The sequence below is a fragment of the Nocardia macrotermitis genome, from assembly GCF_009604405.1.
GTDB classification, from domain to species: domain Bacteria; phylum Actinomycetota; class Actinomycetes; order Mycobacteriales; family Mycobacteriaceae; genus Nocardia; species Nocardia macrotermitis.
Genome location: NZ_WEGK01000022.1, coordinates 1 through 113,808, shown reverse-complemented (window position 1 = coordinate 113,808; position 113,808 = coordinate 1). Strand labels below are relative to the sequence as shown.

Genomic DNA, 113,808 nt, shown 5'->3' with positions numbered 1-113,808 from the left:
CATAGAGTTACGGCGGCTATAGCGGTGGGGAAACGCCCGGTCCCATTCCGAACCCGGAAGCTAAGGCCACCTGCGCCGATGGTACTGCACTCGACAGGGTGTGGGAGAGTAGGACACCGCCGGAACAATTTTCGTGGAGGCCCCCAGCATTGCTGGGGGCCTTCGCTGTTTCCCGGACTTGTGTATGATTCGGCCGGTCACAATCTCTCGACTAGGAGACACCAAGATGGACCTGCTCAGCGGCCTCGCCACCTACATCAGCACCATGATCTCCGCTCTCGCGAGCGGTTCCGGCGACTAGCAGCGGCAATCAGGCATTCCGGCCGCAACGGCCGGAGCATATCGCGGCGACACAGTACTTTCACAGGTGACAGCTAGCCGACTTGCAGCCTGGTTCCGGATGATGGATGGTACGCCGGTGGAGCTGCCTCCGGAGCAGTGACGAAAGGGATCCCCATGGTGGTGCTCGCGGCACCCAACCAGGAGACGACGACGCCGACCGTTTCGGTCACGACGTCCCGCTTTCGCTGGCGTCGGCTGTTCCTACCGGCGACCTACGGCTACGCGGCGTTGCTCATCCTGGTGACCGTGCTGGTCTCGGTGCTGAGCAATTCCGCGCAGACCCGCGTGATGCTGCATGCCAGCACCAATCTGTACAACCTGTTGAACGGCCATCTCGGCACGCTGTTCTCGAGTGCGCTGCTGATCGGTGACACCGACACCTCGCTGCTGGTGTTGCCGCTGCTGATCTGTCTGCTGGCCCTGGCCGAGCTCAAATTCGGTGCGAGCCGCCTGATTCGCATCTTCCTCGCCGGACATCTCGGATCGACGTTGCTCGTCGCCCTGGGGCTGTGGGTGGCGGTGGAGGCGCACTGGCTGCCGTTGGCGATCACCCACGCCGAGGACGTCGGGATCAGTTACGGCTCGATGGCGTTGATCGGGGCCTTCCTGGTGCTGATGCCGTCGCGGTGGCGGCCGACCTGGGCGATCACCTGGCTGGCGGTCGCCGTCGCCGGTGTGGCGATGGGGCGGAGCTTCACGAATGTCGGACATCTGATTTCGGTGTCGATCGGTCTGCTGGTCGGGTTGTGGTTGATCCGCCGCGGGCGGACCGTGCCGCACGGTTTCAAGAAGGTCGAGATCGTCCTGCTGGTCATCGCGACGCTGCTGGGGTACACGATCCTCGTAGGCTGAACCGCGGAACCATCGCGCGACCATGACATCGGGACTTCCGGCCTCGATCCGGACCGGGCTGGCCGTCGCTGTCGGCGAGTTGCGACGTCGGCACTGGCTGCCCGTCACTATCGGTTATGTGGTGGCGCTGGTCGTGGTGGCGGTGATCTACGCGCGGGTCGGGGGCGATGTGCAGGCGCGGATTCTCGCCGATACCAGTACGAATCTGGACAATCTGCGGCACGGCCGGATCGCGACGCTGGTGTCCAGTGCGTTCGTCATCGGGGATACCGATTCGACGATCACGAACGTGCCGCTGGCGGCCTGTCTGGTGGCGCTGGTGGAACTGCGGTTCGGTGCGTTGCGCGCGGTCTGGACGTTCCTGGCCGGTCATATCGGTGCGACGCTGCTGGTGGCGGTGGGGCTGTGGGTGGGGATCGGGATGGGGTGGCTGCCCGGCAGTTTGGGGGACTCCGAGGACGTGGGGATCAGTTACGGAGTGATGGCGCTGTTCGGTTCGCTGATCGTGGTCGTGCCGCGGGGGCGGCGGATCGCGTGGGGGCTGGTGTGGCTGGTGATCGCGGTGCAGGGAGTGGTCGACGATCGGGATTTCACCAGTGTCGGCCATCTGCTGGCGTATCTGATCGGGACCGGGATCGGGGCGCTGATGATCGTGCGCGGGCGGGCTGCGGCATATCGGCTGGGGTGGTTCGATCTGGTTCCGGTGGTGGCCGGCGCGGCGCTGGCGGTGTCGTTCCTGCTGAATTGAGACGTTCGGCGCGGATCCGTAGGTGGCCCTTGCGGATCGGGCCGGGACGCGGTCGCCTAGAGTGCCTGGGGTGCGCCTCGTGATTGCTCGCTGTCAGGTCGACTACGTGGGTCGGCTCACCGCTCATCTCCCGATGGCTCGTCGTCTGCTACTGATGAAGGCGGACGGATCGGTACTCGTGCATTCGGACGGCGGTTCCTACAAGCCGCTGAACTGGATGAGCCCGCCGTGCTGGCTGGAGGAGCGCGACGGGGACGCGGCCAAGCTGTGGGTGGTGACCAACAAGGCCGGTGAGGAACTGCGCATCACCGTCGAGGAGATCGAGCACGATTCCTCGCACGAACTCGGCGTGGATCCGGGTCTGGTGAAGGACGGTGTCGAGGCGCATCTGCAGGAGTTGCTCGCCGAGCACATCGAAACCCTCGGCGCCGGTTACACATTGATCCGTCGCGAGTACATGACCGCGATCGGTCCGGTGGACATCCTGTGCCGGGACGCCGACGGGGCGACGGTCGCGGTGGAGATCAAGCGGCGCGGTGAGATCGACGGTGTCGAACAGCTCACCCGGTATCTCGAACTGCTGAACCGGGATTCGCTGATCGCGCCGGTGAGTGGGGTCTTCGCGGCGCAGCAGATCAAGCCGCAGGCGCGCACGCTCGCGACGGATCGTGGGATTCGTTGTGTGACACTCGATTACGATGCGCTGCGTGGTACCGAGAGCGACGAGTTCCGGCTGTTCTAGTGGGGCGCGGCGACTTTCGTTGCGGTCGCCGCGGCTTCGGTTGCGGGGGAAGCTCTTTCAGCTCCAGCGGCGGGTGATGGTTCTGGTGTGACGGCCGCGCCAGCAGCCGGTGTGCCAGTGGCGGCGGTCGTCTTCGCCGCCGTCGACCGCCCAGGCGACGATATGTGCTGTGCCCGGGGCGATTTCGTGATCACAGCCGGGGCAGCGGTAGGTCTTCACCGCGCGGGAACCCGGAATCGTGCGCACCACAAAGGTTTCCGCGCCGCCCGGACCGTCCTCGGTGCGTCCGAAGACGTCGCCGATCGGGCGCGGGTCCCGTTGGGACCGCGCCGAGGAGTTGCGGGGGTTCGGTTTGCGGCGGGGCATGACGTTATCGAGGGTAGCTCCCGGGGCCTCGTGCACATAAGGAAGGCCGCCCCCTGGATGAGGGGGCGGCCTTGGAACGGATATCTGTCGTCCGGGCAGGGACAAGCGCAGGTCCGCGGGGGACCTACGGTCTAACGTGCGACTTCGGCGCTCTCGCGCTGGTCTTCGTCGACGATCTCATCCTCGGCATCACGCAGCTCGGGGATGGCCTTCTGCTGCTGGCGTCCGGACCCGGACTGCTTGCTGCCCAGCGACCGCGGTTCGGCGGCGCCGTCGAGCAGTTCGCTCTCGCGGTTGACCGCGGCGAGCATGGCCGGTACGGAATCGAGCTGGCCGCGAATTCCCAAGAGCTGAGCCAGGACTCGGCCGCGCAGCACGCGCATCTCCTCGGCGAGTTCCTTGGCGTGGGCGATCTTGCGATCGGCCTGCTGGGTGGCGTTGCCGACCAGACGGTTGGACTCGTCGGTGGCTTCCTTGATGCGCTGCGCGGCGTCGGAGCGGCTGGTGGCCTCGAGCTCCTCCATGGCGCGGGTGAGCTTGGTGCGCCGGTCGGCCATGCTGACTTCGAAGTCCTGCTGCTGGGCCTTGATCTTGGCCTCGGCCTCCTTGGTGAGGCGGTCGGCCTCGGCGGTGGCGGCCTCGACGATCTTGGCGGACTCGTTGCGCGCGTTGGCGAGGGTCTGCTCGAACTCGATCTCGAGCGCTTCGCGCTTCTCCTTGGTCTCGGCGAGCAGCGACTCGTACTTACCGCGCATTTCGGTGGCCTGCTGCTCGGCGATGGAGACCATCTCGGCAGCCTCGGCCTGGGCCTGGGCGCGGACCTCGGACGCCTCGTCCGACGCCAGGCGCAGCATGCGCGAGATACGGTCGCTCATCCCCTCCGCGGTGGTCGGGGGGACCGACAGACGATCGACTTCCTTACGCAGCTCATCGATTTCGTCACGCGCATCCTCCAGCTGGGCGGCCAGGTTCCGGGCCTGGGCAGCGGCGGCATCGCGGTCGGTAGCGGTGACCCTCAGTTCGGCATCGAATCGGTCGAAGTAATTGCGAACTTCATCGCGGTCATACCCCTTCCGGACCACGGTAAAGGGCAACGCAACGAAGCGATTGCGATCGGGCTCAGTGGACGACATGCCCCACAAACTACCGCTTGCGTGCGCACCATGGTGACCCGACCGCGAATGTCGTTACGACAAGTTTTCGCGGTCGGATTGCGGTACTAGTGAGTAGGATTCGCGTTCGGCTCGACCAGCTCGATGAGCACACCACCAGCATCCTTGGGGTGCAGGAAATTGATGCGCGAGCCCGCGGTTCCCGGACGCGGTGCGTCGTACAGCAGGCGTACGCCTTGGTCTCGGAGATTGCTTGCGACAGCGTCGATATCGGTCACCCGGTAGGCCAGCTGTTGGAGTCCGGGGCCGTTGCGATCGATGAATTTCGCAATGGTCGATTGCTCGTTGAGAGGGGCCAGCAACTGCAGAGCAGTCGACCTGTCTCCGGCAGCGGGCAACGACAGCATTGCCTCGTGCACCCCCTGGCCCTCGTTGACCTCACGGTGCGTCTCGATCATACCGAGCTTTTCGGAGTACCAGGTCACGGCTGCGTCGAGGTCCGGGACGGCGATGCCGACATGGTCCACGGCGATCACATAGTCGGCGGGAATGAATTCGGTCTTTTCGGGTGTGCTCACCTTGCGGAGTCTAATGGCGGCATGGGTGGGGGCCTACGTGGTTATGCTCCGCTGCCGCCTTCGGCCCTGATCCACCCATGCCGGGGGTAGCGCGCACCACCATGGTGCCGTCCGGACCGCCCGGGTTACCGTTGAGTACAGAGCGGTCCGATCCGCCCGTACGCAGCATCGACCCGAGAAGTGAGGATCATCGTGACCACCACCTCCGTCATCGTTTCCGGAGCCCGCACTCCCGTCGGTCGGCTGCTCGGTGGGCTGGCCGGATTCTCCGGGTCCGACCTGGGCGGTTTCGCGATCAAGGCGGCGCTGGGGAAGGGCGGGGTCGCGCCGGAGTCGGTGGATTACGTGATCATGGGGCAGGTGCTGACCGCGGGTGCGGGGCAGATCCCGGCGCGGCAGGCCGCGGTGGCCGCGGGCATCCCGATGGACGTTCCGGCGTTGACCGTGAACAAGGTGTGCCTGTCGGGGATCAACGCAATTGCGTTGGCGGATCAGCTGATTCGCGCGGGCGAGTACGAGATCGTGGTGGCCGGCGGGCAGGAGTCGATGACGCGGGCGCCGCATCTGCTGGAGAAGAGCCGCGAGGGCTTCAAGTACGGCGACACGACGTTGCGCGACAGCATGGCGTACGACGGGCTGCACGACATCTTCACCGATCAGGCGATGGGGCTGCTGACCGAGCAGCGCAACGACGTCGACCACATCAGCCGCGAGGAGCAGGACGCGTTCGCGGCGGCCTCGCACCAGAAGGCGGCCGCGGCGTGGAAGAACGGCGTGTTCGACGACGAGGTGACGCCGGTGCCGGTGCCGCAGCGCAAGGGTGATCCGGTGCTGTTCGGGCAGGACGAGGGCATTCGGGCGGACACCACGGCCGAGTCGCTGGGCAAGCTGCGCCCGGCGTTCCGCAAGGACGGCACGGTGACTGCGGGGTCGGCTTCGCAGATCTCCGACGGTGCGGCCGCAGTGGTCGTGATGAGCAAGGCCAAGGCACAGGAGCTGGGGCTGAGCTGGATCGCGGAGATCGGCGCGGCGGGCGTGGTGGCCGGGCCGGATTCCACGTTGCAGCAGCAGCCCGCCAATGCGATCGCCAAAGCGTGTGCGCGGGAAGGGATTTCGCCCGCGGATCTGGATGTGGTGGAGATCAACGAGGCGTTCGCGGCGGTCGGGGTGGCCTCGACGCGCAAGCTCGGGATCGATCCGGAGAAGGTGAACGTGAACGGTGGCGCGATCGCGATCGGGCATCCGCTGGGGATGTCGGGTGCGCGGATCGTGCTGCATCTGGCGTTGGAGTTGAAGCGCCGTGGTGGCGGTATCGGTGCGGCGGCGCTGTGTGGTGGTGGCGGTCAGGGTGACGCGTTGATCGTGAAGGTTCGGTAGCGATCCGTCGGGAGTGCCGCGTCGGGCGAGGATGAGCTTTTCCTGTGGATTGGGGCACACCCACTACGAGGTGTCGTAGGGGTTGGGCACAATGGAGCGCATGGGCGAGATCTTCGACGTGAGCACTCTGGCGAAGCGGGTGCGACTGTTCGGCATCCTCGAGGTGGGCGGCTGGGTGCTGCTGTTCATCGGGATGTACTTCAAGCACGGGGTGACACCGCCGGTCGAATGGCCGTTGATGGTGTTCGGGATGGTGCACGGCCTCATCTTCGTGGCGTACGCGTTCAGTCTGTTGATGGCGTGGCGGGAGTTCGAGTGGCCCGCCCGCACCATCCTGCTGGGGCTGGTCTCGTCGGTGATCCCGTTCACCTCGTTCTTCTTCGAGCGGTGGGCGATCCGGTCGGGGCAGCTGGGTGAATTGAGTCCGGCATGAGCGGTCAGGCGTGGAGGCGGCAGCGGAGCGTAACCACGCAACGCCCCGCTCATGCCGAAGTTGTCACAGCCCCGGCAGCTGCCGCTGCCGGGTCGTGACAAACTGGAAGCTGTGACTCGACCAGCTGCACGTCGTCCCTCGCCCGCCGCTGCCGCCGCCATGTCCGGCGCGGTGGATCTGTCCAGCTTGAAACAGCCTGCGGCCACTGATGTTCCGAGTGATCACGCGGTCACCGAGGCCAATTTCGAGACGCAGGTGCTGCGTCGTTCGATGCAGGCGCCGGTGGTCGTGGTGCTGTACTCGCAGCGCAGTCCGGGCAGCGTGGAGCTGGTCAAACTGTTCGAGCGGCTGGTCGGTGAGGCCGACGGCGGCTGGGATCTGGCGACGGTCGAGGCCGAACCGAATATGCGGATCGCGCAGGCGTTCGGGGTGCAGGGGATTCCGACGGTGATCGCGGTGGCCGGTGGGCAGCCGCTGGCCGATTTCCAGGGCGCCCAGCCCGAGCCGCGGGTGCGGGAGTGGCTCACCGCGGTCATGGAGGCCGTGCGCGGGCAGTTGCCGGACGGGCCCGAGGGGGCCGCGCAGCCCGAGCCCGAGGATCCGCGTTTCACCGCGGCCGAGGAGGCGCTCGAGCGCGGTGACGTCGACGGTGCGATCGGCGCCTACGAGGCGATTCTGGCGGCCGAGCCGGGGAATTCCGAGGCCAAGGCCGCGCTGCGGCAGGTGCGGTTCTACGCGCGCACCCAGGGGCTGCCGGAGGATGCGATCGCGCGGGCGGACGCGGATCCGGCCGATATCGATGCCGCGTTCGGGGCCGCGGATATGGAGCTGTTCAACGGTGAGCCGGATGGGGCGTTCGCGCGGCTGATCAATCTGATCAAGCGCACTGCCGGGGATGACCGGAATCGGGTGCGCACGCGGCTGGTGGAGCTGTTCGAGTTGTTCGATACCGCTGATCCGGTGGTTGTCGCGGCTCGTCGCAAGCTGGCTACCGCGCTGTACTGACAGACCCGGTGGCTGTGAGTGCCCGGAGGATTCACGCTTCGGGCCGACGGTTGAGGGGCTGGGTCGTCTTGTGACTAACCCAAGTTCTCCAGAGAACTTGGGTTATACGAGTGAGATCCGTCACGAAGATCGTGTGGGCGGCTCTGGGGCGAGCCAGACCGCGCTGTTGGGGGCCAAGGTGATTTCCGCCGAGACCGGGCGGTTGTGCCAAGGGGTTTCGGTGGTGTCGACGCCGCCGAGGTTGCCGATTCCGCTGCCGCCGTAGGGGATTGCGTCGGTGTTGAGGATTTCGCACCAGTGGCCGGGGAGGGGGAGGCCGACGCGGTAGTCGCGGTGTTCGGAGCCGGAGAAGTTGTAGAGGCAGGCGATCGGCGAGCCGTCGGTGGCGTAGCGCAGGAAGGCGACGACGTTGGCCGCGCGGTCGTCGGCCTCGATCCAGGCGTAGCCGCCGGGGGAGGTGTCCTGGGTCCACAGCGCGGGGTGGGCGCGGTAGGCGGCGTTGAGGTCGGCGACCAGGGTGTGGATGCCCGCGTGCAGGGGGTTGTCGAGTTCGTGCCAGTCCAGGCCGCGGTCGTGCGACCACTCGCGGAACTGGCCGAAGTCCTGGCCCATGAACAGCAACTGTTTGCCCGGATGTGACCACATGTACGCCAGCAGGGCGCGCACGCCGCACGCCTTGGCGAAGTCGTCGCCGGGCATGCGGGTCCACAGCGTGCCCTTGCCGTGCACGACCTCATCGTGACTGATCGGCAGCACGTAGTTCTCGCTCCACGCGTAGACCACCGCGAAGGTGATCTCGTTGTGGTGCCAGCTGCGGTGCACCTGGTCGTGGCCGAGGTAGCCGAGGGTGTCGTGCATCCAGCCCATGTTCCACTTCATGGTGAAGCCCAGGCCGCCGACGTCGGTGGGGCGGGTGACGCCCGGCCAGGCGGTGGACTCCTCGGCGATGGTGACCACGCCCGGATGTCGTTGCTGCACAGTGGCGTTCATCTCCTGGAGGAACCGCTCGGCCTCCAGGTTCTCGCGGCCGCCGTGGATATTGGGTTCCCAGCCGCCGTCGGGGCGCGAATAGTCCAGGTAGAGCATGGATGCCACGGCGTCGACGCGCAGGCCGTCGAGGTGGAATTCCTCGATCCAGTACAGCGCGTTGGCGACCAGGAAATTACGGACCTGGTTGCGGCCGAAGTCGAAAACGTAGGTGCCCCAGTCCAATTGCTCACCGCGGCGGGGGTCGGGGTGTTCGTAGAGGGGGGTGCCGTCGAAGCGGGCCAGGGCCCACTGGTCGCGCGGGAAGTGCGCCGGAACCCAGTCCAGTAGGACGCCGATGCCCGCGGTGTGCAGGATGTCGACGAAGGCGCGGAAGTCGTCGGGCGCGCCGAAGCGGGCGGTCGGGGCGTAGTACGAGGTGACCTGGTAGCCCCAGGAACCGCCGAAGGGATGTTCGGCGATGGGGAGCAACTCGACGTGGGTATAGCCCTGTGCGCGAACGTATTCGGCGAGTTGGGCGCCCGCCTCGCGGTAGTCCGGGCCGGGGCGCCAGGAGCCGAGGTGTACCTCGTAGATGCTCATGGGGGCGCGGGTGGGATCGGTGGCGGCGCGGGTGCGCAGCCAGTCGTGATCGGTCCAGCGGTAGGAACTTTCGGTGATGACCGAGGCGGTGGCGGGCGGAATTTCGGTGGCGAAGGCGAGGGGGTCGGCGTGGTCGACTGTGCCGCCGTCCGCGCCGTGGATCTTGTACTTGTACTTCTCGCCCGGTCCGAGGCCGGGGACGAACAGCTCCCAGACGCCCGAGCCGCCGAGGCGTCGCATGGGGGCGGTGTTGCCGCTCCAGCCGTCGAAATCGCCGATCACGCTGACGCCGCGGGCATTCGGGGCCCACACCGCGAAGGAGGCGCCGGTGACCTCGCCGTCGGGGGTGGTGTAGTGGCGCGGGTGTGCGCCCAGGACCTCCCAGAGGCGTTCGTGTCTGCCCTCGCCGATCAGGTGCAGGTCCAGTTCGCCGAGGGTGGGCAGGAAGCGGTAGCCGTCGGCGTCCAGGACCGTGCGGCCGCCGGGGTAGGAGACCAGCAGGCGGTAGTCCCAGAGGTCGGTGTGCGGTACGACGCCTTCGAAGAGGCCGTGTTCCACGTGTTTCAGTAGATGGTCCTCGCCGCCGATGCGTGCGTAGACCGAATCCGCGTGTGGCCGAAGGGCTCTGATGACGGTGCCGTCGGGGTGCGGGTGTGCGCCGAGTACGGAGTGCGGGTCGGGGTGGGTGCCCGCGGCCAGCAGCAGGAGGTCGCGGCGGTTCACGGGCGGAACCCTTTGTCGCGCTGGAGATTACGGGCGCGGTGCTCAGGGGCTGTGGGCGTCGGAATCCGGCCGGACGCACCGGTGGTTCGATGCCGGGCGGTCATCGGAATGTCCTGCGGTAGGCCAGTTCTGCGCGTGCGGCGGCGGAAACCGGGGGCAGGGCGATGATGTGCGCGACCGCGCGGATCGGGTCCAGGCGCACGTAATTGGTTTGGCCCCAGTGGTATTCCTCGCCGCTGACCTCGTCCAGGACGACCGGGTGATCGTGCCATTCGCGGCCGATCGCGGGCAGGTCGAGCGAGAGCATGCCGTCCTCGGCGCCGAACGGGTCCAGGTTGATCACGACCAGGACCGCGTCGCCGGTGGCGGGATCGACCTTCGAATAGGCCAGCAGGGCGTCGTTGTCGATGTGATGCACCCTCAGACAACGTAATTGCTGTAGTGCGGGGTGGGCGCGGCGGATCTCGTTGAGCCTGGTCAGCCAGGGTTCCAGGGATTCACCGCGTGCGGCGGCCTCGGCGAACGGGCGCGGGCGCAGTTCGTATTTCTCCGAATCCAGGTATTCCTCGCTGCCCGGCCGGACCGCCTGATGCTCGAACAGTTCGAAACCCGAGTACACGCCCCAGGTCGGCCCCATGGTCGCGGCCAGCACCGCGCGGATGGCGAACATGCCCGGACCGCCGTGTTGCAGGCTCTCGTGCAGGATGTCGGGGGTGTTGACGAACAGGTTGGGACGGGCCTCGTCGGCCTTGGCGGCGAGTTCCAGGGCGAACTCGGCGAGTTCGTGTTTGCCGGTGCGCCAGGTGAAATACGTGTAGGACTGCGAGAAGCCGCGCCGGGCCAGGCCGTACATGCGGGCGGGGCGGGTGAACGCCTCGGCCAGGAAGATCACGTCGGGGTCGGTGCGGCGCACCTGGGCGATCAGCCATTCCCAGAAGTCGGCGGGTTTGGTGTGCGGGTTGTCGACGCGGAAGATGGTGACGCCCAGGGTGATCCAGTGCCGGACCACGCGCAGCACCTCGGCGTAGAGGCCGTCGGGTTCGTTGTCGAAGTTGATCGGGTAGATGTCCTGATACTTCTTGGGCGGGTTCTCCGCGAAGGCGATGGTGCCATCGGGCAGGGTGGTGAACCATTCGGGATGTTCGGTGACCCACGGATGGTCCGGGGCGCATTGCAGGGCCAGGTCCAGGGCCACCTCGAGGCCGAGTTGGCGTGCGGCGCCGACGAATTCGGCGAAGTCCACCGCATCGCCGAGGGCCGGGTGGATCGCGTCGTGGCCGCCGTCGGCCGAGCCGATCGCCCAGGGGGAGCCGACGTCGTCGGGTTCGCAGGTCAGGGAGTTGTTGCGGCCCTTGCGATTCACCTCGCCGATCGGGTGGATCGGGGGCAGGTAGACCACGTCGAAACCCATCGCGGCGATGCGGTGCAGTTCCTTCGCCGCGGTGGCGAAGGTGCCGTGCACGGGTGCGCCGTCGGCGTCGCGGCCGCCGGTGGAGCGGGGGAAGAATTCGTACCAGGAGCCGTACAGGGCGCGGCGGCGTTCCACGTGCACGGTGAATTGTGGTCCGCGGGTGACGAATTCGCGTAACGGATGGGCGCGCAGGATCTCGGCGACCTCGGTGGAGAAGGCCGGGGCGACGCGGGCGGGGAGCTGGTCGTCGCCGCGCAGGGCGGTCGCGGCCGCGCGCAGGCGTTCCCACTGTTTCTTCGGAACCGCCTGTGCGGCACGGTCGAACAGGCGCGCGCCGAGTTCGAGATCGTTGGCCAGATCCGCGGCGCTCTGGCCGACGGCCAGCTTCGCCTCGACCGCCGCGCGCCAGCCCGCGATCGGATCGCTCCAGCCCTCGACCCGGAAGGTCCACGCGCCCGGTTCGGTGGGGGTGAACGTGGCGTTGAACACGTCGGGTTCGTAATCGGGGGACATGCGGATGCGCTGGGTGCGCGAGCTGCCGGGGGCGCGCACCGCGAGGGTCGCGGCGACGGCGTCGTGTCCCTCGCGCCAGACGACGGTGCGGACCGGGAAAACTTCGCCGACCACGGCCTTGGCCGGGTAGCGCCCCGGGCCGAGGGCGGGGGCGGTGTCATCGATGGCGATGCGACCGGTCACGGCGTCAACCGTACCGGTAATCCGGGCGTGTTCGCGGCGATGACGGCGGACGGGTGGGCGCCGGGTGGCGGGAAACGATATGGAACGGTAGGACCGAAGCGGAACGCTCGCCTCTTTTCCGAGCGGCCACGACGACGATGGTGCAAACACAGGAGGACACACAATGACCGCAGTGCACGGCACATCGGTGGACATCACGACTCCCGACGGCGTTGCCGATGCCTACCTGGTCCATCCCGACGACGGCGCGGCACATCCCGGCGTGATCGTCTATCAGGATGCTTTCGGTCTGCGTCCCGCGCTGCGCGCGGTGGCCGATCGCATCGCCTCGCACGGTTACACCGTGCTGGTGCCCAACGCGTTCTACCGGGCGGGGCGCGCGCCGCTGTTCGATCTGCCGGATCCGATCGATTTCAAGGCGCGCCCGGATATCTTCGCGGAGATCCGGCCGCTGATGGTGCAGCTGACCCCCGAGGTCGTGAAGTCCGATTCGGCCGCGTACCTGGACTGGCTGGCGGCATCGGAGCTGGTCAGCGATGGTCCGGTCGGGCTGACCGGATACTGCATGGGCGGGCGGCTGGTGCTGTTCACCGCGGCCGCGTATCCGGAGCGGGTCGCGGCCGGTGGCTGCTTCCACACCTCCGGGCTGGTCACCGACGGCCCCGAGAGCACGCATCTGCTGGTCGATCCGATCACCGCGGAGCTGTTCCTCGGGTACGCCGACAACGATCAGGGGGCCACGCCCGAGCATGTCGAGACCTTCGACAAGGCGCTGGAGGCGGCCGGGGTCACGCACACCACCGCGGTGTACGAGGGTGCGATTCACGGGTACACCCAGGCCGACACCGAGGCGTACAACGAGGAGGCCGCCGAGCGGCACTACCGCGATCTGCTCGCGTTGTTCGATCGGACGCTCGGTTCGAAGTAGTCCGTAGGCGGGGCCCTGGGCCCGCTGCGTCGGTGTGGATGCGGCGGGCCAGGGGGATGTGGCCGGGCGGGGTACGGCTCGGGTTCGGAGTTCAAGCGGTGGGTCGGTGTGTCGATGCGGCTGGGCCTGTGGACGGATGTGCTGAGCCGGGGGTGTGAACGTGATGGACCAGGTGCGGATGCGACCGGGGCGGGTGTGGATACGTCTGAGCCGGGTGTGGATGTTGTTGGGCTGGGGTTGGATGTGGCCGGTCGGGAGTTGATGCGGTCGGGGTGGTCGTGGAAATTGCCGGGCCGGGTGTGAATGCTGCTGGGCCGGGGTTGGATGTGGCCGGGTCGGGAGTTGATGCGGTCGGGGGAGCGATGAGTACAGGTCAGGGGGTTGCGGGAGGGCTGTTCGGTGGGGCGTGTGGGGGGTGTGGCGTGTAGGTTCTACCCAATGAAGGCATTGCGTCGCTTCACCGTCCGTGCCCATCTGCCCGAGCGGCTGGCCGCGCTCGGCGAACTCGCCACGAACCTGCGGTGGTCGTGGCATGCGCCGACGCAGGATGTGTTCGCCGAACTGGATCCGCGGTTGTGGGTGGAGTTGGGGCGTGATCCGGTGCGGATGCTGGGGGAGGTTCCGGCCGAGCGGCTGGACGAGTTGGCCGCGGATGAGGCGTATGTGCGTACCGTGGACGCCGCCGCCGCGGATCTGCGGGACTATCTGAGTCGGCCGCGGTGGTTCGGGAAGCAGGAGCAGGGGCCGCGCTGTATCGCGTACTTCTCGATGGAGTTCGGTGTTACCGAGGTGCTGCCGAATTACTCCGGGGGACTGGGGATTCTGGCGGGGGATCATCTGAAAGCGGCCTCGGACTTGGGGCTTCCGCTGATCGGCATCGGATTGCTGTATCGCTCAGGGTATTTCCGGCAGTCGCTGACCGCCGACGGGTGGCAGCGCGAGCATTATCCGGATCTGGATCCGCAGGGGCTGCCGCTGAAACTGCTGACAGCGGTGCGCCCGGCGGGCCCGGAGGAGGCAGCGGAGCGTAACCACGCAGGGCCCTCGGAAGCGCCGCCGATGGGCATAGCCGGGGACGGGTCGCCGGTGCTGGTGCATGTGCCGATGCCCGAGGGGCGGGTGCTGCGGGCGCGGGTGTGGATCGCGCAGGTGGGGCGAATTCCGTTGCTGCTGTTGGATTCCGATATCGCCGACAACGATCCCGAACTGCGCGCGGTCACCGACCGGCTGTACGGCGGTGATCAGGATCATCGGATCAAACAGGAGATCCTGGCCGGGATCGGCGGGGTGCGCGCGGTGCGGGCGTTCACTCATGCGCACGGACTGCCCGATCCGGACGTGTTCCACATGAACGAGGGGCACGCCGGATTCCTGGGGATCGAGCGGATTCGCGAATTCATGTCCGGCGGACTGGATTTCGACGCGGCGCTGACCGCGGTGCGGGCGGGCACGGTGTTCACCACGCACACGCCGGTGCCCGCAGGGATCGACCGGTTCGCCGGTGCGCTGGTGCGGCGGTACTTCGGCGGGGACCACGGGGAACGCGAATCTCCGCTGCTACCGGGTGTTTCGGTGGATCGCATCGTGGCGTTGGGGCGGGAGGCCGATCCGTCGGTGTTCAACATGGCCCACCTCGGATTGCGACTCGCGCAGCGCGCCAACGGTGTTTCGCGATTGCACGGCGAGGTCAGCCGGGACATGTTCGCGCCGCTGTGGGCCGGATTCGATGCCGCCGAGGTGCCGATCGGATCGGTGACCAACGGCGTGCACGCGCCGACCTGGGCCGCGCGCGAATGGATCGAGAAGGCAAGGGAATTCGTCGGTCCGGAACTGGTCGAGGAGGCGCGCGGCTGGGAGCGGTTGCAGGACGTCGACCTGGGTGAGCTGTGGTCGACGCGGAATGCGTTGCGCGGCATCCTGGTTGCCGAGGTGCGGCGTCGGGTGCGGGCCTCGTGGCTCGAACGCGGCGCGGCCCCGGCCGAATTGGGTTGGGTGGACGAGGTTTTCGACCCGGCAGTACTGACCGTCGGGTTCGCGCGGCGGGTGCCGACCTACAAGCGGCTGACGCTGATGCTGCGCGATCCGGAACGGTTGCGCGCCATGCTGACCGACCCCGAACGCCCCGTGCAGCTGGTGGTCGCGGGTAAGAGCCATCCGGCCGACGACGGCGGTAAGGGGCTGATCCAGCAGGTCGTGCGGTTCGCCGACGACATCGGGGTGCGGCACCGGATCGTGTTCCTGCCCGACTACGACATGTCGATGGCCCGGTACCTGTACTGGGGATGCGATGTGTGGCTGAACAATCCGCTGCGTCCGCTCGAGGCGTGCGGCACGTCCGGGATGAAGGCCGCGCTCAACGGCGGGCTCAACCTGTCCATCCGGGACGGCTGGTGGGACGAGATGTACGACGGGGAGAACGGCTGGGCCATCCCCACCGCCGACGGCGTGCGCGACGAGCACCGCCGCGACGATCTCGAGGCCGCGGCGCTGTACGAGACGATGGAACGCGCTGTGCTGCCACGCTTCTACGAACGCGACCACGACGACGTGCCGGTGCGCTGGATGGAGATGGTCCGGCACACCCTGCGCACGCTCGGCCCGAAGGTGCTGGCCTCGCGCATGGTCCGCGACTACGCGGTCGGCTACTACGCTCCGGCTGCGGCCTCGTATTCCGCTGTGGCACAGGACGATTTCGCCGGTGCGCGGGAGCTGGCCGACTATCGCCGCCGGGTCGAGGCGGCCTGGCCGCAGGTGAAGGTGTTGCAGGTGGACAGTTCCGGGCTGGCCGATATTCCGGTCATCGGCAACGAGCTGTCGCTGCGGGCCCGGATCGATCTCGCGGGGTTGAGCGCCGCGGAGGTCACGGTGCAGGCGGTGCTGGGGCGGGTCGGCTCGGACGACGATCTGTCCGAGGTGAGCGCCGTCGAGATGACCCATGCCGGAAGTGATTCCGGGACAGAGCTTTTCGCCGTGGACACCCCGGTTCCGCTGTCGGGGGCGGTCGGGTTCACCGTTCGTGTCCTACCCCGGCATCGGCTGCTGTCCGGACCGGCCGAACTCGGGTTGGTCGTCTCGCCGAGTCCGTAGCTCGCTCCGGAGTCACTCCGCGATTTTCGGGTGTCCCTGCGCGTTCGGGGTACGCGGCGGCCGAATGCCGGAGCGGAATCAGTTGCCGCCCCGACGATTTCGTTGGTATTCGTACGCGCCGTGGCGTACCCGGTCGGTCGCGGCGGGCTGGGTGAGGACCCGTTTGAGGACCTTGCCGGTGGCGTTGCGGGGCAGGGCGTCCACGAACACGATGTCGCGCGGAACCGAGAAACGCCCCAGGCGGCGGCGGATGTGGGTGCGGAGCATATCCGGATCCAGGGCGTGACCGTCGCGGGTGACGATGAAAGCGGCCAGGCGCTGGCCGAATTCGCGATCGGCGACACCCAGCACCGCGACCTCGCGGATCTGCGGCAGATGCGAGAGCACCTCCTCGACCGGCCGCGGGAAGATGTTCTCGCCGCCGGAGATGATCATCTCGTCGTCGCGTCCGGCCACGAACAGCCGCCCCGAGGCGTCCAGGTAGCCCAGATCGCCGGTGTCGAGCATGCCCTCGGCCTCCGGCGGCGGATCGGCATCGGTGTAGCCGTCGAACAGCATGTGGTTGCTGATGAAGATGCGGCCGGTCGCGCCGATCGGCACCGGACGCCGATCCTCGTCCAGCACAGCGATTTTCGTGCCCAGCGGGGCACGTCCGGCGGTGGTCGGGGAACTGCGCAGATCGGCCGGATCGGCGATGCTGGCCCAGGACACCTCGGTGGATCCGTAGAAGTTGTAGAGCACCTCACCGAACACGTCCATGAAGCGCAGCACCGTCGCGCCGGGCAGCGGCGCACCGCAACTGGCCACGATGCGCAGGCTGGAGGTGTCGTACCGGGCCAGGATCGAGGCGGGCAGATCCAGGATGCGATGCACCATGACCGGCACGACGATCAGTGTGCTGACCCGGAATTCGGCGATCATGCGCAGACATTCCTGCGCGTCGAAATGTTCGGGCAGGATCACCGTCGCGCGCAGCGGCGTGCTGATCTGCAACGCGGCCAGACCCCAGGTGTGGAACACCGGCGCGGGGATCAGCATGGTCTCGTTCATCCGCAAAGGTATGCGCGACAGCACCGCCGCGACGGTGCCGAACCCCTTGGGATGCGGGCGCACCGCGCCCTTGGCCCGGCCGCTGGTGCCCGAGGTCAGCACGATCAGTCGGCCGTGTTCGCGCGGTTTGGTGAAATTGCCTGTGCCCGAGGCGATCAGGTTCTCGACGGTGATCCGGCCGGGCAGCATGCCGTCGTCCACGGTGTGGTAACACGGCAGGTCAGGGGACAGGTATTCGAGCAGATGTTCCAGGTCCGGATCGGTGAACAGCATTGCGATGCCGGTGGTTTCGGCGATCTCGGCGATTCGCCCGGCCGGCTGCCCGAGGTTGAACAGGATTGCGTCGACGCCGAGTTTACTTGCCGCGGACATGATCTCGACCATCTCGGCGTGATTGCGGGACAGCACGCCGATGCTGTCGCCGGCGCCCAGGCCCAGCTCGCCCATCGCGCTGGCCAGCGCGTGTGAGCGGGTGTGCACCTGGCGGAACGTGCGTTCGCCCCGGTCGTCGATGATCGCGGTGCGGCGCGGAGAGTGCGCGGCCGCGGCCGCGTAACCGCCCGCGAGCGTGAAACCCCAGGCGCTCAGATTGCTGAGCTGCCGGAATATCCGGTCCGGGCGGTAGGTGCGCACCACGCCCGTGGTCAGCATCTGTTTGGCGACCCCGGCCTGCAGGCGGATCGAGGATTCCTCGCCGTTGACCAGGACCGAGGTCGGGGCGCGGTCGGCGAGGTCGATCATGCGTTTCAATCCGGCCTTGATCCATTCCACGACAGCCGAATTCGACAGCGAGGCGACCAGCGGATGCACCCGCGCGGGTGCGAAACAGGTGATGACGACGTGCGTGCCCTCGGGCCCGCCACGCAGCCGGGCCGCGGCGAAACTGCCCTGGGCCGGGCATTGCAGTTCGACGGTGTGCGCCTCGCGATTCAGGACCAGGCGCAGGTCCAGGACCCGGATCTCGGTGTCGGCGGTGCCCACGCGCATCCGCCAACTCGGCGGGCCGTCGATGGTTTCGACCGGATCGCAGGCGCCGATGCCCGGGAACAGTCGGGGGTAGGTGTCCGGATCCACGAGCAGCTTCCACAGCATCCGGGGAGAGATCGCGAGATCGGCACTCGCATCGATGATTTCGGTAACCACACGCTTGCACTTCTGGCTGGGCCGGGTCGGCAACTGGATTCGGCGACCGACGTATTCCCAACGGGCCGCACATGATTGGTCGAGAAGAATGGAAAAGCAGGTGAATTATGCGTTAAAGGTGAGTTTGTTTCATGTGTTCACCGGTTACAGATACGCCTTGTTGACGTACTTGTCAACTGTTCGCTGGCGAGGCGCGGGAAAGCCGATGCCCGCGCGCGTCGCCCGACCATCATCTTCGCACAGGCTGTTGCGTCAGAACACGTTTGAGGACATTACCGCTCGCATTGCGGGGCAGCGCGTCGATGAACACGATGTCGCGCGGCACCCAGGCGCGGCCCAGCCGCACCCGGATGTAGTCGCGGATCGCGTCGGCATCGGCCATGTGCCCCGGCCGCACCACGATGAACGCCGAGAGTCGTTGCCCGGCTTCGCGATCCGGGCCGCCCACCACCGCGCTCTCGATGACCTCCGGCAGGAAGGCCAGGGCCTCCTCGACCGGACGCGGGTAGACGCTCTCACCGGCGCAGACGATCATCTCCTCGGCGCGCGCGACGACGAACAACCGGCCGGTCGCGTCCACGTAGCCCAGATCGCCGCTGTCGATCATGTCGTCGACCTGCTCGGGTTGCGGCGCGCCGATGTAGCCCTCGGTCAGCAGGTGGTGACCGATGAAGATCCGGCCGATCGCGCCCACTGGCAGCAGGTTCGAATCCTGGTCCAGCACGGCGAATCTCGCGCCCAGCGGCGGACTGCCCGCGGTGGTCGGGGAGACCCGCAGGTCGGCCGGTTCGGCGATCGCGCCCAGGGAGATCTCGGTCGAACCGTAGATGGTGTAGAGGATGTCGCCGAAGACCTCGGTGAACCGCAGCACCGTGGCCGCGGACAGCGGGGCGCCGCCGCAGGTCACCACCTCGAGGCTGGACAGGTCGTAGCGGGCGCGCACCGATGCGGGCAGATCCAGGATCCGCTCCACCATGATCGGCACGACTATCAGTGTGCGCACCCGGTGTTCGGCGATCAGGCGCAGGCATTCGACGGCGTCGAAGCGGTCCAGCAGGACCACCTGGGCGCGCAGCGGCAGGCTGATGTGCATGGCCGCCAGGCCCCAGGAATGCGACAGCGACGCCGCGATCAGCATGACGTCGTTCATGACGAACGGCAGGCGCGAGAGCAGCGCCGCGATCGAGGCGAATCCGCGCGGCTGCGGGCGGATCGCGGCCTTGGCCGGGCCGCTGGTGCCCGCGGTCAGCAGGATCTGCCGACCCGGTTGGTCCGGCTTGCCGACATCGCTTCTGCCGACGGCGATCAGGTCCTCCACGCCGGTCAGGTCCGGGCGGGCCGGATCGCTGAACGTGCCGAATCGCATCACGTCCGGCGGTACGTACGCGACCAGCGGTTCGAACTCCGGATCGGCGAATATCGCTGCCATCCGGTGACTTTCGGCCAGGGCGGCGATGCGCTGGGCCGGCAGCCAGGTGGTCAGGAAGATCAGGTCCGCGCCGAGTTTGGCCACGGCCGTGACGATTTCGATCATCTCGAGGTGGCTGCGCGCGAGCAGGCCGACCACATCGCCGCTGCCGACGCCCTTGTCGGCCAGGGCCGCGGCCAGGCGCTGGGTGCGGGCGTGGATGTCGCCGAAGGAGCTCGCGCCGCGATCGTCCACCACCGCAAGGCGTTTGGGGGCGAACCCGGCCATGGCCGCGTAACCGCCCGCGAGCGTGAAACCGTAGGTGGTCAGGCCGTTGATCTGCTTGTACATCCGGTCGGGGCGCATACTGCGCAGCACGCCGGTGGACAGGATCTGCATGGCGACCCCGGCCTGGGTGCGCACCGTGGAGTCCTCGCCGTTGAGCACCATCGAGGTCGGCGCGCCGCGCACCAGATCGACCAGGCGATGCAGACCGAACGAGATCCATTCCTCCGCAGCGGCATTGGGCAGGCTGGGCATGAGTGGGTGCACCCGGTCGGGGGCGACGCAGGTGATGGTGGCGCGGGTGCGATCGGCGCTGCCGGACAGGTTCACCGCCGCGAAACTGCGGCGCTCGGTGCACTGCAACTCCAGCGTGCCGGCCGCGCGATCGGCGAGCACCCGGACGTCGAGGATGTGGATCTCGGTGTCCCCGCCGCCGATTCGCATGCGCCACACCGGCCGTCCGTCGACGATGTCGTGCACATCGCACGCGCCGATGCCGGGGAAGACCCGGGCATAGTTCCGCGGATCGGTCAGCAGATCCCACAGGACCCCGGGGGCGATCGCGAGATCGGCGCTCGCATCGACGATTTCAGTAACCACTCACTTTGCAATTCTCATGTGGCCGGTTCGACGGGTTCGGTTCGGCAATAACGTATTTGTAACGGTCCGTTGGGGAACGGTCAACAACTTCCATATTCTAGGTGAATTGTGCATTTAATTGCCTGCCGGTAGCGATCTTGAAATATCGGCATGGAGACAGTGATCGTCTTGTTAGCGACATGTTCGCTGGGTGGGATCGGCAGTGTCGCAATCGATTGCCGCCGGTTCGCCGCGCCGGAGATGCGCAACCGCCATGTGGCATATAGCGTGCTCAACACGCACGTCCGTCCGGCCCAGGTGGAGAAGCAGATGACAATCGATGCTCAGTCGGGTGCGAAGGGGCGCGTGGACGCCTACTTCGGCATCAGCAGACACGGCTCGACCGTGAAGCGCGAGATCATGGCCGGGACGGTCACCTTCCTGGCGATGTCCTACGTCCTGGCGGTCAACCCCGCGGTGCTCGGCGACCACGGGACGTTGGGGGCCAAGGGAATTCCCACCCAGGCCGTGTTCACCGCGACCGCCGTCGCCGCGGTGGTGGGCACGCTGGTGATGGGGCTGTGGGCGCGCTACCCCATCGCGCTCGCGCCCGGCATGGGCCTGAACGCCTTCTTCGCCTACTCGGTGGTGCTCGGGATGGGCATCCACTGGCAGGTCGCGCTGTCCGGCACGCTGCTGTCCGGGGTGATCTTCTTCGTGCTCGCGATCACCAAGATCCGCGAGAAGATCATCGACGCGATTCCGATGCAGCTGAAACTCGCCGTCGGCGCGGGCATCGGGATGTTCGTGGCCTTCCTCGGGCTCAAGAACGGCGGGCTGGTGGTGGCCAGCGAATCGACCTTCGTGCACCTGGGCGACTTCACCAAGGGGACCACGCTGCTGGCGCTGTTCGGGCTGCTGATCACGGTGATCTTCCTGGTGATCGGCTGGCACGGCGCGGTGCTGTACGGCATCGTCGCGACGACGATCGTGGGCATCGTCAGCGGGCTGGTGCCGCTGCCGCATTCGGTGGTGTCGCTGCCGCACGGGCTGGACCAGACCTTCGGGCAGGCGATCGTGAATCTGCCGCACGCGTTCACCGGTCAGATGGTGATCGTGGTGCTGACCATGCTGTTCGTCGACTTCTTCGACGCCTCGGGCACGTTGATCGGGATCGCCAACCAGGCCGGGCTGCTGACGCCCGAGGGGAAGCTGCCGCGCGCGGCGCAGGCGTTCGCCTCCGATTCCGTCGGCACCGCGGCCGGTGCGATCATCGGCACCTCGACCACCACCGCCTACGTCGAATCCACCGCGGGCGTCAGCGCGGGGGGCCGCACCGGCATCACCGCGATCTCGACCGCCGGGTGGTTCCTGATCGCGATGTTCCTGTTCCCGATCTTCGACGTCGTCGCGGGGGCGTCCTCGGTGACCGCGCCCGCGCTCATCGTGGTCGGCGTGCTGATGTCCCGCTCGCTCGGCCAGATCGATTGGAGCGAACTGGAATACGCGATCCCGGCGTTCATCACCGTGATCATGATGCCGCTGACCTACTCCATCGCCAACGGCATCGCGATGGGGCTGCTGTTCTATCCGATCGTCATGGTCGCCAAACGCCGCGGCCGCGAGGTGCATCCGGTGGTGTGGGTGCTGGCGGTGATCTTCCTGGCGTACTTCTTCTTCCTGGCGAACAGGTAATTTTCGCGATCGGGCGAACCAGGGGGCGTCCGGTGTCGTGGTCTCGATATGACCACCGACACCACCGCGCCACACGCGCCGCGCACCTCCGCCGCCGACACGGTGGGCACGGACATCGGTCTGCTCGTGCTCCGGGTCGGCTGCGGCGGCCTACTGTTCGTCACCGGGAGCGAGAAACTGTTCGGCTGGTTCCACGGCGCCGGATGGCAGCGGACCACCGAGAGCTTCGACCGGATGGGGTATCAGCCGGGCAGAGTGTTCGGCACCCTGGCCGGGCTGTGCGAATTCACCGGCGGTGCGCTGCTGGTGCTCGGGCTCTTGACCCCGCTCGCCGCGGCCGTCGTCATCGGCACCATGATCAACGCCGTACACGTGACCTGGCCGCATGGCCTGGTCGCGGCCTCCTCGGCGGTCTTGTTGATCGTCGCGGCGGTCGCGCTCGGTTGCGCCGGACCGGGCCGGATCTCGCTGGACCACGATCGCCCCTGGCAGCGCCGAGGCCCCGTGTGGGGGCTGGGAGCCGTCGCGCTGGGGGTTGTCGCGGCGGCGATAACGCTGGCCGTGAAGTGAAGCCCTACTTCGCGGCGGCGGTCAGGCGCTCGAGAGCCTTGACGACGACCTCCGGGTCGGTGGTCTCCCAGTAGGGCGGCAGGGATGCACGCAGATAGGAGCCGTAGCGGGCCGTGGCCAGGCGGGAGTCGAGGATGGCGACCACGCCGCGGTCCTCGACGCTGCGCAGCAGGCGGCCGGTGCCCTGGGCCAGCAGCAGGGCGGCGTGGTTGGCTGCGATGGCCATGAAACCGTTGCCGCCGCGGGATTCGACGGCTTTCTGGCGGGCCACCAGCAGCGGGTCGTCGGGGCGGGGGAACGGGATGCGGTCCAGGATGACCAGGCTCAGGGACGGGCCGGGGACGTCCACGCCCTGCCACAGCGACAACGTGCCGAACAGGGAGGTTTCGGGGTCGTCGGCGAATTTGCGGACCAGTGCGCCGGTGGCGTCCTCGCCCTGGCACAGGATCGGGGTGTCCAGGCGGTCGCGCAGGGCCTCGGTGGCGGCCTTGGCGGCGCGCATCGAGGAGAACAGGCCCAGGGTGCGGCCGCCCGCGGCGCGGATCAGGCGATCGATCTCGTCGAGGTAGGCCGGGGACAGGCCGTCGCGGCCGGGGGCGGGCAGATGCTTTGCGACATAGAGGATTCCGGATTTGGCGTGATCGAAGGGGGAACCCACGTCGAGCGAATTCCAGCGCACCACATCGGAATCCGAGGGGGCCTCGCCGCCGTTGGCCAGCGCGGCATCCACGCGGTTCGAGGACTGCGCCGGAAGGCCCCAGGTGATGGCCAGGCCGTCGAACGAACCGCCCACCTGGAGCGTCGCGGAGGTCAAAACCACTGTGGCGGTACCGAACAGGCGACTGCGCAGCAGGCCGCCGACCGAGAGCGGGGCCATGTGCAGGGTGCGGCGGGCGATGCCGCGCAACTCGTCGGCGGCCAGCCAGATGACGTCGCGGCGGGCGGCCGGATCGGACTCCTCGAAGGTGGTCAGCGCGCGCACCGCGGCGTCGTGCACCTCCTCGACCGCCGACAACGCCATGTTGCGGGCGGCGACGTCCTCCGGATCTCCTTGTGGCGCACCGGAACCCGGCGGCGCGAGCGCGGTGCGGACATTCCAGGCGGCGTCGCGGATCAGTGCCAGCACCGGGCCCGCGCCGCCGGGCAGTTGATCCCAGCGGCCCGGCGGCAGTTCCTCGAGCAGTTCGTGCCAGGCTTCGGCGGCCTCCTCGAACCGATCGACCTCCTGCTGGTCGACGAGTTTGGCGCAGCGTTTGGCCGCGGCGCTGATCGCGCCGGTGGACAGTTCCGCGGTCGCGACGCCGGTGACGCGGTCGACCAGTTCGTGTGCCTCGTCGATCACCACGACGTCGTGTTCGGGCAGCACCTGGATGCCGCTGATGGCGTCGATGGCCAGCAGCGCGTGGTTGGTGACCACCACATCGGCCTGGCCGGATTCGGCGCGGGCGCGTTCGGCGAAGCAGTCGGTGCCGAACGGACAGCGCGATTTACCCAGGCATTCGCGTGAGGACACGCTGACCTGCCGCCACGCCCGATCGGTGACGCCCGGGGCCACCTCGTCGCGATCGCCGGTCTCGGTGTCGGAGGCCCAGTCGTTGAGCCGCTGCACCTCGCGGCCGAGGCGGGAGATGGCGAACGCGTCGAACAGTTCGGCCTCGGGCTCCTCGTCCGGGATCGCGCTGTTGATCTTGTTCAGGCACAGATAGTTGTTGCGCCCCTTGAGAATCGCGAACTTCGGCTTGCGCCCCAACGGCCCCGCCAGCGCCTCGGTCAAGCGTGGCAGATCCCGATCCACCAGCTGCCGCTGCAACGCGATCGTCGCCGTCGACACCACCACCGTGCGCCCGCTCTGCACCGCGTGCCGCAGACTCGGCACCAGATAGGCCAGCGACTTACCCGTCCCCGTCCCGGCCTGAACCGCCAGATGCTCCTTGGTATCGATCGAATGCGCGACCGCCGCCGCCATCGTCTGCTGCCCCTTGCGCGCCTTACCGCCGAGCGCTTCGACGGCGGTCGTCAACAGGGTTGGCACAGGCGGAAGTTCGGGCACCCAGGCAGACTAGCGCCAGCCACCGACAACCCATCACAGACATGGCCCCCAGCCGCCGATCCGCAAGGCCACGCAACTCCCCTCGAGCCGCCCGCCCGGTTCCGCCGACCCCATGGAACGCCGACAGCAAAGTTCGCGGCCCGGCTTGCCGATGAGACGCGTGGCGGGTGCGAGGAACGAGTGCCCGACACGGGGCTCATCGGTGAGCCTTCGGGGGCCGCGAACCCGCCGGAGCGAAGCGGAGGCCGAAGACACAGCCTCAGCTGCTGACTTCGAATTCCTGCGTCGTGCCGGAGAACGGGATGCGTTCGCCGCTGTGGCTGGCGGAATCGCCGTAGTAGCGGATGCGGTAGCGGCCCTGGGGGGTGTCGGCGGGGCTGTTCCAGGTGATGGTCACCAGGGAGCTGGAGGCGGCGCCGCGGGTCCAGCGGAAGGTGGTGGACCAGTCGCCGTCGTCGGCGATGACGCGCCAGCGGCCGGATTCGTAGCGTTGCACCATCAGGTAGGTGCCGCCGCGGTGCAGGTCGCGGTTGGGGTGGGCGCCGGCGAATTCGGCGACGATCTTCTGGCCCGCGCGGTAGGAGCCCTCGGGTTCGGTGACGACGTCGCCGAAATGTTTGCCCCCGGGCGGAAAGTCCGGTGGCAGAGTGGTTTTCGTCGGTTTCGGCAGATCGGCCAGATCGGGGGCAGCGATCCCCGGCGAGACGGGCACCCCGTCGCGCATCGCGGTCGCCAGGCCGGCGGCCACCTGTTGCAGAGCGGGCAGCTCCCACCGTCCGAACAGCGTGCTCGCGCCCTCGTAGCGCTGCTCGTCGTACTCCTCGGGGGTGGTGATGTAGTGGATGTACGCGTTGGCGTACCCGGCGACCAGCACGTTCGGCAGTTCCGCCCCGACGATCTGCGCGACCGTGCGACGCAGCCGCAGACCGGCGGTGATGGTCACCTCGCCGGGGATGCCGATCAGGTACAACTCGCCGATCCGGATCAGCTGCACCGGCGCGATCTCCTGCACGTACGGTCCGCCGAAACGATTCAGCACACTGCTGGGCGCGACGATCGTCTTGGGCGCCTGCGCGTCCCGCAGCTTCGCGCCGAAGCGGTACGCGAGCTTGGACATCCAGTCCCACAAGGGATTACGGCCCTCGTGGAAGGTCTTCCAATTGGTCGGCCCGTCGAAGGCCGCACCGGCCAGCGCCGACGCGCCCGCGGCGGGCTTACCGGTGCGGTGCTCACTGCCGTCGCCGGTGAACTCCGCGGACACCGTCATCGCGGACAGGTCGACGTGGATCAACCGGCAGTCGATGTCCCCGGCCATGCGCGCCATGTACCCGTCGGAGAGTTTCGCCGCGGCCTCGTACTGGCGGGTGCCGATGATCCGGGTGTTCTCGACTTCGTCGTTGGTCGGGCCGTGGCCGGGCGCGCCGTCCAGATTCGGCGAGACGTCACCGGCGTTGGTCTGCGCGAACGCGGCGACGAAATCCGGATCCTCCGAATCCATCAGATAGTCCACACCCTCGACGACGCGCTCCCAGTGATACGCGGCGTACCCCTTGTTGTCGCCGCTGATCAGCGTGTTGCGGTTGGTCATCGAGGTGTTGTGCGCGGCGAACCAGTCGATCGCGCCGACCGGCTCACCGTCCCGGTCGATGCGCAGCAGGGTGGTCTGCGGATCGATGGCGTCGGGGAAGAAGTCCTTGTCCGCCTGGGGATTTCGATCGAACGCGGCCCGCGACCGGTTGACGCTCGCATCCCGCAGTTCGCCGTGCGCCAACCGGATCGTGGCCGGGGCCAGATCCTCGTGCGCGCGCTCGACCGCCTCCACGATGCCCTCGACGATCGCGCGGAACGTCGCGGGCCGGAACCCGTCGGTGGTCTTGTTGTAGAGCGTGTGATGCGAATAGCCGCCCGGCCCGCAGTGCGTGTGCGTGGCGGTGATCATCACATTGGATTCGTGATAGGTGTCGCCGAACCGTCCCGCGAGGCGGCGCAGCACCTCCTGGGTGATGCTGGAGAAGATCAGCGGCAGATCGTTGACGATCAGCAGCACCCGGCGATCGGTGATCGGATCGGCGAATACGAAAGCGCGCGAACGCAATCGGGTGTGGATACCGGTGCTCTTCTGATCGGCCATGCCGTATCCGAGCATCCCTGCCTCGGCCGGTTCGCCGGTGATATCGGCGATCGCGCGCCCGACCCGATGTCGGTCGGTCGAGTAGTTGGTGTCGGACATGACCTCGTCTTCCGTAGTGTTGGAACCGGTCCGCGGACCCCGTCCAGTCTTCAACACCGTCAAACTAGTCGTGCGAGGGGCTACCCGCAGAGCGAATGCCCACTCATGGTTCGGCGTGTCCGGCGAGTTCGATTCCGGCGGTGCGCATCTGCGTCAGCGCGGTCGCGGCGGTGTCGGGGGAGACCGCGGCGGTCAGATCCAGCAGGACGCGGGTGTGCAGGCCCGCCGCGCGGGCGTCCAGGGCGGTGGCGCGCACGCAGTGGTCGGTGGCGATGCCGCAGACGTCGACCGAGTCGATTCCCTTGGCGCGCAACCAATCCGCGAGTGAGGCGCCCGTCTCTGCGCTGCCCTCGAAACCCGAATACGCGGCGGTGTAGGCGCCTTTGGAGAAGACCTCCTCGATCGGCGCGGTGTCCAGATCCGGATGGAAGTCCGCGCCGGGCGTGCCGACGCGGCAGTGCGGCGGCCAGCTGTCGACGTAGTCCGGATCCTCGGAGAAGTGCGCGCCGGGATCGATGTGGTAGTCGCGTGTCGCCACGATCGCGTCGTATTCGCTCGCGCCGAGGTACGCGCTGATCCGCCCGGCGACCGCGGCCCCGCCCGCGACCGCGAGCGATCCGCCCTCGCAGAAATCGTTCTGCACATCCACGACGATGAGTGCCCTGGTCATCTCTCGCACCTCGATTTCGCTGCCGGTACCGGATGCTCCGGCCCGGAGGTCCGCCCGGCCGGGGTGTGTCCGGCCGCAGTATCGAACCTAGCGCGGCGGCACCCTGCCACGCAGGGGGTGCGAGACCCTGATGCGACACACGCATGTCGGGTGAGTGCGGGCCGGGCCCGGTGACTTCGGGTCGATCCTGGCGGCTGCCGGTCGGGCCGGGATTCCTACAGGAAGGTGGTCGGGATCGCCGGTTCGCCGGGGGAGAGCTTGAGCCCCTCCCAGGGCAGGCTGACCAGCCCGCGTGCGACCAGGTCGCGACTGTCCGCGAGCGCCGGGCGGTCGTCGAGGATCTTGCCGCCGCGCACCATGGGGGTGAGCAGTTCGCGGACCTCGAAACCGTCGGTGTCCGGTGCGGGACCCGCTGCGGGATAGACGATCTCCTCCACGATCGTGCCCGTGCGCCGGGACAGCCGCACCGCGCGTTTGGTGCCGCCGCGGGACTCCTTGTGACTGCTGCGCTTGGCCACCGGAACGCCTTCGACCTCGACGAGTTTGTAGACCATCCCGGCGGTCGGCGCGCCCGAGCCGGTGACCAGGGAGGTGCCCACGCCGTACGCGTCGACCGGTTCCGCGCGCAGGGCGGCGATCGCGTACTCGTCCAGATCGCCGGAGACCACGATGCGGGTGCGGGTCGCGCCGAGGGCGTCGAGCTGATCGCGCACCTGCCGCGCCAGCACGCCCAGATCGCCGGAATCGATTCGCACACCGCCCAATTCGGGCCCGGCCACCTCGATCGCGGTGGCCACGCCCTGGGTGATGTCGAACGTGTCCACCAGCAGCGTCGTGCCCACGCCCAACGCCTCGATCTGACTGCGGAACGCCGCGGCCTCGTGCGAACCGTCCGAACCGCTGTGCAGCAGCGTGAACGCGTGCGCGCTGGTGCCCGCGCCGGGAACGTCGTAGCGGCGCACCGCTTCCAGATTCGACGTCGCGTCGAAGCCGGCCAGATAGGCCGCCCGCGCACTGGCCGGCGCGGCCAGCTCGTGGGTGCGCCGCGAACCCATCTCGATCATCCGCCGCCCGCCCGCGGCGCTGACCATCCGCGCCGCGGCGGACGCGATCGCGCTGTCGTGGTTGAGAATCGACAGGATCAGCGTCTCGAGGATCACGCATTCGGCGAAACTGCCGCGCACCGACACGATCGGCGAACCCGGGAAATACAGGTCGCCCTCGCGGTATCCGTCGATATCGCCGCGGAACTCGTAATCGCGCAACCAGTTCAGCGTGGCGGCGTCGAGGAATTTCTCCGCGACCGCCAGTTCCGGTTCGCGGAAACGAAATTCGCTCAGCGCGTCCAGCATTCGCCCGATGCCCGCGGCCACACCGTATCGGCGGCCGTGCGGCAATCGTCGCGCGAATACCTCGAAGGTGCATTGCCGATGCGCCGATCCGTCGGCCAGCGCGGCCGCGAGCATGGTGAGTTCGTACTGGTCGGTCAGCAGCGCGGTGCTGGTTGCGACATGTGCGGTATCCACGTCGTCACTGTAGACAACGAACGCGTCGCGGATCGCGCCGCGAGGGCCCCGGAAACGACGTCGGTCGGGTGTTGTTTCTCCGGTGCCGAGTCGTACGCTGAGGGTTATGGGCTTGTGCATGAAGGACGCCGTCCGGGTCGCCGCCGATACGGGCGGAGCGAGCGCGACGGTGGCGCACACGGCGGGCCCGGGGGTGCTGATGGCGGGCCAGGCCGTTCCCGAGGCGATCGAGGCCACCGAGATCCTCGAGGCGGAGGATCGGCCGTGGGTGACGGTCGTCTGGGACGACCCGGTGAATCTGATGCATTACGTCACCTACATCTTCCAGAAGCTCTTCGGGTACAGCAAAGGCAAGGCAACCGAATTGATGTTGCAGGTGCACAACGAGGGAAAGGCGGTGGTCTCCTCGGGCTCGCGGGACCGGATGGAACATGACGTGCAGCGTCTGCACGCCGCGGGCCTCTGGGCGACCATGCAACGTGACGAATGAGACGGGCGACTACCGTGAACCCGTGCGCAAGTGGAGCAGAAAGAACTCGCTGAGCGGGCTCAAGCTGCGGTCGGAGATGGACGCGCGGGAGGCCGAGGTGCTGCGCTCGCTGGTCGGGGCGGTCACCGGGCTGCTGACCGAACGGGCCTCTTCCGGTCCCGACGACGAATTGGCCCAGCTGACCGGGTTACGCATCGGCAACGCCACACCCCCCGAGGATCCCCGGCTCGCGCGCCTGCTGCCGGACTTCCACCGTCCCGAGGCCGGGTCCCCCGACGCCGATCGCGCCGATCTCAACAGCGCGCTGCGCGGTCTGCACGAGCCGGACATCATCGATCGGAAGGTGGCCGCGGGCTCGGTGGTGCTGGACACGCTGCCCGAGCGCGGCGGCAAGATCCTGCTGACCCCCGAACAGGCCGACTCCTGGCTCAACGCCCTCAACGATGTGCGGCTGGCCCTGGGCACGGCCATCGGCATCGACGCCGACACGCCCGACCGGCTGCACCCGGACGATCCGCGCGCCCCGCATCTGGACGTCTATCACTGGCTAACCTGGATGCAGGACTCGCTGCTGCGGGCGCTGGCCCCCTGATATCCCGCCGCGAATTCCCGATTCGAATCTCACTGCGCGAAAGTATTGACAGCTCCCGCGACCACCACATTTCCCGGGACGTCGCGGGAAATGCGGGGGCTGCGGGGCCGGAGCGGGGAATAGCCGAATATTCTCGACCGTTGAGGACAGCGTTCCGGCCCCGCGCTGCGGAATTCGCCGGGCGTGAACGGAAGGATGCGACAGGTGCTGGTGATCAAGGCCGAACTCGTGGACGCGATGGTGGCGCACGCGCGCGCCGATCATCCGGACGAGGCGTGCGGCATCATCGCCGGGCCCGAGGGTTCGGATCGTCCCGAACGGTTCGTCGCGATGATCAACGCCGAACGTTCGCCGACCTTCTACCGTTTCGACTCCGGTGAGCATTTCCGGGTGTGGCGCGAGCTGGACGATCGCGATGAGGAGGCCGTCGTGGTCTACCACTCGCACACCGGGACCGAGGCGTACCCGAGCCGCACCGACATCTCGTTGGCCTCCGAGCCGAACGCCCACTACGTGCTGATCTCCACCCGCGATCCCGAGCGGCACGAACTGCGCAGTTACCGGATCCTCGACGGTGAGGTCGCCGAGGAACCCGTCCGGATCGTGCCGGACTACGCCGCTTCGTGAGCGAGTTCGCTCGCGAGTCATGTATGCAGCCGTCCCGACCAGGAAGAACAAGGAGTCACCCATGTCGGTAACCGTGTCCATCCCGACCATCATGCGTCCGCTCACCGGAGGTGAGAAGCGGGTGCAGGCCACCGGCGCGACGCTCGCCGCGGTGATCGATGATCTCGAGGCCAACCACGCCGGCCTGCGCGAGCGGCTGCTCAAGGACGGCAAGCTGAACCGGTACGTCAACATCTACGTCGACGACGAGGATGTGCGTTTCACCGGCGGTCTCGCGGCCGAGGTGCCCGAGGGCGGCACCGTGACGATCCTGCCGGCGGTCGCCGGCGGCGCGCGCTGAATTCCCGTGGCGCGCTACGAATCCCTGATCGAGACCCTCGGTAATACACCGCTGGTGGGTCTGCGCACGTTGTCGCCGCAGTGGGACGGCGACGATCACGTGCGGTTGTGGGCCAAACTCGAGGACCGCAATCCGACCGGTTCCATCAAGGACCGGCCCGCGCTGAAGATGATCGAACAGGCCGAGGCGCGGGGGCTGCTGCGGCCCGGTTGCACGATTCTCGAGCCGACCAGCGGCAATACCGGTATCTCGCTGGCCATGGCGGCCAAGCTCAAGGGTTATCAGCTGGTGTGCGTGATGCCGGAGAACACCTCGGTGGAACGGCGTCAGCTGCTGACCATGTTCGGCGCGCGGATCATCGATTCGCCCGCGGCCGGTGGTTCGAATCAGGCTGTGGCACTGGCGAAGAAGATCGCCGCGGAGAATTCCGAATGGGTGATGCTGTATCAGTACGGCAATCCCGCCAACGCCCTGGCGCATTACGAGGGCACCGGGCCGGAGATTCTCGCCGATCTGCCGGAGATCACGCATTTCGTGGCCGGGCTGGGCACCACCGGAACCCTGATGGGGACGGGACGTTATCTGCGCGAACAGGTTTCCGATATCGATATCGTCGCCGCCGAACCGCGCTACGGCGAACTCGTCTACGGGCTGCGCAATCTGGAGGAGGGATTCGTTCCCGAACTCTACGACGAATCCGTACTCACCTCGCGTTTCTCGGTCGGGCCGTACGACGCGGTGCGCCGCACGCGCGAATTGGTGTTGCAGGAAGGGATTTTCGCGGGGATCTCCACCGGCGCGATCCTGCATGCCGCGCTCGGGGTGGCCGCGAAGGCGCGTAAGGCGGGTGAACGCGCGGATATCGCGTTCGTGGTGGCCGACGGCGGGTGGAAATATCTGTCGACCGGCGCTTACGACGGAACTCTGGAAGAGGCCGAGGACAAACTCGAAGGCCAGCTCTGGGCCTGAGCTTTTGGCCTCCGCTTCGCTCCGGCAGGTTTTCGGCGCCCGTGTGGCTCGTCGTTCACCCCTCGAGACTCGGCCTCCGGCCATGCGCTTCGAGGGCTGAACGACGAGCCGCGCCGAAAACCCTTGGAGTTGGCCTTGCTGAGCCTTTCGCTTCGCGGGCAACTTCCAGCCGGACGGAGATGATTCGCCGCTGGGCGCGTCGGTGGTTGCGTCCCGAAGTCGAGGCTTCGGTGGGTGTGGGTTGTCGGAGGTGGTCAGTACTCTCGTAGTAGTGGGGTCCGGTTTCCGAACCGTCCGGCCGTCGCCGGGGTGTATCGGTCCTCGCTAGGAGGTGAGGTCCGATGGCCGCGGGGATGGGATCGTCGTTCGATCCGGATCGGATCGCGTCCGTGCGCGCGCAGCTGGACAAGGCGTCCGGGGCCGGGTCGCGGGTGGCCACCAGGCAGTTGTGGACGCGGGCGATCGCGCTCACGGTCGGGTTCGTCGCGCTGCTGTACGTCATCGAGGGGATCGATGTGCTCGCGGGGCACGATCTCGATCAGGCGGGGATCCGGCCGCGCAGTGCCGAGGGGCTCGAGGGGGTGGCGTTCGCGCCGCTGCTGCATGCCAATTGGGCGCATCTGATGGGCAATACGTTGCCGGTGATCGTGCTCGGACTACTCACCCTGCTCACCGGAATCGGGCGGGGGCTGGGGGCGACGGCGATCATCTGGGTGGTCAGCGGACTGGGGGCCTGGTTGATCAGCCCGTCGGGCACGACCACGGTCGGTGCGTCGGGGCTGGTGTTCGGGTGGCTGCTGTATCTGATCTCGCGGGGGCTGTTCACGCGCAACCTCTGGCAGATCGGGTTGGGGGTGGTCGTCGGGCTGCTGTACGGCGGAATTCTGTGGGGTGCACTACCCGGACAAGCCGGAATCTCGTGGCAAGCCCATCTTTTCGGCGCGTTGGGTGGACTGATCGCCGGTTGGGTACTCTCCGGTAATGAACGTCGTCAACGTCGCGGGGATAGTGTCGGCCGCCCCGCCTCGCCGTGACGGCTGTGGACCCCGGCCGACGAGTTGGGGGATCCCCTCTTGACCAGTAGTGCAGCGTGGGAGCATGGGGGAATGCGCCTTACCGTCATCGGGTGCTCGGGCAGTGTGTCCGGCCCGGATTCCCCCGCCTCCGGATATCTGCTGACCGGCCCGGAGATGACTCCGACGGTGATCGACTTCGGTCCCGGCGTGCTGGGCGCATTGCAGCGGCACCTGGATCCGGGTGAGGTCGACATCTTCCTGACCCATCTGCACGCCGACCACTGCCTGGATCTGCCGGGTCTGCTGGTGTGGCGGCGGTACCACCCGAATCCGCCCAGCGGCCGGGCGATCGTGCGCGGCCCCTCGGACGCGCCGGTCCGGATCGGCAACGCCTCGGCCGAGGTCGGCGGGGAATGCGACGACTGGTCCGATGTGATCGATATGCGGGCCTGGACCGAAGGCGAGCAGATCACCTTCGGCCCCGGGCACACCCTCACCGCGCGCCGGATGTACCACCCGCCGGAGTCCTACGGGCTGCGGATCACCACCGCGGCCGGACGCACCCTGGTCTACACCGGGGACACCGCGCTGTGCCCGGCGGTGTTCGAACTCGCGCAGGGTGCGGACGTGCTGCTGGCCGAGGCGTCCTGGACGCACGATCCGGGCAATCGTCCCGAGGGCATCCACCTGTCCGGCACCGAGGCCGGGATGGTCGCCGCCCAGGCCGGGGTGGGTGAGCTGTTGTTGACCCACATTCCGCCGTGGACCTCGCGCGAGGACGTCATCGCGGAGGCGAAGGCGCAGTTCACCGGTCCGGTGCACGCGGTCTCGCCCGGTGAGGTCTTCGATATCTAGGACTCGCCCCGAGTGCAGTGCCGTCCGGGCTCTCGGCGGGAGAGATTCGGGGGGAGCGCGGATTTGGTGAACGCCTACCACTAGGCTGCTGGCTTGTGTCGAGACGAGCCGATGGCAGGGCGGACGATGAGCTCCGCGAGGTCCGCATCACCCGGGGATTCACCAGTCACCCCGCGGGGTCGGTGCTGGTGGAGTTCGGGCAGACGCGGGTGATGTGCACCGCGAGCGTCACCGACGGGGTGCCGCCGTGGCGCCGGGACTCCGGATTGGGCTGGCTCACAGCCGAATACGCGATGTTGCCCGCGGCCACGCACACCCGCAGCGGGCGCGAGTCGGTGAAGGGCAAGGTCGGCGGTCGCACCCAGGAGATCAGCCGGTTGGTCGGGCGCTCGCTGCGCGCCTGCATCGACCTGGCCGCGATCGGGGAGAACACCATCGCCATCGACTGCGACGTGTTGCAGGCCGACGGTGGCACCCGCACCGCCGCGATCACCGGCGCCTATGTCGCGCTGTCCGACGCGGTGACCTATCTGGCGGCGGCCGGACGCCTGGCCGACCCGCAGCCCATCTCGTGCATGATCGCCGCGGTGAGCGTCGGCGTGGTCGACGGCCGGGTCCGGCTGGATCTGCCGTACGAGGAGGATTCGCGCGCCGAGGTCGATATGAACGTGGTCGCCACCGACACCGGCACCCTGGTCGAGATCCAGGGCACCGGCGAGGGCGCGACGTTCCCGCGCTCCACCCTGGACAAGCTGCTCGATTCCGCGCTGGCCGGCTGTGAACAGCTGTTCGCCGTGCAGAAGGAAGCGCTGGCCCTGCCGTATCCGGGCGTGCTGCCCGAGCCGGAGAAGAGGAAGTAGTGGCGCGCCGGGTACTGGTCGCCAGCCGCAACGCCAAGAAGCTCGGTGAGTTGCGCCGGATCCTGGCCGAGGCCGGTGTCGAGGGCCTCGAGATCATCGGCCTGGACGAGGTGCCCCCCTACGAGGAGGCCCCCGAAACCGGTGCGACCTTCCAGGAGAACGCCCTGGCCAAGGCCCGCGACGGCGCCGCGGCCACCGGATTGGCCTGTGTCGCGGACGATTCCGGCATCGCCGTGGACGCCCTGAACGGCATGCCCGGCGTCCTGTCCGCCCGCTGGTCCGGCCGCCACGGCGACGACCCCGCCAACAACGACCTGCTCCTGGGCCAACTCGCCGACGTCCCCGACGAACGCCGCGGCGCGCGGTTCGTCTCGGCCTGCGCCCTGGTCGCCGACGGCCGCGAGATCGTCGAGATCGGCGAATGGCCCGGCCGCATCGCCCGAAAGCCTTCCGGCACAGGCGGTTTCGGCTACGACCCGCTCTTCGTCCCCGACGGCGACACCATCTCCGCCGCCGAACTCACCCCGGCCGAAAAAGACGCCGCCTCCCACCGCGGCCGCGCCCTGCGCGCCCTACTCCCGGCCCTGTCCGCCCTCGCGCAGTAGTCGGATCTTCCTCACCCCTACCTCCATATGTACAATATTATGTACATGGAGGTGGACATGAAGATCATGACGATGTCGGAGTCCAGAGCTGCCTACGCGGCCACGCTCGATGCGGTGATCAACGATCAGGAGGAGGTCGTGATCACCCGTCCGGGCGGGGAAAATGTCGTGATGATTCCGCAGCGTGAATACGAATCATTGCGTGAGACAGCCTATTTGCTGTCCAGCGCTGCCAATGCCCGCATCCTCACCCGCCGTATCGCGGAACTGCGCGATGGCGTCGGCGAGCGTCACGAGTTGCTCGAGGACGAGGCCGAATGAGGAAGGTCACCTTCCACCCCGAGGCATGGGAAGAGTATCTGTATCGGCAGCGTGAGGATCGTCAGATTCTCCGGCGCATCAATCAATTGGTGGCCGATACGTGCCGCAACGGGAACGAAGGCATCGGGAAGCCCGAGCCGCTACGAGGCGATCTCAGCGGATTCTGGTCCAGGCGAATCAACCATGAGCATCGCTTGGTGTACACCATCACTGCGGACGACATGGTGATCGTCGCTTGCAGATTTCACTACGGGCGTTGATTCGGGTCAGAAGTTGTACTTCTCCTTGACCTGCTTGGCGTTGGTGTGTTCGACGAAGAAGGACAGGAGGGGGATGGTGCCCGCCAGGAGGGTGCCGATGGTGCGGCCCACGGGCCAGCGGACCTTGACGGCCAGGTCGGCGGTGACGATGAGGTAGACGAAGTAGACCCAGCCGTGGACCACCGCGATCCAGTTGGGGGTGTGCACGTCGAAGCCGTATTTGGCGATCATCTCCGCGCAGAGCAGCAGGAGCCAGGTGCCGGTCGCCCAGGCCAGGACGCGGTAGCGCAGGAAGGCGGGGCGGACCTTCGCGGCCGAGGCGCCGGGGGCGGCGGACGGGGCCGGGGTTGCCGTGGTGGTTTCGACGTTCTCGCTGGCGCTCAACCGGCGCTCCTCTCGGTCTCGCGGGCGTCCAGCCCGGCCGCACGCATCTGCTCGTGCAGGTCCTGGGCGTGCAGATCGGCCAGGTACCTGTTGTAATCGGCGAGCACCGGATCCTGGGTGCGCCGCGCCGCCGGGGCCGGCGTGCGTCGCTCGGGCAGGATGCCGTCCGGAATCTCGCGCTGCACAGCGGGTTTCACGATCGTGGGCCGCTCGGACCCGGGATCGCCGGGTTCATCGGTCTCGCGTTCGAGACGGACGAAGCGCACGTAGGCGAACACCACGAAGCCGGCGAACAGCGGCCACTGCAACGCGTAGCCGAGGTTCTGCCCGGTTCCGGTCCCGGATTGGAATCGTCCCCACTGCCACCAGCCCAGCGCCAGGCAGGTCAGCGCCGCGACGATCACCAGGATGATCAGAGCGGGACGGCGGTGCGGAGCGGACACGGCTACCACGGTACTCGTCTACTACACGTTCCGTAGGGGCAGGTCCGCTCCGCGGGAGCGCTCAGAACGCGTAGTGCACGCCGGTGAGCCGTTCGGATTCCTCCCACAACCGGCGGTGCAGGTCGCGGTCCTCGGACAATTTGCTCGACGGCGACGCCACGACCGGACCCTGACTGCCGAACAGCCGGTTCGGACCCCAGTACTGGTTCGGGTCGATATCGGGCATGGTCGCGGCGAACAGGCTCGAATGCGCGGCGCGGGCGGGGGAGTGCCCGATCAGCGCGATCGCCGGTTTGGCCACCTTGTCCACCAGGGTTTCGGTGCGGGTGAACAGGTCGGTCGCCGACACCCCCGGATGCACCGCGTAGGAGCGTTTGGCCGATCCGGCCGCGCTGAGGCGACGCTGCAATTCGCGGGCGAACATCAGGTTCGACAGCTTGGACTGGGCGTAGGCCAGATTGCGCTGATAACGGCGATGCTCGTAGTTCAGGTCGTCGATCCACAGCTTGGGTGTCTGGCGGTGCGCGATGCTGGCCAGGGTCACCACCCGGTCGCGGACCCGGTCCAGCAGCAGTCCGGTCAGCGCGAAATGGCCGAGATGGTTGACGCCCCACTGGGTTTCGAATCCGTCCCGGGTGCGCGAGAACGGGATGTTCATCAGCCCGGCGTTGTTGATCAGCACATCGAATTCGCCGGTGTGCGCGGCGAATTCGCGGACCGAGGACAGATCGGCCAGATCCAGCGCCGCGACCGTGACCTCGCCCTCGATACCGTCGGCGACGCGCTGGGCGGTGGTGGTGTTGCGGCAGGCCATGATCACCCTGGCCCCGTTGGCGGCCAGCACGGCCGTGGTGTGCTTGCCGATGCCGCCGTTCGCGCCCGTGATGACGAAGGTGCGTCCGGTCAGATCGGGAATTTCGCTGGGCTTCCAGGCCATTGCGCGGACCTTTGCTGGTGTGGGCGTGCGGGCAGCGGCGCTGCCCCGCCAGCAATCTTACTCAGCGGTAAGTTCGGTGGGAAGTATCGGCGCCCGGCGTGGTGATGTGTGCCGAATGATTGCTACAACGCGGTCGGGCGGGCCGTATTTCGTGTCCTGCCCCGGTAGTGGCCGGTCCCGGCACATACTGAGCTAATGACCGGTGTCACAGCAGTCGCCGACGCGCCCGCTCCCGTGAGCCATACCCGCGCCAATGTCGTGTTCATCACAGTCGTACTCGGCATGCTCATGGCCGCACTCGACCAGACCATCGTGTCCACCGCGCTGCCCACCATCGTGGCCGACCTCGGCGGTTCGGGACATATGGCCTGGGTGGTCACGTCCTATCTGCTGGCCGAGGCCGTCGCGACCGCGCTGGCCGGCAAGTTCGGCGACCTGTTCGGACGCAAACTCGTCTTCCAGGTCAGCGGGCTGATCTTCATCGTCGGTTCGATGGTCGCCGGCTTGTCCAACGGCATGCTGCTGCTGATCATCGCCCGCGCCATCCAGGGCATCGGCGCGGGCGGGCTGATGGTGACCTCGATGGCGTTGATCGCCGACGTCATCCCGCTGCGGGACCGCGGAAAATACCAGGGCGCGCTGGGCGCGGTGTTCGGCGTCACCACCGTCGTGGGCCCGACGCTGGGCGGGCTGTTCACCGATCACGCGAGCTGGCGGTGGTGCTTCTACGTCAACGTTCCCATCGCGATCATCATGATCGTCGTCGCGGCGCGGGCGATTCCGTCGGTGCGCACGGTGCTGCGGCCGATCATCGACTACGCGGGCATCGCCCTGGTCGCGCTCGGGGTGAGCTGTCTGATCCTGGGGCTGGAATGGGGTGGGCAGCAGTACGCGTGGGGGTCGACCACGATCATCGGGCTGTTCGTCGCGGCGGCGATCCTGTTGACCGCGTTCGTCTTCGTGGAACTGCGCGCGGCCGAACCGATGCTGCCGATGCATCTGTTCCGCAGCAACGTCTTCACCGTCTGCTCGATCCTGTCGTTCATCGTCGGATTCGCGATGCTCGGTGCGATGACGTATCTGCCGTCCTATCTGCAATACGTCGACGGGGTGTCCGCGACGGTGTCCGGGGTGCGGACGTTGCCGATGGTGGTGGGGCTGTTCGTCACCTCGATCATCTCCGGACAGGTCGTCGGGCGGACCGGGCGCTACAAATACTTCCCGATCGCCGGGACCGCGGTCATGGCGCTCGGGCTGTATCTGATGTCGACGATGGGCCGCGGTACCGGCATCTGGCTCGAATCGCTGTACATGCTGATTCTGGGGATGGGGATCGGGTTGGCGATGCAGGTGCTGACCATCGTCGTGCAGAACACCGTGCCGTACGCGGATCTGGGCACCGCGACCTCCGGGGTGACGTTCTTCCGCACTCTCGGAAGTACTTTCGGCACAGCGATATTCGGCACGCTCTACAACAATCAGATCGGGACCAAACTGGCGGAGGCGCTGGCGCAGTCGCCCGGGGTGTCCCCGACGACCGCCGCGACGCCGCAGCTGTTGCGCAAACTGCCCGAGGCGCAGGCGGCTCCGATCATCGAGGCGTACGCGACCTCGATCGATTACGTGTTCCGCTGGGTGGTGCCGGTCGCGGTCGTGGGGTTCCTGATCGCGTGGCTGCTCAAGGAGATTCCGCTGCGCGACAGTATGCGGGCGGAGGCCTCGGACGTGGGCGGCGGATTCTCGGTGCCCGATACCGCGGATTCGGTGGCGCGCCTGGAATTCGCGCTGGCCAGTCTGATGCGCAAACTGCGCACCGACGAGTTGCCCGACCCGCTGATCCTGGCGGCCTCGGGCAGTTCGCTGACCAGGGATCAGGCGTGGGCGATCGGGCAGGTGCAGATGTTGCGCAGGGCGCGCGGGGAAGCCACCCTCGACGCCGTCGCCCGCGCGCACTGGATGCCGCCGGAGGTACTGGAACCGGTGTACGACAAGGCCGTTCGGCTCGGGATGATCGAATTCGACGGTCCGCGAATGCATCTCACCGAGGCGGGAGTGGCCGAATCGGATCGGATCAAGGCGGCCTGGCGCAGTTGGGTGTGCGGTCGGATCGATGATTGGGATTGTGCGAATCCGGCGGATCGGGCGTTGTTCGACAAGGCGCTGGACAATATCGCCACCAAACTGCTCGACGAGTCCGATCGGCCGGAGTTGCTCACCGCGCGGGTCTGAATACCTTTCGTACAACTTCCGGGCAACGGGATTTCCCGTCGCCCGGAAGTTGTTGTGGCACCGGATATTTCAGGCCGTGATCAGTTCGGCCTGCTCGTTCACCGGTGCGTCCCAATCGATCACGTAACTCTGCTCGCGGCGCATGGTCTCCTCGAGCTTCATCGCCTTGGCCGCCAACGGCATCAGCACCGGCATCATCCGGCGCATCACCGGACCCATCGTCTTACCGTGGTTGATCTTCGCCCCGCGCGCGGCGATCCGCTCCACGCGCGGCCGGCGGATCCGCTCGTAGGTCGCGAAAGCCGTTGCCGGATCGGCGAAGTCGCGCAGGCAGCGAGCCAGTTGCAGGGCCGACTCGATGGCCTGCGAAGCGCCCTGGCCGGTGCTGTTCGACGGGGCGTGCACCGCGTCGCCGACCAGGACCATCCGGCCGCGATACCAGTTCGGCACCGGCGGCATGATGTGCAGACCGCCGATGACGACCAACTCCTCCGGCGTGGTGTTGCGGGCGAATTCGCCGCCCGGGGTGTCCTGACCGTAGACCTCCCGCAGCGTTCGCAACCACTGCTCGTTGGGGATCTCCCGGGCCTGCGCGGCGCTCAGGTACTCCGGGTGCGGCAGATTCGCGCCCCAGCCGATCCGGCCGTCGGGCATCGCGCTGTACAGGTAGTACGCGTTCTTGCCGAAGGTGAAGTACATCGTGTCCGGCGGGACCTGCACCGAACATTCGACCGACGCGCCGAAGCCGAGCAGTCCGGTGTAGTTCGCTGCGGGCGCGTTCGGATCGATCAGCGTGCGGACCTGCGATTTGATGCCGTCGGCGCCGATCAGGATGTCGGCGGTGGCGCTGGTGCCGTCGGCGAAGTGCGCGGTGACGCCGTCGGCGTGCTCGTCGACCGAGACCAGGCGTTTGTCGTAGCTGAAATCGACCCCGGCGCAGACGGCGTGATCGTGCAGCGCCCGATGCAGATCGCTGCGTTCGACGATCTGCAACGCCTCCACGCCCGGCAGCGCGGGCATCTCGATCTGCTTGTGCCCCAACGACATCACCTGGTGGTGGATCGGCATCGAGACCCGGCGCACCGCGTCACCGGCGCCGATGACGTCCAGTGCGGCCAGGCCGTTGGCGGCGAAACCGAGGGTGCTGCCGATGTTGTAGGCCGGGCCCGGATACGCCTCGAACACGCGGCTCTCGATACCGGCCATGCGCAGCGCGGTGGCGGCGACCGGTCCGGCGATACCGCCGCCGATGATCAGTGCGGAACGAATTGCGGACATGAGTGTTCTCCCTGTGGATGGGTGGGTATGCCCGATCCGGATGTCGCGCGGGGAGCCCGGTTATCCTGAAGTTGCCAGACCTCGGGCCGGTTCGCCTGCGCGGATGCGGTTCGGGACGGTGAAGGGAATCGAGCTCGGGAAGGTGTTGCCGCACCTTTTCGGGCTCGTTTTCTGTTGTCGGACAGTGGTTTTCCGGTTATTCCGTGGTTTCGGTGGTCGGCTGGTAATCCCCCCTCTCCACCATGCCGGCGATCTCGTGCGGGTCGATGTTCTCGGCGTGCATCCGACGCCACCAGTCGACGTCCGGGAAGGTGCCGCCGGCGAGTTCCGCGCGCAGCCCGTCCACCCAGGCGACCTCGGCCTCGAGCATCGCGATGGTGAACTCGTTCTCGATCAGGAACAGGCGCGGGACGGTGCCGCGGACCTTGTCGACCTCGGCGCGGTCCACCGCGATCTGCCGGGTCAGGCGGTCGCTGCGCTGTTCGAGCAGGGCGATCACCTCGTCCGGGGGGATGATCGCGGCCACCGACAGGCCCGAGACGAACGGGTGGTGCACCGGCGCGGGGGTGCTGAGCAGCTCGCGGGTCCAGTCCTCGGTCTCGGCGCGACCGGCCGCGGTGAGCGCGTAGATGGTGCGCTCGGGGCGGGCGCCGTCGCGCTCGCTGCCGACGATCTCCAGGAAACCGTGCTTCTCCAGGTTCTGCACCACCGTGTAGAGCGAGCCCCATTTGACGTCCATATCGCGTTCCTTGCCGCGATTGCGCATCTTGGCCGCGATCTCGTAGCGGTGCATGGGGCCCTCGACCAGCGTGGCCAGCACGGCCAGGGCCAGGAGGTTGCCTACCTTCCGTCGCTTCATCGGAACTCCCTTCAATGCTCGTCTACGAATATACGTCTACGAGTATTCGTCAGCAAGTATTCGTTGGAGAGTAGTTTCAGGACAGTCCCGGACCGGCCAGCGACAGCAGGCGGCGGTAGGCGGAATCGGGCGGGGTCGGGTGTGCGGGATCGGTCACGGATTCGATCAGGCCGAGCAGGCCCCAGGACAGGAAGGCGACCGTATCGGCGAATTCGTCGTCGGGGAGGTCGAGATGGTGGGTCAGATGGGCCGAGAGGGTTTCGGCCACCATCTGCTGGGTGGCGCGGATCAGCACCGCGGGGCTGCGCGGGCCGAGCAACGCGCGGTAGAGCTCGGGATGGTCGGCCGCGAGGTGCAGCATGGTGTGCGCGGGGGCCAGCGGCGGGCCGGTGGCCGGGACCGCGTGGGCCACGGCGGTGCGCAGATATTCGGTGCTGCTGACCACGAGCAGGTCGTCCTTGTCGCGGAAGTGCGCGTAGAAGGTGGAGCGGCCCACGTCGGCGCGATCGATGATGTCCTGCACCGTGATTCGCGCGTAGCCGCGTTCGAGCATCAGCTCGATCAGGGCGCGGTGCAGCAGGTCCCGGGTGCGGCGGATGCGGCGGTCCATCGGTGTCTCCTGGTGCCTGGTGCTGCTCGGTGTGCCTGTTGTTGCCGGACAATTCCTGTCGATCCGTGCGGAATCGGACGGATCGGCGCATTTCGGTTCTGGTGCGGGACCGTGCTGCCTTCGATCCTGAACGCATGTCCCGAAACGTACAACTCCTTCCTGTCACCGTTTCCGATGATTCCGGGCTGTTGATCACCAGTCCGCGTCGTTACAACGTGCTGACGCAACTGCTCTTCGGTGGTCGGCATGCCCGGCTGCTGCGTGACATCGTGCACTCCAGCGGTGTCGCGCCCGGTGATCGGGCGCTTGATATCGGTTGTGGCCCAGGGAAACTGGTGGCCGCGCTGGGGGAGGCGGTCGGGTCCGGCGGTGCGGCCACCGGGGTGGATCCGTCCGCCGAGATGGTCGGGTACGCCCGCGCGCACGTCCGGGCGTCGAATTGTCGTTTCGAGTCGGGGGTGGCGCAGGCCCTGCCGTTCGGTGACGGTGAATTCGATGTTGTCACTTGCACATTCGTCATGCATCACATCGCGGCGGCGGGGCGGGACGAGGCGCTCGCGCAGATGTGGCGGGTGCTGCGGCCCGGTGGGCTGGTGCTGCTGGCGGACGCTCATCCGAGTGGGGTGATGCGGGCGGTGACCACCTTGATGGGGCGGCGTATGCCACCGGCGTCCGATGCGAAAGATGCTGTGGCGCAGACTGATTCTCTTTCCGAGATCGATGTGCGCAGGTACGCCGATGCTTTGCGCGCGGTGGGATTCTCGGCTCCGGATTTCACTGTGAGCAGGTATTCGGCGGGAATTCTCACCGCCCGTAAACCAGTGACGGCCGCTGGGAATGATGCGGCGCCGGCGGGGGTCGTTCAATAGACTTCGACCTGACGGCGCTGTGCGGTCGGCGCGGCGCGACGGGCCGAGGTGGCGGATGTGGTGGAGCGCGCGGGTGGGCTGGATCTGATTCAGCTGCGTACCTTTCTGGCGGTCTACCGGGCGGGGTCGGTGACGGCGGCGGCGCGGTTGGTCGGACTGTCCCAGCCGACGGTGACCGCGCAGCTGCAGATGCTCGAAAAATGTTTGGGGAGACAGCTTTTCGAACGTCTACCGCGCGGTGTGGCACCCACGGCGGCGGCCGAGGAACTGGCCGCGCGGTTGGCCGGGCCGATGGACGCGCTCGAGGCGGTAGCCGGGAACGCGACACACGCGGCGCGGGCCCAGCCGCCGGTGCGACTGGCCGGGCCCGCCGAGATGCTGGCCGCGCTGGCACTGCCCGCGCTCGCGCCGCTGATCGCCCGCGACGTGCGGCTCACGGTGACCACCGGCCTGGCCGAGGACCTGCTGGCCGGGCTGCGCACCGGTCAGTACGACCTGGTGGTCTCGGTGATCCGCCCGCGCGGGCGCACGGTGCAGGCCGAAGCGCTCATGGACGAGGAATTCGTACTGGTCGCCGCACCCGCCGTCGCCGCCCGGATCGATACGCGACAACTGCTGCGATCGGACCCCACCGCACTCGCCGCCGTCCCGCTGCTCAGCTACGCCACGGATCTGCCGATTCTGCGTCGCTACTGGCGGCACGTCTTCCATACCCGCCTCGACGCCGAACCGGCCGTCGTCGCGGCGGACCTGCGGGCACTGACCGCCTTGGTCGTCGCGGGCGCTGGAATCAGCGTCCTGCCCCGCTATCTGATTGCCGCACAACTGGATTCGGGCGAACTGACGGCCCTCCTGGACCCCGCGGACCCGCCGATCAACACCGCGTTCCTGGCCCGCCGTATCGGCGCGCCCGCATTACCGGATGTCGACGCGGTGAGCAACGCGCTGCTCGTCGCTGGCCGCGGCTGGTGATTCCGCGCGCTGTCGCAGGATGCGGGCGGTGGGTTCGTCGGCGGGGAGGAAGGCTTCGAGGTGGAGTTCGGCGAGGGTGATGTCGGTGGCGGTGGCGAAGGAGGTGAGGGTGGTGATCAGTTGCAGCTCACCGGAATCGGTGTGCAGGCGCAGGGGGACGGCGAAGCCGAGGTAGTCGGGGCCGGGGATGGTGGGCGGGAGGTAGCTCTCCAGTTCGGCGGTCAGGGCCTCGAGGTCGGGGTCGGGGCTGACGCGGGTGCGGTTGCGCAATGACTCGGTGACGTGGCGGCCCCATTCGGGCAGGTTGAGGACGCGGGGCGCGAGTCCTTCGGGGTGCAGGGCCAGGCGGCGCACGTTGATCGGCGGGCGCAGCAGTTCCGGGGAGCAGCCCTCGAGGAACAGGTCGAACGCGGAATTGGATTCGATCAGGACGCCGACGCGGTCGACGATCAGCGCGGGATAGGGCAGATGACCGCTCAGGATCTGCCGCAGGGCCGTGCGGACCGGTGCCAATTCCGTTGTGTCCATGGCGGATTCACCGAAGATGGGTGCGTAACCGGCCGCGACCAGCAGATCGTTGCGTTCGCGCAGGGACAACCGGAGCGATTCGGCCAGCCGCACCACCATCGCCCGGCCCGGCTGCGAGCGGCCCTGCTCGAGGAAACTCAGATGCCGCTGCGTGGTGTCGGCACGGATCGCCAGATCGAGCTGACTCCACCGCCGCCGCCCACGCCACCTGCGCAGCTCCCGCCCGAACGCGACCGCGGCCGGAACCGCGCTCGCCGAAACTGTGGTCATACCCTCATGATCGGCCTCGCGCGGTCGCCCTGCCATTCCCTCGAGGGAATCGCGTTCGAACTGGCGGGCCGGGGCAGCGGTGACGGTGACCTGGAAGTGGCGGTCGCGCGCCGACGGCAGTGTGGCGGGTTCGGGATTCGATGTGCTGAGGGTCGACGGGCAGGGCCGCATCCGCACCGACCACCAATTCGTGGGGCGGCGGGACACGCGGGAAACCGGTCGGCCACCACGGGGAATGTGCGAGCTGCGCCGTGGGGCCGGGGTGGTGGCTAGGGTGAGGTGGGTGAAGATCTTCCTGGCAGGTGCGAGTGGTGTGCTCGGTAGCCGATTGACGCCGATGCTGATCGCGGCCGGATGTCGGGTCGCGGGGATGACACGGTCGCCGGAGAAGGCCGAGATGCTTGCCGGGCTCGGCGCCGAACCGGTGGTGTGCGATGTATTCGACGCCGCGGGGCTCGAGCAGGCGGTGCGGGCGTACGCGCCCGATCTGGTGATGCATCAGCTCACCGACCTGCCCGACCGGGCCGAGGATCTGGCCGCCGGACGCGCCGCCAACGCGCGGATGCGTAAGGAGGGCACCGCCAACCTGATCGCCGCGGCGCAGGCGGCGGGTGCGAAACGCTTTGTGGCACAGAGTGTTGCGTGGGAGATGTCCGGAGAAGGCCAGGCGGCCAAGGAATTCCTGGAATCCGCGGTGCTCGGCCTCGGCGGCGTGGTGCTGCGATACGGCCAATTCTACGGTGCCGGAACGTATTACCCCGAGGGCGCGAAGCTGCCCGACCCGCCGCGCATCCACGTCGACGAGGCCGCCGCGCGGACCGTGCTCGGGCTCGATCTCGGCAGCGGGATCTACGCGTTGACCGAGGACGGGGGCTCGGATTTCACTCCGGTGAACTGAGTTTTCGCGCCGGTGAACCGAGTCTGTCGGGCTGTTTGCGGCGCGACATCCCGTGCGGAATCGGGCCCGCGCGGCGCACCCGGTCGCGGTACCGTCGACCCATGGTGAACGCCGACTTTCAACACCGCTGGGTGACCGCCTTCCAGCGCACCATCGGCAACCCGGTGGCGCGCCGCCTCCCGATCCAGACCCTGCTCGAGACCACCGGCCGGGTCAGCGGCCAGGCTCGCCGGACGCCCCTCGGCGGGGCCCGGCGCGGTGATTCGTTCTGGTTCGTGTCCGAATTCGGTACCCGATCCCAGTACATCCGCAACATCCAGGCCGACAACCGGGTGCGGGTGCGGCTGCGCGGGCACTGGTACACCGGGACCGCGCACCTGCTGCCCGAGGACGACGCCAAGGCCCGGATGCGCGAGCTGCCCCGGGCCAACAGCGCGGTCGTCGGGGCGGTCGGCACCGATCTGCTGACCGTGCGGGTCGATCTGGACACCGGCCGCGCCTAGGTCTCGATCCGAAACAGATTCGGATCCGACTCTCCACAGTGCGGTGATCTTCGTTAACGTGCCTGGTGAGTCAGTTTTCGGAGCTACGGTGCGAATTGGTGGACGGAAGGTCCCGATGATGGCTTCATCCGAAATCGGACAGGACGACGCCGAGCCGCCGGACGGCGAGCGCGGCGGAAAGTACATGGCGGTGGCCGCGGTCGCGGTCCTCGCGGTGGCGATCGTGGTCGGCGTGCTCGCGCTTCGTTCCGGGCAGGATGTGCGGTCCACGGCGGACGATGCGACGGTCACCACGAGTGCGGAGCCCGTGGTCCGGACCGACGGGGTGCCGGGGGCGGGGAAGCCGCATCAGGAGGGGGACGACTGTTCGCACGACTACATCTCCGCGCGCTGGCAGCAGCGTGACGGCCGGTGGGTGTGCGCGCCGCCGGGAATCATGAGCACGATCCATCGGGTCGGTGACGATTGTTCGCACGATGATCTGATCGCGCAGTGGGTGGTGGGACCGGGACCGGCGTGGTTGTGTCAGACGCAGCGGCGGATCACGACCGAGGCGCCCGTGCCCGTGGTGGTGCCGACCCGTCCGCACACCGTGCAGCAGGCCCCGGTGCGGGTGCCCACGCCCGAACCGGCTCCCGCGCCGGTTGTCACCCAGGCGCCCGCTCCGGCTCCGGTGCCCGCGCCACGTCCCGCGCCCGCTCCGGCTCCGGTGCTGCCGCAACTGCCGTTCCAGCTTCCGCAACTGCCGTTCCCGCTGCCGTTGCCGCCGCATTGAGCCGGCCGGATTCACCGCGGGTGCTGCCCGGTCGAAGTGCGATGACGAGCGTGTTGGGGTCGAAGTATTAGGGTGCTCGGGTGCCTCGTGAACTCGCCGAACTGTCGTATGCCCGGTTTCTGGAAGCGTTCGAGGGGGAGCTCGAGCCCGACTCGGATTACGAGAGTGTGCACATCGACGGCGGTGAGTTCGAGGATCTCGACGCGCGGGGCGTTCGGTTCACTCAGTCCGCGCTGACCACGGTCCAGATCACCGGGGGGACGTTCCGGTACGGCCGATTCGACGACGTGTGGTTGCGCGCGGTGCGTTGGATCGGCGCCAATCTGGGCCAGAGTGGTTGGCTGAACTCGGAATTCGTGGAATGCGCGCTGTCCGGGGTGGAGGCGGTGGGGGTGGGATTGCGCCGAATCCGTTTCGAGGGTTGCAAATTCGACTCGGTGAACCTGCGCAATGCCTCGGTGCAGGATGTGACGTTCAGTGATTGTGTGTTGCGGGACACCGATTTCGGTGAGGCGACATTGCGCCGGGTGAGTTTCCCGGGGACCCGGCTCGACGGGATCACCCTGCACGGCGCGAGTCTGCACGATGTCGACCTGCGTGGCGCGACGACGCTGGATCTCACCGCCGGAATCGATTCGCTGCGGGGTGCGATGGTGAGTACCCCGCAGTTGCTGGATCTCGCACCGGCTTTCGCGCGCGCCGCGGGGATCATCGTGCGCGACAACTGAATTCGCGGAACGATCAGGCGGGTGCCGGGATCGGTTCGGGGCGGGGTGCGGGGAAGCCGGGGAGAACGCGCCGCGTGAGGGGGATGAGCAGGTGAATCAGCGGACCGATGCCGAAGGCGTAGACGACCGTGCCGACCCCGACGCTGCCACCCAGTAGCCAGCCGGTCAGCAGGACGGTGGCCTCGATGCCGGTGCGGATCGGCCAGACGGACCAGCCGGTGCGGGCGACCAGGCCAGTCATCAGGCCATCGCGCGGGCCCGGACCCATACCCGCGCCGATGTAGAGCACGGTGGCGACGGCGTTGAGCGCGACGGCCGCGATCATCGCGACGATCTGGAGCGGCAGCGCGTGCGGATGCGGCAGCCAGCCCAGGGCGTTGTCCACCGCGACGGCGATCACCACGACATTGCTGAGCGTGCCCAGTCCGGGGCGCTGGCGCAGCGGAATCCAGGCCAGCAGCACCGCGATTCCGGTCAGCGCCGTGACGGTGCCGAAGCTGACCGGCAGGTGCCGGGCCAGGCCCTGATGGAAGACGTCCCACGGGTCCAGGCCGAGTCCGGCGCGGATCATGACGGCCATCGAGAATCCGTACAGCCACAGTCCGGTGTAGAGCGCGAGCAGGCGACGCAACAGCATGTACTCCAGCGTGACCGATCACTGGACCTTCGATACAGAGCCAATCGTGGATTACTGGCCTGGAAATTCCGGTCGCGGTAATGCGCTGGCTCCGGGCCGGTGCCGGCAGTACTCTGGCCGCATGCGGAACTGTGCGCGTCTTGCGTGGTGGCTGCCCTGACGGGCGGTCGCAGATTCCGTGTATCTCTTCGACACGGCCGCCCCGATCGGGCGGCCGTTCTCGTATGCGTGAGGCGGCGGTGGTCCGGCCGGGCGGCCCTCATCGCGAAAGGCAGAACATCATGTCCCGGCGTATCACCGGCTTCACCCCCTCGGGCGAGCTGCATCTCGGCAATTACTTCGGTGCGATCAAACCCCTTGTCGACCAACAGGTTCCGGACCGGAGCATCGTCTTCGTGTCGGATCTGCACGCGCTGACCCTCGAACACGATCCGGCCGAGGTGCGCAGGCGCACACTGGAATTCGCGACCGTGCTGCTGGCCGCCGGGGCGGATCCGGCGCGCAGCATATTCCTGGTGCAGTCGCACGTGCCCGAACACACCGAACTGCACTATCTGCTGGAAAGTGCGACCGGTTACGGCGAGGTGCGGCGGATGATCCAGTTCAAGGAGAAATCCCGGGACAGTGACCGGGTCCGGGTGTCGCTGCTGACCTATCCGGTGCTGATGGCCGCGGATATCCTGCTGTATCACGCCGGGGAGGTGCCGGTTGGTGCGGATCAACGGCAGCACGTCGAGTTGGCGCGCGATATCGCCACGCGTTTCAACGCCGCCTACGGTCCGGTGTTCACCGTGCCGCACATGGTGAATCCGCCGGTCGCCGCCCGCATCATGGACCTGTCCCGTCCCACGGCCAAGATGAGCAAATCGACCTCGTCGGGTGGGACGCTGCGGCTGCTCGACTCGCCGGATACGTTGCGTCGCACGGTGATGCGGGCGGTCACCGATCCCGGATCGGCAATCGAATACGACCCCGGCAATCGTCCCGGCATCGCCAACCTGCTGACCATCCTGGCCGCCTGCACCGGAGAGGATCCCGTCGACGCCGCTACGCGTTTCAGTGGTTACGCCCAGCTGAAACACGCGGTGGCCGACGCCGTTATCGCCACCACCGACCCGATTCGCCACCACTACGCCGAACTGAGCCACGACCCCGAGTCGGTACGGAAGATATTGCGGGACGGGGTAATTCGAGCTCGTCTGATCGCTTCCGACACCGTGTCCGCCGCCAAACAAGCCATCGGGCTGCTTCCTGCCTGACCTGGGGTGAGCGGTGCGTGCAGCGCCACTCGCCGTTCGAGCCACTGACGAGTGGCTGGTGTACGCGAGGCGCCGGTGAGCTCGGCGGGGTCCAGGTTGGCGTCCGAGTACATCCGCCGAACGCTCGGGGCGAGCTGTCCGTGTCGAATTATCCTGCCGCGGAACGGTATCTGCCCGGTGCCGTGCCGAATTCGCGTTTGAACGCCTTGGCGAAGGCGTACTCCGAGACGTAGCCGACGCGGGTCGCGACCGTGCGCAGCGGCAGGTCGGCCTCGCGTAACAGTCTGGCTGCCAAGGTCATTCGCCACCAGGTCAGATAGGTCTGGGGTGGTATGCCCAGGGTGGCGGTGAAACGTTGTGCGAAGGCCGATCTGGACAGTCCGGCCAGTTCGGCGAGGTCCCGGACCGTCCACGGGGAGGCCGGGTCGTGATGCATCGCCTGGAGGGCCGGGGCGAGGTCTGGATCACGCAGGGCCACGGCCCATCCGGTGTCGTCGTGGGTCGATCGGTCCTCGTGCCAGGCCCGCAGGATGTAGAGCAGCAGCACTTCGAGCAGGGGTGGGAGGACGCCGGGTGCGCCCGGGAGCGGGTCGGCGTCGAGTTCACGGCCGAGCAGATCGATCGCGCCGCGCAGGGTCGGATGACGGCCGACGCGGGCGGGCAGATGTACCACCTCGGGGAGTTCGGCCAGCAGGGGATGCATCCTGGATTGGTCGAGAAGGTATGCGCCGCACAGTAATACGGTGGTCGGATCGCCGATCGTGGGGATGTTCGCGTCGTTCTGGTCGCGCAGCGGGGTGTCGAGTGAGTCGGCGATGGCGTGGCCGAGCTCGCGCGGTATGAATGCCACGTCGCCGACCACCAGCCGGATCGGATCGCCCCGCGTCGGGATCAGCCAGCATGCGCCCTGTAGGACGACGTGGAATCCCGCGCCGCGTTGCGCCGGGAAACGGATACCCCAGGGTGCGCGCAGTTCGGTGCGACTGGAATGGGGTCGGCCGATGCGCATGGCAGCGACCGCGTCACTGAGAACGTCCACCGTCTCAGCGTACTCAGATATGCCATTGGTCCGGACGATCGGACATCTTTCCCGGACTTTCCGGCATGGATCATCCCTCTCGACGTTCATAGGGTCGTGATGTCGGCATTTCGGCCGACGCGGAATCACTACTCGGGAGTGTGCGATGAGGATTGCCGTGTACGGGGCCAGCGGATTCACAGGTGCGCTGGTGGCGGCGGAGGCTCGGCGGCGGGGTATCGAACCGGTGCTGGTGGGCCGGGACGTCGTGCGGCTGCGCAAGACGTCCGAGGATATCGGTGTGCCGGATGCCGCACTGCGTATCGCCAGTTTGGACGAAATACAGGAAATGGCAACGATTTTCACCGAATGTGATGCGGTGGTGAACTGCGCCGGACCGTTCACCCGCTGGGGCGAGCCGGTGCTACGTGCCGCGATCACGGCCGGACGACACTACGTCGACACCTCCGGCGAACAGCATCACATCCATCGAACGTTCGACGAATTCTCCTCGGCGGCAGAGCAATCGGGGACAACCGCCGTTCCGGGCGCGACGGACGACGGTGTCCCGGGAGATCTGATCGCGCAGCTGGCCGCCGCACGGGTGTCATCCATCCGGGAGGTGCTGATCGCGGATCTTCGTCTGCCGGGCGGTGTTTCGCGCGGAACCGCCCGATCGATGCTCGCGGTGTCCGGCAGCGGCGGGCTCGAATTCCGCGACGGCGCTTGGCATCCGGACGCTGGCGGCACCATCGAACCGGTCATCCCGCCGGGACAGGATCAGCCCGCGGCGCTGCGTGTATTCGCCCTGCCCGGCGTGGTGACAGTTCCCCGGCACGTCACGGCCGGACGGGTGCGCGGGGCGATCCGGGCGGAAGTCGCGACATTGTTCGAGGGCCTGACCGAGGAGATGGCCGAGACGATTCCGGAGGTCGTTCCGATGCAGGCGCGGCAGGACGGGCAGTGGCTCATGTTCGCCCGGGTGACCGGTGTGAACGGCGAGAGCGTCTCCGGCTGGGTCACCGGGCCCGATGCCTACGGACTCACCGCGGTCATCGCCGTGGAGACCGCGCGTCGGCTGGTCGAGGTGGGTGCGCCCGCCGGGGTGCTGGCTCCCGCGCAGGCGGTCGATCCGGCGGATTTCCTGCGATATCTGGCCTCCGCGGGCGCGCGGTGGCAGGTGGGCGAGGACTGAGTCGGGTCAGAGGCCGGATACGTCGGCCAGTTGCCCGATGCCGTAGGTCACGGCCATGGCCAGCGCGCCGCCGACGACGACGCGCAGCACCGCGCGACGCGGATTGCTGCCGCCGAGGCGGGCGCTGACCGAACCGGTCAGACCCAGCGCGATCAGGACGGCCACGAAGGTGACCGGGATGCGCCACGACACCGGCGGCAGCAGGATCGCCAGGATGGGCAGGATCGCGCCGAGGGTGAAGGACACCGCCGAGGACAGGGCCGCCTGCCACGGGTTGGTCAGTTCGGTGGGGTCCAGGCCGAGTTCGGCCTCGGCGTGCGCGGTGAAGGCGTCGTGGGCGGTGAGTTCCTCGGCGACCAGGCGGGCGGTGTCGGGGGACAGGCCCTTGCCCTCGTAGATCTGGGCGAGTTCGTTCAGTTCGTAGTCGGGTTCCTCGGCCAGTTCCCGGCGTTCCTTGGACAGCAGCGCGCGTTCGGAATCGCGCTGGGTGCTCACCGAGATGTATTCGCCGACGGCCATCGAGATCGCGCCCGCGGTGAGTCCGGCGATACCCGCGGTCAGGATCGCCCCGGACGCGGTGGTCGTCGCGGCGACGCCCACGACCAGGCCCGCGGTCGAGACGATGCCGTCGTTGGCGCCGAGCACCCCGGCTCGTAGCCAGTTCAACCGCGAAGCCAGCCCGTTGCCGTGCGGTTCGTGCGGGTGCGCCGCGTCCGTGGTGTTCACGATCGAGCAGCCTACGGTCGTGCGGGGGGTCGGCGGGGGAGCCGGTGGCGGTGCGGAGCGGATTCGTGGCTGGGAGGTGCGCCGGTGGGTGGATAGACTCCGCCGATGCCGCTCACCTTTCCCTCGCATTCGCTGGCTGTGCTGCCGTTGAAGCTGCGGTGGCCGCGGCGGTGGGACGGGGTCGCGCTGGTGGTGGGGTCGGCGGTGCCGGACGCGTCGTATCCGGTGGCGGGGTTCTTCTCGATGCCCGAGACGCATGCGCTGCCCGCGCTGCTGTGGTGGTGCCTGCCGGTGGGGATCGTGGGGACGGCGCTGATCCGGTGGGGTGCGCCTGCGATCGCGGCGCATCTGCCGCGGCTCGGAGGGTTCGATCTGCCCGCCTACGGGGTGCTCGGCGCGGTGCGGTATCGGTGGTACGTCACGGTGTATTCGCTTCTGGGAGGGGCGATTACACATATTTTCTGGGACGGGTTCACCCATGATCCGGCGGGCGGGCACGGCTGGGCGGTCGCGCGATTTCCCGTGCTGCTGCATCCGGGACTGTTCGGCAGGCCGTGGTGGTATCTGCTGCAACAGACCTCGACCGTGGGCGGCGCGGTGCTGGCGATCGGGGTGTTCTACTACATCGGCCGCCGGGGACTGATCCGGCGCTGGCACGGTGAGCCTGCCGCGGTGGCCCGGATGCCGCGGCGTTTCTGGCTCACCGCGAGCCTGGTCGCCGTCGTCGGCCTGCTACTGATTGCCTTGATGCCCTTGGCATTTCAACCGTTCGTACTGGGCGTCCGGCTGCTGTACGTCGCGGCGATCGCGCTGCTCGCGGGCGCGGCCGTGACACGTTCGGGCCGCTCCTCGCACGCGGGCGTAGCATCCGTGAGGTGAACCCGCTTGTCGCACGCGTGATGTCCACCGTCGCCGGTCAGCTCGGGCATCCGAGGGGGCTGCTGGGTAGAGGGGTGGGGCGGGTGCTCGATCGCGCCAACCGCTCCCTGATCGAGGCGAGCGTCCTCGGCGCGGAGGTCGCCCGCGGTGCGGCGGCGGCCGATATCGGATTCGGTGGCGGCGTGGGACTTTCGCTGCTGTTGGATCGAGTCGGTGAGAACGGCACCGTCCACGGCGTGGAACTCTCCCGAGACATGTTGGCGCGAGCCAAATCCCGATTCACCCGCGAGATCGGCACCGGCCGCTTGCGAGTGCTCGAGGGTTCCCTCACCGAACTCCCCCTGGCCGATGCGAGCCTGGACGCGGCGATCACCGTCAACACGGTCTATTTCGTCGCCGAACTCGACCGTGCGTGCGCGGAACTCGCACGGGTGCTGCGCCCACAGGGCCGCGTCGTGATCGGCATCGGCGACCCGGACGCCATGACCGAACTCCCCTTCACCGCACACGGTTTCCGCCTGCGCCCGGTCGCGGAACTGACCACGGCCCTGGAAACCGCCGGTCTGACCGTCGAACACCGCCTCCTCGACCGCAAACCCATGCCGGGCCACCTGCTCATCGGCACGCGCGCGGGGCAATCGAAGAGGACAGCCGATGAATAAGACCTATGAGGTGCGGGTGACGCGGGATGGGCGCTGGTGGATGGTGCGCATTCCGGAACTCGACGAGCTGACCCAGGCTCGTCGTATTGGCGAGGTGCCACGGATGGCGCGCGAAGCCGTTGCGCTGCACCTTGGTGTGCCGGTGGATCGAGTTGCTGTCGAGGTGACGATCGAGGTCGCCGATCTGCCGGTGTCCGAACTCATCCGTGCGGTGCTCGAACATCGGAGTCGGGCCGAGGAATTGGCGAAACAGGCACTGGCCGAATCGAAGTCGTTGGCGCGGGAGCTTGCCAGTCGGGATGTTCCGATGCGTGATATCGGTGAGATGTTGCATCTTTCGCATCAGCGGGTGCATCAGCTCGTCGAGAAGTGAGTGTCCAAAGCGCGGGTGCGGTGGTGCGCTGTGGGTTCGCGCGGGCGGTAGGGTGTTGCGCATGGTGATGCGGTCGGCGGCACTGGTGGTGTGCTCGTACGTCGTGTCCGTGTGGGCCGCGTTGCTGGCGCCGGTGGGGGAGTCGAATTCGTTGCTGGCGGTGGGGGCCGCGGTGATGGTGGCGTTGGCCGTGGTGGCGGCGCATGCCAACCGGGTGCGGTTGCTGCCGGTTGTGGTGCGGACCGGTCCGCCGGTGTCGGCGCAGCGGCGGCGGCGCGGATCGTTCCTGCGGCAGAGCAATCCGGATGCGGCGGGCCGGGTGCGGGCCAGGGCGCCGGGGTACGGCGGCTGATCGTGCCGCGGCGCGGTCGGCCGACTCGCTGACCCTGTTCACCCCACCCGTTCGCGGGTACCTCGCAGTCAGGTGTTTGCCCATGCTCGATTTCGTGTACTACCCCCTGTCCGGCGTGTTGTGGTTGTGGCACAGCGGATTCGCCGCCCTGCTCGGTCCGGCCAGCGGCCTGGCCTGGGCGCTGGCGATCATGTTCCTGGTGCTGACCCTGCGCGCCGCGCTGTACAAACCGTTCGTGGCGCAGGTGAAGTTCCAGCGCACCATGTCGGTGCTGCGGCCCAAGATGAAGGAGTTGCAGGAGCGGCACGCCGAGGACAAGGAACGCCTCGCCACCGAGATGCGCGCCCTGCAACAGGAACACCAGTTCAACCTGTTCAGCGGCTGTCTGCCGGTGATCGTGCAACTGGTGATCTTCGTCGGTCTGCTGCACGTGCTCAGCTCGTTCGGCCGCACCGGATCCGGTTCGATCGTGCGCCTGATCTGGCATCCGGTGCATGTCGCGACCGTGCAGACGGTGACCTCGAACTACCTGTTCTCCGTCGCCCAGGTGCAGTCGTTCCTGCACGCGAAACTGTTCACCGCGCCGCTCACCGCGACCCTGCTGACTTCCGGATCGGCGTGGGGTTCGGTTGCGGCGGTGGCGATTCCGCTGGTCGTCCTCGGCGCGGTGGCCACGCATTTCACCGCGCGCGCCTCGGTGATCCGGCAGACCGAGACGAACACCCAGACCCGGCTGATCAACTTCATGACCATGTGGCTGTTCCCGCTGGGCACGCTGGTGGCCGGGCTGGTCATGCCCGTCGGTGTGCTGGTGTACTTCGCCACCAGCAACACCTGGACATTCGTGCAGCAGTACTTCGTGCACAAGCGATTCGATCCGATGGATACCGAACCGACGGCGCGCGCGGCCGAGGTGTCCGACGGCTAGGTCGAGCCCGGCTGTGCGAGATCTGTTGCTGCGCAGTCGATTACCGCATCGGGTCGCGGCTCACCCGTGGGTTCCGGTCGGCTGCGGGGTGGTGGTGAGCGCCTCAGCGCGCCTGGTCGCCCGGACGGGCGGCACCACCGCCGCGTCCGGGCCGGCGGGGTGCGCGATCACCACCATCGAGACCGTGAGGATCTGCTCGACGTCCACGTTCCGCGCGGCCAGCCGGGCGATGATGCCGAGGCGACGCTCGGCGCTGTGCGGCCAGATCGGGATCTCCCGCGAGCCGCTCTGCGCGATGAAACGCTGGTAGCGCGCGTCCCAGCGCGTCGGCAGCCCGTCGCGCACGGCCCGGTAGACCTCGAGGTCGAGGTCGCGATGCCGGACCGGATCGATCATCAGGTCCGCGATGTGCTCCTCGGCCTTGGTGAGCATGGGTGAGCGCTGCATCGGCTGGAGATACCGCGCCTGTGCGACCAGTCGCCGACGGTAGTCCTCGATGGGACCGCGCAGCAGCTCCCGGTGCCGCTGTGCCTCGGTGACCAGCTCGCGGTCGGCACTGCTATCGGACGTCGACGAGCGGTGCTCGGACATGGACACGCCTTTCGGTAAAGGTTGCGAATACTTTGGTGGTGCAACCTGATCGGCGTCCGATGTGGCTATTGTGCCGCAGGGGTACGACAAGTTCGGCCGGGCTGCCGGCCGCTGCGCTCGTTCGTGGTGCTCACGCCCGTCGTGGTTGCTCCGGGAGCTGCTGCGGAGTGAGTGTATCGAACAAACGTTCGAACATCCAGAGATGTCGCGAGTGTCGCCGTGGCTACTCGGGATCGCCTGCCGCGGTGCGGTTCCGCATGCCGATGATGCCGTGGAGCAACAGATCCTCCAGCGACTCGGCGAAGCCGTCGAGATCATCGATATCGCGGATGCACATGGCGAACAGGGCGGCGCCGGCGATGGTGTCCAGGAGGGTGTTCGGGTCCAGGCCGGGGCGCGGGGCGGTGGGGAGGTATTCGGCGAGTTCGTCGCGGGTGGGAGTGTCCAGACGGGCCGAAAGTTTCTGGTAGAGACCGGAATCCGCGCGCATCTCGGTCATCAGGCCGGGCATGGCCGCGCGGGCCTCGGCTGAGCCGAACAGCTGGATCGTGCCCCGGATGACCTTGCGGATCTCGGCGAGCAGATCGGGGGCGACCTGTTCGGAGCCGACGTCCGGGAACACCGCCTTGGCGATCAGATGCGCCTTGGACGGCCAGCGCCGGTAGATCGCCGGGCGGCTGACCCCGGCACGGGTCGCGATCGCGTCGATGGAGGTCGCGGCGTATCCGCGTTCGACGAGCAGGCTGCGGGCGGCCTCGAGCACCGCGCGGTCCACCGCGGGATCGCGGTGCGGGCCGAGGCGGTGGCGTGCGGTCACGGAAGACGTCCTTGTCAGCGCGGGTGAGAGTCGTTACAGTCTGTCACATCTAAGTCGTTACAGAGTGTAACTGCTGAAGGAGGAGCCGTGCCCGCCGACGCGCATGTCACCGAGCCCGCCGAGAACTATCGCCCGGTGCCGCTGCTACAGGACAAGGTCATCGTGCTCTCGGGCGTCGGGCCCGGGTTGGGGCGCTCGCTCGCGCTCGAGGCCGCGCGGATGGGTGCGGATCTGGTCCTGGTCAGCCGGACCGAGCGCAAGCTGGAGAAGCTGGCCGCGGAGATTCGCGCGCTGGGGCGTACCGCGGCGGTCGTCCCGGCCGATATCACCGATGAGGCACAGCGCGTCACGATGGTCGAGCGGGCGACCGCGGCGTTCGATCGGATCGACTGCCTGATCAACAATGCCTTCGCGATTCCGCCGATGGATCCCATCACGCAGATCGATCCGGCCGCGCTGCGGGTGGTGAACGAGACGAATGTGTTTGCACCGCTGCGGCTATCGGCATTGTTCGCGGATGCGCTGGCCGCGTCGCGGGGGTCGATCATCATGCTCAACTCGTGTGTGTCCTACAGTTCGCAGCCCGAGTACTCCGGCTACAAACTGTCCAAAGGCGCTCTGGCGCATCTGGCTTCGTCGCTCGCCACCGAGTTGGGTCCGCGCGGGATCCGGGTGAACAGTGTCGCGCCGTCCTACGTGTACGAGGACATCAACAAGGCGTATTTCGATTGGCTCGCATCGCAAGCCGGTGTGACGCACGACGACATCTACCGCGAGAAGGCCGCGCCGACCGATCTGCAACGCCTGGCCGCGCCCGAGGAGGTCGCCCGCGCGGCGCTGTTCCTGGCCAGCGATCTGGCCACGGCCGTCACCGGGCAGATGCTGACCGTCGACTGCGGCGAATTCCACCGCTGAACCGGGAGCGATCATGTTCGATACGAAGCGAATCGTGTTGTGGGGCACCGGGGTTGTCGGATCGATGGTGCTGGCGGAGATCGTGCGGCATCCGCGTTTCGAGCTGGTCGGCGTCGGGGTGAACAATCCGGACAAGGTCGGCGTGGACGCCGGTGACCTGTGCGGGACCGGGAAAACCGGTGTGCTGGCGACGAATTCGATCGAGGAACTGATCGCGGCGCGGCCGGACGCGGTGGTGCACTACGGACCCACCGCGCAGTTCGCCGACGAGAACATCCGGGTGATCGGCGAATTCCTGCGCGCCGGAATAGATGTGTGCTCCACGGCCATGACGCCGTGGGTGTGGCCCGCGATGCGGCAGCTGCCGGATGTGTGGCGCGATCCGATCGCCGAGGCGTGTGCGGCGGGCGGAGCGTCCTGCTTCACCACCGGCATCGATCCCGGATTCGCCAATGATCTGTTCCCGATGACGCTGATGGGCCTGTGTGGTGAGGTCACCTCGGTGCGCGCCTCGGAGCTGCTGGACTACACCGATTACGAGGGTGACTACGAGTTCGAGATGGGCATCGGCCATCCGCCGGAATTCACCGCGCTGCTGGAACATTCGGATCTGCTGATCATGGCCTGGGGTGCGACGGTGCCGATGATCGCGCACGCGGCCGGGATCGAGCTGGATCGCATCACCACCACCTGGGACAAGTGGGTCACCCCGACCGATCGGCGCTCCGCGAAGGGGACGGTCGCCGCGGGCACGGTGGCCGCTATTCGCTTCACCATCAACGGAATTCACGACGGTCGCGAGGTCATCACCCTCGAACACGTCAACCGCATCGGCCTGGACGCCGCCCCCGACTGGCCCGCGGGCACCCGCGACGACGTCTACCGCGTCGACATCCTCGGCTCCCCGTCCATCTCCCAGGAGACCTCGTTCCGCTTCACCGATGGCTCCGGCCGCACCCCCGCCGTCGCGGGCTGCCTGGCCACCGGCATGCGCGCCCTCAACGCGGTCCCCGCCGTCAACGCCCTCCCGCCCGGCTGGGTCACGCCGCTGGACCTGCCCTTGATCCCGGGCGTCGGCGCCATCCGCTGAGTGATCAGCCGAGACCGGCGGTGAGGGTCCGCATGCAGCCGGTGACCAGGTCGGCGGGGGAGCCGGGGCCGGTGGGGGGTGTGTCGCCGGTGGCCCACTGTTCGAGGGCCACCCGGATGGCTCCGGCGGCGGCGACGGCGGTCAAACGCAGTCGGAGAGAGTCGGTTTCGGGGGACAGCGTGGCCAGGACGGCGAGCAGGGACTGTTCGCCGGTGAGGTTGACGCGGTGCCAGACCGCGCGCAGGGCCGGGTCCTGATCCATGGCGCGCAGCAGGCCGCGCATGACGTCCATTTCCGTGCTGTCGTCGGGTGGGGTCAGGGCCTTGGCGGCGGCCGCGGCGAATTCGGCGGGGGTGGGCAGGCGGGCGGGGCCGCTGGAGAGGGAGTCCAGCCAGCGGGATGCGCCGGTGGACAGCAGCGGTTCGACGGCATCCTCTTTGGTACGGCAGTACCGGTAGAACGTGCGCAGGCCGACGCCCGACTCGGCGGCGATCTGCTCGGCGGTGACCGTCGCGGTGCCCTGGGCGGCGAACAATCGTGCGGCCGTGCGGGCGATCTCGAAACGGGTCTGGGCCTTGCGTCGCTCCGACAGGCTCGGGACCGATCGTGCTGTGGACATCCGCGGCGCCTCCTTCCGGTCCGATGATACGTCGAATTGCCATAGTGGCACGATGTGCCATTAGGGCGTACCATGTCAGTCAGCAATCGCATCGGATAAGGAGTCCGCCATGGAACGTTTCGCCGACCGCCGAGTACTCGTCACCGGCGCGGGATCAGGGATCGGCCGGGCCACCGTGCACCGGATCCTGTCCGAGGGCGGCACCGTCGTCGGCGCGGACGTCAATGCGGCCGGGCTCGCCGAAACCGCTGCTCAGGCCGCCGAACACGGCGATCGGTTCAGCACGGTCCACATCGATATCTCCGATGAAGCCTCGGTGCAGGCCGGTGTCGAAACCGCCGTGCGGACCCTGGGCGGCCTGGACGCGCTGATCAACGCCGCCGGAATCCTGCGGTCGGCGCACACCCACGAGGTCTCGCTCGCCGACTGGAACCGGATCATCACCACCAATCTCACCGGCACCTTCCTGATGATCCGCGAGTCGCTCGGCGCGCTGCTCGAGACCGGGCGCGGGGTCATCGTCAACTTCGCTTCGACCTCGACCTACTTCGCGCACCCGTACATGGCCGCCTACGCCGCGTCCAAGGGCGGCATCATGTCGATGACGCACGCGTTGTCCGCGGAGTATGCCAAGCAGGGGCTGCGCGTGGTCGCCGTCGCGCCGGGCTCGATCTCCAGTGATATGACCGACGGGCGCGGGCCGGGCCTGCCCGAGGACGCCGATTACCACCTCTTCACGAAGCTGATGCCCTTGCTGGGCAAGGGATTCGCCTCACCCGACACGGTCGCGGGGGTGGTCGCGATGCTGGCCTCCGACGACGGCGCGTTCATCACCGGCACCGAGATCCGCATCGACGGCGGCACACACGCCTGATCCGGTTCCACTGTCCGGACGGATCCGCGACGAAGAACTGGAACGTATTCTACTCTGGTCGCGGATCGACAATCTGGAGGTTTCCGTGACGGATCTGGCCGCTATCGAGGACATTCGCTCGCTCAAGTACCGCTATCTGCGCGCGTTGGACCTCAAGAACTGGGACGAGTTCGCCGAGACGCTCGCCCCGGATGTCGTCGGCTCCTACGGCTCGCCGTCCGGCGGCGGGCCGCTGGAATTCGACAGTCGCGAGGGCATCGTCGGCTATATGCGTTCCGCGCTGGACAACGACATCATCACCGTGCACGTCTGCAATCATCCGGTGATCGAGGTGGACGGCGAAACCGCCAGCGGCACTTGGTGTCTGGAGGACACCGTGATCGTCCCGCAGTACGGCGTGATGATCCGCGGCGCAGCCTATTATCAGGACCGCTACCGCCGCACCGACGGCCGTTGGCAGATCACCCGCACCGGTTATGAACGTATCTACGAGGCATCGATGCCGTTGCAGGACTTGGGTTTCCGACTCACCGCCAATCGTTGGGCCGATCGTTCGGCGGCTCAGGGCTGAACCGAACGGTCCGAGATCGGCACCGCGTGTAGTCCGGGCCGGTGGCGGTTGTATCGTTGCAGGACACTGGTTTTCGGATGCCCGCGAATTGGTGTGCGCACCTCTGGTCGACCTCGCCGGGTGAACCGCCGCGGTCACGGCCGGGCGCGGGCATGATCCCGGCGCACGGCCGAAGGTGTTGTGTCCCACCAACGTTGGCAGCTGCGGGTGAAGGTGGACTGTTCGGAGAGGCCGAGCAGCGAGGCGATCTGGCTCATCGGCAGGTCGGTGGTGGTGAGGTAGCGGCGGGCCTCGGCGCGGCGGACCTCGTCGAGGATGGTGGCGAAGCCGGTGTGCTCGGCGGCCAGGCGGCGTTGCAGGGTGCGCGGGTGCAGGGTCATCAGGCGCGCGACCGCGGCGATATCGGGGGTGCCGGTGGCCAGCAGTTGTTCGACCGCGGCGCGGACCTGCGGGACGAGTGAGCCGCCCGCGTCGGCGGCCTGTTCGGCGAGGAAGGCGATGGCCAGGCGGTTCAGGTGTTCGTCGCCGCCGGGGACCGCGCGGGTGGCCAGGCTGCCGGGGACGCGCAGCATCGCGACCGGGCGGTCGAATCGTACTGGGGCACCGAAGAATTCCTCGTATATCGCGCGCGGGGCGGGCGGGTGGTACGGCAGTTCGACCGAGCGCAGGCCGTACGGGCCGTCGACCAGTCGCAGCAGGGTGCGGTGCAGGAAGGCCAGGCCGAGGTCGGTGCCCTGCACCAGGGACGGCAGCCCGGCGCGCACGCCGTAGTGCAGCGCCGTGACCGCGCGGTCGCCGTACGGGTCGGGTTCGAGGGTCAGGCTCAGCGACCGGGCGTGCACGAACAGATAGCGCGAGGTGCATTCCAGGGCGTCGGCCAGGGTGGGCGAGTTGCGGATGGCCAGCGCGAGCGGGCCCAGCATGCTCAGATCCTGGCGCGCGCCGATGCGCAGGCCCAGGTCGGGGCGGTGCATGCGGTCGGCGGCGATTTCCAGGGTGAGGGCCATGGCCTCGTCGGAGACCAGCAGATCGTCCGCGTCCAGGGCGGCGATCGGCAGTCCGGCCGCGGCGGCGAACTCCTCGGCGTTGCCGCCCAGTTCGGCTACCGTTGCCCGGAAGCCCCGCAGTCCGGCCGATCTGATCACCGACATGTCGTCCAGGATCAAATAGTTGTCGCGCAGAGTCAAGAAGGAGTGCGTGTGCCCCAGCACACTGGAGAGATGGAACATCTCGATGTCGTCATCGTCGGCGCCGGACTGTCCGGTATCGGCGCCGCCTACCGGTTGCAGACCGAGTTGCCGGACAAGAGTTACGCCGTGCTCGAGGCTCGCGAATCGCTCGGCGGGACCTGGGATCTGTTCCGCTATCCCGGCGTGCGGTCGGACTCGGACATGTTCACCCTCGGCTATCCGTTCAAGCCGTGGCGTGATGCCAAATCCATCGCCGACGGGCCCTCGATTCTGCGTTACGTGCGGGAGACGGCCGAGGAATTCGGTATCGACAAGCGAATTCGCTATGGCGCCAAGGTGATCGGCGCGGAGTGGTCGACCGACGAGTCACGCTGGACGCTCACCGTCGCCCAGGGTGGTGAAACCCGCACGCTCACTTGCGGATTCCTCTACAGCTGCGCGGGATACTACGACTACGATCAAGGGCACACGCCGGAATTCCCTGGGGCCGAGACATTTTCGGGCACGATGGTGTATCCGCAGTTCTGGCCGGAGGATCTGGACTACTCCGGTAAGCGGGTGGTCGTGATCGGCAGTGGCGCGACGGCGGTGACCCTGGTGCCCGCGATGGCCGAACAGGCCGAGCGGGTGACCATGTTGCAGCGTTCGCCCACCTGGATTTCCGCGGTTCCGGGGCGAGACAAGTATGCCGACAAGATCCGCGAACTGCTGCCGCCGCAGCTGGCGCATCGGGTGATCCGGACCAAGAACATCCTGTTCAACGTGGGTTTCTATCAGTACTGCCGACGTCGCCCGGAGGCCGCGCGCAAACTGCTGACCGGTCTGACCACGCGCATCCTCGAGGATGAGGCGCTGGTGGCCGAACATTTCACCCCCGAGTACAACCCGTGGGATCAGCGGTTGTGCGCGGTTCCGGACGCCGACTTCTTCAAGGCGATGCGCAAGGGTAAGGCCGAGGTGGTCACCGATCACATCGAAACCTTTGTGCCCGAGGGGATTCGGCTGAAGTCCGGCCGGGTGCTGGAGGCCGATGTGGTGGTGTCGGCGACCGGCCTGAAACTCCTTGCGTTCGGCGGGATTTCGCTCGTCGTGGACGGTACGCCGATCACCCTGTCCGACGAGTTCGTCTGGCAGGGCGCGATGCTCACCGGCGTCCCGAACTTCGCCGTCTGCATCGGCTACACCAACGCCTCCTGGACCCTGCGCGCCGACCTCACCTCCCGTCTGGTCTGTAAAGTGCTGGCGCACATGGACCGTCGCGCCTACCCCGCCGTCGTCCCCCAACCCCACGCCCACCTCGACGAGCACCCCCTCCTCGACCTGGCCTCCGGCTACATCCAACGCTCCATCGCCGACTTCCCCCGCCAGGGCAGCCGCCACCCGTGGAAGGTCCGCCAGAACTACATCCTCGACTCGGCCACCACCATGCGCACCAACCTGGACCGCACCCTGCGCCCGGTAACCACCCGCGGCGCACTCCAGAAGGTGTGATCCGAGTCGAAACACCCACTCGCGCAACGGATCTGCGCTGACCGACCCGACGGAAGATTCAGGACAGGAGTAGGCCGCCGTCGACGGTGAGGGTCGTGCCGGTGATGAAGCTGTTCTGGATGAGGTGGAGGTGGGCGGCGGCGATCTGGTCCGGCTCGCCGATGGTGCCGGTCAGGGTGTTCCGGGCGAGGGTGGTGAACAAGTCGGAGCGCTGGGGTTCAGGGATGCCATTCCACATCGGGGTGCGGATCGTGCCCGACCGGATCGCGTTGACGCGAATCGGTGCGAGTTCCACGGCCAGTCCGCGCACCAGGCCCTCGACCGCGCTCGCGCTGGCGGCGGCGAGCGCCCGGCCCGGTGCCGGACGGATGCCGATCGTCCCGGTGGTCAGGGTGATCGAGCCGCTGCGCCGGATGCGGGGCGCCGCGTACTTCACCGCGGTGATCGAGCCCCAGAGCCGGACGTCGAAGAGTGCGCGTGCGGTGGCGAGCGGGGTGTCCTGCGGACCGGTTGGCCCCCGCGCTGGCGGCGGCGGTGCAGGCAGCGGACGAGGCGCTCGCACCTTTCGAGGCGGTACTGGCAGGGCTCGTAACCGTCGGAGACATACTGGCCGAACGTGTTTCGTCGACGGCCGCGCAACGCCGGGCGATCGTGCGGGCCAGCCCCGAACTGCAGGAACGCGAGCGGACCAAATTCGCCGCCGTCGCCGACACACTCGCCGACGCACTCGAACAACGTGGCGCGCCGACCGCCGAAGCCGATCTCCTGGCCCAGGTCGGGATCGCCATCTTCGTCGAGGCATTCGCGCGCTGGGCGCAGGACACACAGTCCACTCGCCTGGCCGACCTCGTGCGCGAGGTGGCGGCCGAACTCGCCGCCCATCTCGGGACCGCCCGGTGAAAAGCGCAGCTGGTCCGGGTCGAGGCTCGCTACGTTCGGGTCAGATCGATTTCCACGGGGAATGGTGCGGATGCTGTGATCACTCCGGTGAACATCTCTCTTGATCGGTAGGTTCTCGTGGCCGGGTCCAGGATGTAGGTGTAGATGAGTGGTATGCCGGTTGCCGCTTGCTCGACTCTCCAGTAGAAACCGATGCCTGCTCGGGCGTACTGCTCGACTTTCACGATCCGGTCGGTGGTCTCGGATCCTGGTGATACGACTTCGACAACCAGTAGTACGTGTTCGGGTCGCGTGGGGGTGATATCGATCGTGTCCGCTCGATATACGACGACATCCGGCCTGCGATTGTGCAGCGGTACGTCCTGGAGCCTGACATCGAAGTCCGTATCGGCGTTCCAGTCCGGTCCGGCGGCGCTGTCCAGCGCGTTCGCCAGGATCCGTGCCAGCCGGTTGTGCCGTTTGGACGCGCTGGGACTCACGACGACCATCCCGTCCACGATCTCGATTCCCGCACTCTGCTCCTCGGACCAGGATTCGTACTGTTCGGCAGTGATCTGCTCGTGCATCCATGCGGGGGTGATCGACTGCACAGCCATGGCGCTCCTCCCGGCCCTTTGTCGGCGGGCCCGATCCCGCTCAATGAAGTGTACTTTCCCCGCGTCACCACGGCGGTGTTCGGCAGTGGGGTCTCCTGGGGCGCGGCCCATCCGGGGACCGCCCGGTGAAAAGCGCAGCGAAATCGCAGCTAGTCTGGGTGGTCGGGTAGCTGGCGGATGTTGCGGTGTCGGGCGTTCGGAGCGGATGAAGTGAGTGAAACGGAGCGGAACGGCTGTGGACTCGCGCGCAATCGTCGGGCGCGACGGTGAGCAACGTCGGCTGCGGGAATTGATTGCCGCGGCTACCGGGCAGTCGTTGCTGTTGCGGGGGGACAGTGGGGTCGGCAAGAGCGCGCTGCTGGATTATGCGGCCGAATCTGCGGTCGAGGCGGGGTGTGCGGTGATTCGGGCGACGGGTGTGGAAGCCGAATCCGAGTTGCCGTACGCGGGGCTGCATCAGTTGGTGTGTCCGTTGCTGCGTGCGGACGACGTGCTCGATCCCGATACTCGCGCCGTGCTGGATATCGTCTTCGGGCAACATCCTGGCGAGCCGCCCTCGATCATGACGCTGGGTATCGCCGTGTTGAATCTGCTCGTCCAGGCGGGTGCCGACCGGCCACTGCTGCTGATCCTGGACGACGGGCACTGGTTCGACGAGGCGAGTGTGCAGGTGTGCGGGTTCGTCGCTCGCCGGTTGCCCGGCACGCGGACGAAACTGCTGATCGCCGTGCGCACCGGTGAGATGTCCGAATTCGACCACGCGGGACTGCCCGAGGCCGCGGTGAGCGCGTTGTCCGCGACGGCGTCGGCGCGGCTGCTGGACGAGCGTTTTCCGGGCCTGGAACTGTGGAAACATCGCCGCGTGCTCGACTATGCGCAGGGCAATCCGCTTGCGCTGCTGGAACTTTCGAGCATGCTCGCGGAACGTTCGTTCGACGCGGGCGATACCTTGACCGAACCGCTGGTGCCGATGTCGCACCGGTTGCAGCGGTTGTTCGGCGCGCGGATCGCCACCCTGGCCGAGCCGGTCCGCAGACAACTGCTCGAGGGCGCGCTGGACGGCGTCGGGGCCCGGCACGGCACCCGGATCGGCACCCGGTTCCGGCTGCCGGAGGTCGAACCGGCCGTGGCCGTGGGGCTACTCGAACACGATTCCCGCAGCGGCACAATCATTTTCCGGCATCCGCTGGTCCGCTCGGCGATCGTGCAGATGGCCGCACCCGATCAACGTCGCGCGGCGCACGCCGAACTGGCCCGGATCCATCACGACGACATCGAACGTCGCGCCCGGCATCTGGCCGCGGCCACCATCGACCCGGACGAACGCGTTGCGGCGGTACTGGACGCCGCGGCCGCCTCGGCCACCCGGCGCGGCGGCTCGCGGGCCGCGGTCACCTGGCTGACCCGCGCGGCCGACCTGAGCGAGAGCCCGCGGGATCGGTCCCGGCGGCTCGCCGAGGCCGCCTACCTGGCCACCCAGGCCGCGCAGGTCGGGCAGGCGCAGGAGATCCTGCGGTTCGATCAGCGGCCCGGCGCGGACCATTCGCCGGGTGCGGTGATCGCCGCGGGCTACCGGATGCTCAATACCGACGGGGATATCCGGTCCGCGTATCGGCTGGTGTTCACGGCCATCGAGATGCGCACCGGGGAGGCGGCCGAATCGGCGGAAACCATGCGCTGGTTGATCATTCTGCTGATGTCGGTGTGCTCGTTCGCCGGTGACGCCGAGTCGTGGAAGCGGGCGCGACGGCTGCTGGACACCCTGGGTGAGCTGGTGCTGCCGCGGACGGCGCTGCTGTGCGATACCTGGAGCGATGTGGTCCGGTACGGCACGGGCCGGGCCGAACAGGTCGAACAGGCCATCTCGCGGCATGCGCAGCTCGTGGCGTGGGAGGTCACCGAACTGGCCGTCAGCGCCCACCACCTGGACATCCTCACCGCGCACCGGCCGCTGCTGCTGGGCCTGGTGGATCGGGAGATCGAGACCGGCGCGGCGGCCAGCGGCATCGTGATGTTGCAGATGATCCTGTCCGATCAGATCACGACCGGGGAGTGGGACGACGCCGAACGGACCGCGCAGCGCGTGCTCGATCACGCCGCGGAGGTCGGGTACGAGCTGCACATCTATCAGGCCCAGGGGAATCAGGCGTATCTGGCGGCGTTGCGCGGGCAGGGGGAGCGGGCGCGGGAACTGCGGGCCCGGGTCGATGCGTGGGGTCGGCCGCGCGGGGTCGGGCGGATCACCCAGATCGCCGATGCGGTGGCGGTGATGACCGCGCTCGGCGAGGGCGATTTCGAGGCGGCCTACGCGCACGCCGTCGCGATCACGCCGCCGGGGGAATTCGCGCCCTACAACCAGTACGCCTCGCGCATCCTGCTGGATCTGGTCGAGGCGGCGGTGCACACCGGACGGGTCGAGCAGGCGCGGGCGCATGCGCGGGCCGCGTGGGATGCCGGGCTGCCCGACATCTCGCCGCGGCTGGCGATCCTGACCTACGGTGCTTCGTCGATGAGCGCCGCTGCCGACGATACCGCCGCCGAGATGCTCGCCCTGGTGGAAAACCATTGTGCCGCAGAGCAATTCCCCTTCGAGGTGGCGCGCATTCGGCTGGCGTACGGCACCCGGCTGCGGCATCGACGCGGGCGTACCGCGGCGCGGACACATCTGGCCGCGGCGGCGGAGACCTTCGAGCGGCTCGGCGCGCCGACCTGGGCGCAACGTGCGCAGGACGAACTCCGGGCGACCGGCGTCGACGTCCGGGCCGCGGCGGGGCGTGGGTCGGCGACCGAGACGACCGTGCTGACCTCGCAGGAACGCCGGATCGCGGAGCTGGCCGCGGGCGGGCTGACCAATCGGGAGATCGGGCAGCAGCTGTATCTGTCCCCGCGCACGGTAAGCACGCACCTGTACCGCATCTTCCCGAAGCTCGGCATCAAATCCCGTGCGGCACTGCGGGATGCGTTGACCGAGGAGCCGGGCTAACCGCGGTCGGGGCGGGGGATTCCGGACGGGAGCGGATGATCCGGCTCGAGGGCCGGGAGTCCGTCGATGCTGTGGGAGTTGTCACCGGCGATGCGGTGGGCGAACTTCTCGTCCGGCTGCCGGGCGTGGTGGGTGTCCAGGACCGGGCGTTCGCCGACGAGTTCGTAGTAGGGGACCGAATATCCGCACGCGTCGGCGATGCGCTCGACATCGATCACCACGACCGCGCGCATGCCGGGGTGATCGACGCCGAAATGTGTTCGCAGATCGAGGAATTCGGGATCGTCGGGGCGCACGATCCGGCCGGTGCCGAACAGTCGCAGAATCCGCGAGTTCCGGGTGAACGAGCAGAACATCACCGTGATCCGCCCGTTCTCCCGCACATGGGCGATGGTCTCCGAACCGCTGCCGAACAGATCCAGATAGGCGACGGTGTGATCATCCAGGATCGCGAACGTGTCCTGATATCCCTTGGGGGACAGGTTGACCCGCCCGCCCTCGGACGGCGCGCTGGCCACGAAGAACATCGCCTGCGCTCGGATGAACTCGCGCAGCCGCTCATCGAGCCGATCGAACTCCTTGGCCATCGGCACACCTTCCCCTCGCACCTGCCCGACCTGCGGTCAGTGTAACCAGGGGCAATGCTTCCGGTCGCGGTGATTTTCGCCGGCAGCCGAGCGGCTCGCGCGGAGCCTCACGAATCTTCTTGCGGCTCAGTGTGATTGCTGGATGCGCACGGTATTCCCCGCCGGATCGCGCAGCGCGAAGTCACGAACCCCGTACGGATGAGTGGTCGGCTCCTGCAACACCTCGGCATCCCCCGCCTGCACCCGCTCGAACGTCGCATCGAGATCCGAGGTACTCAACACGATGCGCCCATAGGTCCCCTTCCCCATCATCTCGGCAATGGTCGCCCGCTCCTCCTCGGTCAGATCCGGCTCTGCCGCAGGCGGATACAACACGATCGCCGCGCCCCCCTCCCCACCCGGCCCGACCGTGATCCACCGCATCCCCCCATTCCCCACATCCTGCCGAACCTCGAACCCCAACACATCCCGATAGAACGCCAACGACACCTCCGGATCCTCGTGCGGAAGAAATGCCCAAGCAATGCTGATATCCATACCTCGACGCTAGGTATCCGGGCTGCACGACGCTTCTCGATTCCTGACCGGTGACGGCTTTGGCTGAATCGTCGAAACCCTCTACCGTTGGGCCGGTGTTGTTCCCGACTCCCGAGCTGACGAGTGCTGATCGACGTGTCCTGGACGAGGTCGACCGTATGAGATGTGACTTGCGAGCTCAGTTGCAGGAGGTCCCCACGAGGTGGATCAGTCGTCTGCGGAGCTTTCTGACGGCCGACGCGGTGACCGGCTCCAATGCGATCGAGGGATTCCGGGTTTCGACCGTGGATGGGGAGGAATTGATCGCCGGTGAGCGTGATGTCGATGTCTCGGCACGGAACAGGGATGAGACGCTCGCCTACGCCCACGCCCTGGCGTACATCCAATCTCTGTGCGATGTAACAGATTTCGAATACAGCAAGAGCCTGCTCAATGGATTGCACTGGATGTTGCAGGGACATCGGCATACCTCACGCAAGCCTGCCGGGCAGTGGCGCAGCGGCATGGTGTACGTGACCGATGCCGGTAATCCGCGTTCGGTGGCCTACACCGCGCCCGAGGCGTCTGCGGTCCCGGATCTGATGGCCGAATTGATCGGCTGGCTCAATACGGATGACGGTTCGCCTCCGCTGATCCGTGCCGCCATGGCGCATCTGGATCTGGTCTCGATCCACCCGTGGGCGGACGGCAACGGGCGGATGTCCCGATCCCTACAGACATTGATTATTGCGCGAGAAGGTGTTCTCGCACCCGAGTTCTCCTCGATCGAGGCGTGGCTGGGGTTGTCGCGTAAAACCTGGGAGTATTACCAGGTACTTGCTCGTCGTGGCCGCGAGTTTCGACCGGATCAGGATGTGTCGGAATGGGTGCGGTTCAACCTGTCCGCTTATCATGAGCAGGCGCAGGCGGTGCGCGCTCGGTTCCATCGTTCGGGGCAGGTCTGGGCGGCGTTGACCGAATTCGCGAGCCGGGAAAATATTGATGAACGATTGATCTCGGCGCTGCACGATGTCGCGATGTCCGATCGGGTTCGCCGCAGTCGCTACGAGCAGAGTGAGGGCTTGAGTCTGCAACAGGCGCAACGTGATCTACGCGACCTCGTCCAGCGGCAGATCCTCGAACCGGTGCGGCGTACTCGCGCCGGGTTCTATATCGCTGGACCGAATTTCCCGGAGGCCATTCTCGAACAGGCCCGTACCCCCGTGACCGTGACCGATCCCTACGAGAACTGATCGCCCACAGCCGATCCGGGCCGGCTCGCCGGGAGCCCCGAAGTTAGGTTTGTAAACCCTTGGTGTGCAATGGTTTACCTCAATTCGGCAAGGCTTGCATTGCTGGAAAGGGGTGGGGGAAATGGTTACCGTGGGGAATGTGTTACGCGATGAGGTAGTGCTGGATCAGCGGGTTGTGGATGTTTCGGTGGGGCATCCGGAGCCGCACGGGGCGGGGTTGGCGGCGCGGTTGAATTGGTTGCGGGCGGGGGTGTTGGGGGCCAATGACGGGATTGTTTCGGTGGCGGGGATCGTGGTGGGGGTGGCGGCGGCAACGGCTACGCGGTCGACGATTCTGACCGCGGGGATCGCTGGGTTGGCGGCGGGGGCGGTGTCGATGGCGTTGGGGGAGTACGTGTCGGTGAGTACGCAGCGGGACAGTGAGCGGGCGGTGCTGGAGGTGGAGCGGCGGGAACTGCTCGAACAGCCCGAGGCGGAGCTGGCCGAACTGGCGGCGATCTACGAGGGGAAGGGGCTCTCGCCCGCGACTGCGTGGAAGGTGGCCGAGGAGCTCACCGAGAACGACGCCTTCGCCGCGCACGCCGAGGCGGAACTGGGGATCGATCCCGACGAGCTGACCGATCCGCGGCACGCGGCGTTCTCCTCGGCGCTGTCGTTCACCCTCGGCGCGCTGCTGCCGCTGCTGGCGATCCTGAGCCCGGCCGCGATCCGCGTCCCGGTGACGGTGATCGCGGTCCTGGTCGCACTCGCACTCACCGGAGCGCTGGGCGCGCGGCTGGGTCAGGCCCCCGTGCTGCGCGCGACCGTACGCGTCCTGCTCGGCGGCGCACTGGCGATGGCGAGCACCTACGCCATCGGCCACCTGATCGGTCTCGTCGTCTGACCCCTCACGAAATGCACTGTGGCGCTTGGCAAATGATCAGACCTCGGCCGGTACCTGCCCGCGCCGCCGCGCGTCCCGCGCGAGGGCACGATCCCGCTGCTCCTCGAACCGCAGACAATCGGTCTGCAACTTCGCCAGGAACTCCCCGAGCTCGTTCCGGAGCTGCTCACCGCGAGGCCCGAAATCGTTGCGCTCGAACACATTCCACTTGCGCAACACCGGCATCACCACCTCCTCGAGATGCTGGCGCAGATCGTAGATCCCGTGCTTGGCCATCAGCACGCCGTTGCGCCGCCAGTCCGGCATCCCCGCGCCGGGCATCTGGAAGTTGCAGACGATCTCGGTGATCGCCTCGAGCGTCTGATCCGGCGAAAGGTCAAGTGCCGCACCGCACATGTTGCGGTAGAAGATCATGTGCAGGTTCTCGTCCGCGGCGATGCGTTGCAGCATGCGGTCGGCGATCGGCTCGTCGCACGCCTTACCCGTATTGCGGTGCGAGACACGGGTTGCCAGCTCTTGGAAGGTCACATACGCGACCGAGTGCAGGAAGCCGCGATCGCTGACCTGCTCGATGGTGCCGCCGCCCTCCCGGATCATCTTCACCGGGTTGTACCCCTGGGTCATGTGCGCCATCCGAGCCCGTTCCAGCGCAACGGGATCCACCGCGCGCGTGACCACCAGATAGTCGCGAATCACGATGCCGTGCCGGTTCTCCTCGGCGGTCCAGCGCCCCACCCAGGTGCCCCACGCGCCGTCGGAGGAGAAGTTCTCCGAGATCTCGCGATGGTAGGAGGGCAGGTTGTCCTCGGTGAGCAGGTTGGTGATCATCGCGGCCTTGGCCACCTCGCCCAGCCTCGACTGCGACGGGTCCCAGTCCTGCCCGTCCATGGCCGCGAAGTTGCGCCCGGCGTCCCACGGCACGTAATCGTGCGGGTGCCAGGTCTTGGCCATGGACAGATGCCGGTCGACGTTGCGTTCGGCGACGGGTTCCAACTCCATGAGCAGTTCGAGCTGTGTGAGGTTCCTGGCCACGATGAAGCCCTTCCTCCAGGTCGGATCGGCGAGTGGGACGGTGCGCGAAGAAACCGGTACAGTGCAATAGCGATTGGGTAGCTGCGTGTCACGGGGTGATCCCGATCGGTTCCGCCTCCGATAATGTAGTCCGATCGTGCCGGGTGTTCGAGGGCAGGAGGGTGCGTCGCCGCAAAGCGGGACGAACTCCTGTTGAAGTACCGTTCGATCCCCGGCGACCTGCCGAACCGGCTGTCGTTCCTGCCGTTGTCGGTGCTCCAGCGTTTCTCACCGGGTGTATTCGCCGAAGGATTGCCGTCGAAAGTGAGCCGAGCATGACGAGTGTGAGCAGTAAGGGATTTCCCAGTGTGGTCGTCACCAGCTTGGCGGCGACCACGTCGATCGCCGGTGACGTGGACGGTACCTGGAAGGGGCTGCTCGACGGCGAGAGCGGGATCGACGTGCTGCGGGACGAGTTCATCGAGCAGTTCGAACTTCCGGTGCGCATCGGCGGCCACCTCAAGGCCAAGCCGCAGGAATCACTCGGCTCCGACGAGGCCCGGCGGCTGTCCTACGTCGAGCAGATGGCGCTTGTGCTGGGCCGCGAGGTGTGGCGCAACGCGGGCAGTCCCGAGGTGGATCCGCAGCGGCTCGGGGTCTCGATGGGCACCGGAATCGGCGGCGCGGAAATCTACATCGACGTGACGAACCGGATGCAGCGGGGCGGCTACCGCAAGGTCTCGCCGCTGGCCGTGCAGCAGATCATGCCGAACGGCGCGGGCGCGGTCGTCGGACTCGAGGTGGGTGCGAAAGCCGGTGTGTCCACAGTGGTTTCGGCCTGTTCGTCCGGTTCGGAGGCGATCGCGAACGCCTGGAAGACGATCGTGATGGGCGATGCGGACATGGTCGTCACCGGCGGGGTGGAAGGCTCCATCCAGGCCGTGCCGATCGCCGCGTTCACCATGATGCGCGCCATGAGCACCCGCAACGACGAACCCAAACGCGCCTCGCGCCCGTTCGACAAGGACCGCGACGGCTTCGTCTTCGGTGAGGCCGGGGCGATGATGGTGCTCGAGAACGAGGAGCACGCCCGCGCCCGCGGCGCTCGGATCCACGCCCGGCTGATGGGCGTCGGGGTCACCTCCGACGGCTTCCACCTGGTCGCCCCGGACCTCGAGGGCAAGGGTGCGGCGCGCGCCATCACCCGCGCGCTGGAAACGGCCGGATTGTCGAAAACCGATGTGACACATGTGAATGCGCATGCCACCGCCACCCCGATCGGGGACACCGCCGAGGCGCTGGCGATCAACGCCTCGATCGGCAACCACGCCTCGGTCTACGCGCCCAAATCCGCGCTGGGACATTCGATCGGCGCGGTCGGCGCGCTCGAGGCCGTGCTCACGGTGCTCAGCATCCGTGACGGCGTCGTGCCGCCGACGCTCAATCTGGACAACAAGGATCCGGAGATCGACCTGGACGTCGTGACCGGACAGGCCCGCACCGCTCCGATCGACTACGCGGTGAAGAATTCGTTCGGTTTCGGCGGGCACAACGTCTCGCTGGCATTCGGGCGGTACTGAGCCCGAGCCGTGGAAGCTCCTGCTACTGTTCGGGCTTCGCGGTGTCGATCTGTGTTCGATTGTCATCGCACGTCCGCTGGGCGTGCGTGAAAAAGGATAGGGAATGATCGGCGAGACCTTTGATGACTATCTCGATGAGCAGGGCAATATCTCGATCCGCAGCGATGCGACCATGATCGATTTCGTCGACAAGCACAGTGCGGGGAGTGCCGACGAGCTCGCTTATCGCTATATCGACTATTCGCGCGAGCGCGACGGCGAGTACCACGAGCTGACCTGGGGCCAGTTCGGCGTGCGGTTGCGCGCGGTGGCGGCGCGGCTGCAACAGGTGACCCAGCCGGGTGATCGTGTCGCGATTCTCGCGCCCCAGGGACTGGACTACGTGGTGGCCATGTTCGCCGCGGTCTACGCGGGCAATATCGGTGTGCCACTGTTCGATCCGGAAGAATTGGGACATACCGGCCGGGTGCATTCGGTATTGCGCGACTGTCGTCCCGCGGCGATTCTGACCGCGAGTTCGGCGGCGGCGCGGGTGCGGGAGATATTCCGGGAACTGCCCGCCGCGCAACGCCCCCGCATCATCGCGGTCGACGCGATTCCGGACATTGTGGGCCAGAGCTGGATTCGCCCGGACGTCAAGATCGACGACGTGGCCTATCTGCAATACACCTCGGGTTCCACGCGCGCGCCCGCCGGCGTCGAGATCACCCACCGCGCGGTGGGCACCAACCTGTTGCAGATGATCGACGCGCTCGGCATCGACGAGACCGCGCGCGGGGTCACCTGGCTGCCGATGTTCCACGACATGGGATTGCTGTGCGTGATCCTGCCGGTGGTGGGCGGCGGATTCATCACCATCATGTCGCCGAGCGCGTTCGTGCGGCGGCCGTACCGGTGGATCAAGGAACTGGCCGCGGCCTCGGACGGCGCGTCCACCTACGCCGCCGCACCGAATTTCGCGTACGAGCACGCGGCGGTGCGTGGATTGCCCAAGGCCGGTGAGGATCTGGACCTGTCCAATGTGATCGGCCTGATCAACGGCAGTGAGCCGGTGTCGGTGGCCTCGATGACGAAGTTCAACGACGCGTTCACCCCGTACGGGCTGTCCAAGACCGCGATGAAACCGTGTTACGGCATGGCGGAGGCGACGTTGTTCGTCTCGGCGACCAAGCGCGAGGACGAGGCCATGGTGGTCTACGTCGATCGGGCCGAACTCAACGCCGGGCGGATGGTCGAGGTGGATCCGACCTCGGACAGCGCGGTGGCGCAGGTGTCGTGTGGTTTCGTCGCGCTGTCGCAGTGGGCGACGATCGTGGATCCCGAGACCGGGGCCGAGCGGCCCGACGGTGAGGTCGGCGAGATCTGGTTGCACGGGGCCAACATGGGCATCGGCTACTGGGGTCGCGAGCAGGAGAGCGAGGCGACCTTCCGCAACCGGCTCACCGCGCGTCAGCCTCACAGTCACGCGGAAGGTACTGCGCCGCAAGCGGATTGGATGCGCACCGGGGATTTCGGGGCGTACCACAACGGCGAGCTGTACATCACCGGGCGGGTCAAGGATCTGGTGATCGTGGACGGGCGCAACCACTATCCGCAGGATCTCGAGCAGACCGCGCAGGAGGCATCGAACGCGCTACGTCCCGGATTCGTGGCGGCGTTCTCGGTGCGGGCGGACGAACTGCCCGCGGCGCTGCGCGAGGACGGGGCGTCGGCGGGGTCCGAACAGCTGGTCGTGGTCGCCGAACGCGGTACGGGCGCGGCGAAACTACCGCCCGAGCCGATCGCCGAGGTGGTGCGGGCGCAGATCGCCGCGAAACACGGTGTGGCGGTGTGGGATCTGCTGTTGGTCCCGGCCGGATCCATACCGCGCACCTCGAGCGGGAAGATCGCGCGGCGGGCGTGCAAGGCGGCGTACCTCGAGGGGACGTTGCGCGGCGGGCGCCGGCAGCAGGAGTTCCCGGACGCCGAGGCCGAGTAGGGCTCGCCTACGCCGGTATGTCCCGGGTACGCCGCAGTCTCAGGCGTGCCACGGATGGCGTTCCGGAGCGGCTCGCCCGAGCGCTGTGAATACACCGGTATGCCGGAGCAGGCCGTTCCGGCATACCGGATTCGCCCGATCCGTGGATGCGAATGCTCAGGCGCGCCAGAGTTGGTCGCCGAAGCGGGAGATGACGATATTGGGCACCACCGCGCGGGCGGACAGGCGCGAGATCGCCAGCACCATTTCGGCGATGTCGGCGGTGGGGAGCATGGCGGACGGCTCGAGTTCACCGTGCTTCCACGCGGTCATATCGGTGTCGACGTAGCCGGGGGAGATCGCGGTGGCGCTGACGCCGCGCGCGGATTCCTCCAGCGAGACCGTCTCGCACAGGGAGATCAGCGCGGCCTTGGTGGCGCCGTAGAGGGCCAGGCCCGCCTCGCCGGCGACGCCGGTGATGGAGGCCAGTGCGACGATCTTGGCGCCGCGCCGGGGGTCGGCCTCGGCGTTCTTGCGCAGCAGCGGCAGTGCGGCCTGGATCAGCGTCAGCGGGGCGCGGAAGTTGACGTCCAGCATCCGGTCGCGGTGCTTGGCGGTCAGCTCCGCGACCGCGCCCACGCTGCCGGTTCCGGCGTTGAGCACCAGCAGGTCCAGGCCGCCGAACCGCTCGGCGTGCGCGTCGACCAGGGCGGTGATCTGCGCCTCGTCGGCCATGTTGGCCGCGAACGGATGGACCTGCGCGCCGGTCTCGTCGCGGATCTGCTGGGCGGTCTGCTCGAGGGTGTCGGCGGTGCGCGCGGCGATGGTCACCGCGTAGCCCTCCCCGGCCAGGCGGCGGGCGACCTCCGCGCCGATACCGCGTGAGCCGCCGGTGACCAGTGCACTGCGAACAACCGTCATGACCCAGCCTTCTCGATGATGCGCAACGAATATCTCGGGCAATAAGTTAACACGGATTCGCGCTCGGCCGATCGGGCGGGCGGGCGATCGACCGGTCCCGCCGACCGGGGCGCGGGGAGACGACCGGCCGAGGCCGCGGAATCGATCGGGTGCTGCCAGGGGAGCGTTTGGGGGCGGCCGGGGGAGCGAGATCAGCAGAGGCCGGAAATTTGATCGGGTGCGGCCAAGGCGAGTGACCGAGTGCGGCCGGAGGAGCGATTGGCCGAGGCCGGAGATTTGATCGGGTGTGGCCGCGGCGAGTGACCGAGTGCGGTCGGAGGAGCGATTGGCCGAGGCCGGAGATTTGATCGGGTGTGGCCGCGGCGAGTGACCGGGTGTGGCCGGGATCGGGGGGCCGGTCCGGTCCATGCGGCGGGGGGATCTGTGGCAGACTCGGCACCGCACGATGCGGCCGCTCGACGGCCGTGCGTGGAAGGGTATGCGGGAGTTGGGATTGCGATGGAGCTGAGCACCATCGAGCGCCAGGTGGCGCAGGACAGGCGTGCCGCCACCCAGGAGCGCTCGGCCGAGGCCGATCTGCGGCTGGCCGCGACGCTGTGCGACTTCGCCCGCGCCCTGATCGCGACGAAGCAGGACGGGTCGGATCGGGATCGGTCCCCGGCCTCGCTGGAACCGGCGCAGGAGGCCGTGCTGATCCGGCTGCGCTGGCTGATCCGCGGGCAGGTCACCGCGCAGTTCGCCGGGCAGGTGCAGGAGGCGCTGCGGCTGTTCGAGGAGGCCGCGCGCACCATCGGCCATCGTGAGCTCGCGACCTCGACCATTCGGCAGGCGTGCGACGCGTATCACCAGGTGGCGCAGAAGTATCCGGCCGCGGCGGCGGTGTGTGCCGACGGGTTGTCCAAATGTGGTGTGTGGCTGTGCCGGTTGGATCCGGCCGCGGCCGTGGACGCCAGTGCCGAGGCCGTGCGCATTCGCGCGGGTCTGTTCGCGGCGGACCCCGAACAGTCCGGTCGGTACTACCTGGCCAGCCTGAACATGTTGTTGCGCACGTTGATGATCGGCCGCTCGCGCAAGCAGGCGCTGGCGATGTATCGCGAACGGTATTCGGCGTGGACCACCCAGCCGATGACGAGCCGGTTGCGCGCGACGCCCATCGCCGAACTCGACTTCACCGGCAAAACCGTTGCCGCACTGGGGAAGTTGGAATGCCAGACGCTCGAGCGCGCGGGCTATCTGACCCAGCAGCAGATCCTCTACCAGACCTCCGGTGACCTCTCGACGATCGAGGAGATCAACTGGAAGCTCGGCCTGGTCGGCCTGAAACCCCTTGCGGCCGGGGCACTTCCGGATCTGCCGTCCAAACCGGTGGAGATCGCCACCTCCTTCGGCGCGATCGCGGTGCGCTGCACCAGTCCGGACGCGGTGGCGCAGGTGCGGGCGGCGGTGCTGGCCGCCTACGCGGCCGACGACGTGCGGCCCGCCACCAGCACCTCGTTCCAGGGTGTGCACGAATCCCATTGGCACATACCTGATCCCGAGATGAACCTGGCCGAGACCCTCGGTGACGACGTGGTGCTCGTGGAACGCTGCGGCGGCAGCTGGATCGCGGTGGCCAGCCTGTACTGGGAACTCACCCCGGGCGGCAGAAACCCACTGGCCCTGCGACTTTCGCAGAAGTGGCCGGTGATCACGGTGAACACCACCGAGCACATGTCCTACGAATTGTGCTGGTACGCCGAAGGTGTGGCCACCCAGTACGCCGCGCTGGGGCGTCCGGCCGGTCAGCCCGCGTTGGACAAACCGTTGGCCCCCTTGAACTTCGCGGTGCTGGCCGACTACGGCGCCGACTACGCCTCGGAGACGCAGGTGCGCGCGGCGTTCGGCAACACCGCGACATTCTCCAAACTCACCAATCTGCCCACCAGCGGTATCCGGCAGGCCGGGCAGGCGCACGCGCTGGCCGACTACGGCGACCGGGTGCTGTTCCTGCGCGCCGCCGGATCGGACTGACCGGCGATGTCGGATCCCGCGCTGTCGCAAGCGGTTTCGCCGCGGTGGGAGTACGGCGGGCGGTACTACGTGGTGTGGAAGGTCACCGGCAGCGGTGAGCGGGACACCCTGGGCTGGGAACTCGAGGACGTCGGCCCCTCACCGGGGCGCGGTATCGTGCTCGAGGCGTTCGAGCAGGAGGTGTCCGGGGAGTTCGTCTTCACCGCGTACACCGATCATCCGCTGCCCTTCGCCCTGGTCCACCGCTTCGTCAACGAGGCGGCCCGGGAGATCCCGGCGCGATAGCGGGCCGGTTCCGGTGCGAGGAACCGGGTGAAATCGGGATGAAATCGCGGTGCGGATGTGTTGGACAAATGACCGTCCTTTTGCCCGGCGGTAACGAATGAGCTGTGTCGGTGCGCTCGGTCCGATCCTGTGATGAATAGCACTGATCCGAGGGCGCCCAGTTCCGCCAACCCTCGATAACGCCAACTCCAAAGGTCGGGGCCCGGGCCGATTCTGGACTGACGGAGCGGGGGAGCGAAGCGGAGGAGCGGAGGAGGGAAGAATCGGCCCTTCGGGGGCCCCGACCCGCCGGAGCGGAGCGGAGGCCAAGGACGCAGTTTGCGATGTGGTGCCTGGGCGTATGTATAGTTGTCCTTGGCAACTAGTTGTATGCGCTAACCAAAGTCTGTAGATCTATGGGAGAAGGTGAATCCCCATGACCATCGTCGGCCTCGACCCCGAGGTATCTGCCGCCAGCCCCGGCAGTGCCGTCCTCGACGACGCCGATCGGCTCGGCACCCAGCTGGTCCGGTTCATGCGGGCACTGAGCCGTGCGAAGACCCAGATGTCCAAACACGGTCCGGACGGATTGGACAGACTCGCCTACGCGGTGCTGTTCTGCCTGGTCCAGGAAGGCCCGCAGCGTACCGGCAAGATCGCCGAACTGCTGCACGCCGAGACCTCCACCATCAGCAGGCAGACCCGATCCCTCGTCACGCACGGCATGGTCGAACGCCGGGCGGACCCCGTCGACGGCCGTGCCTGCGTGCTCGCCGCCACCGAGGAGGGGGTGCGCGTCTTCGAAGAGAACCGTCGGCAACGGAACCTCTGGCTCGCCGGAATCCTGGCCGACTGGCCCGCGACTGAGCGGTCCGATCTCATCACACTTCTCGACCGGCTCAACGCCGACATCGAGACAACCCCATCGCTGTGTACAGCCGAACCGAAATAGGGTTTGAACAACTATGACGACTTCGACAACCGAAGCGCCGGTGGCCCGGCCAGAACCGGCGGAGGAGAGTATGTTCCTCTCCCACCGTCAGGTTCTGACGGTTCTGTCGGGCTTGCTGCTGGGCATGTTCCTGGCGGCGCTGGATCAGAACATCGTGAGCGTGGCGATCGTCCGGATCGCCAACAGCCTGCACGGCTTCGATCAGCAGGCCTGGGCCACCACGGCATATCTGATCACCGCGACCATCAGCACCCCGCTGTACGGCAAACTCGCCGACATCTACGGCCGAAAGCCGTTCTTCCTCACCGCTATCGGCATCTTCGTCATCGGCTCGGCGGCCTGTACGTTCGCCACCTCGATGTACGAACTCGCCGGATTCCGGGCCTTCCAGGGTCTGGGCGCCGGTGGTCTGATGTCGCTGGCGATGACCATCATCGGTGACATCGTCCCGGCCCGTGAGCGCGTGCGCTACCAGGGCTATTTCATGATGGTGTTCGGCATCTCCACGGTGCTGGGCCCGGTGCTGGGCGGCTGGTTCTCCGGCTTCGACCACCTGTGGGGCCTCGAGGGCTGGCGCTGGGTGTTCCTGGTCAACGTGCCGATCGGCATCGTCGCGCTGGGGGTGGTGGCGCGAGTGCTGAACGTGCCACATCGAAGGCAGAGTCACAAGGTCGACTGGTGGGGCGCGGTAGCCCTGGCGATATGTGTGGTCCCGCTGCTGATCGTCGCGGAGCAGGGCCGGTCCTGGGGCTGGGGCGAGAGCAAGTCGATCATCTGCTACGCCATCGGCGCGGTCGGGCTGATCCTGTTCATCTTCGTCGAATACCTGATGAAGGACGCGGCGCTGATCCCGCTGCGGCTGTTCAAGAACTCGACCTTCAGCGTCGTCATCGCCGGTGGTTTCATCGTCGGTGTCGCGATGTTCGGTGCGATCTCGATGGTGCCGCTGTACTGGCAGGTGGTGCGCGGCTACTCGCCGACCTCGGCGGGTCTGCTGATGCTGCCGCTGGTGGCGGGCATCATGATCGGTTCGCTGATCTCCGGGCAGGTCACTCGGTTCACCGGGCGGTACAAGGTGCTGCCGGTGGTCGGTACGTTCGTGATCGCGCTGGGCGCGCTGCTGTACTCGCAGGTGCACTACGACAGCGCGATCTGGCAGCCCCTGCTGTACAGCGGCATCATCGGCCTGGGCCTGGGCGGCTGTATGCAGACGTTGATCATCGCGGCGCAGAACGCGGGCCCGCGCACCGATATGGGTGTGTCCACCGCGTCGGCGACGTTCTTCCGGCAGATGGGCGGCACCCTGGGTGTCGCGGTCTTCCTGACGATCATGTTCAACCTGCTGCCGAACAAGATCATCGATGCGTTCGGCGGTCATCTGCCCGCCGGGTTCGACGCGTCCAAGCTCGGCAGCATCCAGAGCAATACCAGCGGTATCGCCGCTCTGCCGGCGGTGGTGAAGGATCCGATCCTGATCGGCTTCACCAACTCCCTGCACGGCGTGTTCTGGGCCGCGTCCGGCGTGGCGCTGGTGGCGTGCCTGGTGCTGCTGTTCATGAAGGAAATCCCACTTGCGGACCCCAAGGCCGCTGCGCCGAAGGCCGATGAGCCGATCGACGCGACCGAGAACTCTTGGGAGGAAAGTCAGGTTTGGGAGGGTGCGGCACAGGCGCTCTCCGAGCCGGAGCCGGTGCTGGCCGGTGCGGTCGCGGGCAGGCATGCCGCGATCGAACGCAATGGCAACGGTGCGGCTGCGTATACGAATGGAACGGCGGTGTCACAGATGGCCATCAGGAGTTCTTCGGCCGGATTCGCCTCGGCGGACGGTGAGGTTCGCACGATCGGCGGCCGGGTCAGGCGCGAGGACGGGCGGGCGGTGGCCGGTGCCGCGCTCACGCTGATCGATACGCGCGGTCACCAGGTCTCCCGGGCGACCGGTGACGGTGAGGGCGGTTACACGATCGGCGCGCCGACCTCGGGCAGCTATGTGCTGATCGTCTCGGCGGCCGGGCATCAGCCCTCCGCGGTGAACGTCACGGTCGGCAGCGGATCGCAGTCGCTGGACGTGGCGTTGCAGGGTTCGGGCGAACTGTCCGGCGTGGTGCGCGCGGCCGGGCGCGGTGAGCCGCTGCCCGCGGCCACGGTGACGCTGACCGATATGCGCGGCGAGGTCGTCGGCGCGGCGGTCACCGGACAGGACGGCGCGTACGTCTGCCACGGCGTGGTGTCCGGGGTCTACACCCTGGTCGCGGTGGCCGATCACATGCGGCCCAACGCGCTGACGTTGACGGTGCCCGAGAGCGGGCAGTTGCGGCACGACATCGAACTCTCGGCGATGACGGTGCTGTCCGGTGCGGCCTGGGCCAACGGTCGCGCGGTGCCGGACGCGCAGGTGACGGTGCTGGACGTGAACGGATCGCCGGTCGCGACCGCGCGGACCGACGCCGAGGGCCACTACCTGGTCTCGGATCTGCCCGAGGGCGAATACACCGTGGTGGCCAGCGGCTACCCGCCGGTGACCAGTCAGGTCACCGTCGCGGGCGGCGAGATCAGCCACGACGTGCGGCTCGGATACGAGGAGGCGGCAAAGCAGTCATGAGTGGATTGACGGCACGAATTCACACCACCGAAGGGTGGCCGGTACCCGAGGCGGTGCTGACGGTGACCGATCTGACCGGCCGTCAGCTCGCTCGGGCGACCGCGAACGAGACCGGGGACGTGGCCACCGAGCCGCTGCCCGCGGGTGTGTGCACCGCGATCATCACCGCGCCCGGATACCAGCCGACCGCGCAGGTGGCGCGGGTCGGCGCGGACGGTTCCGGGCGGTTGGGACAGATCGTGCTGGCGGCGGAGGCCGGGACCAACCCGGCCCCGCCGGCCGGGCCGTGGACCATCGATCCGGTGCACTCCATGGTGGTCGCGACCGCGCGGCACCTCGGTATCGCGAGCATCAAGGCGAATTTCACCGAGGTGAGCGGACGGCTGAACATCGCCGACACCCTGGAGAATTCGACGGGTTTCGCCGAGATCAAGACCGCGAGCATCGACACCGGTATCGGGATGCGCGACGACCATCTGCGGTCGGCGGACTTCCTGGACGCGGAGAAGTTCCCGTTGATCTCGTTCACCGGCAGTGGTTTCCGCCGCGTCGGCGGTGACCGGCTGGTGATGCCGGGCGAGCTGAGCCTGCACGGCCAGGTCCGCCCGATCGAGCTGGACATCACCTACGGCGGGTACGGTCCCGACCCGTGGGGCGGGGTGCGCGCGGCGTTCCACGCCGAGATGCAACTGCACCGGAACGATTTCGCGATCGATTACAACGCCATGGTGCGCGCGGGTATCGCCGCGGTCGGCACCACGGTGAAGGTCGAGCTCGACATCGAACTCGTGCAGGGTGACTCACTGCCCCAGATGTAGACGAATTCCCTTGGGCCGCCCCGGTTTCCGGATCGGGGCGGCCCTTCGGCGTAGGTGCGCCGCGCATCCGACGCCCGGATGCGGGACGATGGACGCACGACGACCGCCGTGGGCGGATCGGGCGCGGTGGCATTAGGCTCGGGGCGTCGCACAGATGTGATGTCGAGCCAGGTGCCTGTTCACCTGCTGGATGTGTCGTCGAGGGATCCTGTTGTCCGTGTGTGCGAGCCGCGGGTGCGGTGGCGCGGATCCTGGAGAACCAAGTCGGAGCAGAACGGCGGACGCGCGTGGTAATGGAGTATCCGGCGGGCGGGGTTGCGCTGCAATCCGGTCCGGAAGTGAACGTGTCGGCCGAAGGCGCTGTGGCGCAGTCCGATTCGATCGGGACTCGCGGCAGTGAGTACGCGACGCTGATGCGGCGGGTGCGGTCGGCGGGTCTGCTGGAACGGCGGGTGCGGTACTACCTGCGGCTCGGTGCGATCGCGATGACCGCGCTGGTGGCCGGGTGGGTGGTGTTCGTCGTGGTGGGCGACTCGTGGTGGCAGTTGGTCACCGCGGCGGTGTTGGCCGCGATATTCACGCAGTTCGCGTTCCTGGGACACGACGCCGGGCATCGGCAGATCTTCCGCACCTGGCGGGCGAACCACCTGTTCGGGTTGATCGCCGGGAATCTGTGCATCGGGGTTAGCGTCGGCTGGTGGACCAGCAACCACAACCGGCATCACGCGCACCCCAACACCGAGGGGGCCGATCCGGACATCATGGGCGTGCTGGCCCATTCCGGTGCGCGCGCGGCCGTCGGGCGGGGGCTGCGGCGGCTGATCTTCCGGTATCAGGGGTGGCTGTTCTTCCCGATGCTGCTGCTGGAGGGGCTGAGTCTGCACGGCGCGAGCGTGAAGGCCGTGCTGTGGTGGCCGATCCGCAATCGCGGCTGGGAGGCGTTGCTGCTGGCCGCGCACGTGGTCGGGTATCTGGCGCTGGTCGCGACGGTGCTGCCGCCGGGTAAGGCGCTGGCGTTCATCGCGGTGAACCAGGGGCTGTTCGGGTTGTTCATGGGCTGCACCTTCGCGCCGAATCACAAGGGGATGGCGGTGCTGGGCGAGGACGAGTCGGTGGACTTCCTGCGGCGGCAGGTGCTGACCTCGCGCAATGTGCGGGGTGGTCGCGTCATCGATATCGCCATGGGCGGCTTGAACTATCAGATCGAGCATCACCTGTTCCCCTCGATGCCGCGGCCGAACTTGCGTCACGTTCGTCCGATGGTGATCGAGTTCTGCGCCGAACGCGACGTGCCGTACTGCGAGACCGGGCTGCTGGAGTCGTATTCGCAGGCGCTGCGTCATCTGCACGAGGTGGGTAAGCACGCGGGTCGTCTCGATGGAAAGGAACAGTCCTGATGAGTGCGCAGTCCTATCGGCCGGGTCCGTTGCGGCAGGTCGAGTTGGTGCGGGAGGACGGGCGGTGGGCGCTGGTGTTCACGCGGGCGTTTCCGCATGCGGCGGAGGCGGTGTGGGCGGCGTCGACCGAGCCGGGGGAGTTGGCCCAGTGGGCGCCCTATACGGCCGATCGGTCGTTGGCGGCGGTCGGGGCGGTTACCCTGATCATGATCGACGGGGAGGCGAAACTCGAACTGCCGGGGGAGGTTTCGCGGGTGGAGCGGCCGCGGCTGCTCGAATACACCTGGGGCGGTGAGGTTTTGCGGTGGGAGTTGAGCGAAAGTGACGGCGGCACAACGGTTCGGCTGACGCATCTGCTGTCCGATCGGGCGCAGGCCGCGATGATGGCCGCAGGGTGGCACATGTGCCTGGATGTCGCGGAGTTGCTGCTGGCCGGTACGCCTGTAGGGCCGATCGTCGGGGCGGAGGCGATGAATCACGGGTGGGCCGAACTGAATCGCGCGTACTCGGTGGAACTGGGTGTGGAGCCGGTCGAACCGCCGATGTCGACCGAGCGCTGAGCGTCGGCTCGGTATTTGCTCGGTCGTCCAGGGCGGCTGTTGTCGGGGGATTCGACACGAGGTTGTCGTGGGATTCGCGATATCCGCGTGACATGGGACGTTGGTATTTGGACCGTTGTATAACGGGGCATGAAATCCGCACCTGGGTGATGAGCCGTTGTGCAGCGATCAAAGGGGTTGCCGCAGGGCGAGGTCTGGGTTAACGTGCGGAGTACGGCGGCATTGCTGCCGGATTCCGGGGACTGTCGAGCAGCCCTGATGCCCGATCAACCATGACAACGCGCCCGCGTCGCGGCGTGTGTCTCGGCGTCCCCGGAGGCGACCCATGACCACCGTGCAGACCACCCGCACTGCCCTCGAATCGCATGTGCCGAAACAGCTTTCGGCGATCCACGGCCGCCCCGCGTATCGGCCGCCGTGTGCGGACGGTCCCGACGACTGGGATATGGACGCCGGAAATCCGGACTCCTGGCGCTCGGCCGTGCGGATCTGCGCCGAATGCCCGCTGTTCACCAACTGCCGCCAGCTGGCCGAATCCCTGATCGAGCGCGGCAGCGGCCCCCGGGCCATGATCTGGGCCGGCGTCGCCTACGACGCCGCGGGCCGGGTGGTGGAGAACCTGGACCGGCATCGCGTCGCGCCGATCGACCACAAACGACCGCTGCGCATCATCCGCAACGGTGCGCGTCCGGTGTGCACCGAGCCCGCGCCGCCCACGCCGCGGCGGCGTATCGTGCTCGGGCATCGGCTCGCGCCGACCGGGACCGACGAGTGACGGTCTCCGGGAACTGACGGCGAATCATACTGTGGTGGTGGGTAATTCATGACGATACTGGCGTTGGAGATCGGTCCCGAGGGTTTCGCGGTGGGCCCGGTGGCCGAGGATGCCGACGACGAGGACATCCAGCGGATTCCGATTCCGGCCGAGGGGGTCTGGGACGCCTGCCGCGACCTGCTGCTCGACGTGGCCGCGGACGAGGAGGTCACGGCCGTGGGGATCGCCTCGGCGGGACCGATCGATATGAGCGCCGGGGTGATCGCCCCGATCGATATCGCCGAGTGGCAGACGGGTTTCGCGATCGTGGAGGCGGTGCAGAAGCTGTTTCCCGTCGCGGTGGTCCGGCTCGCCATCGACGGTGTGTGCCTGGGCCTGGCCGAACGCACCTTCGGCGCGACGCACTCGGTGATGGACGCGATGTCGGTGACAGTGTCGCACCGGATCAGCGCCGGTGTGATGGTGGGTGGATTCGTCGTGGTCGGGCGCACCGGTAACGCCGGCAACCTCGGACATGTGCAGGTCCCGGGCTTCGACGACCCGTGCGAATGCGGTGGCCGCGGCTGCCTCGAATCCGTCGCGGGTGGGGCGGCGCTGCTGCGCTGGGCGCGGGGCCGGGGCTGGACCGGGAACTCGCTGGCCGCGCTGACCGAAACCGCCAAGATCGGCGACGAGATCGCGGTGGAGGCCATGGGCCGGGCCGGTACCGCGCTCGGCCGGGCGATCGCCTCGGTCGCCCCGCTGCTGGATATCGACCTGGTCGTGGTGGGTGGCCGGGTGGCGGAATCCGGTCCGGCGCTGTGGAAACCGCTGGCCGCGGCCGTCGCGACGCATGCCAGGCTCGGATTCCTGACCGGGCTGCGCGTGGTGCCCTCGGAACTTCAGGGCCTGGGCCCGCTGGCGGGGGCGGGGGTGCTGGCGATGAGTGCGGATCAGGCCGAGGAGTAGCGCCCGGCGTCCGGAATCAGCCGTTGAGTGACCTGTTGAATGTACCGCTAAATAACGGTACATTGAACTGGTATTGATCGTGGTCGTCGGGGCCACGGCACCGGAGAACGGCTGATACGGGCGAGTTCGATGCGAAACGGCGTGGTGATCCCATGGATGACGATCGAAACGTTGACACCGGATGCGATGTCGGTGGTGTCGATGGGCGAGGACCCACGCGGGTTCGCGGACTGGCAACGCGCCCTGCAACGGCTGCTCACCAAGATGCCGGTGTTGTACGACACCTTCAGCACCGCCCGTCTCGCCGAGGCCATGCGACGCACCCGCGATCAGGCCGAGGAGGTGGACGTCCGGATCCCGACCCGATCCGGCCCGCACGAGTTGAAGATCCGGCCGGTCTTCGGCCCGGCCGGTGACGTGCACGCGATGCGGCTGTGGCTCGGACCCGCGACCGCGCGGATACCGCGGCCGCGCGCGGCGGTGGGCGCGATCTGGGACATGACCACCCAGACCGTGCAGCAGCCCAGCGGCATCACGCAGCTGACCGGCATCTCCGCCGAGGAATACCTGCCCCGGATGTCGATCGCGGGACTGTTCCACCGGATGTCGGCGTTCGATCGGCACGCGGAGGTGCTCGACCTGCTCTACGAGCCGAAGCCCGGCGACAAACTGCAATTCGAGGCCACCGTGCCGAATACGTCCGGCCCCGTGGGACGTTGGCGCATCACCATCCGCGCCCGCGACGACCAGCGCACGCGCGGCGCGTGGTTGCTGATCGAGGACGTGTCCGCGGCCGACGCCCCCATCGGTTCGGCCGCCCTGGAACGGATCGGCCTGCGCGAGGCGCACCGCCGCGCCGGAACACATCTCGCGGTCGTGCAGCTCGAGCACACCAGCATCTCGCACTGGCTGACCGATCCGGCGCCGTGGGTGCGGTGGGATTATCTGTTCCGGCCCATCGACGTCTTCCATCCGGATGATCGGGCGCGCCTGGCCGAGCTGGGTGATCGGGTGCGCGTCGGCGATACCGCGAGCGTGACGGTCCGGGCGCTCAACTACGCCGGCGACTACACCCCGACCACGCTGCTGCTCTACCCCTATCCCGGGTACTCGAGCAGGCAGCTGGCGATCGCGCAGTTGCTGCGCGTCGCCGATGACGTCCCGGTGCTCGAACCGCATCGTCATCCCCCCGATACGCACCTGTCCGCGCCGATCGGATACGACGATCAACTGCGGCACTGGCTCGCCGGACACCTCAAACGCAGCCCCGCCTGAGCGCCGGCCTTCCCAGCGGTGGGGGCAGCCGGGCCTTCGGAAAGGGCCAGGTTATCTACCATTCCGAGAGTGCGGACAGGGCTTGGCAGATCGGCGGATTCGGGCGATGAACTCCTTCGCCGCATGGCCGCACGCCGCCGCCGTGACAATGTCGTGGTCGCCGTTCTGGCCGTGCTGGCGATCCTCGGTGGCGGCCACACGATCCTGGGCTGGTTCGCCACACCGCCGCGCGGCCCGTCGGACGACACGACGACGAAGATCCTCGGACGTTCGGAGCTCGCGGAGTCCTTCGCCCGCGATTTCGTGGTGACGTACCTGAGCGCGTCGGCCAATCAGCAGGACGAGATCGCCCAGTATGTGAGCTCCGGACAGCAGGTCACGCTGCCCGCCACCGGGCGTCAGGTGGCCGATCCGGCGGTGGTGTTCGCCGAGCGGGAAGTGTCGAATCCGCAGCTCGAGGTGTGGGCGGTGACGATCTCGGCCCGGGTGGGCAAGGCGGCCGCGGCCCCGGCGAGTACGGCCGCGACCTCGTCGAGCAGTGGAACCACAAGTGCCGCAAGCAAATCCGCGTCCGCGGGGCCGGGGCGGCAGTACTACCGGGTCGCGGTGTCGGTCGGTGCCGGGCGAGTGCGCGCGTTGACGCTGCCCGCCGCGGTCGACGCCCCGGGACGCGGCTCGGATCTCGCTCTGGCGAACCAGAACTCGTGCAATGCCGACAGCCCCTTCGGGCAGGTCGTGTCCGGATTCCTGACCGCCTACCTGACCGGATCCGGTGACCTGTCCCGGTACACGGTCCCGAACTCCGGCATCGTCGCGCCGACCCCGGCCCCGTTCGTCTCGGTCGAGACCGCCATGGTCGCCGCCGAGAACTCCGGTTGCGGCACCAGCGGGGCGACGGCCCGGATCCTGGCCACGGTGAATCCGAAGGCGACCGACGGCGCGGCTCCGACGCTGGCCTACCCGCTGACGATGGTCCTGAGCGCGGGCAAATGGCAGGTGCAGAGCATCGATCCGCTTCCGCCACTGCGGAATCCGCTGACCGTCGTGGTCGGTGACGCCACCCAGGGGCCGCAGGTACAGAGTTCCCCGTCGAGCGTGGTCACCACCGCTCCGTCCAGCGCGGTGCAGGTCCCACCGGCGAAACAGAACTGATCCGGAAGGGGCAGTCACCATGGGTAGTCAACTGAGCATCATCCTGGTCTACATCCTGCAATGGGTGCGCTGGGGAGGCATCATCATGATCGCGATCATCGGCATGAGCATCCTGCTGTCCGAGGCGGCGAAATCGAAGCTGTCCCCGTCGCGGATCATCGCGGTCGCGGGTTCGGCGATCCTGGCCGCGGTGCTGTTCTGGCTGCTGCCGACGCTGGTGAACTACGCGCGCGTCGACTCCAACAACATCGTGCCCGACCACCCGATCGGCAGCTACCAGTGACCACCCCGGTCAAGGTCTTCACCCCGATCAAACGCGTCCCGACCATGATCGGGAAGGCGCAGAACGGGCAGAAACTCCCCTTCGGCCCCTACACCCTGCCCCAGATCGCCGGCGGCGCAACACTTCTGGTGATCAGCTCGGTGTGCGCGATGGTGCTGCCGATCAACGCGGCGGTGACGTTCGTGGTCGGGTTGGCGGTGACGGGGGTGAGCGTGTTCGGGCTGGGGCTGGTGCCGTACACGGGGGTGCGGATGACCTCGCGGGTGCTGTGGGTGGGGCGGTTGATCTTCGTGCGTAAGCCGGTGTCGGCGTCGGGGGTGCCGATCGATGTCGACTCGGCGGACACGGAGATGTTCGTGGAGGAGTCCGTGGTCGTCATCCTGCCCGGTGGTGAGATCGAGCGCGCCGCCGCGCCGCGATGGCCCCTGGCCCTGTCCGGAAGTGACAGCGCCGCAATCGAATCCGGAGGGCGCGACTGATGGCGTTCGAACGCGAACTACAGCCGACCGCCGCCATTCGGGGGAACCTGCAATTCACCCATTCCGGACTGGTGACCGCGACATATTTCATCAACCCGCTCGGCTACGGTCTGCGCAAGCCGTCCGACAAATTCGACGTGAAAATGGCGCATCATTCGCTGATCACCAATCTGCCGAACGGTTCGCTGCTGCTGGGAGTGCAGGCGCGGCTCAACACGATCGACGTCCTGACCAAGATGGTCGAGGGTATCGACCTTGACGAATGCGAGGACTACGCCGACGAGGTCGTCGCCTCCTACGAGCGGATCCGGCTGATCATGCCGCAGACCCGCATCTATCTGCTGACGATCCCGGTGGGCACCGCCTCGACCTCCGGCGTCTCGGCCCTGTCCCGGATGTGGCGTGGCAGCACCACCACGATCGATGCCACCGCGGTCTCGCGCGCCGAACTGGACCAGTACGCGGACAAGGCGCAGGAGATCCTGTCCCGCATCGGCAGTGATTTCGATCCGGTGCCGGTGCCCGCCGCGCTGTTCCAATGGCTGTGGGAGCACTATCTGTCGCGTGGCGCGGCGGGAGATCCGTTCGCGCCCACCCAGGCCGAGGCCCTGGACGACGCGACCGCGGCCGTGTTCCGGTCCGCGGCGCTCGACGAGGGCGCGAACACCGACCGATCGCACCGGTTGCGGCCGTCGTTCATCCCGGTGATCAAACTGGTGCAGCCGGACTACGAATTCATGCCGTCCTATCAGTCGATGCTGACGCCGCATTCATTTCCCTACGCGGGCATGGCTTTTCCCGGCGGCAGCGAATTTCTCAACGTGCTCGACGGCATGTCGGAGGTCACCGTCGACTGGGGGATGCGGATTTCGACCCGGCCCGCCGATCAGGTGCTCAAGGGTAACGAGCTGAGTCTGCGGCGACTGGGCGAGCAGATGGATCAGCGGGATCAGGAGGTCTCGTTCGCACAGAACACCCTGGCCTCCAAGGTGCGGATGCTGGGCGAGTACAACCAGCATTTCGAGGTGAACGGCGGCGAATCGGAGGTGTCGTTCACCACCGTCATCGCGGTCGGCGGGCCTACCCGCGAGATCACGATGGACGCGGTCAACAGCCTCAAACGCAAGTACAAACGCTTCCAGATCGAGATGACCACGCCGGTCGGCGCGCAGGTCGATCTGTGGTCGATGCTGATGCCCGGCAGTCCGCGGCGGCGGGCGTTCGACGATTTCGCCCACATCCTGCCCTCGGACATGTGGGCCGGATTCGTGCCGTTCAACACCTCGCAGGTGGGTGACGACAGTGGTCCGGTGATCGGCGTCAATCTGCTGTCCGGACATTTCGAGCCGATCCACTTCGGCATCATGGAGGCCGCGCTGCACGATCTGTCGGCATCCTTCGCGGTGACCGGTGAACTCGGTTCGGGGAAGTCCTATTTCCTGAAGCTCATGGCCGTGCTGGTGCACGACATGGGCGGTCAGTTCCTGGCCATAGATCGCAGTCAAGTGGGCGAATGGGAGCATTTCGCCAGATCCATCGACAATGCGGTCGTCATCGATCTGGCCAACCCGACCGTGTCGCTGGATCCGCTGCGGCTGTTCGACGACCGGATCGCCGGTGAGCGGACCCTGGACACCATCCTGCCGCTGCTGGATCTGTCCCCGACCTCCGGATCCGGCGCCGCGATCAGCAACCTGCTGACGCCGAAAGGCATTGCCGAGCACGGTATTCGGAGCATGCTCGACCTGTTCCAGGTGATCTGCCGATTGCGGGATCAGCCCGGCAGCACCGAGGAGTACGCGGATCTGGCCGCACGGCTGGGGACGGTCGCGAATCGGATGCCGGTGCTGTTCGATCCGAAGCTGCCGCCGCTGAGCCTGACCGCCGCGGCCACCGTGGTGCGCAGTCACCATCTGGCGCTGCCGACGGCCGAGGAACTCGTCACACCGCATCTGTACAACCGGCTGCCGCTGACCAAACGGCTCGGCACGGCGCTCTACGAACTGGTGGGTGTCGCGGCGCGCGAGGCGTTCCTGGCCGACAACGGCAGATTCGGACTGCTCGTCGGCGACGAGGCGCACCACTTCACCCAGACCCAGGTGGGATCGGCGGTCACCTCCGATTTCAGTCGTGACGGCCGTAAACACCTGGCCGCGATCGGGCTGGCCTCGCACGATCCGGCCACCGACTTCCAGGGTGCGGCACACAATCTCATTCCGAACCGCTTCGTGTTCCGGCAGCGGGACGAGACGCTCGCGCGCAACAGCCTGGAGTGGCTCGGCGTCGATCTGGAACAGGCGCCGTTCCTGCTGTCGATGTTGCGGGAGGAGACCTCGCCGCCCGTCGGGCCGGGGCGGCAGGTGCCCGAGGAACGTCGCGGCGAGATGTTCATGCGGGACGCGTTGAACCGGATCGGCCGCGGCAAGATTCTCGGGCCCGCTCGCTACGATCGGGCCGCGGCGATCACCAGCACGCCGTCGTCCGGTGGGGGTGGCCGGGCCGAATTACCGGCACGACAGGTAGCCCGGTGAGTACCGCGGGCGGCGGCACCGTGCGCACGCGACTGTCGCGGTGGGTCGGTTCGATCGGGGAGCCGGAATTCTGGAATCCGGATCGCTGGCAACCACGCACGCTGTATCTGCGGTATCGCGGCTGGATCAGGGCGAGCCGGCGACGGCGCTGGACCGCGTGGATCGTCGGTATCCTGTTCGCGCTCTTCGTCTTTCCCGGTGTGATCGGCGGGATCGCCTCGGCCTTCATCGATCCGAACGGCGGATTTTCCGGGAACAGCGCCACGAGTGGATTGGGGACCACCGATTCGTCGGGGGTCCCGCTGGCGAACTACACGATGGTCATCGATCACGGCAGTATCTTCAATCCCGGCAATACGGTGCTGGGCTCGTTGATCAGCCTGATCGCCGTGGGGTGGCTGGCCATCGATCAGCTGGCCATCTGGGGAATCGATTCGACGCTGAGTTTCGGGTGGCTGGATATGATCGCCACTCCGCTGCACGGCGCCGCGAAGAGTTTCGCCGGGCAGGTGGCGACGCCGGTGGTCTTCGTCGCCGCGGTCACCATCGGCGGCGGGTTCGTCGCCTATTTCGTGGTACGCGGCCTGCATTCCAAAGCGACCATGCAGGTCGTGACCATGCTCATGGTGGCGGTGCTGAGTCCGGTGTTCCTGGCGGATCCGCTGGGTGAGGTGCTGTCCTCGGACGGGCTGCTGGCCAAGGGGCGCGATGTCGGCGTCGCGGTGGCCGCCGGATTGAACGGGGAGGACAGCAAGGATTCGACGACGCTGGTCAAATCCATGCAGGGCATCCTGACGGACAATCTGGTTCGAAAACCGTTGCAGGTGTGGAACTTTGGGCATGTGGTCGACGATCAGGCGGCATGTAAGCAGGCATGGTCGGCGGGGATCACCGCGGGTGACGACGGCAAGGTCAGGAGTGGACTGCGCAGCTGCGGGGATACCGCCGCCTATGCCGCGACCAACCATCCGACCTGGGGGCAGGTCGGGGCCGGGTTGCTGCTGCTGGTGTTCGGTGGGATTCTGCTGCTGTTCGCGGCGTATCTATCCATAAACGTCGTATGGTCCGCTCTGGATGCGATATATCACGGGGTGCTCGCATTGGTCGGATTCGCGGCGGGCGGATACGTGTACGGCCCGCCGCAGAGTTTCACGATATCGAATGTGGTGCACGGTTTCATCGCGGGGTGGCGAATGACCGCCTATATCGTGTTCATAGCTTTCTATCTCCTGTTCATAGGCGATCTGTTCGATAAGGCCGGGGGACAGGTGATCACGGTGATCATTCTCGCGGGGGCCGTCATGGTCATCATGATCTTCCAGTTCGACCGGATCGGGAACAGTATCACGAAAGGTGGGGAGGCGATCGCCGGGAAGATTTCGTCGGCGGTGCAGAGTGGGGTTGCGGGGTATGGGCAGACTTTCGCCGGGGCCGGCTTCGGGGGTGGGGGCGGCGGGGGTGGCGGCGGTATGGGGATCGCCGGTCACGCCCTGTTGATGTCGACTGCCGCGATGCAGGGCATGAGCGCTCTCGGCGTGGTTGCCAACTCGCCGTTGACCGAATGGCTGGCCGGGGGTGTGCGTCATCCGTTGTCGCGTAATGCGCGCATGGAATACCGGGCGATGCGAGCCGCTTGGCGGAATCAGTCCGATCCTCGTTGGCTCGCCGCTCAGCGAGCCAGCGTGGCGAACCAGTCCGACCCCGATTGGCTCGTCGCGCAGCGGGCGGGTGTCATCAATCAGGCGGATCCCAACTGGCTGCTTGCCCAGCAGCACGGCGTGGCGCATCAATCGCATCGCGATTGGCTCAACGCCCAGCGGCAGCAGGTGATCGATCGGCGTCAGTGGCGGGATCTGGCGCGCGCGGCCGCAGTGGCGAACGGTGGGCTCAATACTCCGCAGGGTGCCACCGCCGCGCTGACAACTCTGCTGGATCATGGTGTGTCGCACCGAGACGTACTGGGCATGATGGAGATGGCGGGTTTGACGGACTCGCGGCTCAACGCCGGGGCGGTTCATTCGTGGGGCCGGATGTTGGCGGTCGCTCCCGAAAGCACGTTCAAGAGCCTCAATCTCGGGTACCTGGCCGCTTCGACCTCGCGGCTGCGGAATTCGATGGAAGGGCTGGCGCGCGGGCATCCAGGCGTCACGATGGACCACGTGGTTTCCGACTTCGGAACCGTGCACCGGGCGCTGAATCTGTATCGCGAGCAGGCGGAAGCGCATGTTCGTCTCGACGAGCTGGCCGGTCCCGGTGAACTTGGTTATCGCGGGGAAGCGGAATATGTGCGTAGTTATCTGGAAGAAGCGACGGAAGCGAAGATCAAAGCCTTGCAGGAAGTCGCGAACGGTAACTTCAGGCTGCCCGATATCGATATGATCGATGATCCGCTCCGTCCCGGGGTTCGAATTGCCGATCCTGCTCACGAGAACTACGAGCTCTATCAGGCGAAGTCGATACTGGAAGCGATGCCGATACCGAATTACAGCGATGGATCGGCTATACCCACGGAACTCCACGACGAATTCAAGGCAGAGCATGCGGGCCGCATGATGGACGCCATCGCACATGCGGAATTCAGGCCGATAGCGGATGCTTACGACGGTTTCCGAGCGGATCCCGGGAACCCGAATTGGTTCAGGAATTTTCGGCGGGCAGTCAACAACGCGCAGCGGACGGAACGTTTGGCTACCGGTATGAACCGGACCACGACGGCCGGGCTCCAATCGCCCGGATGGGGCGAACCCAGCAATCCGGGGCATTGGCACACCGTCTTCGATCCGCTGGGCGATCGTCTGGCCGGGCGATGACATCGAGGTGAGGACGCGGAATGCTGCGGAACTTCCTGCTCGGTCGCTTTCTGACCGGCGGCCCCCTCGGACGGATGCCGATGGTCGGGCAGCTCGTGATGCTCCTGCTCATGCTGCCCAGTCCGGTGATGATCGCCCTGGTCGTGGTGCTCTTGCTGGGAGCCCTCATCGTTCCGCTGCTGTGGTTGGCGCTGATGGCCGGGAGTGCGGCGTCGGCGTCCTCGGCCGATCTGTACTACCAGTGCGACAGTGCGATCGGTCCCGATCCTTCCGCCACCGAAACCGTGGTGCCGACGACTGCGGGGAGTGCGACTCAGGACACGTTGCCGTCGTCGGTAGTGCCCACCACGAATCCTTATGCGTCACTGACGATTGCGCCGGATGAGACGGATGTTTCGGGCTGGCAGCGGGCGTGTGTGAGTGCGATGCCGTCGGCGCCGTATCAACTGCCGCCGCTGTCGACCGTGAATTACGGGCCTTCGGTCGCGTGTGCGCGGCAGTTGGCATTGGCGGCGACCCAACAGGTTCCCGAGAGCGGAACCGGTAGTGCCGCAGAGTCTTTCGCTCAGTCCGCGCAGTCGTTGATCTATCTGGCGTCGAATGCGTCCGGGACCGGTGGTTGTGCGGCCGGAACCGCTGGGATGTCGGCTCGGTCCTCATCGCCGGGAACTTCCGCGTCGACCGTCACATCGACCGGAGGTTCGTGCAACACGCTCACCGATGCCGCATCCTTGCAGGTCGCGTTGCCCAATACCATTGCCGCGCAGAGCCGTTGCGGACAGCGGGTCGATCGGAATGCGGTGTCGCCGGGGGATCTGGTGTTCTGGGGTTATCGAGATTACGCACCGACTCGGATGGGGATCGCGGTGGATGGGTCGCGGATGGTGACCAGTGAGCCCGGGTCGGGACAGGTTGTGCAGGAGGCGATTCCGACTTCGTCGGATGTTCGGGTGAAGCGGGTGTTGAGGGGAGAGTCGTGACCAGTGCGGAGGCGTCCGCGGCTGATGTCGTCGATCCCGCGACCGGGGATGGTACGGCCGCGACAGATCCGTCCGTGACTGCGGTGACGCCGTGGACCAGGCCCGCGCCGCAGCGGGCGCGGCCCGTGGGGACGAATGGTCAGTTGCCGGGGGCGGCGTCGCCGTCCACGAATAGTTCTGTGCAGCAGGGTAATCCGGATCTGAACCCGCCCGTGAATTCGGGCACGGTCACTGCGCCGGGGCAGAACGGTACAGGCACTGGCCCGGCACCGGGTACGGTGACCGCGACGCCGGGTACGGCGCTGCCGGGTACCTCTGGAACCGGGGCGAGTACGGCGGCGCCAGGGGTCTCGACTGCGGGCACTTCAACTGCGGGTACTTCGGCACAAGCTCCGGCCTTGGCGAATCCGGCTGCGACGCAACCGGCATCGACAGGTGGGATGCCCGCGCAGTGGGTGCAGTCCCGTCCTGTCGGCCAAGGAAACAACAACAATTCGTCCAACACCTCGGATCCGCTCTCCCAGTTGGAACCCGCGGCGATGATGGCCGCGACCATGCTGCCGATGATCGCCTCCGCGCTGAGCGGTCTGGGCGGATCCAAGGGCAGCGGAACGAGCGGATCCGGTAGCAGCGGAGCGGCTGGCGGGTCCAGCGGTAGCGGACTGTCGCAGGAAGCTCAGGATGCACAGAACGCGTTGAATCAGCTCAACGACGTCTACGGAAACGGCCAAACCTCCACTCCCCAAACGGGTTCGGTGCAGAACCAGGTCGACGGCAACGGCAGTGGTTCGGGGATGTCGGCACTCGACCGCAGGCAGAAGTATCAGCAGAACGCTGGAACCGCCTACAACAATCTCGATACCGAGCTCGTCTCCTACATCAAGTACCTCGCTGGTAACCATTCCGTCGATCGGGATGCGATCACCAAGCTCGTCAACGACACCAACAGCCAACTGGTACAACTCGGTTCCGCCGCATACACCAGGGAAGGTGAGATCAAGGTCCATCAGATCCTCATCTCGGCCCTGTCCAACGCGTTGAAGATCGTCGGTAACAGCAACGCCAACGCCAACGCCGTCGCGGTCGAGATCAACCGGCTCACCGACCAGTACCTCTACAACCTCATCGGTGTGAATTACCCTGCGGCCAAAGGGGAGTCATACTCCGCCTCGGCTGCTGCGGGGTCCTCGTCCGCCGCGCAGAAGGCGATCTCCGTCGCACTGTCCGAACAGGGCACCCCGTACGTCTACGGTGCCGAGGGGCCGAACGCATTCGACTGCTCCGGCCTGACCCAGTACTCGGCCGCCGCGGCCGGGGCGCGGATCCCTCGCACGGCCGCACAGCAGTACCAGCAACTACCCAAGGTCAACCCGTCCGACATCCAGCCCGGCGACCTGATCTTCCCGGCCGCCGAATTCAACAACGGCAGTCCCGGTCACGTCATGATGTACATCGGCAACGGCAAATGCGTGGAGGCCCCGCACACCGGCGCGACCGTCCGAGTGGTGAACCTGCCCAGCAGTTACGCCGCGAGCCGGTGGACGTGATCGTCTCGCATTCCCATTGTTGGGAATCGTCGACAATGAATGAGTCCGGTAAGGAAGCTGCCCGCGACCATCGGTACGGCGGCACTCGACCTCGTAGCAACTGGTAGGTGGTAACGATGGGATTCTGGGGTAGCCTCTGCAAAGGACTGGTGACCGCTGCTGCCGCCGCTGTTCCCCTTGTGCTGATGTCGAATCCGATCGGAATCGGTGCCATTCTCTTGGGGGGAGCGTGTGCCGCGGTGGCTGGCGGGGGTTTCAGTATCGGACAGGGTCTTCTCGCCGATGGTTCCATCAACTGGGGCAATGTGGGTAAAAGTGCCCTGATTTCCGGGCTGGGTGGTCTGGCGGGTGGTGGCGCCGGCGCTCTGCTGCGTGGTGTGATTCCCGCCGGTGCGTCTCTCGTATCGGCGGTGACGCCGAGCATTGCGCGTGGTGTGGGGACCGTCGCCGGTGCTGGTCTCGGAGGCTACTTCTCGCCGGACGGCGGAAATCCCTTACCGAACCTCGGTCAGGTTCCGACACGCTTAGCCGGCTCACCCAATGCCACATCGACTGCCTTCGGTAGTAACGACACCCAGGACAAGCTGAAATACGACAAATACGGTTTGGCGCAGTACCCCACCTCGGGGAAGGTGAAGATCAAGCTGGATAACGGTGACACGGTGACTGCATGACCGATATGCCGCCGCTCGAGATTCCTGACGGAAAGTCTCCGTTGTTGGATAAATACAGCGATCTCAAGAGCTTGAAGATAGCGGATCATATCACGTCATATCTGGATGACGATTATGTCGCAAGTATATCCCGGATGTGGGCGAAATTCGGGGACGGCACCAAGACGCCGATGCCGACCAGTGTGGTCGTGCCGCAAGTGGAGCAGGTGGACCTCAAAAGCGAGGCGGGCGGAAATTACAACGTAGTCGCTGTGCAGCTCAAAAAGGCCTATCAGTCCGTGCAGGACACGATGACGACCATCACCGAGAATGTGAAAGTCACCGCGGATGATCTGGTGAAATATCAGACGGTGGTCGGTGATGACATCAGCGGCCTCAGTGCCAGCGCGTCGACCCTGCCGGGGGATGGTCAGGACGAGAACACGCATATCCTCACCTATACGGCTACGGGCCTGAAGCAGATGGAAACGGATCTCAACGCGCTGACCGACAAGTTGGGCATTCCGGCGGGCAAGATAAACGATCAGACCAAGCAGCTTCAAGATCTGACCGACAAATACGATTCGCTGAACACCAAATATCAGGATCTGCTGGATAAATACAATGCGCTGAAGAAGGGGTCGGGCGGGGCATCCGGCAGCTACGACCCGCCGGGGCTCAACAACGGCGCGTCCGGCGCCGGTGCCACGCCCGGTGCGAGCGGTTCCTCCGATATCACCTGGAACCCACCGGATCTGACCGGTGCCAGCGGTTCGAGTGATATCGGTGGCGGTACCGGGTCCACCGATCCGGCGGGCAATTCCAACGGTACGGGCACCAGCAATGGCGATTCCGGGAATGGGTCGGGGTATTCGACCACGCCGGTGTCCGATACTTCCGGCACCTCGGGCATGGGCGATATGTCGAGCATGATCGGCCAGATGATGCAGATGATGCAGATGCAGGCCATGATGCGGAATCAGTCCGATCAGAATCCGAACAATCAGATGCAGCAGCCTTATCCGGCGGGGTATCAGCAGGGCCCGGCCACGCCGGGGACGCCGCAGCCCGCGCAGGCCGCTCCGGCGACTCCCGCGCAGAATCCGGCGCAGACCGCGCCGAACGGTCCCGGAACCACCGCGCCACCCGCGGGCACTCCGGCTCGGGTGCCGGGGGCGGACGGGCTGGTGGATTACACCTTCCCGGATGGTCGCGTGCAGAAGGTGTCGGTGGTGGTTGCGAACGCTCTGGATGCGGCGTTCGGCAACCAGGCCGGGACCGACGCCCAGGCCGCCTACGCGCAGGGGGCGAATACCCCGGCGAAGTGGAGCGATCCCAAGCAGATCGGCGAGCGTGTCGATCCGAGTCAGTTGGTGACCGGCGATGTCGCCACCTGGGACGACAACCACACCGCGATCGTCATCGTGTGGGGTTCCACGCCGGGCGGCGCCTCGGGGCCGGATGCCGATGCGGGTCAGGGCGGCAGCCTGGAGGTCGTGATCGACGGGCAGCAGAAGCCGTTCACGCCCGAGATGTCCGGTAAGGGAGGCGATTTCGGCTCCTTCGCCGGGTTCGCGCATCCGCACGGTATCGAGGCGAGCGCGACCAGTGCCGGGGATTCGACGCATGCGGTTCCGACGACCGGGGATCCGACGGGCGGGCAGCAGTTGCAGCACGCCGCGACCGTGCCGGGCAGTTGATCGCGAGGTGTGAGAGGAGACCGATGTGCAGCCGTTGAACGTCGACCCGGACGAACTCGCCGGGGTGGCCGCGGGACTCGCCGAGCTGGCGCGGACCACCGGGGCCGGGCTGCCGACGGGCTGGGTGCTGCCCGCGGGCAGTGATCACATCTCCGGCGGATTCGTCCCGGGCGCGAACGCGCACGCCGCTCAGCTGTTCAACGGGATGCAGGGCGTGCTGCACCTGGTGAACCAGCATGCGCACAAAACCGGTTCCGCGGCAACGGATTACACCGATGCCGACGATACCGGCGCGCGCACGGTCGGGGGCGGGGGCCGGGAGGTGCTGACCAATCCGGTCGCCGAACCGGTGCTGCCGACGGCCCGGCAGGCGCCGGTGTTCGACCTGCCGCTGCCGGGTGTCGAGATCGATCCACTGACCTTCGCGGAGCAGTTGCGCGCCGGGCCCGGGACCGGCCCGGCCAACGCCTTCGCCGGGAATATCCGCAGCTATCTCGGCAGCTCCCACCTGGTGGCGCTGGACGGTGTGGATCACGCCGCGCACACATTGGAGAAGTGGACCCCGGTCGGCGCCGAGGCTGCCTTGCAGCTGAATCAGCATCGCGGCTGGCTCGACGAACTGGGCAGCACCCTGGGACGCCTCGCCGACGGAATCGAAACCTACACTTCGGCTTTCGACACCGCGATGGCCAAACACCCTACGCCGGAAGAGATCATCGCCGCCCGCAAGGAGTTGCTGGCCGCGATGCGTTCCAAGGACGAACTCGGCGTGGCCGACGCGCTGGCCAAGGCACAGGAGCAGAACGCGCGCTCCGCCGACGCGATCGCGGGATACACCACGACCGTCGGTTCCCATGCCACACAGGACAATTCGAGCAGCGGTAACAGCAGTTCGAGCGATTCCAGTCAGCTGATGAGCACGTTGTCGAGCCTGCTGCCGACGCTGATGACCTCGATGATGGGTAACGGCACGTCGGGGCTGAATCAGAACGGCAGCCAGGATTCGCTCGCCGACCTCACCGACTACGCCGGTGACTACGGCGATTACAGCTCACTCGGCGGCGGCTCGTCGATCGGCAGCCTGACCGACGCGGCGAACGCGGTGAACTCCGGAAACAGATCCTTCGAGGTGGCCTCGATGCCGATGGTGGCCGCCGCGGGCAGTCTCACCAGTTCGCCGAGTCTGCCCCGGGCATCGGTGATCGAACCGCTCCAGACCTCCGCCGCCGCGGCGGGCCGGGCCGCGTCCGGCAGTTCGCCGTACATGCCGTACATGCCGATGTCGCCGGGGATGGGGCAGACCGGCGGTAATCAGGACCGCAACCGGGTGGTGGCCTGGCACCCCGACCGGCTGATGTACGTCGACGACACTCCGCACACCGAGCAGGTGATCGGCGAGAAACCGACGATCGCGCCCAGCGTGACACCCCCGACACCGTCGAACTCCCAGACCCCGAGTCAATCCGGAGGCACCGCATGACCAATATCCATCCCGAGGTCCAGGCGGCCCTGGACGCCGCCCGCGAACTCCGGCACAAGATCGCGGATCTGCGCGAGCGGATCGATGCCATCCGGGCGCGTCGCCCCTCGCCGAGCGGTGCGGTCATTCCCGAGGTCGACGCGATGGGCCGGTTGACCTCGCTGTACATGGCTCCGGGCACCGCGGATCGTTTCGAATCCGATGAGCTGATCACCGAGATCATGGCCGCGATCCGGGACAGCACCGCCGATGCCGCGCGCCAGTACGAGCAGCTGATGGATCACGATCCGTGGGCCACCGGCTCCGGGTCGGACACGGAATCCGGTGCGGCGGAGTTCGTTTCGTGACCGAGCCGGATCCCGTCACCGTCGCGGACACCGTTCGGTGGCTGCACGAGGAGGGGTTGGTCCGGCTGGCCGGGGTCGCCGATCACCGGTCGGGTCCGATCGCCGCCTACACCGTCGAGGTCGCCACGGGCACGATCTGCGCGCATCCCGCGACCGGCACCGGGGCCGGCTCGGACGTGCTGACGCTGGCCGCCGAGGAACTGCCGTATCCGGTCGGCACGCCGAAGCGGCTGGTGATCGTCGGGGTGACCACGGCCGAGACCGTGCTGATCGTGGATCTGGCTGCCACGCTTGCCATTTCGATCAACGGTGAGCGGCCCGAGACGGCGGCCCGCTCGTGGGCGATGCAGCTGCTGCTGAATCCGGAGATCTCGCTGACCACCAACAGCGCGACGGTGGTGATCAAGGCCGGTCCGCGCTATCGGCAGAGTTTCATCCCCGGCAGCGCCGGGACGATCATCCAGGTCGACGACCGCAATCCGCCGGTCACGACCATCACGCTGGATGCCGCGATCGAGGGGCCCGATCGGCTCGACATCGCGCCCGGCGGCACCGGCGAGATGTATCTGGGTGCCCGATTCTGGCAGTTGGGCCAGATCATGACCATCGACGACGCCGCCTGGGCGGTGCTCGACGAGCAGTTGACCGCTCCCGCCCTACGTATCTAGGAGCAACCGATGACCGATATTCCCGTGGCGGATCAGCTCCCGGCCGACGACGTCGGCGATGCCGGGCCGAACTGGCGGACCATGACCTACGAGGTGTTCAACCCCGATCACACCGTGGGCGTCGCGTGCGGGCGGGACGGTGAGATCGTGGGTTTGCACATCACCGACGACGCCCGCGACAACGGCGAGATCTGGCTGGGCACCGAGATCGTGCGGCTGGCCCGGCTGGCGCACCAGAAATCCCGGGTGGGCCTGCGGGCGGAGATGGAGTTCAACGGCACCCGTCCGTACACCATCGACTCGTTCGACCTGCCCACCGAATCCGCTTACCGCGCAATGGAACATGCCGAATTCGGCACGTCTTCCTGAGTAGCCACCCGAGACAGGACACGGTATGTCCGATGATCTGAACATCGACACCCACGAGGCCGTCACCACCTCCGGGCAGCACCATCACGCGTTCACGTCGTTCACCGGGCAGGTCTCCACGATCGCCGCCGATTTCACGGTGGGTGGCAGTGGGCTCTCCCGATTGGACCGGCGGTTGCTCGCGATACCGGCGGAGATCCGCACATGGTTTGCCAGCGCGGTCGATTCGGCGAACGGCGGCAGTGACGCGGGCGTGCGGTACGCGACGCGGCACAGCGGTAATCTCGCGGCCGCCGACGCCTCGGGGGGCGAGCGGGTGGACGGCTAGGGACCGGTTGTCGGATGGACGCGGAGCGTGCGGGCCCGTACTGGGACAGGATCGTCGGCAAGAACTGGCCGGTGATCTCGCCCGCGGACTGGGGAGATCTGGAGATGGCGGCGCGCAACGGGGCGGCCGCATTGGATCCGGCCGAGGCCGAGCGGGCGCGGCGCGCCTTCGAGGCGGCGGTGCCCAGCAGTGTCGGGATGCAGCCGGTGAAGGACCACATGCTCGCGCAGAAGGACACGTTGGACCGGTTCGTGGACGCGCTGGTCGCCGCGGCCGATACGTTTCGCGATATCGCCGATCTGGTCTATCGGACGCGTCATGGGATTCACGACATCGTCGAGACGGCCACCGGTGACATTCGGGAGGTGATCGCGGAAACGTCCAAGCAGGAGAAGCCCGATCTCGAGGCCGAACAGGCGCGGATCTCGGCGATCATCGACGACGCCAAGCAGCAGGTTGCCGCGAAGATGAATGCCGCGTTGAATTCCATTGGTCCGCAAGGGCTTCCGGAGTTGCAGGTGTTGGCGGCGTTGCTGGGGCAGCGGGATCCGTGGGCCGTCTCGCAGCCGCGGTCCCGTGGCGGGGCCGGGAGTGGGGGCAGGTCCCGGCCGTACGGGCGGGGCCACGGGTCCGGGCTCGAGCCCGATCGTTATCAGCTGCCGGAACATGGTGTGCCGCCGTCGGTTCCGGCGTTGCGGGATCTGGGGAGGTTCCTGGATCGGTTCGGGTTGCAGCCGCCGGTGTCGGTGCTGCCGAATGTGCCGGGGTCGTTGCCGCCGGATGTCTCGACGCAGGCTCCGGTGCAGGCGGGGCCGGCCGTGGCTCCGGAGGCGACAGCGCCGTCGGTGCCGTCCAACGGTGATGCTCCGGCCGGTGGTCCGGCGTACGGGCCCGCTCCCGTGTCGTCCGGGGATGGGCAGTCGTACGGTGGTTCGAATGCTCCGGCGATGGCGGATTCCAGTGCTCCGGATACGAATTATGCTGCACCCGAATCTGTTTCGGAGCATGCCTCGGAGTCGGGTGATCCGGGTGGTTACCGGACCGATGGTGCGGTGCCGGTGGGGACTTCGCGGCCGGATTCCGAGTCGTCCACGGTATCCGGTGCGCATGAAGGCCGATCGAATGAAACACCCGTTGCCGCAACGGATCTGATGGGTCTCGGGGTGGTCGGTGCCGTATCGCAGGCGGTGGCGGGGTCGCCGCAGGTCATGTCTTCGACGGCGGTGACCACTTCGTCCGCGGCGACCGCACACACCGGTGGGGCGACCGTGGACTCCGCGACGGGCGGTAGATCCGGTGTGGCACCGCGCGTTTCGGCCACGCCCAGTGGGCCGCCGCCGAGTGCCGCGTCGCCGGGAGCCGTGTCGGGTGGTCCGGGGCAGCCCGTCGGCGCGTCGGGTGTGACGGCCACGCCGGGCAAGGGGCAGGCACCGGCTCGGCCCGGTGCGCGCGACGACGGAGATATCGCTGATTCACCGGATGCCCAGGGCAGCAACCATATTGTGCGAGACGCGGTGGGTGCGGCGATGCTGGCGGCGGCCGCGCCGACGTTCATTCTGGGCGAGCGCGTCGACGGTGATCTGGTGCTGGCGCGCTCGCTGCTGTCGAGTCTGTTGACGGTGACCGAATCGGTCACCGTGGGGCTCGGCTGTGCGGTGTCGCTGCTGCGGCATCCGGGCGGGGTCACCGCCTTCGTGACCACCACCGAGGGGCGTGGCTGGCTGCCCGCGGGCGTCTACCTGCCGCGTGAGATGTCCATGCCGTGGGTGTGGTCCGACGCGGATGGTGCTGCGTGGGAAGGGGTTTCGGATCCGGCGCGGGTGCTGGCGGAGTTCGCGGCGGTCTGGGGCGGGAAGACCGGTGCCCGGCTCTCGGCGCTGGTCTCCTCGCAGCCGATCGACGACGGACTGCGTCGTCAGCTGCCCGGCGCGCCGGTCGAGGGGTCGGTGGGTGCGCAGCCGACCATGGATTTCTCCTGTCCCGCAGCGGGTTTGGCGGATCGACTGGAGTTGGTGGGTGCGCCGCACCTGCTGGAACGGGTGAGTGCGGCGCCGCCCGAGCGGATCGCCGGGCGGTGTCTCGAGCTCGCGGTCGATGCTCATACGCGGGTCGCGGAGTTGCGTTCGGGTGCGTCGCTGGGGACGGGCACATTGCGGGAACGGATTCTGCAAGCGTTGCGGCAGGGGCGGGATGTGCCGCAGGAGTGGTGGGCCGAGTTGCGGGACGCCGACGACATGCTGGTGGTCTCGATGCTGCCGCTGCGGGCGGATGTGTCGCGAATTCCGTTGGGGGAGTTGCGGTCCGAGTCCACGGAAGGGCAGGCGGCGGCGAGGTTGCGGGCGATGCTGTTCGAACGTCGCTGTGACGAATTGGTGTTGTCGCTGTCGGCGGAGCCGAACCGTCAGCTGCTGCGGGATGTGGTCTACGCGCACGGTCAGCTGCTCGACCACCCCCGGTTCACGCCGTCCTCGCTCGCGCCGACCGTGGTGCGGCAGCGGCCGACGATCACTGCGGGACCGGGGCGCTAGCGGGCGTACGCCTTCCTGACAGTGGGAACAGTGGATACTTGAATACGACGGAAATCCCCGAGCGAGAATGCGGTGGTGCCCGGTGAGCTCAACCGCTACCGTAAAACATTACAAACCGGTCGATCTGAACAAGCATTGTCCGCCCAAGGCGTCGCCGGGGCTCAGAGGGCTCATCAAGACCGCGCAGGAAACCATTCAGACCTCGGTCGATCTGCTCGGGTCCGGGCAGACCGACGATGTGCCGGATCTGGTGAAACTGCTGAGCGACAAGAAGCTCGCGACGGTCACCGACGGCAAGGCTCAGATGGTCGACAACTATTCGACCAAGATGTCCGACCTGGACGAGATAAAGTCCACGATCCACGAGCAGGACACCGGGGTGAAATCCTCCGCATACGATACCGGCGGTATCGCGGCGGAGACCTGGAAGGAAATCGAGAAGACGATCCAGCAGCTCACCGGCACCCTCGATTCCGCACACGACTGGCAGCCCGCCAAGGGGAGCACCTACCTGTCCGCCGCCCGGGAAGCGCCGTTGACGAAAGCCGTTCTCTCGGCGGTCGTTTCGGTGCACGACGAGATCCAGATCGCCAACGACCAGATCCAGTCGCAGGCCGACAAGGTCGGCGGTTCACAGGCCCCGTACGTGCCCACCTCCTACAGCAGTGGCGGCGGCGGGGGAGGCGGCGGCAGTTATGTCCCCGTCAACGGTTCGGGCGGTTACGACAGCAAATACACCCAGCCGGTGAGCAGTTCGGGCGGCAGTACCGCGCACCACCGCCTGAGCCGCACCGAACTCGAGGAATACATCGGCAAGGCACTGGACGCGCTCGGCATCACCGATCCGACGGCCCGGAAGAATTGGACCGAAGGCTATCTGACATTGATCCAGCGCGAATCAGGCGGCGATGTCGGATCCATCAACCTCACCGATTCCAATGCCGCCGCCGGACACCCCTCCCAGGGCCTGACCCAAACAATTCCCGGCACCTTCGGCGCGTACCACGTATCCGGAACCTCCAGCTCCATCACCGACCCCACCGCCAATATCGCCGCCAGCATGAATTACGTCATGCACCGCTACCACGTCTCCCGCGACGGCTCCAACCTCACCAGCAACGTGCAGCAGGCCGACGCCAACCGGGCGCCACTGGGTTACTGATCCCGCCGCGCATCAGCCGGTCGGGAGTGGTCACAGGACCTTCACCCCGAACCAGAACGTATCGGTCAGGAGGTCCCGGCCGAGGCGTGGATTGTCGCCGGTCAGCTCGGCGAGATCCGCCGAGGTGGGGTGGCCGGTCGCCGGTCTCCGCAATCGCCTGTCGGCGGCCCGCAGTTGCAGTCGATCGTCGGGGGTGCTGTACGGCATCATATTTCGGATCTTTTCGCGGATGCTGTCAGCGGAGCGCTTCATCAGAGTGGGGTGGTCGTTGAATCGAAATCCCCACCGTGCCCAGAAGTACGCACCGTCGCGCACGGCTTTCAGCTCGATCCGGTGCACGCCGGAGCGACGGTAGTAGTCTTCCATCGCGGTCATGAACGAAGTGGTGAACCCTTTTCCGCGCGCACCTTCCAGCAGGTAGATGTTGTCGATGAATACGACCGCTCGACCCTGGGGATCCAGGAAGACGATCTGCCGGACGCTGCCGACCTTCCGGCCCTGATCATCGACGATTCGGCCTTCCAATCGCAATCCGAGATCGGGTCTGTGGACGAAACTTTCGGCCGCTGTTCCGAGTTCTCTGGTGTAGGCGGCATAGGAGATCTCGAAGCGATGGGCGCCGTAGTTCTGCTCGAGTCCGGACAGTTCCCGGTGCAATTGTGTCCGGTCCGCTGTCCGCGTGTGCAGGAGTTCGACCAGCGGGCGTACCGATGAGAGGTCCGGGGTCGGTACCGCGCGGTGTTCTCGCGGCCCGGTGGGCCCGGGTTCGACCGCGTGCCAATCCGTTCCGTTCGGATCGTCGGGGTGGTGATGGAAGGCCAAGCTGCCGTTGGGGATTCCCGCGATATCGGGTCGGGTGCCGAATGGCCTGCGGTGCTGATCGCGCGGGGCGAGGTCGGCTGCCGCACGCTGGTCGAAGTGGTGGAAGGGTTCGATTGCTTCGGCACGATGCCAGGGTGTCGAGGTGGGTGCGGGTGGGGTCGGGCGGGTCAGCATGCCGGTGATGTTGTCGTGGCCGCCGTTGTCGAGTGCGCGCTGAGCGAAGGACTTCAGTACGGCGAGGAGATCGTCGGGGGTGCGGGTCCAGGAGTCCCGGAGGAGGTCGGCGAGGGATTCGGCCTCGAAGGTGTCGTTCCACATGCCGTCGGTGCACAGCAGTACGAAATCGCCGGGGGACAGCGGTGTGGTCTTGGCGTGCGATTCGCCGCCGGAGGGTTGGCTCAGGGATCGGGAGATCATGTGCGCCTGGGGATGTCGCAGTGCCTGTGCCTCCGGCATGCCCAGGCGTTGCATCAGCAGGGTGAGCATCGAGTCGTCCTCGGTCATCCGCTGTGATTCGCCGGGGCGCAGGGACAGCTTGTAGCCGCGGCTGTCACCCTCCCAATCCCAGGTCACCTGGTGCTCCTCGACGATCGCCAGGATGATCGTGCAGTCCGGTTTCTCGTCCGCGGTCAGACCGGCGTACTCGGGCTGTTCGCCGAGGGCTCGAACCTGGTCGCCGGCGGCGGCCAGACCGCTTCGGGCGACGGCGATTCGGTCGAACTGGCCGGTGGCCCCTGCCGCGGTGAGGGCGGTGACCATATCGGCGACGGCGCCGTCCGCGGCCACGCGCGCGGCCCGGGCGCCATCGGTCGATGTCGATCGGCCGTCGCACGCTGCCTGTACGTGCACCAGCTTGCCGTCGATCTCCACTACTGCCTGTGCGTACGCGTCTTCGTTGGTGTCGTGTCGCAAGCCGATATCGCTGAGTGCCGCAACGGAACCCAGGTTTTCCTCGCGGTGCGCGGGTGGGGCGCTGGTGTGAGTGGACGGGTCGTCGGTGTGCGCAGGTGGGTTGTCGGTGTGTGTGGGCGAGTTGTCGGTATGGGTGGACAGGTTGTCGGTGTGTAAGGGCGGGTCGTTGGTGTGTGTGGGCGAGTTGTCGGTGTGCGTGGTCGGGACGTTCGCGTCGGTGGGGGTGCCGTCCAGGTGTGGTGGTGCGGTATTCGTTTGCGTGCGTTGGGTATTCGTCTCCAATGCGTCCCAGTCGGGCGTGACTTGGTTTGTCGTGGAAGGCGTGTCGGCTGGTTGGGCGGCTGGCTCCCGGAAATCCTGTCCGGCGGCGCGGAAGGCGACGACCGCGGCCGCCGCGATGGGGTTCATCGTGCCCGCGGCGGCGGCGTTGGCTATCAACCATGCGGCGGTCGTGGTGAAGTGGGCCTTCAGTAGAGCCAAATGAACTTGGGGGACAAGCGCTTCCGGCGTCTGCGCGAACGACAGGAAATCCTCCAGCCGCCCGACCACGGTGGTCAGGGTCCAGTACCGCGCGTTCGCCGCGGCGTCGTCCCAGGTCGTCTCGTCCGTCGCCCGCCCGGCCGCGACCATCTGCCTGGTCGCCGCCTCCCACACCCGGGACAACTGCTCGTCGTCGACCCCGTCCAGCAGACCGGTGTTGCCCGCTGGTATCCGATGCCCCGTGGGTGCGGCCCGCAACTGGGCCTCGATCTCGCCGAGTCGACGGCTCGCGGCGTCGAGGGCGTCTCTCGGCGGCTGCAACAGGGCATGGTCCACCATGTGCGCGAAATCCGTCAGCAGGCCCAACCGTTCCGCGGTGACCGGGTGCGCGCCCTGCTGCACGGCCACCAACTCGTCCAGCAGAGCGAGCGGCTGCCGTAGTTCGTGCGGTGCGACCGCGGCGTGCGTGGGATCGGGATGTGCCAGTTCGGTAGCGAGCGCGTTCCGTACGGTCAGCAGGTTGTCGAGGTGGATCGCGGGTGGCGGGGTGGGTTCCTGTCCGGGGGTGTTGTCGTCCGCGGGGCGGCCGACGTGGAAATCGGGGGATACGGGGCGGCGTGGGATTGCGCCGGGGAGGGGAGTGGGTCGGTTGTCGTCGAAGGCCAGGACGAAGGCTCGTACTACTCGGCGCGGGTCGTTGTGAGGGAGAGGGATGGCGGGGATGAGGAAGGCGTGACCGCCGACTTTCTGGTGGTTGCCGTTGGGGAGGGTTGCGGTGGCTTGGTCTTCGGGGGCGAATTCGACTACCACCGCTACCTTTCGGGCGTTCGGCCGGGCGGCGGGGTGCAGGCGCTCGTTGACCCAGTCGATGATTTCGCCCATCGAGTGGGTGCCGGGGGTGAGGGGGATTTCCTGGAATTCGTTGCGGGCACCGTTTTCCGTGTGCGGCATGCGGTCTTCGAGGCCGTTGTCGCCGACCATGGGCATGCCCTCGGGGCCGATCTCGGTGGGGTTCGGCTCTCGCACGGAGATGCCCGCGGCGTGTAGATCCTGGAGCAGCACGACGGCACACTGGTTCTCCGCGGTCGTGGCCGGAGGCGGGTTGGGTGGCGGTGTGGATGTCGAGGTGTCGGATACACCTTGTGCCGGAACGGGTTTCGTGCCATCCGAGGGATGGTCGGAGTGCGGGGCACGCCTTCCTGCCGGGTGAGTCAGGCGTGGGTCCGGTGCGGTATCGGCGCTTCGCGATGCGATGGCGGGAGACAGGGTGGTGCGGTAGGTGTGCCGCCACGCATCGTGCGGATAGCCGAATTGCTCGGCGTACTCGTCCATCGCCGCGTACAGCGTCTCGGGGGTCGCGTACGCGGCGTCGGGGATGGTCGGGATACCTGCCATGCGCAGGCCGTGCAATTCCTCGTAGAACGTGTGGTGTCCCCCGACGAAGCCGAGCATCATGAGGGCGAGGTCGTCCATCGACACGTCCGGCGGGGCGGCGCCGAACATCAACCGGGCGTCCCGGCCCATGCGGGCGGTGCCGCCGGAGATCCCGGCGAAGAGCGGAAAACGTTGGTGGACAGCCCTTTCCAGGAACCAGTGATCGGTCGTGCCGAGATGTTGCAGGACCGCTCCCGGACGCAGCGGCAGTTCCACCACGTATTCACCGGGCCGGTCCAGCCGCTGTGCCGTCGCGACATCGATCACCCCCTCGTCGTAGAGGGCCAGCACGCCGTCGACCACGGCGTTCCCCTCGGCGTCGCGGGTCCTGTGGTCGTGATCGTGCTCGTCGTAGCGATACAGCGGGACGATGAAACGCAGCGCTGGATTCTCGGCGCGCAGCTGCGCCTCCAACGCGTCCGAGTCGACCCGTCCCTTCGCGTCGCGCGGCAGTGTCCGGCCCGGATCCAGTCGTTCCTCGCGGAGCATGCGCAGTGTGCCGAAGGCTTCCAACTCGCGCCGGGACAGTGTCTTGCCGATCAGCGCGTATTCGTGCAGCAGCAGATGCCTGCGCAGCATGTGTGCGTCTCGCCGGGGACCCATGATCGGCTCGTAGACATGACTGCGGGTGTACTCCGCGAGTGAATCCTCCGCACCCGGCGCGACCCAGTGGCGCACCGCGCGCATATCCGACGCCGTCACCGGGGTGCCGGGACGTTCGGCCTCGATCTGCTCGCGGATGGAGTGTTGGGCGCGTCGCAGCATCTCGACATCCAGGCCCAGATTGCGCGCGATGGGCTCCCAGATGTGCTGGTCCTGGTTCAGCAGTTGTGCCAGCCCCTCGTTGAGGGTCGTGCCCGCGGGGCTTTCGGCTCGCGTGTTGCGGTCGGCGGCGTTGAGCAGGGCCGCGCCCAGCTCTCGGACATTGCCGTCGGTGAGCAGTTCGTCCAGCGGGACGGTCGGCAACACCATGCCGCCCTCGACCTCCTTGTCGGAGTAGAAGGCCGCGTCGATCTGCTCCGGGGTGGCCCAGGGGTGTAATCCGGGCAGCACCACGGTACGCATGTGGTTGATCATCCAGATCGCCGCTCGACTGCTCTCCGGGCGGTTGTACGCCCAGTTCGTCAGCGGGAGTTCCTTCTGCATGGTGAGGGTGCGCCATCCCGCTTCCTCGAGGGGGATCGTGGAGGCTGGTGTTTCCTGTTGTACGGCAGCGGGATTCGGTGCCGCTGTTGAGGCGGTGGTCGTGTTCTGCGCGGCAAGTCGTTCGCGTTCGCGGCGTTTGTCGGCGGCGATTCTGATGAGTTCTGGTGTGGGGCGGGCGTCGGGGTTGGGTGTCGGCTGTGTGGTGGGATTCGGCGTCGGCTGTGTGGGCGGTTGTGTGGTGGGGGTCGATGTTGGTTGTGCGGTAGCGGGATTCGTGTTCGGTGCCGGGGTGGTAGCTGGGTGCTGGGCGGTCGGTTGTTCGCGGCGGTGTTTGTCGGCGGCGATTCTGATGAGTTCTGGTGTGGGGCGTGTGTCGGGGTTGGGTGTCGGCTGTGCGGTGGGATTCGGCGTCGGCTGTGTGGGCGGCTGTGTGGTGGTAGACGATATAGGTTGTGCGGCAGTGGAATTCGTGCTCGATGCGGGGGTGGTCGGTTGTTCGCGTCGGGTGCGGCAACGGCTTGTCCCGCACCGACGAAACCGTCGACGCTCTCCTCGCCATCGCTGCCCAGCCACAGCCGGGCCAGATCCTCACGGGCGGTCGCCCAGCGGTCGTCGATCAGCACCGCGCGGCG

At 67.3% G+C, this 113,808-nt stretch carries 104 protein-coding genes and 1 rRNA gene; 73 read left to right on the top strand and 32 right to left on the bottom strand.

Annotated elements, in window-relative coordinates:
- Positions 1–8: 8 nt before the first annotated feature.
- From rrf to nucS, 4 genes are all read left to right on the top strand, one after another.
- Positions 9–125, top strand: a 5S ribosomal RNA gene (rrf, locus tag NRB20_RS33860).
- A 331-nt stretch (positions 126–456) separates the two neighbouring features.
- A complete protein-coding gene (locus tag NRB20_RS33855; protein WP_227834126.1) occupies positions 457–1,194 on the top strand; it encodes a rhomboid-like protein in 738 nt (245 codons plus the stop codon).
- 22 nt (positions 1,195–1,216) lie between these two features.
- The gene (locus tag NRB20_RS33850) at positions 1,217–1,942 is read left to right on the top strand and encodes a rhomboid-like protein (RefSeq protein ID WP_153415478.1); all 726 of its coding nucleotides are present in this window, start codon (positions 1,217–1,219) and stop codon (positions 1,940–1,942) included.
- Between the two features lie 70 nt (positions 1,943–2,012).
- The gene (gene nucS, locus NRB20_RS33845; RefSeq protein ID WP_319945748.1) at positions 2,013–2,684 is read left to right on the top strand and encodes an endonuclease NucS; all 672 of its coding nucleotides are present in this window, start codon (positions 2,013–2,015) and stop codon (positions 2,682–2,684) included.
- Positions 2,685–2,741: 57 nt separating this feature from the next.
- Here nucS and NRB20_RS33840 read toward each other — a convergent pair whose 3' ends face one another.
- The 3 genes from NRB20_RS33840 to mce all read right to left on the bottom strand — a co-directional run bounded on the left by NRB20_RS33840 (position 2,742) and on the right by mce (position 4,740).
- Positions 2,742–3,050, bottom strand: a complete 309-nt coding sequence (locus NRB20_RS33840) for an ATP/GTP-binding protein (RefSeq protein WP_153415477.1) — start codon at positions 3,048–3,050, stop codon at positions 2,742–2,744.
- A 131-nt stretch (positions 3,051–3,181) separates the two neighbouring features.
- Positions 3,182–4,183 (bottom strand): coiled-coil domain-containing protein, encoded by a 1,002-nt coding sequence (locus NRB20_RS33835; protein ID WP_153415476.1) that lies wholly within the window; start codon positions 4,181–4,183, stop codon positions 3,182–3,184.
- A gap of 86 nt (positions 4,184–4,269) precedes the next feature.
- Positions 4,270–4,740 (bottom strand): methylmalonyl-CoA epimerase, encoded by a 471-nt coding sequence (mce, locus tag NRB20_RS33830; RefSeq protein WP_319945747.1) that lies wholly within the window; start codon positions 4,738–4,740, stop codon positions 4,270–4,272.
- A gap of 192 nt (positions 4,741–4,932) precedes the next feature.
- Between mce and NRB20_RS33825 the strand changes: the two genes are divergently transcribed.
- From NRB20_RS33825 to NRB20_RS33815, 3 genes are all read left to right on the top strand, one after another.
- Positions 4,933–6,117, top strand: a complete 1,185-nt coding sequence (locus tag NRB20_RS33825; protein WP_319945746.1) for an acetyl-CoA C-acetyltransferase — start codon at positions 4,933–4,935, stop codon at positions 6,115–6,117.
- Positions 6,118–6,217: 100 nt separating this feature from the next.
- Positions 6,218–6,550 carry a DUF3817 domain-containing protein gene (locus tag NRB20_RS33820; RefSeq protein ID WP_153415475.1) on the top strand — a complete coding sequence of 111 codons (333 nt, stop codon included), beginning with the start codon at positions 6,218–6,220 and terminating at the stop codon, positions 6,548–6,550.
- Between the two features lie 159 nt (positions 6,551–6,709).
- Positions 6,710–7,555, top strand: a complete 846-nt coding sequence (locus NRB20_RS33815; protein WP_153415498.1) for a tetratricopeptide repeat protein — start codon at positions 6,710–6,712, stop codon at positions 7,553–7,555.
- A gap of 120 nt (positions 7,556–7,675) precedes the next feature.
- Here NRB20_RS33815 and glgB read toward each other — a convergent pair whose 3' ends face one another.
- Both glgB and NRB20_RS33805 read right to left on the bottom strand, forming a co-directional pair.
- Positions 7,676–9,847, bottom strand: coding sequence for a 1,4-alpha-glucan branching protein GlgB (gene glgB, locus NRB20_RS33810; RefSeq protein ID WP_319945745.1), 2,172 nt, complete (start codon positions 9,845–9,847; stop codon positions 7,676–7,678).
- A 100-nt stretch (positions 9,848–9,947) separates the two neighbouring features.
- On the bottom strand, positions 9,948–11,954 hold the full coding sequence (locus NRB20_RS33805; RefSeq protein ID WP_319945744.1) for an alpha-1,4-glucan--maltose-1-phosphate maltosyltransferase: 2,007 nt from the start codon (positions 11,952–11,954) through the stop codon (positions 9,948–9,950).
- A 163-nt stretch (positions 11,955–12,117) separates the two neighbouring features.
- Here NRB20_RS33805 and NRB20_RS33800 point away from each other — a divergent pair, with 163 nt between their 5' ends.
- Together NRB20_RS33800 and glgP are read left to right on the top strand one after the other, a co-directional pair.
- Positions 12,118–12,882: a dienelactone hydrolase family protein gene (locus tag NRB20_RS33800; RefSeq protein ID WP_153415473.1), complete on the top strand. Its 765-nt coding sequence runs from the start codon at positions 12,118–12,120 to the stop codon at positions 12,880–12,882.
- A 438-nt stretch (positions 12,883–13,320) separates the two neighbouring features.
- Positions 13,321–15,969, top strand: a complete 2,649-nt coding sequence (gene glgP / locus NRB20_RS33795; RefSeq protein WP_153415472.1) for an alpha-glucan family phosphorylase — start codon at positions 13,321–13,323, stop codon at positions 15,967–15,969.
- 78 nt (positions 15,970–16,047) lie between these two features.
- Here glgP and NRB20_RS33790 read toward each other — a convergent pair whose 3' ends face one another.
- Both NRB20_RS33790 and NRB20_RS33785 read right to left on the bottom strand, forming a co-directional pair.
- Positions 16,048–18,162, bottom strand: a complete 2,115-nt coding sequence (locus NRB20_RS33790; protein WP_406603913.1) for an AMP-binding protein — start codon at positions 18,160–18,162, stop codon at positions 16,048–16,050.
- A gap of 229 nt (positions 18,163–18,391) precedes the next feature.
- Positions 18,392–20,455: an AMP-binding protein gene (locus tag NRB20_RS33785; RefSeq protein ID WP_319945743.1), complete on the bottom strand. Its 2,064-nt coding sequence runs from the start codon at positions 20,453–20,455 to the stop codon at positions 18,392–18,394.
- A 309-nt stretch (positions 20,456–20,764) separates the two neighbouring features.
- Between NRB20_RS33785 and NRB20_RS33780 the strand changes: the two genes are divergently transcribed.
- Together NRB20_RS33780 and NRB20_RS33775 are read left to right on the top strand one after the other, a co-directional pair.
- Complete coding sequence (locus NRB20_RS33780) at positions 20,765–22,129, top strand: NCS2 family permease (protein WP_153415471.1); 1,365 nt, start codon at positions 20,765–20,767, stop codon at positions 22,127–22,129.
- A gap of 48 nt (positions 22,130–22,177) precedes the next feature.
- The gene (locus NRB20_RS33775; RefSeq protein WP_153415470.1) at positions 22,178–22,699 is read left to right on the top strand and encodes a DoxX family protein; all 522 of its coding nucleotides are present in this window, start codon (positions 22,178–22,180) and stop codon (positions 22,697–22,699) included.
- Positions 22,700–22,703: 4 nt separating this feature from the next.
- Here NRB20_RS33775 and NRB20_RS33770 read toward each other — a convergent pair whose 3' ends face one another.
- The 4 genes from NRB20_RS33770 to NRB20_RS33755 all read right to left on the bottom strand — a co-directional run bounded on the left by NRB20_RS33770 (position 22,704) and on the right by NRB20_RS33755 (position 29,175).
- Positions 22,704–24,749 carry an ATP-dependent DNA helicase gene (locus NRB20_RS33770; protein WP_319945742.1) on the bottom strand — a complete coding sequence of 682 codons (2,046 nt, stop codon included), beginning with the start codon at positions 24,747–24,749 and terminating at the stop codon, positions 22,704–22,706.
- A 259-nt stretch (positions 24,750–25,008) separates the two neighbouring features.
- Positions 25,009–26,979: a neutral/alkaline ceramidase gene (locus NRB20_RS33765; RefSeq protein WP_153415469.1), complete on the bottom strand. Its 1,971-nt coding sequence runs from the start codon at positions 26,977–26,979 to the stop codon at positions 25,009–25,011.
- Between the two features lie 103 nt (positions 26,980–27,082).
- Positions 27,083–27,649, bottom strand: coding sequence for a nicotinamidase (locus NRB20_RS33760; protein ID WP_153415468.1), 567 nt, complete (start codon positions 27,647–27,649; stop codon positions 27,083–27,085).
- 215 nt (positions 27,650–27,864) lie between these two features.
- Positions 27,865–29,175, bottom strand: a complete 1,311-nt coding sequence (locus NRB20_RS33755; protein ID WP_319945741.1) for a nicotinate phosphoribosyltransferase — start codon at positions 29,173–29,175, stop codon at positions 27,865–27,867.
- 199 nt (positions 29,176–29,374) lie between these two features.
- Between NRB20_RS33755 and clpS the strand changes: the two genes are divergently transcribed.
- The 11 genes from clpS to NRB20_RS33700 all read left to right on the top strand — a co-directional run bounded on the left by clpS (position 29,375) and on the right by NRB20_RS33700 (position 36,110).
- Positions 29,375–29,665: an ATP-dependent Clp protease adapter ClpS gene (clpS, locus tag NRB20_RS33750; protein ID WP_153415493.1), complete on the top strand. Its 291-nt coding sequence runs from the start codon at positions 29,375–29,377 to the stop codon at positions 29,663–29,665.
- A gap of 22 nt (positions 29,666–29,687) precedes the next feature.
- Positions 29,688–30,257 carry an oxidative stress transcriptional regulator AosR gene (gene aosR / locus NRB20_RS33745; RefSeq protein WP_319945751.1) on the top strand — a complete coding sequence of 190 codons (570 nt, stop codon included), beginning with the start codon at positions 29,688–29,690 and terminating at the stop codon, positions 30,255–30,257.
- Positions 30,258–30,461: 204 nt separating this feature from the next.
- Entirely contained in the window at positions 30,462–30,884 is a 423-nt protein-coding gene (locus tag NRB20_RS33740; protein WP_319945740.1) for a M67 family metallopeptidase, read from the top strand.
- A gap of 61 nt (positions 30,885–30,945) precedes the next feature.
- Entirely contained in the window at positions 30,946–31,224 is a 279-nt protein-coding gene (locus tag NRB20_RS33735; protein ID WP_153415464.1) for a MoaD/ThiS family protein, read from the top strand.
- Positions 31,225–31,230: 6 nt separating this feature from the next.
- Positions 31,231–32,193, top strand: coding sequence for a PLP-dependent cysteine synthase family protein (locus tag NRB20_RS33730; RefSeq protein WP_319945739.1), 963 nt, complete (start codon positions 31,231–31,233; stop codon positions 32,191–32,193).
- A 341-nt stretch (positions 32,194–32,534) separates the two neighbouring features.
- Complete coding sequence (locus tag NRB20_RS33725) at positions 32,535–33,227, top strand: rhomboid family intramembrane serine protease (protein WP_227834125.1); 693 nt, start codon at positions 32,535–32,537, stop codon at positions 33,225–33,227.
- A 72-nt stretch (positions 33,228–33,299) separates the two neighbouring features.
- Positions 33,300–34,064 carry a cyclic nucleotide-degrading phosphodiesterase gene (locus tag NRB20_RS33720; protein WP_153415463.1) on the top strand — a complete coding sequence of 255 codons (765 nt, stop codon included), beginning with the start codon at positions 33,300–33,302 and terminating at the stop codon, positions 34,062–34,064.
- A 95-nt stretch (positions 34,065–34,159) separates the two neighbouring features.
- On the top strand, positions 34,160–34,924 hold the full coding sequence (rph, locus tag NRB20_RS33715) for a ribonuclease PH (protein WP_319945738.1): 765 nt from the start codon (positions 34,160–34,162) through the stop codon (positions 34,922–34,924).
- A complete protein-coding gene (locus NRB20_RS33710; protein WP_319945737.1) occupies positions 34,924–35,529 on the top strand; it encodes a non-canonical purine NTP pyrophosphatase in 606 nt (201 codons plus the stop codon). Before rph ends, NRB20_RS33710 begins: the two co-directional genes overlap by 1 nt.
- A 57-nt stretch (positions 35,530–35,586) precedes the next feature.
- A complete protein-coding gene (locus tag NRB20_RS33705) occupies positions 35,587–35,850 on the top strand; it encodes a type II toxin-antitoxin system Phd/YefM family antitoxin (RefSeq protein ID WP_067900677.1) in 264 nt (87 codons plus the stop codon).
- Positions 35,847–36,110, top strand: a complete 264-nt coding sequence (locus NRB20_RS33700; protein ID WP_153415462.1) for a Txe/YoeB family addiction module toxin — start codon at positions 35,847–35,849, stop codon at positions 36,108–36,110. The genes NRB20_RS33705 and NRB20_RS33700 overlap by 4 nt, the downstream gene beginning before the upstream one ends.
- 6 nt (positions 36,111–36,116) lie before the next feature.
- On the opposite strand, the gene NRB20_RS33695 is transcribed toward NRB20_RS33700, so the two are convergent.
- From NRB20_RS33695 to NRB20_RS33685, 3 genes are all read right to left on the bottom strand, one after another.
- Positions 36,117–36,494, bottom strand: coding sequence for a DUF3817 domain-containing protein (locus NRB20_RS33695; protein WP_153415461.1), 378 nt, complete (start codon positions 36,492–36,494; stop codon positions 36,117–36,119).
- Positions 36,491–36,937, bottom strand: a complete 447-nt coding sequence (locus NRB20_RS33690) for a transcriptional regulator (protein ID WP_319945736.1) — start codon at positions 36,935–36,937, stop codon at positions 36,491–36,493. Before NRB20_RS33690 ends, NRB20_RS33695 begins: the two co-directional genes overlap by 4 nt.
- Positions 36,938–36,998: 61 nt before the next feature.
- Positions 36,999–37,874 (bottom strand): oxidoreductase, encoded by an 876-nt coding sequence (locus NRB20_RS33685; protein WP_153415460.1) that lies wholly within the window; start codon positions 37,872–37,874, stop codon positions 36,999–37,001.
- Between the two features lie 195 nt (positions 37,875–38,069).
- Between NRB20_RS33685 and NRB20_RS33680 the strand changes: the two genes are divergently transcribed.
- Complete coding sequence (locus tag NRB20_RS33680; protein ID WP_153415459.1) at positions 38,070–40,103, top strand: MDR family MFS transporter; 2,034 nt, start codon at positions 38,070–38,072, stop codon at positions 40,101–40,103.
- Between the two features lie 69 nt (positions 40,104–40,172).
- Here the strand turns inward: NRB20_RS33680 and NRB20_RS33675 are convergent, their stop codons facing one another.
- From NRB20_RS33675 to NRB20_RS33665, 3 genes are all read right to left on the bottom strand, one after another.
- Entirely contained in the window at positions 40,173–41,381 is a 1,209-nt protein-coding gene (locus NRB20_RS33675) for an FAD-dependent oxidoreductase (protein WP_153415458.1), read from the bottom strand.
- 196 nt (positions 41,382–41,577) lie between these two features.
- The gene (locus NRB20_RS33670; RefSeq protein ID WP_153415457.1) at positions 41,578–42,240 is read right to left on the bottom strand and encodes a PadR family transcriptional regulator; all 663 of its coding nucleotides are present in this window, start codon (positions 42,238–42,240) and stop codon (positions 41,578–41,580) included.
- A 76-nt stretch (positions 42,241–42,316) separates the two neighbouring features.
- Positions 42,317–42,850: a TetR/AcrR family transcriptional regulator gene (locus tag NRB20_RS33665; protein ID WP_153415456.1), complete on the bottom strand. Its 534-nt coding sequence runs from the start codon at positions 42,848–42,850 to the stop codon at positions 42,317–42,319.
- Between the two features lie 134 nt (positions 42,851–42,984).
- Here NRB20_RS33665 and NRB20_RS33660 point away from each other — a divergent pair, with 134 nt between their 5' ends.
- Positions 42,985–43,719, top strand: a complete 735-nt coding sequence (locus tag NRB20_RS33660; RefSeq protein ID WP_153415455.1) for a methyltransferase domain-containing protein — start codon at positions 42,985–42,987, stop codon at positions 43,717–43,719.
- 57 nt (positions 43,720–43,776) lie between these two features.
- Positions 43,777–44,691, top strand: coding sequence for a LysR family transcriptional regulator (locus tag NRB20_RS33655; RefSeq protein ID WP_319945735.1), 915 nt, complete (start codon positions 43,777–43,779; stop codon positions 44,689–44,691).
- On the opposite strand, the gene NRB20_RS33650 is transcribed toward NRB20_RS33655, so the two are convergent.
- Positions 44,635–45,489 (bottom strand): MmyB family transcriptional regulator, encoded by an 855-nt coding sequence (locus tag NRB20_RS33650; protein WP_153415454.1) that lies wholly within the window; start codon positions 45,487–45,489, stop codon positions 44,635–44,637. The two genes, NRB20_RS33655 and NRB20_RS33650, sit on opposite strands and share 57 nt — an antisense overlap.
- 283 nt (positions 45,490–45,772) lie before the next feature.
- On the opposite strand from NRB20_RS33650, the gene NRB20_RS33645 reads away from it, so the two are divergent.
- The 4 genes from NRB20_RS33645 to NRB20_RS33630 all read left to right on the top strand — a co-directional run bounded on the left by NRB20_RS33645 (position 45,773) and on the right by NRB20_RS33630 (position 48,393).
- The gene (locus tag NRB20_RS33645) at positions 45,773–46,387 is read left to right on the top strand and encodes an NAD-dependent epimerase/dehydratase family protein (protein WP_319945734.1); all 615 of its coding nucleotides are present in this window, start codon (positions 45,773–45,775) and stop codon (positions 46,385–46,387) included.
- 101 nt (positions 46,388–46,488) lie between these two features.
- Entirely contained in the window at positions 46,489–46,890 is a 402-nt protein-coding gene (locus NRB20_RS33640; protein ID WP_153415453.1) for a nitroreductase/quinone reductase family protein, read from the top strand.
- Positions 46,891–47,008: 118 nt separating this feature from the next.
- Positions 47,009–47,665 (top strand): hypothetical protein, encoded by a 657-nt coding sequence (locus NRB20_RS37770; protein WP_194290103.1) that lies wholly within the window; start codon positions 47,009–47,011, stop codon positions 47,663–47,665.
- Positions 47,666–47,745: 80 nt separating this feature from the next.
- Positions 47,746–48,393 (top strand): pentapeptide repeat-containing protein, encoded by a 648-nt coding sequence (locus NRB20_RS33630; RefSeq protein WP_319945733.1) that lies wholly within the window; start codon positions 47,746–47,748, stop codon positions 48,391–48,393.
- Positions 48,394–48,406: 13 nt separating this feature from the next.
- Here NRB20_RS33630 and yczE read toward each other — a convergent pair whose 3' ends face one another.
- Complete coding sequence (gene yczE / locus NRB20_RS33625; protein WP_153415452.1) at positions 48,407–49,030, bottom strand: membrane protein YczE; 624 nt, start codon at positions 49,028–49,030, stop codon at positions 48,407–48,409.
- 281 nt (positions 49,031–49,311) lie between these two features.
- Here yczE and trpS point away from each other — a divergent pair, with 281 nt between their 5' ends.
- Complete coding sequence (trpS, locus tag NRB20_RS33620) at positions 49,312–50,289, top strand: tryptophan--tRNA ligase (protein ID WP_153415451.1); 978 nt, start codon at positions 49,312–49,314, stop codon at positions 50,287–50,289.
- A gap of 148 nt (positions 50,290–50,437) precedes the next feature.
- Here the strand turns inward: trpS and NRB20_RS33615 are convergent, their stop codons facing one another.
- Positions 50,438–51,328 (bottom strand): AraC family transcriptional regulator, encoded by an 891-nt coding sequence (locus NRB20_RS33615; RefSeq protein WP_319945732.1) that lies wholly within the window; start codon positions 51,326–51,328, stop codon positions 50,438–50,440.
- A gap of 145 nt (positions 51,329–51,473) precedes the next feature.
- On the opposite strand from NRB20_RS33615, the gene NRB20_RS33610 reads away from it, so the two are divergent.
- Entirely contained in the window at positions 51,474–52,502 is a 1,029-nt protein-coding gene (locus tag NRB20_RS33610; RefSeq protein WP_153415449.1) for a saccharopine dehydrogenase family protein, read from the top strand.
- Positions 52,503–52,508: 6 nt separating this feature from the next.
- Here the strand turns inward: NRB20_RS33610 and NRB20_RS33605 are convergent, their stop codons facing one another.
- Positions 52,509–53,228 (bottom strand): VIT1/CCC1 transporter family protein, encoded by a 720-nt coding sequence (locus NRB20_RS33605; protein WP_406603912.1) that lies wholly within the window; start codon positions 53,226–53,228, stop codon positions 52,509–52,511.
- 105 nt (positions 53,229–53,333) lie between these two features.
- On the opposite strand from NRB20_RS33605, the gene NRB20_RS33600 reads away from it, so the two are divergent.
- The 5 genes from NRB20_RS33600 to yidC all read left to right on the top strand — a co-directional run bounded on the left by NRB20_RS33600 (position 53,334) and on the right by yidC (position 56,422).
- On the top strand, positions 53,334–54,107 hold the full coding sequence (locus NRB20_RS33600) for a DUF4184 family protein (RefSeq protein WP_153415447.1): 774 nt from the start codon (positions 53,334–53,336) through the stop codon (positions 54,105–54,107).
- A complete protein-coding gene (locus NRB20_RS33595) occupies positions 54,104–54,769 on the top strand; it encodes a class I SAM-dependent methyltransferase (protein ID WP_319945731.1) in 666 nt (221 codons plus the stop codon). Before NRB20_RS33600 ends, NRB20_RS33595 begins: the two co-directional genes overlap by 4 nt.
- Positions 54,762–55,142, top strand: a complete 381-nt coding sequence (locus NRB20_RS33590; protein WP_153415446.1) for a HicB family toxin-antitoxin system — start codon at positions 54,762–54,764, stop codon at positions 55,140–55,142. Before NRB20_RS33595 ends, NRB20_RS33590 begins: the two co-directional genes overlap by 8 nt.
- A gap of 61 nt (positions 55,143–55,203) precedes the next feature.
- Positions 55,204–55,494 carry a DUF6412 domain-containing protein gene (locus tag NRB20_RS33585; protein WP_153415445.1) on the top strand — a complete coding sequence of 97 codons (291 nt, stop codon included), beginning with the start codon at positions 55,204–55,206 and terminating at the stop codon, positions 55,492–55,494.
- 82 nt (positions 55,495–55,576) lie between these two features.
- Positions 55,577–56,422, top strand: a complete 846-nt coding sequence (gene yidC / locus NRB20_RS33580; RefSeq protein WP_194290102.1) for a membrane protein insertase YidC — start codon at positions 55,577–55,579, stop codon at positions 56,420–56,422.
- 60 nt (positions 56,423–56,482) lie between these two features.
- Here the strand turns inward: yidC and NRB20_RS33575 are convergent, their stop codons facing one another.
- Positions 56,483–57,013 carry a hypothetical protein gene (locus tag NRB20_RS33575; protein ID WP_153415443.1) on the bottom strand — a complete coding sequence of 177 codons (531 nt, stop codon included), beginning with the start codon at positions 57,011–57,013 and terminating at the stop codon, positions 56,483–56,485.
- A 223-nt stretch (positions 57,014–57,236) separates the two neighbouring features.
- A complete protein-coding gene (locus NRB20_RS33570; protein ID WP_319945730.1) occupies positions 57,237–57,830 on the bottom strand; it encodes a TetR/AcrR family transcriptional regulator in 594 nt (197 codons plus the stop codon).
- A gap of 87 nt (positions 57,831–57,917) precedes the next feature.
- Here NRB20_RS33570 and NRB20_RS33565 point away from each other — a divergent pair, with 87 nt between their 5' ends.
- Positions 57,918–58,745: an SDR family oxidoreductase gene (locus tag NRB20_RS33565; RefSeq protein WP_319945729.1), complete on the top strand. Its 828-nt coding sequence runs from the start codon at positions 57,918–57,920 to the stop codon at positions 58,743–58,745.
- 13 nt (positions 58,746–58,758) lie between these two features.
- Entirely contained in the window at positions 58,759–59,835 is a 1,077-nt protein-coding gene (locus tag NRB20_RS33560) for an NAD(P)H-dependent amine dehydrogenase family protein (protein WP_153415441.1), read from the top strand.
- A gap of 4 nt (positions 59,836–59,839) precedes the next feature.
- Here the strand turns inward: NRB20_RS33560 and NRB20_RS39125 are convergent, their stop codons facing one another.
- Positions 59,840–60,454, bottom strand: coding sequence for a TetR/AcrR family transcriptional regulator (locus tag NRB20_RS39125; RefSeq protein WP_153415440.1), 615 nt, complete (start codon positions 60,452–60,454; stop codon positions 59,840–59,842).
- Positions 60,455–60,563: 109 nt separating this feature from the next.
- Between NRB20_RS39125 and NRB20_RS33550 the strand changes: the two genes are divergently transcribed.
- Both NRB20_RS33550 and NRB20_RS33545 read left to right on the top strand, forming a co-directional pair.
- Entirely contained in the window at positions 60,564–61,328 is a 765-nt protein-coding gene (locus tag NRB20_RS33550) for an SDR family NAD(P)-dependent oxidoreductase (protein WP_153415439.1), read from the top strand.
- Positions 61,329–61,413: 85 nt separating this feature from the next.
- On the top strand, positions 61,414–61,899 hold the full coding sequence (locus NRB20_RS33545) for a nuclear transport factor 2 family protein (RefSeq protein ID WP_319945728.1): 486 nt from the start codon (positions 61,414–61,416) through the stop codon (positions 61,897–61,899).
- 134 nt (positions 61,900–62,033) lie between these two features.
- Here the strand turns inward: NRB20_RS33545 and NRB20_RS33540 are convergent, their stop codons facing one another.
- A complete protein-coding gene (locus tag NRB20_RS33540; protein ID WP_227834124.1) occupies positions 62,034–63,128 on the bottom strand; it encodes an AraC family transcriptional regulator in 1,095 nt (364 codons plus the stop codon).
- Between NRB20_RS33540 and NRB20_RS33535 the strand changes: the two genes are divergently transcribed.
- Positions 63,120–64,580 carry a flavin-containing monooxygenase gene (locus NRB20_RS33535; protein ID WP_153415437.1) on the top strand — a complete coding sequence of 487 codons (1,461 nt, stop codon included), beginning with the start codon at positions 63,120–63,122 and terminating at the stop codon, positions 64,578–64,580. The genes NRB20_RS33540 and NRB20_RS33535 overlap by 9 nt on opposite strands.
- 58 nt (positions 64,581–64,638) lie before the next feature.
- On the opposite strand, the gene NRB20_RS38655 is transcribed toward NRB20_RS33535, so the two are convergent.
- Positions 64,639–65,142: an SDR family oxidoreductase gene (locus NRB20_RS38655; protein WP_319945727.1), complete on the bottom strand. Its 504-nt coding sequence runs from the start codon at positions 65,140–65,142 to the stop codon at positions 64,639–64,641.
- Here NRB20_RS38655 and NRB20_RS39445 point away from each other — a divergent pair.
- Positions 65,058–65,480, top strand: coding sequence for a hypothetical protein (locus NRB20_RS39445; RefSeq protein ID WP_194290104.1), 423 nt, complete (start codon positions 65,058–65,060; stop codon positions 65,478–65,480). The genes NRB20_RS38655 and NRB20_RS39445 overlap by 85 nt on opposite strands.
- A 29-nt stretch (positions 65,481–65,509) precedes the next feature.
- Here NRB20_RS39445 and NRB20_RS33520 read toward each other — a convergent pair whose 3' ends face one another.
- On the bottom strand, positions 65,510–66,076 hold the full coding sequence (locus NRB20_RS33520; protein WP_153415435.1) for a Uma2 family endonuclease: 567 nt from the start codon (positions 66,074–66,076) through the stop codon (positions 65,510–65,512).
- A 235-nt stretch (positions 66,077–66,311) separates the two neighbouring features.
- On the opposite strand from NRB20_RS33520, the gene NRB20_RS39440 reads away from it, so the two are divergent.
- The gene (locus NRB20_RS39440; protein ID WP_319945726.1) at positions 66,312–69,059 is read left to right on the top strand and encodes a helix-turn-helix transcriptional regulator; all 2,748 of its coding nucleotides are present in this window, start codon (positions 66,312–66,314) and stop codon (positions 69,057–69,059) included.
- Here NRB20_RS39440 and NRB20_RS33510 read toward each other — a convergent pair.
- Both NRB20_RS33510 and NRB20_RS33505 read right to left on the bottom strand, forming a co-directional pair.
- Positions 69,056–69,646: a pyridoxamine 5'-phosphate oxidase family protein gene (locus NRB20_RS33510; protein ID WP_153415434.1), complete on the bottom strand. Its 591-nt coding sequence runs from the start codon at positions 69,644–69,646 to the stop codon at positions 69,056–69,058. The two genes, NRB20_RS39440 and NRB20_RS33510, sit on opposite strands and share 4 nt — an antisense overlap.
- Positions 69,647–69,772: 126 nt before the next feature.
- Entirely contained in the window at positions 69,773–70,183 is a 411-nt protein-coding gene (locus NRB20_RS33505; protein WP_153415433.1) for a VOC family protein, read from the bottom strand.
- Between the two features lie 242 nt (positions 70,184–70,425).
- Between NRB20_RS33505 and NRB20_RS33500 the strand changes: the two genes are divergently transcribed.
- Together NRB20_RS33500 and NRB20_RS33495 are read left to right on the top strand one after the other, a co-directional pair.
- Positions 70,426–71,415 carry a Fic family protein gene (locus NRB20_RS33500; RefSeq protein WP_319945725.1) on the top strand — a complete coding sequence of 330 codons (990 nt, stop codon included), beginning with the start codon at positions 70,426–70,428 and terminating at the stop codon, positions 71,413–71,415.
- Between the two features lie 139 nt (positions 71,416–71,554).
- A complete protein-coding gene (locus tag NRB20_RS33495; RefSeq protein WP_406603911.1) occupies positions 71,555–72,298 on the top strand; it encodes a VIT1/CCC1 transporter family protein in 744 nt (247 codons plus the stop codon).
- A gap of 36 nt (positions 72,299–72,334) precedes the next feature.
- Here the strand turns inward: NRB20_RS33495 and NRB20_RS33490 are convergent, their stop codons facing one another.
- On the bottom strand, positions 72,335–73,330 hold the full coding sequence (locus NRB20_RS33490; protein ID WP_319945724.1) for an acyl-ACP desaturase: 996 nt from the start codon (positions 73,328–73,330) through the stop codon (positions 72,335–72,337).
- A gap of 314 nt (positions 73,331–73,644) precedes the next feature.
- Between NRB20_RS33490 and NRB20_RS33485 the strand changes: the two genes are divergently transcribed.
- Together NRB20_RS33485 and fadD32 are read left to right on the top strand one after the other, a co-directional pair.
- Positions 73,645–74,889 (top strand): KasA/KasB family beta-ketoacyl-ACP synthase, encoded by a 1,245-nt coding sequence (locus NRB20_RS33485; protein WP_153415430.1) that lies wholly within the window; start codon positions 73,645–73,647, stop codon positions 74,887–74,889.
- 103 nt (positions 74,890–74,992) lie between these two features.
- Positions 74,993–76,867, top strand: a complete 1,875-nt coding sequence (gene fadD32, locus NRB20_RS33480) for a long-chain-fatty-acid--AMP ligase FadD32 (protein WP_153415429.1) — start codon at positions 74,993–74,995, stop codon at positions 76,865–76,867.
- A 156-nt stretch (positions 76,868–77,023) separates the two neighbouring features.
- Here fadD32 and NRB20_RS33475 read toward each other — a convergent pair whose 3' ends face one another.
- A complete protein-coding gene (locus NRB20_RS33475; RefSeq protein WP_153415428.1) occupies positions 77,024–77,767 on the bottom strand; it encodes an SDR family oxidoreductase in 744 nt (247 codons plus the stop codon).
- 498 nt (positions 77,768–78,265) lie between these two features.
- Between NRB20_RS33475 and NRB20_RS33470 the strand changes: the two genes are divergently transcribed.
- From NRB20_RS33470 to NRB20_RS33345, 26 genes are all read left to right on the top strand, one after another.
- Entirely contained in the window at positions 78,266–79,777 is a 1,512-nt protein-coding gene (locus NRB20_RS33470) for a hypothetical protein (protein WP_153415427.1), read from the top strand.
- Between the two features lie 6 nt (positions 79,778–79,783).
- Entirely contained in the window at positions 79,784–80,062 is a 279-nt protein-coding gene (locus NRB20_RS33465; protein ID WP_153415426.1) for a hypothetical protein, read from the top strand.
- 415 nt (positions 80,063–80,477) lie between these two features.
- The gene (locus NRB20_RS33460; RefSeq protein WP_153415425.1) at positions 80,478–80,993 is read left to right on the top strand and encodes a MarR family winged helix-turn-helix transcriptional regulator; all 516 of its coding nucleotides are present in this window, start codon (positions 80,478–80,480) and stop codon (positions 80,991–80,993) included.
- A gap of 13 nt (positions 80,994–81,006) precedes the next feature.
- Complete coding sequence (locus NRB20_RS33455; protein ID WP_153415424.1) at positions 81,007–83,592, top strand: MFS transporter; 2,586 nt, start codon at positions 81,007–81,009, stop codon at positions 83,590–83,592.
- Positions 83,589–84,410 carry a YceI family protein gene (locus NRB20_RS33450; protein ID WP_153415423.1) on the top strand — a complete coding sequence of 274 codons (822 nt, stop codon included), beginning with the start codon at positions 83,589–83,591 and terminating at the stop codon, positions 84,408–84,410. Before NRB20_RS33455 ends, NRB20_RS33450 begins: the two co-directional genes overlap by 4 nt.
- Positions 84,411–84,703: 293 nt before the next feature.
- Complete coding sequence (locus NRB20_RS33445) at positions 84,704–85,807, top strand: fatty acid desaturase family protein (RefSeq protein ID WP_153415422.1); 1,104 nt, start codon at positions 84,704–84,706, stop codon at positions 85,805–85,807.
- On the top strand, positions 85,807–86,367 hold the full coding sequence (locus NRB20_RS33440; protein ID WP_153415421.1) for an SRPBCC family protein: 561 nt from the start codon (positions 85,807–85,809) through the stop codon (positions 86,365–86,367). Before NRB20_RS33445 ends, NRB20_RS33440 begins: the two co-directional genes overlap by 1 nt.
- Before the next feature lie 325 nt (positions 86,368–86,692).
- Positions 86,693–87,142 carry a hypothetical protein gene (locus NRB20_RS33435; RefSeq protein WP_153415420.1) on the top strand — a complete coding sequence of 150 codons (450 nt, stop codon included), beginning with the start codon at positions 86,693–86,695 and terminating at the stop codon, positions 87,140–87,142.
- 48 nt (positions 87,143–87,190) lie between these two features.
- Positions 87,191–88,090 carry an ROK family protein gene (locus tag NRB20_RS33430; RefSeq protein ID WP_153415419.1) on the top strand — a complete coding sequence of 300 codons (900 nt, stop codon included), beginning with the start codon at positions 87,191–87,193 and terminating at the stop codon, positions 88,088–88,090.
- 156 nt (positions 88,091–88,246) lie between these two features.
- Positions 88,247–89,365, top strand: a complete 1,119-nt coding sequence (locus NRB20_RS33425) for a GAF domain-containing protein (RefSeq protein ID WP_153415418.1) — start codon at positions 88,247–88,249, stop codon at positions 89,363–89,365.
- Between the two features lie 69 nt (positions 89,366–89,434).
- Complete coding sequence (locus NRB20_RS33420) at positions 89,435–90,517, top strand: conjugal transfer protein (protein ID WP_319945723.1); 1,083 nt, start codon at positions 89,435–89,437, stop codon at positions 90,515–90,517.
- 19 nt (positions 90,518–90,536) lie between these two features.
- Positions 90,537–90,800 carry a hypothetical protein gene (locus tag NRB20_RS33415; RefSeq protein WP_153415417.1) on the top strand — a complete coding sequence of 88 codons (264 nt, stop codon included), beginning with the start codon at positions 90,537–90,539 and terminating at the stop codon, positions 90,798–90,800.
- Positions 90,797–91,279, top strand: a complete 483-nt coding sequence (locus NRB20_RS33410) for a hypothetical protein (protein WP_194290101.1) — start codon at positions 90,797–90,799, stop codon at positions 91,277–91,279. Before NRB20_RS33415 ends, NRB20_RS33410 begins: the two co-directional genes overlap by 4 nt.
- A complete protein-coding gene (locus NRB20_RS33405) occupies positions 91,279–93,810 on the top strand; it encodes an ATP-binding protein (protein WP_153415416.1) in 2,532 nt (843 codons plus the stop codon). Before NRB20_RS33410 ends, NRB20_RS33405 begins: the two co-directional genes overlap by 1 nt.
- Positions 93,807–96,620, top strand: coding sequence for a hypothetical protein (locus NRB20_RS33400; protein WP_153415415.1), 2,814 nt, complete (start codon positions 93,807–93,809; stop codon positions 96,618–96,620). The genes NRB20_RS33405 and NRB20_RS33400 overlap by 4 nt, the downstream gene beginning before the upstream one ends.
- 20 nt (positions 96,621–96,640) lie before the next feature.
- On the top strand, positions 96,641–97,600 hold the full coding sequence (locus tag NRB20_RS33395; protein ID WP_153415414.1) for an NlpC/P60 family protein: 960 nt from the start codon (positions 96,641–96,643) through the stop codon (positions 97,598–97,600).
- 440 nt (positions 97,601–98,040) lie between these two features.
- Complete coding sequence (locus NRB20_RS33390; protein WP_153415413.1) at positions 98,041–99,147, top strand: NlpC/P60 family protein; 1,107 nt, start codon at positions 98,041–98,043, stop codon at positions 99,145–99,147.
- Positions 99,148–99,263: 116 nt separating this feature from the next.
- Positions 99,264–99,821, top strand: coding sequence for a hypothetical protein (locus tag NRB20_RS33385; RefSeq protein WP_153415412.1), 558 nt, complete (start codon positions 99,264–99,266; stop codon positions 99,819–99,821).
- Complete coding sequence (locus NRB20_RS33380) at positions 99,818–101,500, top strand: hypothetical protein (RefSeq protein WP_153415411.1); 1,683 nt, start codon at positions 99,818–99,820, stop codon at positions 101,498–101,500. Before NRB20_RS33385 ends, NRB20_RS33380 begins: the two co-directional genes overlap by 4 nt.
- A 25-nt stretch (positions 101,501–101,525) precedes the next feature.
- On the top strand, positions 101,526–102,980 hold the full coding sequence (locus tag NRB20_RS33375; RefSeq protein ID WP_153415410.1) for a PPE domain-containing protein: 1,455 nt from the start codon (positions 101,526–101,528) through the stop codon (positions 102,978–102,980).
- Entirely contained in the window at positions 102,977–103,327 is a 351-nt protein-coding gene (locus NRB20_RS33370) for a YbaB/EbfC family nucleoid-associated protein (RefSeq protein WP_153415409.1), read from the top strand. The genes NRB20_RS33375 and NRB20_RS33370 overlap by 4 nt, the downstream gene beginning before the upstream one ends.
- Entirely contained in the window at positions 103,324–103,995 is a 672-nt protein-coding gene (locus NRB20_RS33365; protein WP_153415408.1) for a hypothetical protein, read from the top strand. The genes NRB20_RS33370 and NRB20_RS33365 overlap by 4 nt, the downstream gene beginning before the upstream one ends.
- A gap of 9 nt (positions 103,996–104,004) precedes the next feature.
- Positions 104,005–104,364 carry a hypothetical protein gene (locus tag NRB20_RS33360; protein WP_153415407.1) on the top strand — a complete coding sequence of 120 codons (360 nt, stop codon included), beginning with the start codon at positions 104,005–104,007 and terminating at the stop codon, positions 104,362–104,364.
- A gap of 25 nt (positions 104,365–104,389) precedes the next feature.
- Positions 104,390–104,692 carry a hypothetical protein gene (locus NRB20_RS33355; RefSeq protein ID WP_153415406.1) on the top strand — a complete coding sequence of 101 codons (303 nt, stop codon included), beginning with the start codon at positions 104,390–104,392 and terminating at the stop codon, positions 104,690–104,692.
- 14 nt (positions 104,693–104,706) lie between these two features.
- Positions 104,707–107,220 (top strand): hypothetical protein, encoded by a 2,514-nt coding sequence (locus tag NRB20_RS33350; protein WP_153415405.1) that lies wholly within the window; start codon positions 104,707–104,709, stop codon positions 107,218–107,220.
- A gap of 82 nt (positions 107,221–107,302) precedes the next feature.
- On the top strand, positions 107,303–108,382 hold the full coding sequence (locus NRB20_RS33345) for a transglycosylase SLT domain-containing protein (RefSeq protein WP_319945722.1): 1,080 nt from the start codon (positions 107,303–107,305) through the stop codon (positions 108,380–108,382).
- A 30-nt stretch (positions 108,383–108,412) separates the two neighbouring features.
- Here NRB20_RS33345 and NRB20_RS33340 read toward each other — a convergent pair whose 3' ends face one another.
- Positions 108,413–113,176, bottom strand: a complete 4,764-nt coding sequence (locus tag NRB20_RS33340) for a GNAT family N-acetyltransferase (protein WP_153415404.1) — start codon at positions 113,174–113,176, stop codon at positions 108,413–108,415.
- Positions 113,177–113,808: the final 632 nt, after the last annotated feature.

Coding starts and splice junctions, on each gene's coding strand:
- NRB20_RS33855 (WP_227834126.1), top strand. CDS start 457: ATGGTGGTGCTCGCGGCACCCAACCAGGAGACGACGACGCCGACCGTT.
- NRB20_RS33850 (WP_153415478.1), top strand. CDS start 1,217: ATGACATCGGGACTTCCGGCCTCGATCCGGACCGGGCTGGCCGTCGCT.
- NRB20_RS33840 (WP_153415477.1), bottom strand. CDS start 3,050: ATGCCCCGCCGCAAACCGAACCCCCGCAACTCCTCGGCGCGGTCCCAA.
- NRB20_RS33835 (WP_153415476.1), bottom strand. CDS start 4,183: ATGTCGTCCACTGAGCCCGATCGCAATCGCTTCGTTGCGTTGCCCTTT.
- NRB20_RS33820 (WP_153415475.1), top strand. CDS start 6,218: ATGGGCGAGATCTTCGACGTGAGCACTCTGGCGAAGCGGGTGCGACTG.
- NRB20_RS33815 (WP_153415498.1), top strand. CDS start 6,710: ATGTCCGGCGCGGTGGATCTGTCCAGCTTGAAACAGCCTGCGGCCACT.
- NRB20_RS33800 (WP_153415473.1), top strand. CDS start 12,118: ATGACCGCAGTGCACGGCACATCGGTGGACATCACGACTCCCGACGGC.
- glgP (WP_153415472.1), top strand. CDS start 13,321: ATGAAGGCATTGCGTCGCTTCACCGTCCGTGCCCATCTGCCCGAGCGG.
- NRB20_RS33780 (WP_153415471.1), top strand. CDS start 20,765: ATGACAATCGATGCTCAGTCGGGTGCGAAGGGGCGCGTGGACGCCTAC.
- NRB20_RS33775 (WP_153415470.1), top strand. CDS start 22,178: ATGACCACCGACACCACCGCGCCACACGCGCCGCGCACCTCCGCCGCC.
- NRB20_RS33765 (WP_153415469.1), bottom strand. CDS start 26,979: ATGTCCGACACCAACTACTCGACCGACCGACATCGGGTCGGGCGCGCG.
- NRB20_RS33760 (WP_153415468.1), bottom strand. CDS start 27,649: ATGACCAGGGCACTCATCGTCGTGGATGTGCAGAACGATTTCTGCGAG.
- clpS (WP_153415493.1), top strand. CDS start 29,375: ATGGCGGGCCAGGCCGTTCCCGAGGCGATCGAGGCCACCGAGATCCTC.
- NRB20_RS33735 (WP_153415464.1), top strand. CDS start 30,946: ATGTCGGTAACCGTGTCCATCCCGACCATCATGCGTCCGCTCACCGGA.
- NRB20_RS33725 (WP_227834125.1), top strand. CDS start 32,535: ATGGCCGCGGGGATGGGATCGTCGTTCGATCCGGATCGGATCGCGTCC.
- NRB20_RS33720 (WP_153415463.1), top strand. CDS start 33,300: ATGCGCCTTACCGTCATCGGGTGCTCGGGCAGTGTGTCCGGCCCGGAT.
- NRB20_RS33705 (WP_067900677.1), top strand. CDS start 35,587: ATGAAGATCATGACGATGTCGGAGTCCAGAGCTGCCTACGCGGCCACG.
- NRB20_RS33700 (WP_153415462.1), top strand. CDS start 35,847: ATGAGGAAGGTCACCTTCCACCCCGAGGCATGGGAAGAGTATCTGTAT.
- NRB20_RS33685 (WP_153415460.1), bottom strand. CDS start 37,874: ATGGCCTGGAAGCCCAGCGAAATTCCCGATCTGACCGGACGCACCTTC.
- NRB20_RS33680 (WP_153415459.1), top strand. CDS start 38,070: ATGACCGGTGTCACAGCAGTCGCCGACGCGCCCGCTCCCGTGAGCCAT.
- NRB20_RS33675 (WP_153415458.1), bottom strand. CDS start 41,381: ATGTCCGCAATTCGTTCCGCACTGATCATCGGCGGCGGTATCGCCGGA.
- NRB20_RS33670 (WP_153415457.1), bottom strand. CDS start 42,240: ATGAAGCGACGGAAGGTAGGCAACCTCCTGGCCCTGGCCGTGCTGGCC.
- NRB20_RS33665 (WP_153415456.1), bottom strand. CDS start 42,850: ATGGACCGCCGCATCCGCCGCACCCGGGACCTGCTGCACCGCGCCCTG.
- NRB20_RS33660 (WP_153415455.1), top strand. CDS start 42,985: ATGTCCCGAAACGTACAACTCCTTCCTGTCACCGTTTCCGATGATTCC.
- NRB20_RS33650 (WP_153415454.1), bottom strand. CDS start 45,489: ATGACCACAGTTTCGGCGAGCGCGGTTCCGGCCGCGGTCGCGTTCGGG.
- NRB20_RS33640 (WP_153415453.1), top strand. CDS start 46,489: ATGGTGAACGCCGACTTTCAACACCGCTGGGTGACCGCCTTCCAGCGC.
- NRB20_RS37770 (WP_194290103.1), top strand. CDS start 47,009: ATGGCTTCATCCGAAATCGGACAGGACGACGCCGAGCCGCCGGACGGC.
- yczE (WP_153415452.1), bottom strand. CDS start 49,030: ATGCTGTTGCGTCGCCTGCTCGCGCTCTACACCGGACTGTGGCTGTAC.
- trpS (WP_153415451.1), top strand. CDS start 49,312: ATGTCCCGGCGTATCACCGGCTTCACCCCCTCGGGCGAGCTGCATCTC.
- NRB20_RS33610 (WP_153415449.1), top strand. CDS start 51,474: ATGAGGATTGCCGTGTACGGGGCCAGCGGATTCACAGGTGCGCTGGTG.
- NRB20_RS33600 (WP_153415447.1), top strand. CDS start 53,334: ATGCCGCTCACCTTTCCCTCGCATTCGCTGGCTGTGCTGCCGTTGAAG.
- NRB20_RS33590 (WP_153415446.1), top strand. CDS start 54,762: ATGAATAAGACCTATGAGGTGCGGGTGACGCGGGATGGGCGCTGGTGG.
- NRB20_RS33585 (WP_153415445.1), top strand. CDS start 55,204: ATGGTGATGCGGTCGGCGGCACTGGTGGTGTGCTCGTACGTCGTGTCC.
- yidC (WP_194290102.1), top strand. CDS start 55,577: ATGCTCGATTTCGTGTACTACCCCCTGTCCGGCGTGTTGTGGTTGTGG.
- NRB20_RS33575 (WP_153415443.1), bottom strand. CDS start 57,013: ATGTCCGAGCACCGCTCGTCGACGTCCGATAGCAGTGCCGACCGCGAG.
- NRB20_RS33560 (WP_153415441.1), top strand. CDS start 58,759: ATGTTCGATACGAAGCGAATCGTGTTGTGGGGCACCGGGGTTGTCGGA.
- NRB20_RS39125 (WP_153415440.1), bottom strand. CDS start 60,454: ATGTCCACAGCACGATCGGTCCCGAGCCTGTCGGAGCGACGCAAGGCC.
- NRB20_RS33550 (WP_153415439.1), top strand. CDS start 60,564: ATGGAACGTTTCGCCGACCGCCGAGTACTCGTCACCGGCGCGGGATCA.
- NRB20_RS33535 (WP_153415437.1), top strand. CDS start 63,120: ATGGAACATCTCGATGTCGTCATCGTCGGCGCCGGACTGTCCGGTATC.
- NRB20_RS33540 (WP_227834124.1), bottom strand. CDS start 63,128: ATGTTCCATCTCTCCAGTGTGCTGGGGCACACGCACTCCTTCTTGACT.
- NRB20_RS33520 (WP_153415435.1), bottom strand. CDS start 66,076: ATGGCTGTGCAGTCGATCACCCCCGCATGGATGCACGAGCAGATCACT.
- NRB20_RS33510 (WP_153415434.1), bottom strand. CDS start 69,646: ATGGCCAAGGAGTTCGATCGGCTCGATGAGCGGCTGCGCGAGTTCATC.
- NRB20_RS33505 (WP_153415433.1), bottom strand. CDS start 70,183: ATGGATATCAGCATTGCTTGGGCATTTCTTCCGCACGAGGATCCGGAG.
- NRB20_RS33485 (WP_153415430.1), top strand. CDS start 73,645: ATGACGAGTGTGAGCAGTAAGGGATTTCCCAGTGTGGTCGTCACCAGC.
- fadD32 (WP_153415429.1), top strand. CDS start 74,993: ATGATCGGCGAGACCTTTGATGACTATCTCGATGAGCAGGGCAATATC.
- NRB20_RS33475 (WP_153415428.1), bottom strand. CDS start 77,767: ATGACGGTTGTTCGCAGTGCACTGGTCACCGGCGGCTCACGCGGTATC.
- NRB20_RS33470 (WP_153415427.1), top strand. CDS start 78,266: ATGGAGCTGAGCACCATCGAGCGCCAGGTGGCGCAGGACAGGCGTGCC.
- NRB20_RS33465 (WP_153415426.1), top strand. CDS start 79,784: ATGTCGGATCCCGCGCTGTCGCAAGCGGTTTCGCCGCGGTGGGAGTAC.
- NRB20_RS33460 (WP_153415425.1), top strand. CDS start 80,478: ATGACCATCGTCGGCCTCGACCCCGAGGTATCTGCCGCCAGCCCCGGC.
- NRB20_RS33455 (WP_153415424.1), top strand. CDS start 81,007: ATGACGACTTCGACAACCGAAGCGCCGGTGGCCCGGCCAGAACCGGCG.
- NRB20_RS33450 (WP_153415423.1), top strand. CDS start 83,589: ATGAGTGGATTGACGGCACGAATTCACACCACCGAAGGGTGGCCGGTA.
- NRB20_RS33445 (WP_153415422.1), top strand. CDS start 84,704: ATGGAGTATCCGGCGGGCGGGGTTGCGCTGCAATCCGGTCCGGAAGTG.
- NRB20_RS33440 (WP_153415421.1), top strand. CDS start 85,807: ATGAGTGCGCAGTCCTATCGGCCGGGTCCGTTGCGGCAGGTCGAGTTG.
- NRB20_RS33435 (WP_153415420.1), top strand. CDS start 86,693: ATGACCACCGTGCAGACCACCCGCACTGCCCTCGAATCGCATGTGCCG.
- NRB20_RS33430 (WP_153415419.1), top strand. CDS start 87,191: ATGACGATACTGGCGTTGGAGATCGGTCCCGAGGGTTTCGCGGTGGGC.
- NRB20_RS33425 (WP_153415418.1), top strand. CDS start 88,247: ATGACGATCGAAACGTTGACACCGGATGCGATGTCGGTGGTGTCGATG.
- NRB20_RS33415 (WP_153415417.1), top strand. CDS start 90,537: ATGGGTAGTCAACTGAGCATCATCCTGGTCTACATCCTGCAATGGGTG.
- NRB20_RS33405 (WP_153415416.1), top strand. CDS start 91,279: ATGGCGTTCGAACGCGAACTACAGCCGACCGCCGCCATTCGGGGGAAC.
- NRB20_RS33395 (WP_153415414.1), top strand. CDS start 96,641: ATGCTGCGGAACTTCCTGCTCGGTCGCTTTCTGACCGGCGGCCCCCTC.
- NRB20_RS33390 (WP_153415413.1), top strand. CDS start 98,041: ATGCCCGCGCAGTGGGTGCAGTCCCGTCCTGTCGGCCAAGGAAACAAC.
- NRB20_RS33385 (WP_153415412.1), top strand. CDS start 99,264: ATGGGATTCTGGGGTAGCCTCTGCAAAGGACTGGTGACCGCTGCTGCC.
- NRB20_RS33380 (WP_153415411.1), top strand. CDS start 99,818: ATGACCGATATGCCGCCGCTCGAGATTCCTGACGGAAAGTCTCCGTTG.
- NRB20_RS33370 (WP_153415409.1), top strand. CDS start 102,977: ATGACCAATATCCATCCCGAGGTCCAGGCGGCCCTGGACGCCGCCCGC.
- NRB20_RS33360 (WP_153415407.1), top strand. CDS start 104,005: ATGACCGATATTCCCGTGGCGGATCAGCTCCCGGCCGACGACGTCGGC.
- NRB20_RS33355 (WP_153415406.1), top strand. CDS start 104,390: ATGTCCGATGATCTGAACATCGACACCCACGAGGCCGTCACCACCTCC.
- NRB20_RS33350 (WP_153415405.1), top strand. CDS start 104,707: ATGGACGCGGAGCGTGCGGGCCCGTACTGGGACAGGATCGTCGGCAAG.
- NRB20_RS33340 (WP_153415404.1), bottom strand. CDS start 113,176: ATGCAGAAGGAACTCCCGCTGACGAACTGGGCGTACAACCGCCCGGAG.